At 65.1% G+C, this 115343-nt stretch carries 94 protein-coding genes, 4 other RNA genes and 2 riboswitches (2 of these 100 running past the window's edge); of the genes, 27 read left to right on the top strand and 71 right to left on the bottom strand.

Going from position 1 to position 115343, the window contains the following annotated elements:
- From ASF90_RS13700 to ASF90_RS13680, 5 genes are all read right to left on the bottom strand, one after another.
- On the bottom strand, positions 1-139 hold the 5' portion of the coding sequence (locus ASF90_RS13700) for a hypothetical protein (RefSeq protein WP_055851005.1). Its footprint begins 1892 nt before the window's first position; 139 of the gene's 2031 nt are visible here — the first part of the coding sequence; its start codon is at positions 137-139; its stop codon lies beyond the left edge, outside the window.
- Complete coding sequence (locus tag ASF90_RS13695) at positions 139-1176, bottom strand: DUF4105 domain-containing protein (protein ID WP_055851002.1); 1038 nt, start codon at positions 1174-1176, stop codon at positions 139-141. Before ASF90_RS13695 ends, ASF90_RS13700 begins: the two co-directional genes overlap by 1 nt.
- On the bottom strand, positions 1173-1745 hold the full coding sequence (locus ASF90_RS13690; RefSeq protein WP_055850999.1) for a TetR/AcrR family transcriptional regulator: 573 nt from the start codon (positions 1743-1745) through the stop codon (positions 1173-1175). Before ASF90_RS13690 ends, ASF90_RS13695 begins: the two co-directional genes overlap by 4 nt.
- Before the next feature lie 80 nt (positions 1746-1825).
- Positions 1826-4540, bottom strand: coding sequence for a phosphoenolpyruvate carboxylase (ppc, locus tag ASF90_RS13685; protein WP_055850996.1), 2715 nt, complete (start codon positions 4538-4540; stop codon positions 1826-1828).
- A gap of 578 nt (positions 4541-5118) precedes the next feature.
- Complete coding sequence (locus tag ASF90_RS13680) at positions 5119-7677, bottom strand: prolyl oligopeptidase family serine peptidase (RefSeq protein WP_236699273.1); 2559 nt, start codon at positions 7675-7677, stop codon at positions 5119-5121.
- 180 nt (positions 7678-7857) lie between these two features.
- A riboswitch (S-adenosyl-L-homocysteine riboswitch) is annotated at positions 7858-7972 on the top strand.
- A gap of 31 nt (positions 7973-8003) precedes the next feature.
- Between ASF90_RS13680 and ahcY the strand changes: the two genes are divergently transcribed.
- The 3 genes from ahcY to ASF90_RS13670 all read left to right on the top strand — a co-directional run bounded on the left by ahcY (position 8004) and on the right by ASF90_RS13670 (position 11012).
- Positions 8004-9446, top strand: a complete 1443-nt coding sequence (gene ahcY / locus ASF90_RS13675) for an adenosylhomocysteinase (RefSeq protein WP_055850993.1) — start codon at positions 8004-8006, stop codon at positions 9444-9446.
- A gap of 276 nt (positions 9447-9722) precedes the next feature.
- A complete protein-coding gene (locus ASF90_RS23475) occupies positions 9723-10043 on the top strand; it encodes a hypothetical protein (protein ID WP_153066535.1) in 321 nt (106 codons plus the stop codon).
- A 375-nt stretch (positions 10044-10418) separates the two neighbouring features.
- Positions 10419-11012 carry a porin family protein gene (locus tag ASF90_RS13670; protein WP_055850991.1) on the top strand — a complete coding sequence of 198 codons (594 nt, stop codon included), beginning with the start codon at positions 10419-10421 and terminating at the stop codon, positions 11010-11012.
- A gap of 188 nt (positions 11013-11200) precedes the next feature.
- On the opposite strand, the gene ASF90_RS13665 is transcribed toward ASF90_RS13670, so the two are convergent.
- The gene (locus tag ASF90_RS13665; RefSeq protein ID WP_055850988.1) at positions 11201-11758 is read right to left on the bottom strand and encodes a DUF3228 family protein; all 558 of its coding nucleotides are present in this window, start codon (positions 11756-11758) and stop codon (positions 11201-11203) included.
- 114 nt (positions 11759-11872) lie between these two features.
- Here ASF90_RS13665 and ASF90_RS23470 point away from each other — a divergent pair, with 114 nt between their 5' ends.
- Positions 11873-12382 (top strand): hypothetical protein, encoded by a 510-nt coding sequence (locus ASF90_RS23470; RefSeq protein WP_153066534.1) that lies wholly within the window; start codon positions 11873-11875, stop codon positions 12380-12382.
- Between the two features lie 55 nt (positions 12383-12437).
- Here the strand turns inward: ASF90_RS23470 and ASF90_RS13660 are convergent, their stop codons facing one another.
- From ASF90_RS13660 to ASF90_RS13645, 4 genes are all read right to left on the bottom strand, one after another.
- Positions 12438-12734 (bottom strand): hypothetical protein, encoded by a 297-nt coding sequence (locus tag ASF90_RS13660; protein WP_055850984.1) that lies wholly within the window; start codon positions 12732-12734, stop codon positions 12438-12440.
- A gap of 13 nt (positions 12735-12747) precedes the next feature.
- Positions 12748-13365 (bottom strand): 2OG-Fe(II) oxygenase, encoded by a 618-nt coding sequence (locus tag ASF90_RS22405; protein WP_161556416.1) that lies wholly within the window; start codon positions 13363-13365, stop codon positions 12748-12750.
- Positions 13362-14252, bottom strand: coding sequence for a GlcNAc-transferase family protein (locus tag ASF90_RS13650; protein ID WP_055850978.1), 891 nt, complete (start codon positions 14250-14252; stop codon positions 13362-13364). The genes ASF90_RS22405 and ASF90_RS13650 overlap by 4 nt, the downstream gene beginning before the upstream one ends.
- A 287-nt stretch (positions 14253-14539) precedes the next feature.
- Positions 14540-15085 (bottom strand): DUF2058 domain-containing protein, encoded by a 546-nt coding sequence (locus tag ASF90_RS13645; RefSeq protein WP_055851442.1) that lies wholly within the window; start codon positions 15083-15085, stop codon positions 14540-14542.
- A 172-nt stretch (positions 15086-15257) separates the two neighbouring features.
- Here ASF90_RS13645 and ASF90_RS13640 point away from each other — a divergent pair, with 172 nt between their 5' ends.
- Positions 15258-15896, top strand: a complete 639-nt coding sequence (locus ASF90_RS13640) for a hypothetical protein (RefSeq protein WP_236699272.1) — start codon at positions 15258-15260, stop codon at positions 15894-15896.
- 581 nt (positions 15897-16477) lie between these two features.
- The gene (locus ASF90_RS13635) at positions 16478-17848 is read left to right on the top strand and encodes an alpha-amylase family protein (RefSeq protein WP_161963604.1); all 1371 of its coding nucleotides are present in this window, start codon (positions 16478-16480) and stop codon (positions 17846-17848) included.
- Between the two features lie 58 nt (positions 17849-17906).
- On the opposite strand, the gene ASF90_RS22400 is transcribed toward ASF90_RS13635, so the two are convergent.
- Positions 17907-17982: non-coding RNA, sX9 sRNA (locus ASF90_RS22400), on the bottom strand.
- A gap of 638 nt (positions 17983-18620) precedes the next feature.
- Between ASF90_RS22400 and ASF90_RS24270 the strand changes: the two genes are divergently transcribed.
- Positions 18621-20291, top strand: coding sequence for a histidine phosphatase family protein (locus ASF90_RS24270; protein WP_236699271.1), 1671 nt, complete (start codon positions 18621-18623; stop codon positions 20289-20291).
- Positions 20292-20436: 145 nt separating this feature from the next.
- Here ASF90_RS24270 and ASF90_RS13620 read toward each other — a convergent pair whose 3' ends face one another.
- The gene (locus tag ASF90_RS13620) at positions 20437-21372 is read right to left on the bottom strand and encodes a Gfo/Idh/MocA family oxidoreductase (RefSeq protein WP_055851435.1); all 936 of its coding nucleotides are present in this window, start codon (positions 21370-21372) and stop codon (positions 20437-20439) included.
- A 371-nt stretch (positions 21373-21743) separates the two neighbouring features.
- On the opposite strand from ASF90_RS13620, the gene ASF90_RS13615 reads away from it, so the two are divergent.
- Positions 21744-22142 (top strand): VOC family protein, encoded by a 399-nt coding sequence (locus ASF90_RS13615; RefSeq protein WP_055850971.1) that lies wholly within the window; start codon positions 21744-21746, stop codon positions 22140-22142.
- Positions 22143-22233: 91 nt separating this feature from the next.
- On the opposite strand, the gene ASF90_RS13610 is transcribed toward ASF90_RS13615, so the two are convergent.
- On the bottom strand, positions 22234-23211 hold the full coding sequence (locus tag ASF90_RS13610) for an NAD(P)H-quinone oxidoreductase (protein ID WP_055850968.1): 978 nt from the start codon (positions 23209-23211) through the stop codon (positions 22234-22236).
- Positions 23212-23341: 130 nt separating this feature from the next.
- On the bottom strand, positions 23342-23470 hold the full coding sequence (locus tag ASF90_RS24440) for a hypothetical protein (protein ID WP_269079389.1): 129 nt from the start codon (positions 23468-23470) through the stop codon (positions 23342-23344).
- A gap of 591 nt (positions 23471-24061) precedes the next feature.
- Between ASF90_RS24440 and metF the strand changes: the two genes are divergently transcribed.
- Together metF and ASF90_RS13600 are read left to right on the top strand one after the other, a co-directional pair.
- The gene (metF, locus tag ASF90_RS13605) at positions 24062-24889 is read left to right on the top strand and encodes a methylenetetrahydrofolate reductase [NAD(P)H] (RefSeq protein WP_055850966.1); all 828 of its coding nucleotides are present in this window, start codon (positions 24062-24064) and stop codon (positions 24887-24889) included.
- Positions 24890-25035: 146 nt separating this feature from the next.
- Positions 25036-25623 (top strand): hypothetical protein, encoded by a 588-nt coding sequence (locus tag ASF90_RS13600; protein ID WP_055850963.1) that lies wholly within the window; start codon positions 25036-25038, stop codon positions 25621-25623.
- A gap of 403 nt (positions 25624-26026) precedes the next feature.
- Here ASF90_RS13600 and ASF90_RS13595 read toward each other — a convergent pair whose 3' ends face one another.
- The 5 genes from ASF90_RS13595 to ASF90_RS13575 all read right to left on the bottom strand — a co-directional run bounded on the left by ASF90_RS13595 (position 26027) and on the right by ASF90_RS13575 (position 32417).
- Positions 26027-26554, bottom strand: a complete 528-nt coding sequence (locus tag ASF90_RS13595; RefSeq protein WP_055850960.1) for an AAA family ATPase — start codon at positions 26552-26554, stop codon at positions 26027-26029.
- The gene (locus tag ASF90_RS13590; RefSeq protein WP_055850956.1) at positions 26542-27489 is read right to left on the bottom strand and encodes a Nudix family hydrolase; all 948 of its coding nucleotides are present in this window, start codon (positions 27487-27489) and stop codon (positions 26542-26544) included. The genes ASF90_RS13595 and ASF90_RS13590 overlap by 13 nt, the downstream gene beginning before the upstream one ends.
- Positions 27490-27629: 140 nt before the next feature.
- Positions 27630-27995, bottom strand: coding sequence for a VOC family protein (locus ASF90_RS13585; RefSeq protein WP_055850954.1), 366 nt, complete (start codon positions 27993-27995; stop codon positions 27630-27632).
- A 572-nt stretch (positions 27996-28567) separates the two neighbouring features.
- Positions 28568-31306, bottom strand: coding sequence for a preprotein translocase subunit SecA (gene secA / locus ASF90_RS13580; RefSeq protein WP_055850951.1), 2739 nt, complete (start codon positions 31304-31306; stop codon positions 28568-28570).
- A gap of 166 nt (positions 31307-31472) precedes the next feature.
- Positions 31473-32417, bottom strand: coding sequence for a M23 family metallopeptidase (locus ASF90_RS13575; RefSeq protein ID WP_055850947.1), 945 nt, complete (start codon positions 32415-32417; stop codon positions 31473-31475).
- On the opposite strand from ASF90_RS13575, the gene ASF90_RS13570 reads away from it, so the two are divergent.
- On the top strand, positions 32418-32864 hold the full coding sequence (locus ASF90_RS13570) for a DUF721 domain-containing protein (RefSeq protein WP_082473545.1): 447 nt from the start codon (positions 32418-32420) through the stop codon (positions 32862-32864).
- Positions 32865-33188: 324 nt separating this feature from the next.
- Here ASF90_RS13570 and lpxC read toward each other — a convergent pair whose 3' ends face one another.
- The 15 genes from lpxC to mraZ all read right to left on the bottom strand — a co-directional run bounded on the left by lpxC (position 33189) and on the right by mraZ (position 51118).
- Entirely contained in the window at positions 33189-34100 is a 912-nt protein-coding gene (lpxC, locus tag ASF90_RS13565) for a UDP-3-O-acyl-N-acetylglucosamine deacetylase (RefSeq protein ID WP_055850944.1), read from the bottom strand.
- Positions 34101-34333: 233 nt separating this feature from the next.
- Positions 34334-35569, bottom strand: coding sequence for a cell division protein FtsZ (gene ftsZ, locus ASF90_RS13560; protein ID WP_055850941.1), 1236 nt, complete (start codon positions 35567-35569; stop codon positions 34334-34336).
- A 315-nt stretch (positions 35570-35884) separates the two neighbouring features.
- Positions 35885-37120, bottom strand: coding sequence for a cell division protein FtsA (ftsA, locus tag ASF90_RS13555; protein ID WP_003485272.1), 1236 nt, complete (start codon positions 37118-37120; stop codon positions 35885-35887).
- A complete protein-coding gene (locus ASF90_RS13550) occupies positions 37117-37974 on the bottom strand; it encodes a cell division protein FtsQ/DivIB (RefSeq protein ID WP_055850938.1) in 858 nt (285 codons plus the stop codon). The genes ftsA and ASF90_RS13550 overlap by 4 nt, the downstream gene beginning before the upstream one ends.
- A gap of 106 nt (positions 37975-38080) precedes the next feature.
- Positions 38081-39136, bottom strand: a complete 1056-nt coding sequence (locus ASF90_RS13545) for a D-alanine--D-alanine ligase (protein WP_236699270.1) — start codon at positions 39134-39136, stop codon at positions 38081-38083.
- Positions 39133-40566, bottom strand: coding sequence for a UDP-N-acetylmuramate--L-alanine ligase (gene murC, locus ASF90_RS13540; protein ID WP_055850935.1), 1434 nt, complete (start codon positions 40564-40566; stop codon positions 39133-39135). Before murC ends, ASF90_RS13545 begins: the two co-directional genes overlap by 4 nt.
- The gene (murG, locus tag ASF90_RS13535; RefSeq protein WP_055850932.1) at positions 40563-41843 is read right to left on the bottom strand and encodes an undecaprenyldiphospho-muramoylpentapeptide beta-N-acetylglucosaminyltransferase; all 1281 of its coding nucleotides are present in this window, start codon (positions 41841-41843) and stop codon (positions 40563-40565) included. Before murG ends, murC begins: the two co-directional genes overlap by 4 nt.
- A complete protein-coding gene (gene ftsW / locus ASF90_RS13530) occupies positions 41840-43219 on the bottom strand; it encodes a putative lipid II flippase FtsW (protein ID WP_055850929.1) in 1380 nt (459 codons plus the stop codon). The genes murG and ftsW overlap by 4 nt, the downstream gene beginning before the upstream one ends.
- A complete protein-coding gene (gene mraY, locus ASF90_RS13525) occupies positions 43219-44304 on the bottom strand; it encodes a phospho-N-acetylmuramoyl-pentapeptide-transferase (protein ID WP_055850927.1) in 1086 nt (361 codons plus the stop codon). The genes ftsW and mraY overlap by 1 nt, the downstream gene beginning before the upstream one ends.
- Positions 44294-45787 (bottom strand): UDP-N-acetylmuramoyl-tripeptide--D-alanyl-D-alanine ligase, encoded by a 1494-nt coding sequence (gene murF, locus ASF90_RS13520; RefSeq protein WP_055850924.1) that lies wholly within the window; start codon positions 45785-45787, stop codon positions 44294-44296. Before murF ends, mraY begins: the two co-directional genes overlap by 11 nt.
- Complete coding sequence (locus ASF90_RS13515) at positions 45784-47259, bottom strand: UDP-N-acetylmuramoyl-L-alanyl-D-glutamate--2,6-diaminopimelate ligase (RefSeq protein WP_082473557.1); 1476 nt, start codon at positions 47257-47259, stop codon at positions 45784-45786. Before ASF90_RS13515 ends, murF begins: the two co-directional genes overlap by 4 nt.
- 8 nt (positions 47260-47267) lie before the next feature.
- Positions 47268-49130, bottom strand: a complete 1863-nt coding sequence (locus ASF90_RS13510) for a penicillin-binding protein 2 (RefSeq protein WP_055850920.1) — start codon at positions 49128-49130, stop codon at positions 47268-47270.
- Positions 49131-49329: 199 nt separating this feature from the next.
- Positions 49330-49593 carry a cell division protein FtsL gene (ftsL, locus tag ASF90_RS13505; RefSeq protein WP_055850917.1) on the bottom strand — a complete coding sequence of 88 codons (264 nt, stop codon included), beginning with the start codon at positions 49591-49593 and terminating at the stop codon, positions 49330-49332.
- Entirely contained in the window at positions 49590-50648 is a 1059-nt protein-coding gene (gene rsmH, locus ASF90_RS13500) for a 16S rRNA (cytosine(1402)-N(4))-methyltransferase RsmH (protein ID WP_055850914.1), read from the bottom strand. Before rsmH ends, ftsL begins: the two co-directional genes overlap by 4 nt.
- Before the next feature lie 14 nt (positions 50649-50662).
- The gene (mraZ, locus tag ASF90_RS13495) at positions 50663-51118 is read right to left on the bottom strand and encodes a division/cell wall cluster transcriptional repressor MraZ (RefSeq protein WP_010367651.1); all 456 of its coding nucleotides are present in this window, start codon (positions 51116-51118) and stop codon (positions 50663-50665) included.
- 314 nt (positions 51119-51432) lie between these two features.
- Here mraZ and ASF90_RS13490 point away from each other — a divergent pair, with 314 nt between their 5' ends.
- The 3 genes from ASF90_RS13490 to ASF90_RS13480 are packed head-to-tail and all read left to right on the top strand — an operon-like array spanning position 51433 to position 52816.
- Positions 51433-52200, top strand: coding sequence for an NRDE family protein (locus ASF90_RS13490; RefSeq protein ID WP_055850911.1), 768 nt, complete (start codon positions 51433-51435; stop codon positions 52198-52200).
- A gap of 50 nt (positions 52201-52250) precedes the next feature.
- On the top strand, positions 52251-52502 hold the full coding sequence (locus ASF90_RS13485; protein WP_055850909.1) for a type II toxin-antitoxin system CcdA family antitoxin: 252 nt from the start codon (positions 52251-52253) through the stop codon (positions 52500-52502).
- The gene (locus ASF90_RS13480) at positions 52499-52816 is read left to right on the top strand and encodes a CcdB family protein (protein WP_055850906.1); all 318 of its coding nucleotides are present in this window, start codon (positions 52499-52501) and stop codon (positions 52814-52816) included. The genes ASF90_RS13485 and ASF90_RS13480 overlap by 4 nt, the downstream gene beginning before the upstream one ends.
- A gap of 575 nt (positions 52817-53391) precedes the next feature.
- On the opposite strand, the gene rnpB is transcribed toward ASF90_RS13480, so the two are convergent.
- Positions 53392-53744: RNase P RNA component class A (gene rnpB, locus ASF90_RS14355), an RNA gene on the bottom strand.
- A 143-nt stretch (positions 53745-53887) separates the two neighbouring features.
- Positions 53888-54709, bottom strand: a complete 822-nt coding sequence (gene rsmI, locus ASF90_RS13475) for a 16S rRNA (cytidine(1402)-2'-O)-methyltransferase (RefSeq protein ID WP_055850904.1) — start codon at positions 54707-54709, stop codon at positions 53888-53890.
- 82 nt (positions 54710-54791) lie between these two features.
- Between rsmI and ASF90_RS13470 the strand changes: the two genes are divergently transcribed.
- From ASF90_RS13470 to ASF90_RS13455, 4 genes are read left to right on the top strand one after another with little or no spacing between them, the layout of a single operon-like run.
- The gene (locus ASF90_RS13470) at positions 54792-56522 is read left to right on the top strand and encodes a penicillin-binding protein activator (protein ID WP_055850901.1); all 1731 of its coding nucleotides are present in this window, start codon (positions 54792-54794) and stop codon (positions 56520-56522) included.
- A gap of 3 nt (positions 56523-56525) precedes the next feature.
- A complete protein-coding gene (locus ASF90_RS13465) occupies positions 56526-56894 on the top strand; it encodes a YraN family protein (protein WP_055850899.1) in 369 nt (122 codons plus the stop codon).
- Positions 56895-56923: 29 nt separating this feature from the next.
- Positions 56924-57463, top strand: a complete 540-nt coding sequence (locus ASF90_RS13460; protein WP_055850897.1) for a metal-dependent hydrolase — start codon at positions 56924-56926, stop codon at positions 57461-57463.
- On the top strand, positions 57460-58845 hold the full coding sequence (locus ASF90_RS13455; RefSeq protein WP_055850894.1) for an FAD-linked oxidase C-terminal domain-containing protein: 1386 nt from the start codon (positions 57460-57462) through the stop codon (positions 58843-58845). The genes ASF90_RS13460 and ASF90_RS13455 overlap by 4 nt, the downstream gene beginning before the upstream one ends.
- A 13-nt stretch (positions 58846-58858) precedes the next feature.
- On the opposite strand, the gene ASF90_RS13450 is transcribed toward ASF90_RS13455, so the two are convergent.
- From ASF90_RS13450 to ASF90_RS13395, 12 genes are all read right to left on the bottom strand, one after another.
- Positions 58859-59575, bottom strand: a complete 717-nt coding sequence (locus ASF90_RS13450; protein WP_055850891.1) for a response regulator transcription factor — start codon at positions 59573-59575, stop codon at positions 58859-58861.
- Positions 59565-62225: a sensor histidine kinase KdpD gene (locus tag ASF90_RS13445; protein ID WP_055850889.1), complete on the bottom strand. Its 2661-nt coding sequence runs from the start codon at positions 62223-62225 to the stop codon at positions 59565-59567. The genes ASF90_RS13450 and ASF90_RS13445 overlap by 11 nt, the downstream gene beginning before the upstream one ends.
- A 76-nt stretch (positions 62226-62301) precedes the next feature.
- Positions 62302-62955 carry a potassium-transporting ATPase subunit KdpC gene (gene kdpC / locus ASF90_RS13440; protein ID WP_055850886.1) on the bottom strand — a complete coding sequence of 218 codons (654 nt, stop codon included), beginning with the start codon at positions 62953-62955 and terminating at the stop codon, positions 62302-62304.
- A 3-nt stretch (positions 62956-62958) separates the two neighbouring features.
- On the bottom strand, positions 62959-65007 hold the full coding sequence (gene kdpB, locus ASF90_RS13435; RefSeq protein ID WP_055851428.1) for a potassium-transporting ATPase subunit KdpB: 2049 nt from the start codon (positions 65005-65007) through the stop codon (positions 62959-62961).
- Between the two features lie 8 nt (positions 65008-65015).
- Positions 65016-66830 carry a potassium-transporting ATPase subunit KdpA gene (gene kdpA / locus ASF90_RS13430; protein ID WP_055850883.1) on the bottom strand — a complete coding sequence of 605 codons (1815 nt, stop codon included), beginning with the start codon at positions 66828-66830 and terminating at the stop codon, positions 65016-65018.
- A gap of 15 nt (positions 66831-66845) precedes the next feature.
- Positions 66846-66938 (bottom strand): potassium-transporting ATPase subunit F, encoded by a 93-nt coding sequence (locus ASF90_RS13425; protein ID WP_006452907.1) that lies wholly within the window; start codon positions 66936-66938, stop codon positions 66846-66848.
- A 1182-nt stretch (positions 66939-68120) separates the two neighbouring features.
- Positions 68121-69701: a CocE/NonD family hydrolase gene (locus ASF90_RS13420; protein ID WP_055850880.1), complete on the bottom strand. Its 1581-nt coding sequence runs from the start codon at positions 69699-69701 to the stop codon at positions 68121-68123.
- Between the two features lie 589 nt (positions 69702-70290).
- The gene (gene thiL, locus ASF90_RS13415) at positions 70291-71265 is read right to left on the bottom strand and encodes a thiamine-phosphate kinase (protein WP_055850877.1); all 975 of its coding nucleotides are present in this window, start codon (positions 71263-71265) and stop codon (positions 70291-70293) included.
- Positions 71266-71400: 135 nt separating this feature from the next.
- Entirely contained in the window at positions 71401-71883 is a 483-nt protein-coding gene (nusB, locus tag ASF90_RS13410) for a transcription antitermination factor NusB (RefSeq protein ID WP_055850874.1), read from the bottom strand.
- Positions 71880-72344, bottom strand: coding sequence for a 6,7-dimethyl-8-ribityllumazine synthase (ribH, locus tag ASF90_RS13405; protein ID WP_055850871.1), 465 nt, complete (start codon positions 72342-72344; stop codon positions 71880-71882). Before ribH ends, nusB begins: the two co-directional genes overlap by 4 nt.
- 242 nt (positions 72345-72586) lie before the next feature.
- Complete coding sequence (gene ribB, locus ASF90_RS13400) at positions 72587-73726, bottom strand: 3,4-dihydroxy-2-butanone-4-phosphate synthase (protein WP_055850868.1); 1140 nt, start codon at positions 73724-73726, stop codon at positions 72587-72589.
- Positions 73723-74325 carry a riboflavin synthase gene (locus ASF90_RS13395; protein ID WP_055850865.1) on the bottom strand — a complete coding sequence of 201 codons (603 nt, stop codon included), beginning with the start codon at positions 74323-74325 and terminating at the stop codon, positions 73723-73725. Before ASF90_RS13395 ends, ribB begins: the two co-directional genes overlap by 4 nt.
- A 168-nt stretch (positions 74326-74493) precedes the next feature.
- Positions 74494-74669: riboswitch (FMN riboswitch) on the bottom strand.
- A 220-nt stretch (positions 74670-74889) separates the two neighbouring features.
- Here ASF90_RS13395 and ASF90_RS13390 point away from each other — a divergent pair.
- Complete coding sequence (locus ASF90_RS13390; protein ID WP_055850863.1) at positions 74890-75513, top strand: hypothetical protein; 624 nt, start codon at positions 74890-74892, stop codon at positions 75511-75513.
- 248 nt (positions 75514-75761) lie between these two features.
- On the opposite strand, the gene ASF90_RS13385 is transcribed toward ASF90_RS13390, so the two are convergent.
- From ASF90_RS13385 to ASF90_RS13360, 6 genes are all read right to left on the bottom strand, one after another.
- Positions 75762-76193, bottom strand: a complete 432-nt coding sequence (locus ASF90_RS13385; RefSeq protein ID WP_055850860.1) for a hypothetical protein — start codon at positions 76191-76193, stop codon at positions 75762-75764.
- Positions 76194-76383: 190 nt separating this feature from the next.
- Complete coding sequence (gene ribD / locus ASF90_RS13380) at positions 76384-77478, bottom strand: bifunctional diaminohydroxyphosphoribosylaminopyrimidine deaminase/5-amino-6-(5-phosphoribosylamino)uracil reductase RibD (RefSeq protein ID WP_055850858.1); 1095 nt, start codon at positions 77476-77478, stop codon at positions 76384-76386.
- Complete coding sequence (locus tag ASF90_RS13375; RefSeq protein WP_055850857.1) at positions 77475-77951, bottom strand: GNAT family N-acetyltransferase; 477 nt, start codon at positions 77949-77951, stop codon at positions 77475-77477. The genes ribD and ASF90_RS13375 overlap by 4 nt, the downstream gene beginning before the upstream one ends.
- 4 nt (positions 77952-77955) lie before the next feature.
- A complete protein-coding gene (gene nrdR / locus ASF90_RS13370; RefSeq protein WP_005997276.1) occupies positions 77956-78480 on the bottom strand; it encodes a transcriptional regulator NrdR in 525 nt (174 codons plus the stop codon).
- Between the two features lie 102 nt (positions 78481-78582).
- Positions 78583-79836 (bottom strand): serine hydroxymethyltransferase, encoded by a 1254-nt coding sequence (glyA, locus tag ASF90_RS13365; protein WP_055850854.1) that lies wholly within the window; start codon positions 79834-79836, stop codon positions 78583-78585.
- Between the two features lie 191 nt (positions 79837-80027).
- Entirely contained in the window at positions 80028-80549 is a 522-nt protein-coding gene (locus tag ASF90_RS13360; RefSeq protein WP_055851425.1) for an RcnB family protein, read from the bottom strand.
- Between the two features lie 226 nt (positions 80550-80775).
- Between ASF90_RS13360 and ettA the strand changes: the two genes are divergently transcribed.
- On the top strand, positions 80776-82437 hold the full coding sequence (ettA, locus tag ASF90_RS13355; RefSeq protein WP_055850852.1) for an energy-dependent translational throttle protein EttA: 1662 nt from the start codon (positions 80776-80778) through the stop codon (positions 82435-82437).
- A 568-nt stretch (positions 82438-83005) separates the two neighbouring features.
- Here ettA and def read toward each other — a convergent pair.
- Positions 83006-83521 (bottom strand): peptide deformylase, encoded by a 516-nt coding sequence (gene def / locus ASF90_RS13350; protein WP_055850850.1) that lies wholly within the window; start codon positions 83519-83521, stop codon positions 83006-83008.
- 348 nt (positions 83522-83869) lie between these two features.
- Positions 83870-84292 (bottom strand): arsenate reductase (glutaredoxin), encoded by a 423-nt coding sequence (arsC, locus tag ASF90_RS13345; protein WP_055850848.1) that lies wholly within the window; start codon positions 84290-84292, stop codon positions 83870-83872.
- A gap of 729 nt (positions 84293-85021) precedes the next feature.
- Here arsC and ASF90_RS13340 point away from each other — a divergent pair.
- The gene (locus tag ASF90_RS13340; protein ID WP_055850846.1) at positions 85022-85432 is read left to right on the top strand and encodes a hypothetical protein; all 411 of its coding nucleotides are present in this window, start codon (positions 85022-85024) and stop codon (positions 85430-85432) included.
- A complete protein-coding gene (locus tag ASF90_RS13335; protein WP_055850843.1) occupies positions 85425-87083 on the top strand; it encodes a PA domain-containing protein in 1659 nt (552 codons plus the stop codon). The genes ASF90_RS13340 and ASF90_RS13335 overlap by 8 nt, the downstream gene beginning before the upstream one ends.
- A gap of 466 nt (positions 87084-87549) precedes the next feature.
- Here ASF90_RS13335 and ASF90_RS13330 read toward each other — a convergent pair whose 3' ends face one another.
- From ASF90_RS13330 to pncB, 7 genes are all read right to left on the bottom strand, one after another.
- Positions 87550-92058 carry a cellulose biosynthesis protein BcsC gene (locus ASF90_RS13330; RefSeq protein WP_055850840.1) on the bottom strand — a complete coding sequence of 1503 codons (4509 nt, stop codon included), beginning with the start codon at positions 92056-92058 and terminating at the stop codon, positions 87550-87552.
- Positions 92040-93221, bottom strand: a complete 1182-nt coding sequence (gene bcsZ, locus ASF90_RS13325) for a cellulose synthase complex periplasmic endoglucanase BcsZ (protein ID WP_055850837.1) — start codon at positions 93219-93221, stop codon at positions 92040-92042. The genes ASF90_RS13330 and bcsZ overlap by 19 nt, the downstream gene beginning before the upstream one ends.
- Positions 93218-95539, bottom strand: coding sequence for a cellulose biosynthesis cyclic di-GMP-binding regulatory protein BcsB (gene bcsB, locus ASF90_RS13320; RefSeq protein WP_055850834.1), 2322 nt, complete (start codon positions 95537-95539; stop codon positions 93218-93220). The genes bcsZ and bcsB overlap by 4 nt, the downstream gene beginning before the upstream one ends.
- A gap of 44 nt (positions 95540-95583) precedes the next feature.
- A complete protein-coding gene (gene bcsA / locus ASF90_RS13315; protein WP_055850829.1) occupies positions 95584-97725 on the bottom strand; it encodes a UDP-forming cellulose synthase catalytic subunit in 2142 nt (713 codons plus the stop codon).
- Positions 97726-97810: 85 nt separating this feature from the next.
- Entirely contained in the window at positions 97811-98320 is a 510-nt protein-coding gene (locus ASF90_RS13310; protein ID WP_055850827.1) for a hypothetical protein, read from the bottom strand.
- Between the two features lie 28 nt (positions 98321-98348).
- Positions 98349-98804, bottom strand: a complete 456-nt coding sequence (locus ASF90_RS13305; RefSeq protein WP_055850826.1) for a hypothetical protein — start codon at positions 98802-98804, stop codon at positions 98349-98351.
- Positions 98805-98995: 191 nt separating this feature from the next.
- A complete protein-coding gene (gene pncB / locus ASF90_RS13300; RefSeq protein WP_055850824.1) occupies positions 98996-100177 on the bottom strand; it encodes a nicotinate phosphoribosyltransferase in 1182 nt (393 codons plus the stop codon).
- Positions 100178-100415: 238 nt separating this feature from the next.
- Here pncB and ASF90_RS22370 point away from each other — a divergent pair.
- Positions 100416-100492: non-coding RNA, sX9 sRNA (locus ASF90_RS22370), on the top strand.
- Positions 100493-100643: 151 nt separating this feature from the next.
- Here the strand turns inward: ASF90_RS22370 and ASF90_RS13295 are convergent.
- From ASF90_RS13295 to ASF90_RS13275, 5 genes are all read right to left on the bottom strand, one after another.
- Positions 100644-101612: a hypothetical protein gene (locus tag ASF90_RS13295; RefSeq protein ID WP_055850822.1), complete on the bottom strand. Its 969-nt coding sequence runs from the start codon at positions 101610-101612 to the stop codon at positions 100644-100646.
- Complete coding sequence (locus tag ASF90_RS13290) at positions 101594-102889, bottom strand: hypothetical protein (protein WP_115559904.1); 1296 nt, start codon at positions 102887-102889, stop codon at positions 101594-101596. Before ASF90_RS13290 ends, ASF90_RS13295 begins: the two co-directional genes overlap by 19 nt.
- 46 nt (positions 102890-102935) lie before the next feature.
- Positions 102936-104843, bottom strand: a complete 1908-nt coding sequence (locus ASF90_RS13285; RefSeq protein ID WP_055850816.1) for a glycosyltransferase family 2 protein — start codon at positions 104841-104843, stop codon at positions 102936-102938.
- A 13-nt stretch (positions 104844-104856) separates the two neighbouring features.
- Positions 104857-105879 carry a hypothetical protein gene (locus ASF90_RS13280; protein ID WP_055850814.1) on the bottom strand — a complete coding sequence of 341 codons (1023 nt, stop codon included), beginning with the start codon at positions 105877-105879 and terminating at the stop codon, positions 104857-104859.
- Between the two features lie 131 nt (positions 105880-106010).
- The gene (locus ASF90_RS13275; protein ID WP_055850811.1) at positions 106011-106850 is read right to left on the bottom strand and encodes a glycosyltransferase family 2 protein; all 840 of its coding nucleotides are present in this window, start codon (positions 106848-106850) and stop codon (positions 106011-106013) included.
- Between the two features lie 355 nt (positions 106851-107205).
- Between ASF90_RS13275 and ASF90_RS13270 the strand changes: the two genes are divergently transcribed.
- From ASF90_RS13270 to ASF90_RS13255, 4 genes are all read left to right on the top strand, one after another.
- Positions 107206-108363, top strand: coding sequence for an aminoglycoside phosphotransferase family protein (locus ASF90_RS13270; protein ID WP_055850808.1), 1158 nt, complete (start codon positions 107206-107208; stop codon positions 108361-108363).
- Between the two features lie 47 nt (positions 108364-108410).
- Positions 108411-110582: a TonB-dependent receptor gene (locus tag ASF90_RS13265; protein WP_055850806.1), complete on the top strand. Its 2172-nt coding sequence runs from the start codon at positions 108411-108413 to the stop codon at positions 110580-110582.
- Between the two features lie 356 nt (positions 110583-110938).
- Positions 110939-111514, top strand: coding sequence for a nicotinamide riboside transporter PnuC (gene pnuC, locus ASF90_RS13260; RefSeq protein ID WP_055850803.1), 576 nt, complete (start codon positions 110939-110941; stop codon positions 111512-111514).
- Between the two features lie 105 nt (positions 111515-111619).
- Complete coding sequence (locus tag ASF90_RS13255) at positions 111620-112348, top strand: UTRA domain-containing protein (protein WP_055851422.1); 729 nt, start codon at positions 111620-111622, stop codon at positions 112346-112348.
- A 502-nt stretch (positions 112349-112850) separates the two neighbouring features.
- Here ASF90_RS13255 and ASF90_RS22360 read toward each other — a convergent pair.
- The 3 genes from ASF90_RS22360 to gspD all read right to left on the bottom strand — a co-directional run.
- Positions 112851-112942: non-coding RNA, sX9 sRNA (locus ASF90_RS22360), on the bottom strand.
- Positions 112943-113000: 58 nt separating this feature from the next.
- Positions 113001-113840 carry a hypothetical protein gene (locus ASF90_RS13250; RefSeq protein WP_055850800.1) on the bottom strand — a complete coding sequence of 280 codons (840 nt, stop codon included), beginning with the start codon at positions 113838-113840 and terminating at the stop codon, positions 113001-113003.
- Positions 113837-115343, bottom strand: the 3' portion of a protein-coding gene (gene gspD / locus ASF90_RS13245) for a type II secretion system secretin GspD (protein WP_055850797.1). It continues 836 nt past the right edge of the window; only the last 1507 of its 2343 coding nucleotides appear in the window; its start codon lies off the right edge, out of view; its stop codon occupies positions 113837-113839. Before gspD ends, ASF90_RS13250 begins: the two co-directional genes overlap by 4 nt.

Raw genomic sequence — 115343 nt, 5'->3', positions numbered from 1 at the left:
GCACATCGCCGCGCGTCTGCGCGATGTAGTAGCCACTGTTGCGCGATTGCACCGTGACCATGGCGCAGCCACTCAACCACATGCACGTCAGTACCGCCGCCAACCCCATGGCGGTGCGACGCAGACGCCTGTGCAACATCACCGCGCTGCACTCGTCGACGCGCCGGGCGCTGGCGCCTGCGGCATGCCGGCGCGGATGCGTTTGGAAAAGTCCACCGCGGTGTCGGCGGCGATGGCACGCGCGGTGAAATGTCCACGCTGCTTCAACGTCGCAAAGTCATAGCCCGGCATCAGCCCGTGATGGTCGTACGCATATTCATCGGCGTAGCCGGACAGCAGCAAGCGGTGATCCAGCGGCAAGGTGGGCTGCAGCTGGCGCACCAGGGCGAAAACGATCGTGGTGCAATTGCTGGTCAGCGTGTTGTAGAAGGCCGGCTTGCGATTCAAATCGTTGGCCAGCCCCACGTAGCCCATGAACATGCGGCGTAGGCCGGCCTTGGGAATGGCCAGGCGATACAGATACATGTCTTCGCCACGCGCATTGGTGCGCACGCGCAGGATGTCGCGCTCGTCGGCGGCCACCAGGGTTTCTTCGAAGCTGCGAAAGAAGCCGCCCACCGCAGAAAACGACTCGCCGCGCTCCTTGCGGATTTCCAGCGAAAACACCACGTGCGAGCCATCGTCGAAGCCGAACGACACCAGCGTGTGCGCAATCGCCGGGCCCATCCAGTACGACAACGCCAGATCGGCGCTGACCAGGCGATCCAGATCGTACTGGCGGGTTTCCCAACGCGGGACGTAGTTGGTTTCGCTATGCCAATCGAAATTACGCACGTTGTGCAGGGTGACGATATTGCCGTGCACCTCCGGTTGCAGACGCTGGGCGACATCGTCGGCCCAGTCGCGGTCCTGGCTGGGCTGCATGAACCCCCACGACACCGCCAGCACCACGAACGCGGCACCGAAGATGCCCACCAGGGCCCAGTTTTCGCGGCCACGGCGCAGGCCCCACAACGCGGCCAACGCCATCGCGCACCACGATGCCACCCAGCCGCCACGCACCAAGGCGTTGCCGGTGAGCGCGAAATAAATCGCCAGGCCGCCCCACAGCGACGCCAGCACCAGCAGCGCGCGCAGCGCCCAGCGGCCGATCACCGCGCGGGTGGCCGGTGTCATCGAGTACCGCCTTCCGGCACGTGCATGCCCAGCGCGTGCATCAGCAGGTCTGCCGAGCGATGCGCCAGACGTTTGCGTTCCGCTTCGTCGTGACCGCGCAGGCAGCTGCCCAGCATGTCGATCACCAGCAGCAGTTGCTCGTCGTCGACATCGGCCCGGCACTGGCCGGCGTCGCGGGCGCGGTGCACGAACGGCAGGAAGATCGCCACCGCGCGCCGGTCGGCCGCTTCCACCGCCGGGTTTGCGCGCTCCATCGAGCGCCAGAAATCCACCAGCGGCGCAGACTGGGCGATGTGCTCGGCCACGTCGTGCAGCAGCACGGCCAACCCATCCGGGCGGTCGGCCAGATCGGCGGCCAGCCGCTCCAGGCCATCCAGCCCGCGCGCCATCAAGGCGGTCATCAGTGCCTCGCGGTCCGGGAAATTGCGGTACAGGGTGGCGCGGCCAAGGCCGGCACGCTCCACCACCAGTTCCAACGGGGCATTGACGCCGTGTTCGCTGAACACTTCGTCGGCTGCATCGAGAATCTGCCGGCGGCGAAGCGCGGCATCAGGGCGGGGAGTCGTCATCCCGGCATTATCGGACAGATTTGTCCGTTAATGCCAGAGTCCGCTTGACGATTCCGCCCCTTCTCCGACCAACGGTCGGATCAGCCGGTGTTCTGCACGCCTTGCGAGACGCCGTTGACGCAGGCGACCAGCGCGCGCAGCAAGTCGTCGTCTTCGCCATCGGTGGCACGCCAGCGTTGCAGCAGGTCGACCTGCAACACGCTGATCGGGTCGATATAGGGGTTGCGCAGGCGGATCGACAACGCCAGCCGCGGGTCGTGCTGCAGCAACGATTGCTGTTGCAGCAGCGCCTTGACCCAGCGCTTGGTCAGCGCCAGTTCGTCGCGAATCTGCGGGAAAAACCGCGTATGCAGGTCGCCCGACAAGCGCGAGAACAGTTCGGCGATAGTGAGGTCGCCCTTGGACAGCACCATCGCGATGTCGTCCAGGAAGGTGCGGAAGAACGGCCAGTCCTGCGCCATCTCGCGCAAGCTGTCTTCATGCCCGGCATCCACTGCCGCCTGCAAGCCGCTGCCCACGCCGTACCACCCCGGAATCACCGCACGCGCCTGGCTCCAGGCAAACACCCACGGAATCGCGCGCAGATTCGACAGCGCCGCGTCCTGGCCCAAGCGCCGCGATGGACGCGAGCCCAGCGTCATACGCTCGATCACATCGATCGGCGTGGCCAGGCGGAAGTACTGCATGAAATCCGGCGCACCGACGAAGGCGCGATAGGCCACAGTGCTGCGTTCGGCAACCAGATCCATCACCGGCCGCCAGTTGTCTTCGCGCGGCTCGGGTGCGCGCGGACGCAGGCTGGACAGCAACACCGCGCCGGTCATCTGCTCCAGCGAGCGCAATGCCAGCGCGCGAATGCCGTACTTGCGATGGATCACCTCGCCCTGCTCGGTGACGCGCAAACGACCATCGACGCTGCCGCGCGGGGCGGCATCCAGCGCGCGGCTGGTCTTGCCGCCGCCACGGGCGATCGAGCCGCCGCGGCCGTGGAAAAACGTGAGCCGCACGCCGAGCTCGGCGGCTGCTTCCAGCAGCTCGACCTGCGCGCGCTGCAGGCCCCAGCGCGAGGCCGCGATGCCGCCGTCCTTGCCGCTGTCCGAATATCCCAGCATCACCATCTGTGTATCGCCACGCGCGGCCAAGTGCTGGCGGTATACCGGATCGGCCAGCAGGTCCTGCACGGTGCCGGTCCCGCCACGCAGATCGTCCACGGTTTCGAACAGCGGCACGATATCCAGCGGCACCGCACCGGCGTCATCGATCAGGCCACCACGCCGCGCCAGGGCGAGCACGGTGAGCACATCGGCGCGGTTATGCGCCATCGAGATGATGTAACTGCCCAGCGCATCGGCGCCGTGGCGCGTGCGTGCATCGGCAAGTGCGGCGAACACCGCATCCAGCCGCGCATTGCCTTCATCGTCCACTTGCGGCAATGCCTGTTCGCCGGACGCGTACGGGCCCAGCAGCGCGGCGCGCTGTGTGGCGTCCTGCGCGTCCCAGTCGTCCTGGCCCAAGGCATCGGCCACCGCGTGTGCATGCACGCTCGATTCCTGACGCACATCCAGCCGCGCCAGATGGAACCCGAAGCTGCGCACGCGCCACAACAGCCGGCGCACCGCAAACCACCCGGCGTGCAGACCCTTGTTGGCCTGCAGGCTGTACAGGATCAGTTGCAGATCGTGCTCCAGCTCCGATGGTGCGCTGTAGGCGCCATCGGCATCGTCCAGCGTGGCCTGCAGCCGTGCGCGCATCAGGTCGTTGAGCAGCCGGTACGGCATGTCGCCGTGGCGCGGGCGCGAGCGCGCGGCAGCGTCCGGCAACAAAGCGCGGTAACGCTCCAGTTGCGCGTTCAACGCCGGGCTCACCGCCACCAGCGTGGTCGACTGGCTGAGCAGGCTGGCCAGTTGCCAGAGTTCTTTCTGATAGCGGTCCAGCACCGCGCGGCGCTGCGCATCCAGCGTGCCGGCGATGGTAGTGGCATCCACATTGGGATTGCCGTCCATATCGCCGCCCACCCAGGTGCCGAAGCGCAGCAGGCGCGGCAGGGTCGGCACGCTGCCGTAGGTTTCTTCGATGGCGTGTTCGAGGGTTTCGTACATCACCGGGATGACGCGATAGAGCACCTGGGTGAGATAGAACCCAACGTGCTCGCGTTCGTCGTCCACGGTGGGACGCACCGGCGAGGAGTCGGCGGTCTGCCACGAAGCGGTCAGAGCCATACGGAAACGCGCCGCATCGCTGGCGCGCTCGTTGGGCGTGCGCATGCCGTCGAGGTTGTCTACCAGGCTGGCGACCATCAGCTGTTCTTTTTCCAGCAGCGCGCGGCGTACCGCTTCGGTGGGATGCGCGGTGAAGACCGGCTCCACGTCGATGCGCGGGAGCCATTCGCTGAGTTCTTCCAGCGTCACGCCCTGCGCTTTGAGCCGGCGCAGGGCATCGTGCAGGCCATCGGGCTGCGGCGTATCGATGCCGCTGCGCTGGTACTCGCGGCGGCGGCGGATGCGATGCACGCGCTCGGCGATGTTGACCACCTGAAAATACGTGCTGAAGGCCCGCACCAGCGATTCGGCATCGCGCGGCTCACGGCCGGTCAGCTGCTCGCTCAGCGTTGAGGGCGGCGCATCGCTCTCGCGCCGCGCAATGGCGGTGGTACGGACGCGTTCGATTTCATCGAGGAATTCCGCAGACACCTGCTCGGCGAGCAGATCGCCAACCAGTGCACCCAGGCGACGCACATCGTCGCGCAAGGGAAGATCGGGGGTAGCGAACACAAGACTGCTGCGGTACTCATTCATCGGAAACGCACACCCTCATCAAAGCGCAAAGTCGTCGAAGACTAACCCAAAAGGATTAGAGGGTTGCGACAAGCGCGACGGTTTCAGCACGAACCATCGCACCCAAGCACGACGACTTGCGTAGCAGCGCACCAGGGCGCGACGAGGCGTGATCGACGCACTCTCCGATCACGCACGCCAACGCACGCGTGCAGCGCCCCTCCGCACTACACGCCACCCGCATCCTGCGAACACATAGGCAACCGCCCTCGTAGGAGCGCACCCGGGCGCGACGAGGCTTGATCGACGCACTCTCCGATCGCGCACGCCGACGCACGCGTGCAGCGCCCCTCCGCAATGCGCGCCACGCGCATCCTGCGAACACATAGGCACCGCCCTCGTAGGAGCGCACCCGGGCGCGACGAGGCGTGATCGACGCACTCTCCGATCGCGCACGCCAACGCACGCGTGCAGCGCCCCTCCGCACTGCGCGCCACGCGCATCGTGCGACCACATAGGCAACGCCCTCGTAGGAGCGCACCCGGGCGCGACGAGGCTTGATCGGTAACACCTCATCGCGCGCAGCTCCGCACCCTCGATCAACGCGTGCGCGGAACGCCCTTCTCCTTCACCGGCTCGCCGAGATTGCTGTTCAACCACTGCTCGCTCTCGGCCAGCATCTGCAGGATCGATTGCCGCGCGCGATACGCATGCGATTCGTTGGGCAGCATCACCAGCTTCGCGGTACCGCCCAGGCCCTTGATCGCGGCGAACATGCGCTCGCTCTGGATCGGGAAGGTGCCGGTGTTGTTGTCGTCCTGGCCGTGGATCAGCAGCAGTGGGTCCTTGATCTTGTCGGCGTAGTTGAACGGCGACATCGCCTGATACACCGATTGCGCCTGCCAGTAGTTGCGTTCTTCGGCCTGAAAACCGAACGGGGTGAGCGTGCGGTTGTAGGCGCCGCTGCGTGCGATACCGGCCTTGAACAGGCGCGTGTGCGCGAGCAGATTCGCGGTCATGAAGGCGCCATACGAATGCCCGCCGATGGCGATGTGCTCGCGGTCGGTAACCCCGCGTCGCACCACTTCATCCACCGCCGCCTGCGCATCGGCGATCAGCTGCGGCACGTAGGTGTCGTTGGGTTCGGCATCGCCTTCGCCGACGATCGGCATGGTCGGATTGTTGAGCACCACATAGCCGATCGCCAGAAATGCGTGCGGCCCCCAGTAGCTGATCGCATTGAAACGATACGGCGAGTCGGTGACCTGGCTGGCGGTGTCGGCGCTTTTGAACTCGCCCGGGTAGGCCCACATCAGCAGCGGCCGCGGGCCGTCGCGTTTGGGGTCGTAACCGGGCGGCAGCAACAGTGTGGCGGTGAGGTCCACGCCATCGGCACGCTTGTAGCGGATCTGCTCCTTCTGCACGCCACGCAACTGCGGCAATGGATGTGCGAACTGCGTCAACGCACGCGGTGCAGGCGCCGCATCGCCCAGTGCCTGCACGAAGTAGTTGGCCGGTTCTTCAGGCGATTCGCGGCTGAGCAGCAGCTGCGTGCCTTGCGCATCCAGCAGTGCCAGTGGCGCGGAATAGGTGGGTGCCTGCGAATGGAACAACCGCGTGGCGCGCTTGCTCTGCAGATCGAAGCGATCCACAAACGGGCGGTCGCCTTCCGGCGAGGCGCCCTTGCCGAGCAGAAACAGGCTATTGCCATCGGCGCTGGTCTGCAGCAGCGGATGGCCCTTGCCGTCGGCCACTGTCGCCGGGGTTCCCGGGTCGTTGTAGCGGTCCTGCGAGGAGCGGTCCCACAGCAGTTCGGGCGCTTGCTTGGGCTGATCGGGGGCGATGCGCCATTGTTTGATGCGGCGGGTCTTCCACCAGCTTTCGCTCAGGATCGCCAGATCGCCACGGCCCCACTGGATGCCTTCGAATCGGCTTCCCAGCTGCGCCAGCGTCAACGGCGCACGCGTGAATGGCGCGGCCTGCATCCGCACCGCATCGCGGATCTTGCTCTCGCGTGCCGGGTCGCCGCCGTCCTGTGCTTCGGCCCACACCAGCGTGGCCGGCGCATCGGCACGCCAGGCGATATCGCGCACGCCGGTGGGCACCGCGTCGTTGCCGGTCGGCAGGCCTTCCACCAAGGGCAACTGGGCGATCTGGCGCACCAGCTTGCCCTGCAGATCCAGCACCTCGATACGTCGGGCGAAGTTGTCGACCGGCACCAGGTACGAGAACGGCCGCTCGCTGCGTTCGCTCAGGATGTAACGGCCGTCCGGCGATACCGAGAGGTTGAGGTAGATGCCGGGCGCGGCAATCGGGCGCACCTGCCCGCTCACCGTGACGATGATCGGCTGGCCGGTGGCGTAGTACTCGAACACGCGCGCATCGGCCTCGTTGCGCAGCAGGTCCTGATAGGTCGGCAGCGAGCGCACTCCGGCCGCGGCGCTGGTCTGCTGAATCGCCGGGCCGTCCGGTGTCGCATCGCGCGCGGGCGGTGCACCCTGCCCGTCCACTTGCCGTTGCAGCAGCAACCCGCTGCCATCGGGCAACCAGCGCAGCTCGTCGTTGACGCTGGTGTTCAAGCCGGCCACCAAGCGCCGCGCCTGCCCGGCGGCCACGTCCACCAGCCACAGCTCGTTGGCGCCGCTGGCGGCATCTTCGCGACGGAACGCCAGATAGCGCTGATCCGGCGACCAGCTCTGGTCCGCCAGCGACAACGGCGACGGCAGGCCGGCAATCTGGCGCTCGCTCCCGTCCGCCACCGCCAGCAGCCACAGCTTGCTGGCGAAGGAGAAGCGGCTGGCCGCATGGGTCTTAGGGTGGATGCGCACGCCGGCCAGCTTGAGCTCGGGCTGCGCCACCTCGGCGATATCCGGCAATGCCGGCAATTGCAGCATCGCGGCCAGGTCGCGTTTGGGCGACAACTGCAGAAGCGGCGCGCGCGGCGCATCCACTACCGCTTGCAAGGCCTTGGAGGGCAGCCGATAACCGCTGCTTGCCGCTGCCGCTGGCGGTGATGCCGGCACGCCGGCAGCCGAGGCCAGCAGCGGCGCACCCAGGACCGTCAGCAACAGCGCACGCGCCAGCGCCCGGCCGGTCACCACACCATCGAGCGGATGGCCGCCGGCCCTGGCGAGCGGCGACGCATCGAGCGCCGGCATGCCGCGCCCTTCATCACCGTGCCGGTACCCGTGGTGCGCTTTCCGTTTGGCCTGCATGTCCGTTCCCCGCTCTGGATCGACCCCGGACCATAGCAGCCGTCCGTCGGCCGCTCCCCCTGCCGTTGGTTGGGGTGTGCGGCAATTCATGCCGGACGGGGGTGCTGCCGATATAATCAGACCCTCGTCGAGGGGCGCTGCGACCGCTATGGCAGATCGATCTGCCAACTGCACCAACCGTGCAGATACATACGGCCAGGCTCGACAGGGATTTCTCGTTCAACGGCGCCCGGAATTGCAGACATTCGTCTGCCTACCGGAGCAATTGCATGAACGCTGTCGCAAAAACCGCTGCAAACGACGACTTCAAGGTCGCCGACCTCTCCCTGGCCGATTGGGGCCGCAAGGAGCTGGACATCGCCGAGCACGAGATGCCGGGCCTGATGTCGATCCGCCGCAAGCACGCCACCAGCAAGCCGCTGAAGGACGTGCGCATCACCGGCTCGCTGCACATGACCATCCAGACCGCCGTGCTGATCGAAACGCTCAAGGACATCGGCGCCAACGTGCGCTGGGCCTCGTGCAACATCTTCTCCACCCAGGATCACGCTGCCGCCGCCATCGCGGTGAGCGGCACGCCGGTGTTCGCCTGGAAGGGCGAGACGCTGGAAGAGTATTGGGACTGCACCCTCGACGCGCTGACCTTCACCCTGCCCGACGGCACCCAGACCGGCCCGGAGCTGGTGGTGGACGACGGCGGCGACGTGACCCTGCTGATCCACAAGGGCTATGAGCTCGAAAACGGCAGCACCTGGGTCGACGAGCCGGCGTCTTCGCACGAAGAAGGCGTGATCAAGGCGCTGCTCAAGCGCGTGGCGGTCGAGCGCCCGGGTTACTGGGCCCGCGTGGTCAAGGACTGGAAGGGCGTCTCCGAAGAGACCACCACCGGCGTGCACCGCCTGTACCAGATCGCCGAGGCCGGCAAGCTGCTGATCCCGGCCATCAACGTCAACGACTCGGTCACCAAGAGCAAGTTCGACAACCTCTACGGCTGCCGCGAGTCGCTGGCCGATGGCCTGAAGCGCGCGATGGACGTGATGCTGGCCGGCAAGGTCGCGGTGGTCTGCGGCTACGGTGACGTGGGCAAGGGCAGCGCCGCCTCGCTGCGTAACTATGGCGCCCGCGTCATCGTGACCGAGATCGACCCGATCTGCGCCCTGCAGGCGTCGATGGAAGGCTACGAGGTCAACACCATCGAATCCACCCTGGGCCGCGGCGACATCTATGTCACCACCACCGGCAACAAGGACATCATCACCGTCGAGCACCTGCAGGCGATGAAGGACCAGGCCATCGTGTGCAACATCGGCCACTTCGACAACGAGATCCAGGTCGATGCGCTGAATGCACTCAAGGGCGTGGAGAAGATCAACATCAAGCCGCAGGTCGACAAGTACGTGTTCGGCAACGGCAACGCGATCTTCCTGCTGGCCGACGGCCGCCTGGTGAACCTGGGCTGCGCCACCGGCCACCCGAGCTTCGTGATGTCCAACTCGTTCGCCAACCAAACCCTGGCGCAGATCGACCTGTGGGAAAAGCGCGACACCTACGAGAAGAAGGTCTACATCCTGCCCAAGCACCTGGACGAGGAAGTGGCCCGCCTGCACCTGGAAAAGATCGGCGTCAAGCTGACCACCCTGACCAAGGACCAGGCCGATTATCTCGGCGTGGACGTGGCCGGCCCGTACAAGCCGGATCATTACCGCTACTGAGTGATGGGGCGAGTGATCGCCCTTGCAACGATTTGAAACAGACGGGCGCCGCGAGGCGCCCGTTTTCGTTTGCGATGACCTAACCGGGCGTTCGATCACGACCTACATTGCACGCCACACTCGGCGCACGAATTCCTTGGGCGCAGCGCGCGTACGCCGGCAGTAGGCCATGCCTGGGCACGAAAACAGCCTGTCGCATGCCGCTCATCGAACATGCCGAGCCTGTCCATCTGCAGCAGAGCCAATATCGCGCCTTGCAGAAATGGAGCTGCGTCGTTGAAAACATCCACCGAATACGTCGAGGCCATGCTCGAAGACAGCATCCGCTGTTGTGTGTCTGCCGGGCCGCTACGCAATAAACTTCTCGTTGCAGGAATCCAGACCGGCCAAGACGTCTGTATCACCTACGACACGCAGCGCGCACTGTGCGAAGCACTGACATATCTTCAATCGTCGCAATTGCCTTTCGCCGACGCGCTCGGTGGCTGGACGCCGGTTGCCGTGCTCGCTCATCTACGTGAAGAAGGACAGCTTCATGGGCCGATATGCACAAGCATCTGGCGTGGGCCGGACCAACCGGAAATCGGGATTGGCTAGAACATGAGCAACGCACATGTGTCCAGCGCCCGCAAAACGTCATGCACCAATCCATTGGTCAGCGATGCTATTGCGGCAGCGTGCGTGCCAGCTGCTCTGCCGCGACCTCAAGGACTGCGGTGTACAGGCGAGGTTGATAGACACTCGATAGGCCTGCACAAGCACGGTTTCGCGTCATGCGCGATTGAATGGATCGGTTGAGATGCACGGCCGAACGCCCTTGCGTCATGCCTGATGGTGCGCGGTTGCACACGTGCGCCGATGGCTAACAACTTTCCAAACTCCGCTCACTAGTCTCGCGCTGCCACGTTAGTGACTCGCGTAGCGTGCATCCGTGCCTTCCTCAGCGTGATGACTCAATCAAGAGAACTTTTCATGAAAAACACCATGGTCGCGTTAGTCCTTTCGGTCCTGGCGTTGACAGCCGTGTCCGCCGTCTCTGCACAGACCGCACCCAGGGACGGATCAGGCTGGTTCGTCAACGGAGGCGTTGGCCGCACCTCGCTCAAGAGCGGGCCGTACGATGGCAGCGATACCGGTTACAACGTTTCCGCCGGCTATCGCTGGAACGTGCTGTTTCCTTGGCTTTCCATTGGCCTGGAAGCTGGCTACAACGATCTTGGCAATATCCAGGCCAAAAATCTGTTCAACAGTGGCGCGGTCGTGGAAAACGAGAGCCAACTGCGAGGGTGGACGGTCGGTGTGAATCAGCGCTTCGCACTGGGCGACACGTGGTATGCCAGCATGCGCGGCGGGCTGTATGGCTGGAAGGGTCAAGGTTTGAGCAATGACACCGTGTCAGACCGCTCCGACCTGGACAAGCTATCGTGGTATGCAGGTGCCGGCGTTGGCTACAACCTGGGCGAGCATTTCAGCGTTGGCGTTAACTACGACCATTACAACGCCAAGAAATTCGACGTGGACTTGAGCACCGACATGGCTTCGGTGAATGCAGAGTACCGATTCTAGAAAAGCGCGGAACGACAAACAGCGACTATCGTCCTGACACAAACACACACAGCTCGGCGCCGCCCTTAAATACGCCCTGCGCAGGCGGAAATGCGGTGCCGCCCAGCAGATACACGCCTGAACTCCCGGTCAGCCCACCTTTCATGCCGCGCGGAAAACCGCGCGGTGCAACTCAAGGTAGGTGCTCGCTATGGCCTCCAATTCGCATTGCGCTCCCAGAACGCCACGCTGCGTCGATACGCTTCGCGATCCAGCGACACCCCCGAGCCTCCCTCCTCTACGCCCAATGCGTTGCGCAACATCGTGATCGGCGCCATCGGGATTTCTTCTGGCTCGGCGGTGTAGAGGCAACCGACAACCCCCCAGTCAGCGTCGATCGGCGAGCCTTCCTTCGCCAGCTGGTCGCGGCTGTACAGGATAGGCAGTAGATACGCTGCCACTGGCGGCTCGACACCCTCAAACCAGCGCACCAGCACCGCTAGCTCCTGGGTGCTGCGCGCCTCGTAGCCGGAACGCAACAAGTGGCGATTGTCATCGGTGATCGGCACAGTGAGGCAGCGGGTAGAGGTCCAGTTGCGGTGCACCTGCAGCTGGCAGAACGGGGCATAGCCTTCGATCACGCGCAACGGGGTCTCATCGTTGAGCCGCTGGATGAACTGCTCAGGCGTGCAGTCCTGGATGGCGTTGCGACGACGCTCGCGTGGGAACAGGCGGGTACGGGCGAATTGGGTCAGGACGATGGACATTCAACGTTTGGCAGACAAGGACGTAGACAGAGTAACGTGTCCGACGTTGCGCGAGCGCGGCCCGGCTCCACACGTGAAGCCCGGGCACGCCCCTCATCATCAACGTTCTGGCAGATGCGGCGACAACTCACGCTTCTTCTACTCCAGGACTGCGGCAGTCCAATCGAGGAGGTCAGACTGCGGCTCGAGCCGCGGCAGCATTCGCGTATCGCGACACATGTCGCGCCCTGTCCGGACGACGAATTGGCGGCATGGCAGACGATCGACGCATGCCGGCGTGAACTTGCTACGTTTCGCTCGGCCTGCGGTCCGGTGCGCCGCAGGCGCCCGCAGACGGCGCCTTATGTTGCACCCGATCCAGTGCGCAGAGCGCACGACCGTCTCAGGCGCTCCGTTCTTTGGCCGCAGGCAAAACCGCATGGCGCGCACATCACGCTGCTACATCCACGCCATGCCGCCGGCGCTGCCTATGACCTGGTGGAACTTGCGCAGGACTTGGCCGATATCAGCGCGACCTTGCGCAGTATTGCGTTGATCGAACAGGATGCCGACGGCGTTTGGCACACCGTGCACGACTATCGCGGCGGCCATCAGTCGCTGCCAAGGTTATCAGCAGCAACATGACCGGACAGGTAGAACAAAATAGACAACGGACGCTCGATAAACCATCGTGCATCCGTTAATTTTTGCTCGCTCTCGCTTTTACCGCAGATGTCAATTTGATTGATTTCTCCAAAGCGACAGATAGGCGTGCGACTTCCTGCATCTTCACCTTCAATTCTTTGATCAGGTCCGAAGGGTCGCCCGGCTTGGTACCACCTGGCGGCTGACACGAGGCGGCGACACCGCCAGCGAGCTGAGGGCCAAATTGCCGGATGATCTCGACGATCAAATACGGGCTGCTCTTCAAATCGAGCGTGCCGCCGTAACGCTTGATGATGTCTTTGACGATCTTGTCGTCCTTGCTGGTTGCCATGGCGATCTCCCTGTTACGAGGCGTGATAAGGCCGCAGGTGTTCCCAGGTGGTAAGGATCGTCTTGCACCCCTGCCAGACAGGGCGACCCGCGTGGATCATGGCATGGTTACAACGGCCGTTGGGCAACAGGTTCCGCCACAGCACGAAGCGTCCGACGAGCGGCTTGATGCTGCGGTTCAAGGCTCGAAAATGGGTTGCGCCACCACGGGCAGGTTGCTCCAGAACGATAAGCAGTGTGCGCTTGCGCTCGCCGCTGGGATGCTGCACGCCGCAATCGAGGTGGTAGTCATAAGCATCTCCACGTCGATAGCGGGTCATCTGCCAGGGTTCAAGATGAGCAGGCCGAACCCCAAACATCGCTTGAAGCCTGCCTTCGATATCGCGCAACAGTGGGTGGGCAATCCTTGCATTGCCAGGCAGCACCAATGAATCGCTCTTGCGTCCGCCGCCGGTCACCGTCGAACCATTACCCCGCGCAACGGTGCTGGCGATCCATTCGCCAGAATCCTGCTCGCCAAGCAAGTGTTGGCACTGCAACGGCGACAGAAAGTCATTAACCACGATGATCCTGTCATCTGCGCCATGCGCGAGCATGTCTGCCGATTCGGCACTGCGCGAGGATCGGCTCACCGCGACTGTGTCAATAGCAGCGGCATGCCGATCCAGCGCTCGTATCCGGCGATCGAGCGGCGCATGCCAAGCGGATAATCGCGATAGGCATGCCCGGACAGAATCCGTCGAACACGCACGAACGATCGAAGATCGCGTGCACGCCATGTGGCGTGATCTTCCCAGTGGCAACGACGTGTGCTGCGATCGTAAGCATGCCAGGCAAGCACGCGATGTGGATGGAACAAGTCATAACCGTGGCAATAGGCACGCAGCCCGGTAGTGATCTCGTCACCGAAAAAATAGACATTGGGATCGAACGGGACGTCTCGATTGAAGCGGCCTTCGGTAAACAGAAATCCCAACGCCATGAACTGTGCAGGGATTGGTGCTTTAAGCCACCGCCACAACGGCAACTCGAATCCGGCAAAGTGCGCGAGCACACCATCGATATACGCTTCTTTATAGATTTTCATCGGCACCTGCGATCTGCCCACCGGATAGGTCTGCGGATCGAAATCCGGCGGGTAACAGGTCAATGCGGGCCGCTTCACACCCATCGATTTCAACCCTTCCAACATCGCGATGAGCTTGCGATCCCAATGGCGTGCGAAGCGCAGATGCGAATCGATGATTAAGGAGTAAGGTTCATCGCGCCATTGGCGTTGTGCGCGCCGCCGCGCCCAATTGGCACCACGGCTGTCTCGATAATCGACCCGATCGATTCGCAATCCAGGCATGTCGGCATAGCGATGCGGCAGTCGATCACGCGGTGCGCACTGCCAACAGACCGATACGCGCAGCCGATCAGGATTGGCGGCCTGCTCGAATACGCTATCCAGGGTATGCACGAGTTGCGGATCCCGATACGCGGGAATTTGAACCAAGATACGCGCGCCGTCCAACATGGCTAGTTTCCTGATCGATCAGCAGGCAATCAACAGAGACATCGCGTTACGCATCGCACAACAGCGGGCCTGATCGCGATGATCGTCAAATCCAACCACGAATTACAGCACTAAGCAAGCCCTTCGGGCTCCGTGCTTGGCTTCGCGACGGATGAGACATCAAGCAAAACGCATTGCATCTTGTCTCTTTGGAGAGAACCACAGCCGATCACCATGCCACTTTTCGCGGCGGTATCTCCATCCACTGGTGCAAACAAACAGGAGCGCTGGAACCCGGCGTCGACCACTTACCAGATCAGATCGTCAGGCACCTTGAACTGGCTGTAGTAATCATCGTCGCTATCGCTCGATGGCGGCGCGGGGTTGCGCGCGTGATCCAGCACCACAGTGCCTGGATCGCGGCTGTAAACCTTGTCGGCAGCCACGCGCGGAATCAGCTCGACACCATCGCCATGTCGCACGATCACCAATGCGCCACTGGCCAATTGGCTGCGCAACGCCGGATTGACCAGCACGCTGCGGATGACGCTGCCATCGTTGAAGCGATAGTCGATCTCACCTTCGCGCTTGACCTTGCTGGTCTCCACGATCTGGCGCACCTGCGCCAGCACTTCCTGCTTGCGCAGCTGCGCATTGCGTTCTTCTGCCAGCGCACGATCGCGCTCGGCACGCTCGGCCTGCAGCCGCGCCGCATCCACCTTGTCGGCATCGGCAGGCGTGACCGCCCCGCCCTTGGCGTGCCGTTGCTTGACCTGCTCGCGCGCAACCTTGTCCACCTGGGCTTTTTTGACCAGGCCAGCCTTGAGCAGCTGTTCTTGCAGTGGATTACGCATGGGCGACATCGGCAGTGGACTGGCCGCTAGTTTAACGCGGCCGGCGCCAGGCACCTGCGTCGCCGGTCCGGGCCAGCGTGTGCCACCCGGAGCCGCTAGGCAGCCGGGCAGGTGCGCAACCAGCCGAGCAGCGTTTATCATGCGCCACTTCCATATAGTTCAAGGACGAATGATGATCATCTGGGGATCGGGCGGCGACGCCATCGCACTCGGAGCCGCCGACGGCGCGCATTGCGACCAATGCGCGCAACAGCGCAGTTTTCGCAATGTCCTGCATTACCGCTACGCGCACCTCTGGTACATCTTCAGCTGGGTCACCAAGAAGCAGTACCTGCGTGTGTGCGACGGCTGCAACCACAGCACTGCGCTGGACACCAAAACCTTCGAAGCGGCTCAGGGCAAGCCACCGATTCCTGCCTATCGCCGGTTTGGCGGGCTGGTCCTGCTCGGGCTGATTGCGATCCTGGTGGTGTTTGGCGCCTACAGCGCCTCGCAGACATCGAAGCAGGACAACGCACTGCTGGCGCAGCCTGCGGCAGGCGACTTGTACACCGTGGACCTGCAGACGGTGGCGCCTGGCGCCTACGATGGACACGCCTACGGTGTGGTGCGGGTGCAAAGCGTCAGTGGCGAAACCATCACCTTGGCACTGCCGCAAAAGGGCTTCAACAAGTGGAAAGGTGCCGAGCGCGATGCGGGCGGCAGCACTGCGAAGCAACCAACCTATTACACCGACGAACACATCGAGCTACCGCTGGCCAAGCTGCAGGAATTGCATACGCGCGATGAGCTCCGCCACGTCTATCGTTAAGCACGCCTAGCCAGCCGGTGCGGCCTACGCTGCACCGGCTGCACTGCACGGCAACGCATGCTGCCCGCGATGTCTTGCCGCCCGTTTTTCCGTATCGCTCACTCGAGGCAGCGCCCACCGTGTTGCAACGTCGAGCGCACTCACGTCGTCCAGCAGCACACGCATAGACAGCGCATTGCCTGCTACGCGTCACGCCTGCAGTGGCCGTCGTCGATAGCGGCGCACACCAGACCAAACGCGTTAGCCGCTGAAAACACACTGGCCCGATGCCCAGTGTTCCAGCAGGACGGGATCGCGCGCATTTGTGCGACCGACCGCCCTGTTGCCACCGAACTCCACACGCAGTTTCGCGGTTGGCGGCATTGAATACGTATGCACAGCACCGATGTTGCGGCGCGATGCGCGCTTAGCATCACCGCGCGCTGCACGCCGTGCGCGCGCTTTCCGGAACAGGGGCCGGAGGCCTTGATGTGGGCATCGCAGACTGCGCGCGAGCTCGCTCTTACCGACTGGAGAACCATCCGATGCGCAACACGCTAGCTCATGCTCCACCCTCGCTTATGCAGCGTTGCGGCCGCCTGCTGCTGACAGCGCTGGTCTTGCTGCTGACCACCGCCAATGTGCAGGCCGATGTCATCCTGCATGCCTTCAACTGGCCCTACGCCACTGTGGAAGCACGCGCCAAAGAGATCGCCGATGCCGGCTATCGCAAGGTGCTGGTGGCTCCCGCCTATCGTTCGCAAGGCAGTGCATGGTGGGCGCGTTATCAACCGCAGGATCTGCGCGTGATCGACGGCCCGCTGGGCGACACCGCTGCGTTCTCACGCATGGTGCAGGCGCTGGCCAACAATGGCGTTGAAACCTATGCCGACGTGGTGCTCAACCACATGGCCAACGAAGCGGCGACGCGTTCGGACCTCAATTACCCCGGCAGCGCGGTGTTGTCGCAATACGCAGCCAACCCGGGACGTTACGACTCGCTGCGCCTGTTCGGCACCTTGCAGTCGAACTTTCTGAGCGCCAGCGACTTTGGCCCGGCGCAGTGCATAACCAATTACAACGACGCCTTCCAGGTGCGCAATTACCGCATCTGCGGTGGCGGCAGCGACCCGGGCTTGCCGGATCTGGTCGGTAACGACTGGGTGGTGCAACAGCAGCGCGCCTATCTGCAGGCACTCAAGGGCCTGGGCGTGACCGGCTTCCGCGTGGATGCGGCCAAGCACATGACCTTCGATCATCTCAATCGCGTATTCGATGCCGGCATCCGCTCCGGTGTCTATGTGTTCGGCGAAGTGATCACCGGCGGCGGCACCGGCAATGGCGATTACGATCAGTTTCTGGCGCCATATCTGCAATCCACGCCGCATGCGGCCTACGACTTTCCGTTGTTCAACGCAGTGCGCAATGCGTTTGCGGTCGGTGCCAGCATGCAGCAGCTGGTGGACCCGGCGAGCGGCGGGCAGGCATTGCCGGGCAATCGCGCAGTGACTTTCGCCATCACTCACGACATCCCCAACAACGCCGGCTTCCGTTACGCCATTCTCGACCCGGTCGACGAAACCCTGGCCTATGCGTATCTGATTGGCCGAAACGGCGGCATGCCGATGGTCTACACCGACAACAACGAGAGCGGCGACAACCGTTGGGCCAACGCCTACCAGCGCGACGACCTGCGCCGCATGATCGGCTTCCACAATGGCGTGCAGGGCACAGACATGCAGGTGTTGTCGTCCAGTTCCTGCCACATCCTGTTCCGTCGCGGCAGCATGGGCATCGTCGGCATCAACAAATGCGGCAACCCGGTCACCACCACCGTCGGCATGAATAACAGCGTGTTGTACTGGAATGCAGACTACGTGGACGCGCTGGGCTCGGGCAACGTGGTGCGTATTACCAGCGGCTCCTACACATTTACCCTGCCGGCGCGTGGCACACGGATGTGGCGGCGCTGATCCCGACCGCAGCCATGTGCCCACCGGCGTTGCCTGCATGTGCAGGTGATGTAAGAGCGGCCAACAGAACGTAGCGAGCAGTCGTCAGGTGGGTGTGGATGGCGCGGACGAACCGGCATGTACGCGTGGTACATGCCGCACCGAGCAACGTCCGCGCCCGCCTGGCGGTGAGCACAGTCGTTTTGTTGGCTGCTCGAAATCGCACCTGCACACCTGGCAGTAACCAGATCTCGCAAGCAGGCTACCGAGAAGACAACTGCGTGATCGTCAACCTGTTGACCGCATCAGCCAACGCCTGTGCCGCATTTCGCGTACACAGGCGTTGTGCGTCTGCGGGCAACATGATCGCTTCGTATCGCGCAACGACACTGCGCGCATGCCGTCGCACTCGATGACACGCGCACACCAAGCAAACGGGTGTGATCGACACATTCTTGGTCAGCAGATGAATCGATCGATAAAAACAGCGTTCGCGTCGCAACGAAACGCTCGGCTCGCCGGACCTACTGGCAATCGGATGCATGCCGCCCCACCTGCCCACATGGCATGCAACCGGTTGACCGCGAGCCGATGGCTTTGCCGCATGAGCAATGATCGACACAACGTCGCAAGCAACCGTCACATGGGCTGACGGCGCGAGGCACCGACGGATACGCGGCCTATGCCGCATCCATCAGCGGTCGCCTGGCAGCTGTGCAGGCGCCATGTCGGCAACTCGTGTTGCAACGCTACCGGACTCACCGATCAGTGGTGCATTACCGGAGCCCAGTCCATGCCTTTGTACTTCGTCCGTCATGGCGAGTCGCTCGCAAACGAACAGAACTATTTTGCAGGCGCGCAGAACTCGCCACTCACCCCGCTGGGCCGTCGCCAGGCGCGCCAGGCAGCCGATTACGTTCGTCAACGCGGGCTGCACTTCGATCAGGTCCACGTGTCCACGCTCGAACGCGCGCAGGTAACCGCGGCCATCATCCTGGAAGGCGTCACCGGGACCCCGCAGGTGATCTCCAGCGCTGCATTGGTGGAGCGCGATTTCGGCATCTTCGCCGGCAAGAACAAGACGCTGATCAAGAAGTCGATCGGCCACCGCCTCTACGACGCCTGCTTCCACGATGCCGACGGCGCGCCGCCCGATGGCGAACACTGGATGGACATGTATGCCCGCTGCAAGCATTACTACGACACCGTGCTTGCGCCATTGGACCGGCAAGGCAAGCAGGTGCTGGTGGTGGCGCACAAATACATCGTCGAGGTGTTTGCGCTGATCGCCTCCGGCCTGCCACCTGCCGACTACATCGATTTCCGGCTGCCCAACTCCCGGCCGCTGTCGTGGGACGAGCTCAAACAGATGACTGCGCGCAGCTCCTCGCGCATGAACTATCTGGGCGAGCAAACCGAAATCCATCTCCTGCAATGGATGTTACTCGCCGCGCTAGGCGGCTTCGCGCTGTCGTGCGTGGGCGTGCATGTGCCGCATATTGCCAGCACCACAGCCATCGTCGCCTTGCTGGCAGTCAATGCGTTCTTCCTGTCGGTACGCATCGAGGCCGGTGCCTTACGGCTGACGCAAGGGCCGGAAAACATTGCGCTGTGCGTGATCAGCGTGGCACGCGCGCTCTGCGCCATGCTGTTGCTCACACATTTCCAGAACGAATGGATCCATGTGATTGGTTTGTTGTTGATCGTGCCGCCGGCGTTATCGGTGCCGACCTTCTCGCTGGCACGCGGCGGCGATTACTTTTTTGCAGCGCGCTATACGTTGGTGTTGTCGGTGCTGCTGCCGCTGCTCTTGCTGGTGCTGGTTGTGGATCACCGTGAGCTGCTGGGCAACGCACATGCGCTGGAGCGGTTCTTCGTGGTGCTGCTGCTTGCCTTGGCACTGCCCTCGCTGGCCGCACAGGGATGGCGGCGGGCGCGGCCGATCGCAGCCGGCAAGCTCGCGACCAACTGGGGCTGGGTGGGCGCATTGACGATGGTGCCGATGGCCTTGCTGGTCGGGCTACGCACCGAAGGAACCGCACTCGTACACGCATTGATGGATGGCGGTTGGCACGCCTGGGGCGCATTGCTGCTGCCGTTTACACTATTGCTGGCGTGCCGCGTGGGCAGTGCGTTGTACTTACGCGCGCACCAGCGCGTGACCGGCAAGCGGATCGATGCCGGCATTGCGGCGGATATTCACCTGCTGCAGACCTCGCCTAATATCTTCCTGTGGCTCAGTCTCTTGTTGCCTGGCACGTTTACGCATGCGCCCACGCTGGTCGCGGGCACCTTGCTGGGTTTCTTCGCGTTTGCGTTGCTCGATGAGACGTGGGTGGTCAGGCGCTTCCGCGCGCAGATCACCCCAGCGCTGCGCAAGCCGGCGAGTACACCCCTCTCGGTGGCAGATGTCCGCAATACCGAAAACGTCGGGCAAGACGACGTGGCACTGGAAAGCCGTTGATCGGCACCAGCAGCAGCGGCGCTGCCCCTGCGCATGTGGCGCGATGGCATTGCAGTCATCATGCAAATGCGCGATCAAGGCGAAACAACACCGACCAAGAGTCGGTGTTGTTCTTCAGCAAGGTCACCGCGATAGCGCGACCGACTTACCAGGCAAACGGCGCGGTGACCGTGCGTGCCCCGAGCAAAAACGCATCGGCCACATGCACGAACGGAGCGACATCCACCTCCGATTCGCCGGCACGCACCAACTGCACAAACCGTCGATACAGGCCGTCGTATTCGCTGGATGCGGGCACGGTCTGCGCTTGCCCGTCGATGTGCAGTTTGGCACCGCCTTCGCTGAGCATCAGCACGCCCTGGGTAGTTTCCACTTCGATATCCCAGCGCTGGTGGCCGGTCTGCAGGAAGTCGAACTCCGCCGTCACCGGCACGCCGGCGGTATCGACAAACGCAAGTCTGGCGTACAGCGGTGCCTGACGGTTTTGCGGTGTGTGCAGCTCGGCCTCGCGCAATGCGAAGCTGCGCGGCAACAGGTGGGTGACGATGGACAACGCATTAATGCCGGGATCGAACACGCCCATGCCGCCGGGTTCGAGGATCCAGTCCTGCCCGGGATGCCAGTGGCGGATGTCTTCCTTCCAGGTGATGTGCGCGCGCACGATCTGTTTGTCGGCCAACCACGCGCGTGCAGGCTCCACGCCGGCCGCGCAACGCGAATGCCAACTGGTGAACAGGCTGCGCTGCGCGTGCTGCGCCACCTTGCGCAGGTCGTCGATCTCGGCAAGCGTGGCGGCCGGCGGTTTTTCCAGAAAGACATGCCGGCCAGCGCTCAACGCCGCCTGCGCCAAGGCATGCCGCCCGACCGGTGGTGTGCATAAGGCGACAGCTTCAAGCTCCGGATGCGCGGCGAACGCTTCATCCAGGGTGTGATACGCCGGGACGCCATCGACCGTGCCATGCCGGCTCACCGTGGCCACCAACTGCACGTCCGGGCGCGCGGCGATGGTCGGCACGTGCTGGTCGCGGGCGATCTTGCCGATCCCGACAAGGGCAATGCGCAATGCGTCTGGATGCTTCATCGAAACCTTCGTGCTGATAGGGGAGTCGTGCTGGTTGCTTTGCACTGCCTGCTGCGACGGCATCGGGCCGACGCAACCTGTGGTGCGACCTCCGGCCACACGTGTGCGACGGCGCAGTGTACGGTCAGGCCATGGCCCGCTGCGAGACATCGCTCCTGCTTGTTTTGCTATACCTGCATGGGCGCCATGCAGCGGCTCCGTCAGCATTCCGCGGCGCGGCGCCTGGCTGACAGATGCGATGCAGGCCACTGCGTCGGTTCCTGCAAGCGCCTTGACGGGCTGCAATCACTGCAGGCGATTGACCCACGGCATCCGCACACACCAGGATCGCCAGCCGGCACACGCGCGCCACTCATCACAGGACTGCATCGATGCTGCATCACGTATCCATTGGCGTTGGCAACATCGAAACCTCAGCCGCGTTTTACGACGCCGTGCTCGGCGCACTGGGCTATGTGCGGGTGTGGTCGGATCTGGAACCAGGCACGCTCGATCAGGCGGTCGGCTATGGCCGCCCCGGCGGCGAGGATTGTCTGGCGTTGAAACAGCAACAGGCAACGCACTGCGCGCCGGGCAGCGGATTCCATCTTGCATTCGCAGCCAGCACCGCCGCTGCGGTAGACGCTTTTCATCTGGCCGCACTTGAGCACGGCGGTCGCAGCAACGGCGTGCCCGGTTTGCGACCCGACTACGGCGATGCGTACTACGCCGCGTTCGCCATCGACCCCGATGGGCACCACATCGAAGCGGCGGTCAACCGCAGCGCATAAGCGCCTGCCAGCGGTATCGGCTCGCGTCCTCATACTGCTGAGTTTCGGTCATCCGTTGTCTGCGGAAGTCGCAGCGACGACCGCGTGCGGCCTACATCTCCAGCACCACTTTGCCCAGATGGCTGCCCTGCTCCAGATAGCGATGCGCCGCAGCCGCCTCACCGAGCGGGAAGCGCTTGTCGATCAGCACGCGGATCTTGCCTTGTTCGATCCACGGCCACACCACGCGCTCGACCTCCGCGGCAAGGCGCGCCTTTTCGTCGGCAGTGCGCGGACGCAGGGTCGAGCCGGTGAGGATGGCCTGCTTGCGCATCAGCTGCGGAATCGGCACCTCGATGGTCGAACCGGCCTGCGAAGCGATGTAGACGATGCGCCCGCGCGGGTTGAGCGCTTCCAGCGTATCGGCAAAGACCGCAGCGCCCACCATGTCGAGCGCCACGTCCACACCGCCATGCTCCTTGGCCACGGCCACAAACGACTCACTGGTGGAATCGATCGCCACATCGGCGCCCAGCTCGCGCGCCTGCGCCGCCTTGCCGGCCGAGCGCGCAGTGGCCAACACGTGCGCACCGGTGGCCTTGGCCATCTGGATGGCGGTGACGCCAATCCCTGAAGTCGCACCATGCAGCAACAGCCATTCGCCGGCCGCCAAGCGGCCATGCTCGAACAGGTTGGTATAGGCAGTGAAGATGGTTTCCGGCAACGCGGCCGCCTGCACCAGATCCATGCCGGCAGGAATCGGCAGCACATGCCGCGCATCGACCGCCACATATTGGGCATAGCCACCGCCGCCCAGCAGCGCACACACACGGTCGCCCACCTTCCAGCGACCGGCCGGCTCCACGATCTCGCCGGCCACTTCCAGACCCAGCGTCTCCGGCGCGCCCGGCGGCGGCGGATAGTGCCCGGCACGCTGCAGCAGATCGGGGCGATTGATGCCCGCCGCATGCACGCGGATCAACACCTGCCCCGGCGCTGGACGCGGGCGCGCCTGCTCGATGGCATACAGCGCGTCGGCGTCGCCCTTGCCATCGCGGATGGCGATGGCGGTCATCGTGGTGTCGGACATGAAGGCGCTCCGTTAAAGGGGGCCCAGTGTAGGCAGGCAGATGTCAATGCATGGCGTAGAGCGTGCGACGCCGCTGCACACCAGGCCTGCATCGCGCGCGCCTGCGTGCAGCGGACGCGCGTGGTGATGCTCACTCCTGGTCGGGAGCGACGCCCTGGTCGATGTACTGGCGGATCGCTTCGAACACCTTGGACGTGCCGTCGTCCTCGCCCGACGGCAGACGCGCCGCAAAGTCGCTCAGCAACTTGCTGCCATCCACACCGGGTTGTTAGAGCGTGTTATGCACTTTGAGATGAGATGCGTTGGCTGTCAGCGGTGCGGAGCGGGTGCTGCGTGGCGCCGGCTTGGCTGGCGCCAAGGCAAGCCGCGCGGCGCCCGCTCCGTGCCGCTGACGGCCAACCCTCCGGGAAGCGCCCTGTGGCGCGCCGATACCGCATTGCGCGCCTTGCCCAGGCGGCCAAGCCTGGGCCGCAGCGCACGCCTTGTCTCGACGCGCCACAGGACGCTTCGCACTCACCTCAAAGTACATAACACGCTCTAGGCCAAGGCGAGCGCCAGATCGCCGACGCTGCGCGCCAACGCCACCCAGATGCGGCCCAGCGATTCGGCGATAACGTCCATTTCCTGCTCTTGCATGTCGCGCTCCGATCAAGTGGCGTGGGGTACCCGAGCTTTACCCCGCGCGCCGCGCCGCGCGACAAGCGCACGCAAGCAGACCCGACCATTCCATCGCTGCATTGCACACCTTCACACTGGCATCGCCACCAACCAATCGAGACACTCGCAACCAAATATGCATTCATCGCGATGAAGCGATATTATGCAAGCACGATCCGCCGGACCCGCCGCGATGACGCATCTCAGTTTCGAATTTTACCCGCCCAAGACCGACGACCAGCGCGCGCAGCTGGACCGCACCGCGACCAAGTTGAAGGGCTATGCGCCCGAATATGTGTCGTGCACCTTCGGCGCCGGCGGCTCCACGCTCAGCTACACCTCCGAGACGGTGCGCCACCTCAAGCAGAAACACGGCTTCGAATCGGCACCGCATCTGTCCTGCGTGGGCGGCAACCGCCAGGAGATTCGCGAACTGCTCAAGCTGTATCGCGCCATCGGCTGTACCCGCATCGTCGCGCTGCGCGGCGACCTGCCCTCGGGCATGGGACATCCGGGCGACCTGCGCTACGCCTCGGACCTGATCGCCTTTATCCGCGCCGAGCACGGCGACGCCTTCCGGATCGAAGTCGGCGCGTATCCGGAAACCCATCCGCAAGCGGTCGATGCGTTGAGCGATCTGCGCTACTTCAAGGCCAAGGTCGATGCCGGCGCCGATGCGGCGATCACCCAGTATTTCTACAACGCCGATGCCTACTTCCATTTTCGCGACGCGGTGCAGCGTATGGGCGTGGAGGTGCCGATCGTTCCCGGCATCATGCCGATCTCTAATTTTTCGCAGCTGCGGCGTTTTTCCGAGCAATGCGGGGCCGAGATCCCGCGCTGGATCGGCAAGAAGATGCAGTCGTATGGCGACGACGCCGATGCGGTGCGCGCCTTCGGCGCGGAAGTGGTGGCCAGTTTGTGCGAACGCCTGATCGCCGGCGGCGCACCGGCGCTGCACTTCTACACGCTCAACCTGGCCAAGCCCACCACGCAGGTACTGCAACTGCTGGGGCGCTGAGCGCAGCTACGCGCTCGGCCCATGTGCGGCAATTCACCGGTACAAACGATTCAACTCCGGCAGGCGCGGCCAGCTACGTCACGCGTGCAGGCGCGCGTTCTTTCGCGTTTCTCGCCAGCTCACGCGCGCCCGGCTACGCTGCGCGGATGTCTCGCCTCCTGCCAGTGATGTTGCTGCTGCTTTGCCTGCCTGCCGCCAATCGCGTACAGGCACAGGAGATCCGTCGCTGCGTCACGCCCGACGGGCAAACCATGTTCACCGACCGCCGTTGCGAAGACGTGGGCGCGGCAATGCGTGCGCCGCCGGCCCCGCGCACACAGGGCAATACCGGGCTGCACCGCTATGGCTGCCCACGCCGGTTGAGCGAGCTGGTGTCGCTCCTGCAAAGCGCCGTAGACAGCCGCGACGTCAATCGACTGTCCAGCCTTTACCTGTGGAGCGGGCAATCCGACGCGGCGGCCAACCAGGTGCTGAGCCGACTGGAAGCCATCGTGCAACGCCCGCTGCTGGACATCGCACCGATGTATCCACAAACCGATACACCGACCTGGGACGCAGACACCGCCGCAACAGCCCCGTCGCTGGATGGCAGCGCGATCGACGCGCCATTGCCCACGCCCACACGCCCGCGCCCCTGGGGCCTGCGCTTGGAACAGAACCTCGCCAGCGGTACGCCTGCGCGCAGCGTGTTGCGCTTGCGACGGCAGTACAACTGCTTCTGGGTGACGTTTTAAGTCCGCTTGCAAAAAGACTGCATGCAGCGCAGCGCGGTCGCCGCCGATGCTAGGAATCTGCATGTAACACCGCGGTTTATGAGCACGCCGTCTGAGCCGCGCGACGAAGACTCGTTCCGTCTTGTCAGCCGACCTCACGATGGCAGCGAGATTGCATCGGTTTAACAGATTCTTGGGCGATGGCCGCGATGACCACCGCTGTTCCGAGCAACCCGCTGACCTAACGGCAACCGGCACGCAGGGACTAAGCGCGGCTAACACAACGTAGCGAGCAGTCGTTAGGTGGGTGCTGAGGAACCGGAGTGTACGAATGTGGAGAGGCCGCACCGAGCGGCGGCCGCGCGCGCCTGGCAGCTGCACAGTCGTTTTGGTAGCCGCGCCAAGGTCACGATGCGCCTGAAGGCTAAGCGGCAAGCCGGTGCATGACCTCTGCGACCGCCTGCTGCGGGCTCAGCACGGCACTGTCGATCACCCAATGCGGCTCGGTCCATGCCACATAGTCGTGCGCCAGGACAGAAGACCACTCCGGCACGCGCAGTCCGGGGATTTCGCTACGCCGCGATTCGACGCGCTGCCGGTGCACCGCGCGATCGCTGCAGACCACTTCGATCTCCAGCAAGTGGCTCTGCGTGCGCTGCGCCACAGCGCGCCAGGATGCACGGGTGACCGGCAACGGATTCACGCAGTCGGCGACCACCACATGGCCTTGGCGTAGATTGGCCTGCGCAAGTGCGTAAGCGATCAGGTAGCCGGCCGGCCCGACCTCGGTGGCGAGTTCACCACTCTCGCGCAGTGCCTGCTCGATCGTATCGATGCGCAGATAAAACGCGGGGCATTGCGTCAGCAACGCCTGTGCAATAGCGCTCTTGCCCACGCCCGGCAATCCACCGAACACCACCAGCGTCGGTCGCCGTTCGCTTACTGCGGCCACAGCGAGCGAATGGCCGCAATGCCTTGCGCGCCATGCGAGCGTGCTTCGCGCAGGTCGGCCGCCTGCATGCCACCGAGCGCGTAGATCGGCAGCGACACCTGCTCGCGCAGGGTTTCGAATCCGTCCCATCCCAGCGGTGTCGCCCCCGGGTGCGATGCGGTGGTCTGCACCGGCCCCAGCACCGCAAAATCGCAGCCCAGCCGCTGCGCATGACGCAAATCTTCCAGCCCATGGCACGAGGCGGCCACCATCTGTTCTGCGGGCAGCGGGCGCTCCTGCAAACCGGCCAACTGCTCCGATCCCAGATGCACGCCGATACCAAGTTCCGCAGCAAGCGCGATATCGCGATTGAGCAGCAGCTGCGCGCGCACACGACCACGCAGGCGCATCACCTGCTGCAACAACGCCTGCCAACGCGCAGGCGCAACCTGCCGCCCACGCAGCTGGATGCGGGTCACGCCGTCCTGCAGCGCGCGTTCCAGGCCTTCCAGCCACCGCGCGTCGTCCTCGGGCTCGGGCGTGATCAAATAGCGGTCGGGCTGACGCAGTACGCCCACTACCGGCACGTCGGCCGGCGGCATCGAATAGCGAGCCAGCTTGTCGGCCGCCACCCAGGTCATGGCCTGGCCTTCGCGGCCGCGCGGGCTGCCTTTCCAGGAAGCGATGTGGCGCACTTCCAGGCGCAGGCGCTTGTCCGGATACAGCTGCGGCACATCCATGACCCACTCGCCGACCTGGGCCTCGATGCCGAGTTCTTCATTGAGCTCGCGCACCAGCGCCTGCTCGGAGGTTTCGCCGGGCTCGCGCTTGCCGCCGGGGAATTCCCACAGGCCGGGCATGTCGCGGGTTTCGGTACGCCGCGTCAGCAGGATGCGGCCGCGCGGGTCGGTGATCACGCCAGCGACGACGTGAATGGATCTTAGGGAATCGGGCATGCAATAAGAGTGCCGCGAGTGAGCGGTTCAACGCAATCACTCGGACCGCAGCCGAATGGGAATGCGAGGCTAGAGATACGCCAAGGCAAACCTGGCGCACGCTTCGACCACTCCGAATCTCAAATCACAAATCCCCGACCCTACAACGGATGCCCGATGCGCCAGAGCACCCCGCTGGGATCGTGCAAGGTGAAGTCGCGCGCGCCCCATGGCCGGTCTTCCGGCGCACTGCAGCTCACCCCGAACTGCTCGTCCAGACCGGTGTCGTGCACGTGCTGCCACCAGCCATCCGCGTCGTCCACCCACAGGTGCAGCATCAGATTCTCGGCCAGCTCACGCAGATAAAAATCCTGCAGCAAAAACGCGCAATGGGTGCCATGCCGGAAACAGGTCACGTTGCCCACCTCATCCTCCTGGACGAAGCCCAGTGCGCGATAAAAGCGCTGCGACAACGCGTAGTCGCGCGCAGGCACGAACACCTTCAGTTGCTGGCTGGACAACGACATGACCGCACTCCACGCAGGACGTGGGCCTGAGCATACGCCCGCAGTCGCGCAGGCGGAAAAGCATGTCTACGGCAGGAACAATGAGCACCGCAAGAGATGCGGGCGCGTGGATCGGACCTCGCCGTGCTGGCACTCATCTGGAGAGCGCTCGCCAAGCGCGCCTTCCGTCCACACTCTGGTTTCTCGAAAACGCCGTCGACGTTCCGCGAGCAACGCCCGGCAGGAAGCGCCAAAGGCGCGGGGATCGGAAACCAGGCCATGCACCCGCATCCGGCTTCACGTATCCGGCTTCCCAGGAAACCCACGAATACGCGTCGTCAGCAGAGCTCGCTTGGTAGAGGGTGCATGCCGAAGGCGCAAGCATCAAACGCGAAGACGTATCCCCTGCGCGTACGCCATTCCGTACCCGGACTTTGGAGACCCCCCAAGAATCCCTTCGTAGGTAGAGCCCCCTTGGTAAGGGGGCGCGCCGAAGGCGCGGGGATCGGAAGCAATACCGTGAGCCCACTATCCGCGTTGCGGATAGCGGGTGCGCAGCCCGCTTCGCGGGCTGCGCCACGGTCAGCTCAGCATCAGCTGAGCTGACCGTGGCAGTGCTTGTACTTCTTGCCGCTACCGCACGGGCATGGATCGTTGCGGCCCACCTTGGGTTCGTCACGGGTGACCTGCGACACCGGTACCGGTGCGCTGCCACCCTGCATCTGCTCTACTTCCTCGTCGGCGCCATAACCGCCTACGTCCTGATGCTGGAACTGCGAGGCCATCAGGCGTGCTTGTGCCTGAAGACGTTCCTGCTCTTCCAGCTCGGCCACTTCTTCTTCGCTGCGGATGCGCACACGCGCCAGCAGGTTGACCACTTCGCGCTTGACGTTCTCCAGCATCTCGGAGAACAGCTCGAAGGCTTCCTTCTTGTATTCCTGCTTGGGCTGCTTCTGCGCGTAACCACGCAGATAGATGCCCTGGCGCAGGTAATCCATCTTGGCCAGATGCTCCTTCCAGCCTTGGTCGAGCACCGTCAGCATCACGTGCTTTTCCAGCGCGCGCATGGTGTCGTTGCCCACCGCCGCTTCCTTCTCGGCGAAGTGCGCATCCACCGCAGCCTGCACCTTGACGGCAATCTGCTCGGCGTCCAGTTCTTCCTGCGTGCTTGCCATTTCGCGCAACGCCATCGGCATGCCCAGCTCCGATTCCAGCGTGGCTTCCAGGCCCTGCAAGTCCCACTGCTCATCCACCGAATTGGGCGGCACAAAGCGGGCGACCAGGTCATAGATCACATCGCCGCGGATGCCATCGACGTTGTCCTTCACCGACTCGGCGTCCAGCAACTCATCGCGCTGCGAATAGATCACCTTGCGCTGATCGTTGTTGACGTCGTCGAAGTCCAGCAGGTTCTTGCGGATGTCGAAGTTGTGCGCTTCCACCTTGCGCTGGGCTTTTTCGATCTGCCGGCTGACCAGGCGATCTTCGATGACGTCGTCTTCTTTCATGCCCATCATGCGCATCGCCTTCTGGACCCAGTCCGAGGCGAAGATGCGCATTAGGTTGTCTTCCAGCGACAGATAGAAACGCGACGACCCCGGGTCGCCCTGACGACCGGCACGGCCGCGCAACTGGTTGTCGATACGCCGCGATTCGTGGCGCTCGGTACCGATGATGTGCAAGCCGCCGGCCGCCTTGACCGCGTCGTGGCGACGCTGCCAATCGGTCTTGATCTTGAAGCGCGCTTCCTCGGTCGCATCCTCGCCCAGCGCGTGATACTCCGACTCAAGCGAGCCACCCAGCACGATGTCGGTACCGCGACCGGCCATGTTGGTGGCGATGGTCACCGCGCCCGGCTGACCGGCGTTGGCCACGATGGTGGCTTCGCGCTCGTGCTGCTTGGCATTGAGTACTTCGTGCTCCACGCCCGCCTTGCGCAGATGCTCGGACAGCATCTCCGAGGTTTCGATCGAGGTGGTCCCCACCAGCACCGGCTGACCGCGCTTGGCGCAGTCTTCGATATCGGCCAGCACCGCATTGAACTTGCCCTTGCGGTTGAGGAACACCTGGTCCGGATGGTCCTTGCGCACGGTCGGGCGATTGGTCGGAATCACCACCACTTCCAGGCCGTAGATGCTCTGGAATTCGTAGGCTTCGGTGTCGGCCGTACCGGTCATGCCGGACAGCTTCTTGTACATGCGGAACAGGTTCTGGAAGGTAATGCTGGCCAGCGTCTGGTTCTCGCGCTGTACCGGTACGCCTTCCTTCGCTTCGACCGCCTGATGCAGGCCGTCGGACCAGCGACGCCCGGACAGGGTGCGGCCGGTGAATTCGTCCACGATCACCACTTCGCCATCGCGCACGATGTAATCCACATCGCGCTGATAGATCGCATGCGCACGCAGCGCCGCGTTGAGGTGATGCACCACGCTCAGATTCTGCGCGGCGTACAGGCCGTCTTCGGCGTTTTCCAGGATGCCGGCCTGCATCAGCAGTTCTTCGGCGTGGCCCATGCCCGCCTCCGACAGATGCACCTGCTTGCCCTTCTCGTCGATCCAGTAATCGCCCTCGCCTTCTTCGCTTTCCTGCTTGGTCAGCTGCGGCACGATGCGGTTGACGCGGATGTACAGCTCCGGCGATTCGTCGGCCGGGCCGGAAATGATCAGCGGGGTGCGCGCTTCGTCGATCAGGATCGAGTCGACTTCGTCGACGATCGCGTAATGCAGATTGCGCTGATAGCGGTCGGCACGCGACAGCGCCATGTTGTCGCGCAGGTAGTCGAAGCCGAACTCGTTGTTGGTGCCGTAGGTGATGTCGCTGCCGTAGGCCTCGCGCTTGTCGCTATGCGGCATGCCCGGATACACCACGCCCACGCTCAGGCCCAGCCAGTTGTACAACTTGCCCATCTGCGCGGCATCGCGGCGCGCCAGGTAGTCGTTGACGGTGACCACGTGCACACCCTCGCTCTGCAGCGCGTTGAGGTACACCGGCAGGGTCGCCACCAGGGTCTTGCCTTCACCGGTGCGCATCTCGGCGATCTTGCCCAGGTGCAACACCATGCCGCCGATCAGCTGCACGTCGTAATGGCGCATGCCGAGGACGCGGCGGCTGGCCTCGCGGCAGACCGCAAACGCCTCGGGAAGGATCTTGTCCAGGGACTCGCCGGCGGCAAGCCGCTGCTTGAACTCCGGGGTCTTGGCTTGCAGCTCGGCGTCGGAGAGCTTCTCGATCGTCGGCTCCAGCGCATTGATCTGGGTGACGAGGCGGGTGAGCTGGCGCAGCTGGCGTTCGTTACGACTGCCAAAGACACGGGTAAGCAGACTGTTGATCATTGAAGAAACCGGTTGAAAAGGAACGGTTTGACCGACGCCGGTCCCCAAGACCCGACCGCCGTAAACGAAACAGGGCGCACTGCGCCCTGTCATGGCAACACCCTATTGTAGCTTGGGGCGAGCCTTCACGAATCAAGCACCTCCATCGGAGCGTGCCATGCCTTCGTCAACCGCGCCCTCGGCGCCCTACTGGTGTATTGGTGTCGCCCAGGAACTTGCGCGGATTGACCACACGACCATCGGCCCACACCTCGAAATGCACGTGCGCGCCGGTCGAACGACCGCTGGAGCCGGCCCTGGCTACCTGCTGGCCAGCGCGGACCAGGTCGCCCACCTTCACCACCAGCCGCGAGTTGTGCGCATAGCGGGTGACGTAGCCATTGCCGTGATCCACTTCGACCACGTTGCCGTAACCGCCCCGCACACCGGCGTAGCTGACCACGCCGTCGGCGACCGACATCACCGGGTCGCCCACGTTGGCGTGGAAGTCCACACCCTTGTGGAAGGCCGAACCGCCGTCAAACGGATCGGCGCGGCCGCCAAAGCCCGAGGTGATATAGGTGTTGCGGATCGGCATCCGCGAGGGCACCGAATTCTGCTCGAGCTGATGATCGAACATCAGCGACGCCAGTACGTTCAGTTGTTGGCCGGAGGCGGAGAACTGCTGTTCGACTTGCCCTAGCGTCTCCTTGAGCGATTCGACCGGCATGTCGCTGACCGGCTCATCGCCGCCACCGACGCCGACCGGTTCGTCGAAGTCGAACTCGCCGTCCTTCAACTTGCCCATTTCGGTCAGCCGCTCGCCCAATGCGTTGAGGCGGGTGGCCTGCGCTTGCAGCTCGCCCATGCGTGCGGCCAGTGCATTGACCTGTGCCTGCGAGGCGCGCTGCGCCTGGGCCAGCTCGGCCTGCTGCTGCGCGACCTTGGCCTGCAGCGCGGAATTGGTCACCATGCCGGTAGCGGTGCTTGCACCGACGCCGATCAGCATGCCCAGGCCAAGTACGGCACCGAGCACCACCATCGGTCGATCCGACGCAAAGCCCTGGAACTGTCGAGCCACACGCTGGGCCCGGGTTTCGCGAGATTTGATTACAACTTTTTTTAACGCCATATGAGTGTCATGTCCAAGCCCAAGTCCAACGCACGTAACCCTTCCGCTCCGCAGCAGGCCATCGAGGCCGCGCTGGGTGAAAAGGCTGGCGACCCCTTGCGCCGAGCCTTGTGGCTCGATGCGCTGGACCGGCAGTTGCGCCCCCTGTTACCGCCCCATCTGGCCACCCGTTGCCGGTTGGCCAATGTCCGAGGCGAACAGCTCGTTTTTCTGGTTGATTCGCCGATCTGGCATGCCAAGGTGCGGCTTGCCGAGACCCAACTCCTTGATGCCGCCCGATCCATCGGGTTGAAGGCCACCGCAGTGACCGTCAAGACGGCAAGCACTCCGCTGCATTCCCCAACACAGCAGAACCGCGACCGTCCACGGCCGGTGTCCGAAGCCACGCACAAGGGTCTGCGCGAGGCACTGGCATCCTTGCAGGACGTCGTGCCGACCAAGCGGTGACGTCCCTGCCGCCGTTTCGGGGCGGCCAGCAGTGCGTGAAAAGATTGCGAAGATCACGCACGACCCGACGCATCCTAGCGGTCATGGCGCCCGCAGGAGTTAGAGAAGTCTTAAAAAAGAGTTAAGAACGGAACCTAAATCCGACCCGGTTCACGCTTTCGGTGCCGATTGCGGCATTCCCTGACACATAGCCACGGGGTAGACACAGTCGGCGAACGGTCGTCGGCAGGGTGTGGCGGCGTTTAGCCGACCTCATGCAGCGGCCCATCGCCATCAGGCAGAGGCCGCGCGAACCTGAAGGCTGCGCGGCGGGTCTTGCCTGCCTCAGGCGTAGACGGGGCTGGCGTAGGTCACCGGCGGCTGCTCGGTTCCTTCGGGGAAGCTGACCCATTCCCAGGCGGCCTGATCCGCCAGCAGCGCGCGTACCAGCTTGTTGTTGAGCGCGTGACCGGATTTGAAGCCTTCGTAGGCGCCCAGGATGGCGCCGCCGGCCAGATAGAGGTCGCCGATGGCATCCAGGATCTTGTGGCGCACAAATTCGTTGGTGTAACGCAGGCCGTCCTCGTTGAGCACGCGGAACTCGTCCAGCACGATGGCGTTGTCCATCGAACCGCCCAGGCCCAGATTGCGCTCGCGCATGTACTCGAGATCGCGCATGAAGCCGAAGGTGCGGGCGCGCGAGATCTCCTTGACGTATGCCGAGGTGGAAAACTCGATTTCCTGGCGCGACTGCTTGGCCGGGATCATCGGGTGATTGAATTCGATGGTGAAGCCCAGCTTGTAGCCGTCATACGGCTCGAAGCGCGCGACCTTGTCGCCCTCGCGCACTTCCACCGGCTGTTTGATGCGGATGAAGCGCTTGGCCTTGTTCTGCTCGACGATGCCTGCCGACTGCAGCAGGAACACGAACGGGCCGGACGAACCGTCCATGATCGGCAACTCGGCCGAGGACAGCTCGACGATGACGTTGTCCACACCCAGGCCGGCCAGTGCCGACATCAGGTGTTCGACGGTCTGGATCTTGGCGCCATTGCAGGTCAGACCGGTGCACAGCGTGGTCTCGGTGACCAACTCCGCATCGGCGGGGACTTCGACGACCGGCTCCAGGTCCACACGCCGGAACACCACGCCGTGATCGACCGGGGCCGGCCGCAGCGTCATGTACACCTTGTCGCCGCTATGCAAGCCGACGCCGGTGGCGCGAATGGTGTTTTTGAGAGTGCGTTGCTGGGTCATATGCGAAGTCTGGGGGAACGATGCAGACAGACGCTGAACTGACCGTCTTATCTGATGAACATTATCCGAATTTTAACAAGTTGCGCGTGACGAAAGGTGTCATGCCCCGGTCTTGCCATTGTAAAAGCTGCCGGATCGTGACCGATCCGGCAGAAAAGGACATGGCATTACAGCCCCGACAACAGCGTCGGGTGGGACGGGCTACGCCGCCGTAGCGACGCAGCCGACGCCCATCAGTCGGCCTGGCGGCGCAGGAACGCCGGGATATCCAGGTAATCGTTGGGCAGGTCTGCCGCCGGCGGCGCAGCATTGCCGGCGCTGTGGCTGCTGCCGACCGAGTCGCTGCTCGGACGACGCAGGCCCAGGCCCATGCTGCCGCCGACGGCCTTGGACACTGCGTCGCCGCTGGTGGTGTCGAAGTCGCCGAATTCCGGCTGGCCGGTGGTGGCATTGCGCACCAGCTTGATCGGCGCGCGCTGATCCGGACGCTGGGTCTGGCGGGAAACCGCACGGTTCAGGCCAGTGGCGACCACGGTGACGCGCACTTCGTCCTGCATGTCCGGGTCAAGCACGGTGCCAACGACCACGGTCGCATCTTCCGAAGCGAACGCTTCGATGGTGCGGCCGATCTCGTCGAACTCGGCCATGGTGAAGTCCGGGCCGGCGGTGATGTTGACCAGGATGCCGTTGGCACCCGCCAGGTTCACATCGTCCAGCAGCGGGTTCTGGATGGCGGCTTCGGCAGCGGCCTGCGCGCGATCGTCGCCGCGTGCCGAACCGGTGCCCATCATGGCCAGACCCATTTCCGACATCACGGTGCGCACGTCGGCAAAGTCGACGTTGATCAGACCCGGACGCACGATCAGATCGGCGATGCCCTGCACGGCGCCCTGCAGCACGTCGTTGGCAGCGCGGAAGGCCTGGATCATGGTGGCGTTGCGGCCAAGCACGGTGATCAGCTTTTCATTGGGAATGGTGATCAGCGAGTCGCAATGCTGGCTCAGTTCCTCGATGCCCTTCAACGCCACCTGCATGCGGCGACGGCCTTCGAACGGGAACGGCTTGGTAACCACGGCCACGGTCAGGATGCCCATTTCCTTGGCCAGCTGCGCAACCACGGGGGCCGCGCCGGTACCGGTGCCGCCGCCCATGCCGGCGGTGATGAATACCATGTCCGCACCCTGCAGCGCGTCCATGATGCGTTCGCGATCTTCCAGCGCCGCCTGACGGCCGACTTCCGGATTGGCGCCTGCGCCCAGGCCCTTGGTCACGTTGGTGCCGAGCTGCAGCTGCAACTTGGCGCCGCAGTTCTTGATCGCCTGCGAGTCGGTGTTGGCGGTGATGAATTCCACGCCATCGACATTGGTGTTGACCATGTGCGCAACGGCATTACCGCCGCCGCCGCCCACGCCAACGACCTTGATTACCGCGTTGGGAGCCATCTTTTCGATCAGTTCAAAATGTGCCATGTCAGTGTCCTCTTGAGCCGGGATTGGGGAGTGGGGAGTCGGGATTCGGAAGAGTTCCGTTTCCCACCTGCCTCCGCATCTCGGCGAGTGTTGTTGTTTGAAAGTCGGGATTCGTGTGTGTGGATCGTAGATGCGCTGTTGCGCTCTATGACTCACCTCACCTACTCCTCGACGCAATGCCTGCAAAAAAGTTTACTGCCTACCCGCTCGCCGCTCTCTACTTAATCGTTATCTTCGCCATCGCAACTGCCGCCGCTTTGCTTTTTGCTTTTCGCTCTTGCCAATCCCAAATCCCGAATTCCCAATCCCAGCCCGTCAGAATTCGCCGCGATACCAGTTCTTCAATTTCTTGAACAAGCTTCCCGCGCGGCCGGTCGGGATCGACGGGCGGCGCGGGTGTTCGATCTGGCTGCCCATCAACAACAGGCCCACGCCGGAGGCGTGCACCGGGTTGCCGACAACTTCGCCCAGGCCGGTCACGTGCTGCGGAATGCCAACGCGCACCGGCATCTGCAACATCTCTTCGGCCAGTTCGACCACGCCTTCCATCTTCGACGCGCCACCGGTGAGCACCATGCCGGCGCGCACCATTTCTTCGAAGCCGGAGCGGCGCAGTTCGGCCTGCACCATTTCAAAAATTTCTTCGTAACGGCCCTGCACAGCCTGCGCGAGCGCATGTCGCGGCATGCGACGCGGCGGGCGGTCGCCCACCGACGGCACCTGGATGCTTTCTTCGGCAGTGGCCAGCTGCGCCAGTGCGCAGGCGTAGCGCACCTTGATCTGCTCGGCTTCCGGCGTAGGCGTGCGCAGCATGTGCGCGATGTCGTTGGTGACGTGGTCGCCGGCGATCGGCAACGACGCGGTGTGGCAGATCGCGCCCTGCACGTACACCGCCAGATCGGTGGTGCCGGCGCCGATATCCACCAGCACCACGCCCAGCTCGCGCTCGTCGGCGGTCAGCACGGCAACCGACGAGGCCAGCGAGGACAGCACCAGATCGTCCACCTGCAGGCCGCATTTCTGCACGCACTTGGTGATGTTTGCGGCGGCCGACTGCGCGCAGACAACCAGATGCGCATGCACCTCCAGGCGCACGCCGGTCATGCCGACCGGGTTGCGGATACCTTCCTGCGAATCATCCAGCACGTATTCGCGCGGGATCGCATGCAGGATGCGTTGGTCGGCAGGAATGGCCACGGCCTTGGCGGCGTCGAGCACGCGTTCCAGGTCGCTCCAGGTCACTTCGCCGTCGCGGATCGGCACGATGCCCGGCGAGTTCTTGCACTGCACGTGGTTGCCGGAGATCGATGCGTACACCGAGCGGATTTCGCAGCCGGCCATCAGCTCGGCTTCTTCGACCGCGCGCTGGATCGACTGCACGGTGGATTCGATATCCACCACCACGCCGCGCTTGAGACCGCGCGACTCATGCGAACCGATGCCGATCACTTCGATCGGATTGCCGGGCGAGTACTCGCCGACCAGCGCGACGACCTTGGAGGTGCCGATGTCCAGTCCAACGATGAGGGATTTGTCGCCTTTGCGATTCATGTATGCAGACTGCGTTGAAGAGTGAATGACGGAAGCGCAGAGGCCAGACGATCGATCAGGCGATGCGGAAAGCGCGCGGCGATGGGATGTACCTCGGCCGGCGGCGCGCCGGGTGTCGCCGGCGCAGTGGTCTTGGGCTTTTTGGCGTCGTGCGGGGTCTCGCCCGGCGCACGTTCGACCGTAAATCCGTTGGTGTAGCGCAGGTCGGCGCGCGCGATCGGGCGCTGCGGGTCGGCCAGCTGCGGTAGCACGCGGGCGAATCGCTGCAGGCGCGCTCGCGCGTCGTCGCGGCCGATCACGATCTGCAGACCATTACTCAGACCCAGCGACCAGCTGCCGCGTGCGTCCATCTCCAGGCGCTCCACGTCCAGCCCGGTCGGCGCGAACAAGGCGCGCGACTCGTTGTACAGCGCCACCACATCCTGGGTCTTGCTGTCCGGGCCGCCGAGTTGCGGCAACTTGAAATCCTTCAACAACGGCGGGGTGCGGAATAACCGGCCCTGTTCGGACAGCATGCGGTCGGTACCCCAGCGCGCGAACGGCTTGTGTTCGGTCACATGCACTTCCAGCACGTCCGGCCAACGCTTGCGCACCTGCGCGCTTTCCACCCACGGCAAGCGCGCGATGGCGTCTTGCGCCTGTTGCAGCTTCACCGCAAAAAAGCCCGAGCGCGCATACGGCAATACCACCGCGCGCAATTCTTCGGCCGGCACCCGCTTGAAATCGCCGGACACCCGCAACTTCGCCAACGGCCAGCGCTCGGCACCCACCCATCCATTGAGCACGGCCACCACTGGCAACGCGACCAGCGCCACCGCGATCAACCAGGCCAGGATGCGCAGGGTGGCGTTCATTGGCACGCTCCGCGTGCAGGAATGGGGAATCGGGAATAGGGAATCGCAACGGCAACAACGCGGCCGCTGTTACCGATTCCCGATTTCCGATTCCCCATTCCCGGCGTCATAGCGTCTGCTCCAGCACGCGCCAGACCAGCTCTTCGAAATCGATGCCGAGCTGACGCGCGGCCTTGGGGACCAGCGAGTGGCTGGTCATGCCCGGAGCGGTGTTCACTTCGAGCAGATACAGCTGGCCGCTGCTGCGATCACGCATGACATCAACGCGGCCCCAGCCGCGTGCGCCGGCAGCGCGGAACGCGTTCAGTGCCAGCTGACCGATCTGCGCTTCGGCATCGCCTTCCAGACCCGGGCACAGGTACTGGGTGTCGTCGGCCACGTACTTGGCGTTGTAGTCGTACCACTGGCCCTTGGGCACGATGCGGATCGACGGCAGCGCGGTCTCGCCGAGCACGGCCACGGTGAGCTCGTCGCCTTCGATCAGTTGCTCCATCAACAGCGCGCCGTCGTAGCGTGCAGCGAGCAGCACCGCTTCTTCGAGCTGGGCCTGATCGAACACGCGGCTGATACCGACGCTGGAGCCTTCGTTTGCCGGCTTGACGATCACCGGCAAGCCGATCTGTCGTGCAGCGGCGTGGATCTGGTCTGCGCTGGCGCCGGCGGCCAGACGCGCGTAACGCGGCGTCGGCAGATCCAGCGACAACCACACCTGCTTGGTGCGGATCTTGTCCATGCTCAACGCCGAGCCGAGCACGTTGGAGCCGGTGTACGGGATGTCGAAGGCTTCCATCAAACCCTGCACGATGCCGTCTTCGCCGCCTCCATTGTGGCCGTGCAATACGTTGAACACGCGGTCGAAGCGCTGCGCGACCAGTGCTTGCGCCAGTGCAGGAATGCCGTCGACCGGCTGCGCATCGACACCGCGCGCGCGCAGCGCGTCCAGCACGTTGCTGCCGGAATTCAACGACACTTCGCGCTCGGACGAGGTACCGCCAAGCAGCACGGCGACGCGCCCGAACGCGGTGGGGTCGCTGGTTCGCGACGGTGCGGGACCGGGGACCGGGGACCCGGGACCCGTAACAGCAGAAGACGCCGGCTGCACGATCTGCTCTTCACCGGTCCCGGTTCCCGGGTCCCGGGTCCCGATAGAGGACGCGCTCATGCCTGCTCTCCGACAAAACCGTGATTGATGATGTGTTGCGCCACATAACCGATGTCGCCGGCACCCATCATCAACAGCAGATCGCCGTCCTGCAGCACGTCCGGCAACACTTCGGCCAGGCCGGCAATCTGCCCGACCACGACCGGCTCGCTACGGCCGCGCGCACGGATGGCACGCGCCAGGGCACGCGAGTCGGCACCGGGAATCGGCGCTTCGCCAGCCGGATAGACTTCGCTCAACACCAAGGCATCGACGGTGCTAAGCACGGCGGCGAATGCGTCGAACTGATCGCGGGTACGGCTGTAACGGTGCGGCTGGAATGCGACGACCAGGCGCTTGTCCGGCCAGCCACCGCGGGCGGCGGCGAACACCGCTTCCAGCTCGCGCGGGTGGTGGCCGTAATCGTCGACCACCCGCACGCGCGCACCGGTGCTGGTGGTGACTTCGCCCAGATCGTTGAAACGCCGGCCGATGCCCGCAAAATTTTCCAGCGCACGCGCAATGGTCTGCGGCTCCACGCCCAACTGCCAACCGATCGCGGCAGCGGCCAGTGCATTGAGCACGTTGTGACGGCCCGGCAAGGCCAGCGTCACCGGCGTGGTGGTGCCTTCGGGCAGACGCAGGGTGAAGCGCATGCGCGGGCCGTCCTGCACCACATCTTCGGCGCGTACGTCGGCGTTTTCGCTCATGCCGTAGCTCATCACGTGGCGCGGCGTTTTGCCGGCCAGTGCGGCCACTTCCGGGTCGTCGATGCACAGCAGGGCCAGGCCGTAGAACGGCAGGCGCTGCAGGAATTCTGCGAATGCCGCCTGGATGCGCGAGAAATCGTTGCCGTAGTTTTCCAGGTGATCCGAGTCGATGTTGGTGATCACCGCCATCAACGGATTCAGACGCAGGAAGCTGCCATCGCTCTCATCGGCTTCGGCCACCAGCCACTGGCCGCCACCGAGCTTGGCATTGGCGCCGGCCGCCAACAGTTGCCCGCCGATGACGAAGGTCGGGTCCAGGCCACCTTCGCTCAGCACGGCCGCGGCCAGGCTGGTGGTGGTGGTCTTGCCGTGCGTGCCGGCGACTGCGATGCCGCGACGGAAGCGCATCAATTCGGCCAGCATCGCCGCGCGCGGCATGATCGGAATGCGCTGGCTGCGCGCTTCCATCAGCTCGGGATTGTCTTCGCGGATGGCGCTGGACACCACCACGCAATCGGTACCGAGCACGTTGGCGGCCGAGTGGCCGCGCATCACGCGCGCACCGAGCTTGGCCAGGCGGCGGGTGGCCGCATTGTCGGCGTTGTCCGAGCCGGAGACTTCATAGCCCAGCGTCAGCATGACCTCGGCAATGCCGCTCATGCCGGTGCCGCCGATGCCGACGAAGTGCACGCGCGGAAATGCGCGGACCAGATCGCCACTGTCCTGCAGACGGCGGATCACTGGGCACCTCCTGAGGAAATGCGAATCGGGAATCGGGAATCGGGAATCGTGTGAAGCGAAGCACCAACGGCGACGGACGCCTGGTCGGTGCGCTTGTCTGCGTGCATTGAGGTGTATTCCTGCGGTTGATCTGAGCTCTTCCTATCCCCCAATCCCGACTCACCACTCCCGGCCTCTTGCAGAATGATGTCGGCAATGCGCTCGGCAGCGTCCGGTTTGGCCAGGGTGCGGGCGGCTTGCGCCATCGACAGGCGGCGCGCGGGGTCGGTGAGCAGGGTCTGCAAGACCTGCTGCAGGCGCACGGGCAAGGTGTCGTCCTGCTTGAGCAGCACGGCGGCGTCGGCGCCGACCAGGTATTCGGCATTGCGGGTCTGGTGATCGTCGACAGCGGCGGCAAAGGGCACTAGCACGCTGCCGACACCGGCGGCGCACAGCTCGGCCAGGGTAGAGGCGCCGGCGCGGCACACCACCAGATCGGCCCAGGCGTAGGCGGCGGCCATGTCGGCAATGAACGGTTCAACGCTCGCCTGTACCGCAGCCTGCGCGTAGGAAGCCTCGGCTTCGGCGCGCAGCTTTTCGCCACACTGATGCCGCACTTCGACATCCGGATGCCCGAGCGCGGCCAGTGCCGACGGCACGGCTTGATTCAATGCGCGTGCGCCCTGGCTGCCGCCGAGCACCAACACGCGTACGGGACCACCCCGCCCGACCAGGCGCGTGGACGGTGCAGGAAGCGCGGCGATTTCTGCGCGCACCGGGTTGCCCACTGCTTCTTCGCCAGCAAAGCTGCCGGGGAAACCGGTCAGTACGCGGCGCGCAAAACGCGACAACACCTTATTGGTCATGCCGGGCGCGCGATTTTGTTCGTGCACGAGCAATGGCACGCCGAGCAGACGTGCAGCCAAGCCACCGGGACCGGCCGCAAAGCCGCCGAAGCTGACCACCGCGCGCGGCTGTCGCTTGCGCAACACAAAGCCGGCAGCGCGTACTGCACGCATCACCCGCACCGGTGCGCCAAGCAACTTGATCACGCCCTTGCCGCGCAGGCCACTGATGGCCAGCGTGTCGATCTGGATATCGTGCTGCGGCACCAGCCGCGTTTCCATTGCGCCGTCGGCGCCCAGCCAGGTCACCGGCACGCCACGCGCACGCAGCACCTTGGCCACTGCCAGACCCGGGAAAATATGCCCGCCGGTGCCGCCAGCCAAAATCATGACAGGTCGACCGCCCGCAGATGGTTGTGCGGGCTGTTGCGAGGGATTCGCATAAACACTCATGCAATCCTCCCAAAGGTCGGTTCCACACGCGGCTGCATGCGGCTGGTGCCACGCAGGATGGCCGATGCCGGCGCCACCGAGGGTGCTGCAGCTGACGCCGCTGCAACGGGTGCAGGCGCTGCAGCGGCCTCGCGCTGCGGCTTGCGTCCCGCTGCATAGGCAGGCGGCACCGACTCGACCACCGGCTCGGCCGACTCGGCCGATGGCGCACCCGTACCCTGCGGCGACAACTTGCTGCGCAGGCGCTCGGCGCGATCCATTTCATAGGACACGCGCAGCAGCAGGCCCATCGCCACGCAGGTCATCAGCACCGACGAACCGCCGGAGGAAATCAACGGGAGGGTCAGGCCCTTGGTTGGCAAAATGCCCAGATTCACACCTACCGACACGAAGCTCTGCAGGCTGATCCACAGACCGATGCCGAAGGCGATGTAGCCGGAGAAATGGCGCTTCATTTCCACGCAGCGCATGCCCAGCCAGAACGCGCGGCCGACCAACAGTGCATATAGCGAGATCACACCGCAGACGCCGACAAAACCCAGCTCTTCGGCAATCACCGAAAAGATGAAGTCGGTATGCGCTTCGGGCAGATAGTTGAGCTTCTGCACCGAGGCACCCAGGCCTGCGCCGGTCCACTGGCCGCGGCCGACCGCCATCAACGCGTTCGACAACTGATAGCCGGAGCCCAGCTGATCGGCCCACGGATCCAGGAACGAGGTGATGCGACGCAAGCGGTACGGCTCCAGGATCGCGATGAAGGCGAACACCGGCAGGCCGAACACGATGGGCATCGACATGCGCGGCAGATTCACCCCGCCCAGCACCAGCATGCCGGCGGTGATCGCCAGCAGCAGCGTGGACGAGCCGAAGTCCGGCTGCATCAGCAGCAGACCGACCAATGCGATCGCCACGCCCAGCGGCTTGAGCATCGCGGGCCAGGTCGCGTTGACCTCATCGCGAAAGCGCACCAGGTAGCTGGACAGCCACACGATGTAGAGCACCTTGACCGCTTCCACGGTCTGGAATTTCGACACGCCCAGGTTGATCCAGCGCTTGGCACCGTTGACGCTGCTGCCCAGGCCGGGCACGAACACCACCATCAACAGACCGAAGCAGGCCAGCAGCAATACCTGGTTGTATTGCTCGATGGTCTTGAGCTCGGTGCGCATCGCCCAGAACGCCAGGCCCACGCCAATGCCCAGAAACAGCAGATGGCGGGTCAGGTAATAAAACGGGTTGTCGGACAACTCGATCGAACTGGACGCCACCATCACCACGCCCAGCGAGGCGAGCGTGGCTGCCGCGCCGAGCAGCCACGGGTCGTAGCGGCCGCCGATGGCGTCCAGTCGTGTGGCCTGGCGGGACATGTCGTTCATCAGCGCACCTTCAACGTGGCAAGGCCGATCAGCACCAGCACCACCGAAATAATCCAGAAGCGCACGATCACGCGCGGCTCCGGCCAGCCCTTGAGTTCGAAGTGGTGGTGGATCGGCGCCATGCGGAACACGCGCTTGCCGGTGAGCTTGAAGCTGGCGACCTGGATCATCACCGACAGCGTTTCGATGACGAACACGCCGCCCATGATCACCAGCACCATTTCCTGGCGCACGATCACCGCGATGGTGCCGAGCACCGCGCCCAGCGACAGCGCGCCGATGTCGCCCATGAACACCATGGCCGGGTAGGTGTTGAACCACAGAAAGCCCAGCCCTGCCCCGGCAATCGCCGAGCAGATGATGATCAGTTCGCCGGCACCCGGAATCAGCGGGATTTTCAGGTATTCGGCAAACACCACGTTACCCGAGGCATACGCAAATACGCCCAGCGCGCAGGCCACCAGCACGGTCGGCATGATCGCCAGACCATCCAGACCGTCGGTGAGGTTCACCGCGTTGGAGAAACCGACGATCCAGAAATAGGCAATCACCACGAAGCTCACGCCGGCCAGCGGCAACGCGATCGACTTGAACATCGGAATGTAGAAGGTGATCGCCGCCGGTACGTCGGCGGTGTAGAACAGGAACAGGCCGGCGGCCAGGCCGAAGATCGACTGCAGCAGATACTTCCAACGCGACTTCAGGCCGTTGGGATCGCGACGCACGATCTTGATCCAGTCGTCGTACCAGCCGATCGCACCGAAGCAGAGCATCACCGCCAGCACCAGCCACACATAACGGTTGCGCAAGTCGCCCCACAGCAGCACCGACAAGGTGACCGTGAGCAGGATCAGCGAGCCGCCCATGGTGGGCGTGCCGGCCTTGGAGAAATGCGTTTGCGGGCCGTCCTGGCGGATCGGCTGGCCGCCCTTGAACTGGGCCAGCTTGCGGATCACTGCAGGGCCCATCCACAACGACAGGAACAACGACGTCAACGCCGCCAAAATGCCGCGGAAGGTCAGATAGTTGAACAGCCCGAACAGGCTCTCCAGTTGCTGTAGCCAACGCGCCAGCTCAAGCAGCATGGGAGGCATCCTCCGACGGTGCGAGCAGCGCGGCGACGATGCGGTCCATGGCGCTGCCGCGGGAGCCTTTTACCAGCAGCGTGGGCGGAAGTTGCGCGGTGGTGGCGACAGCCTGCGCCGCCGCACCGGTGTGTTCGTGCATCAAAGAAGATTCCTGCGTTTGAGTCTGCGAACCGGCGACCTGCGCCAGATCCGCCTGCAATGCCGTCGCCAAGGCGGCATGTGTGGCAAACACGCGACCACCCTCGCCGAATGCCTGCGCGGCAGCGGCGCTGAGCTCGCCCAGCGCGTACAGACGCTGCAACTTGGCCGCGCGTGCGCGACGTCCGGCAGCGGCATGCAGTGCCGCGGCGTCGGCGCCGAGTTCGCGCATGTCGCCCAGCACCAGCCAGCCATCGCCCGGCGCGGCAGCCAGTGCATCGATGGCGGCATCCAACGAGCCAGGGTTGGCGTTGTAACTGTCGTCGATCAGCACCGCGCCACCGGGCAAACGATGGGCAATCTGCCGGCCAGCCACCGGGCGCGCCTGCGCCAGGCCAGCGGCGATGATCGGCAGCGCGATACCGGCGCCCAGTGCCAAGCCGGTCGCAGCCAATGCATTGAGCACGTTGTGGCGGCCCGGTAATGGCAGCGCAATCTGCGCCTCGCCCTGAGGGGTTACCAGCGTGAACTGCGCGCCGTCGGCCTGCAGTCGCAGTTGACGTGCGGTGATATCGGTGCTGGCCTGCAGGCCATAACGCAACACGCGACGGCCTTGCACGGGCTGCGCGTGCAGTTGCTGCTCGAACCAGGCGCCGAAGGCATCGTCGGCATTGATCACTGCCACGCCATCGGACGGCAGCGCGGCATAGATCGCGCCCTTGGTCTGTGCGACGCCGAGCAGGCTGCCCAGGCGCTCCAGGTGCGCCGGCGCGATGTTGTTGACCAGCGCAACATGCGGCCGCGCGATGTCGGTGAGGTAGGCGATATCGCCCGGCTTGCCGGCACCCATTTCATAGATGGCAACATCTGCATCGTCCGGCGCGGCGATCACTGCCAGCGGCAAGCCGATTTCGTTATTGCGATTGCCCGGCGTGGCATAGACCGTGGTGCCATCGACACGCCCTGCTTCGGTCAGGATCGACAGCAGCAGCGCCTTGACGCTGGTCTTGCCGTTGGACCCGGTCAACGCGATCACGCGGGTGGCGCGATCGCGCTGCATGCCGGCAGCAATCCGCGCCAGCGCCAGTTCGGTGTTTTGCACCAGCACCTGCGGCACGCTCAGCGTGGGCAACAAACGATCCACCAGCAACCCACTGGCGCCCTGCGCGAGCGCATCGGCAGCGAAATCGTGCCCATCGAACCGCTCGCCGCGCAGCGCCACATACAGGCTGCCGTTGGACAGCGTGCGCGTGTCGTTGCCGACCGCATCGATCATGGCATCGTCGCCGTGCAGCTCGCCGCCGGCCCAATGCGCAATCAACGACAGCGGGGTGAGCTTCATGCGCGCACTCCCAGCACGGTGCGCGGCAGCAAGGCCTGCGCCGCCACAACTGCATCGTCGAAGGCATGCTGCACGCCAGCCACTTCCTGGTACGGCTCGTGGCCCTTGCCGGCGATCAGCACGATGTCCGACGCGCTGGCCATGCTGATGGCCTGATGGATCGCAACGGCGCGGTCGCGCTGCACGATGGCTGCATCCGGGCGCGCAAAGCCGCGCACGATATCGGCAACGATGACATCGCCGTCTTCGCCGCGCGGGTTGTCGTCGGTGACGATCGCCACATCGGCATTGAGTTCGGCAATGGCGGCCATTTGCGGACGCTTGCCGGTGTCGCGTTCGCCACCGCAGCCGAACACGCAGATCAGCCGGTCCTGCGCATGCGAGCGCAGGCTGGCCAGTGCCTGTTCCAGCGCGTCGGGCGTGTGTGCGTAATCGACCACCACCAGCGGTGCGCCATGCGCGCCGCCGAGACGATTCATGCGGCCGTGGATCGGCTGCAACTGGCCCAGCACCTGGGCGATCTGCGCCGGCGCATGGTCCAGCGCGTGCAAGGCACCCGCGACCGCCAGCAGGTTGTCCACGTTGAAGCGACCCAGCAATGGCGAATGCACGGCGTGGACGCTGGCATCGATCCGCAGCGCGAAGCTGATGCCGTTGTGATCCAGCTGCAGTGCGTCGGCGCGCAGCGCGGCGCCAGCCTGTCCGCGCGAACTCACACCGATCGCGCGCAGCGCAGGATCGAGCGAGGCGAACAGCGTGCGGCCGAACGCGTCGTCCAGATTCACCACCGCAGCCTGCAAGCCGGCGCGCGTGAACAGCTTGGCCTTGGCCGCGCCGTACTGCGCCATATCGCCGTGATAATCGAGATGATCGCGAGTGAGATTGGTGAACACCGCCACGTCGAAATGCACCGCATCCACGCGGCCCTGATCGAGCGCGTGCGAGCTCACTTCCATCGCTGCGGCCTGCGCGCCTTCATCGCGCAGCTGTGCCAGCAACGCATGCGTGGGCAGCACCAGCGGCGTGGTGAAACCGGTCGGAACGGCGCTGCCATACAGGCCGACGCCCAGCGTCCCGAGCGTGCCAGTGGGCGTGCCGAGCAAGGTCAGCGCCTGCGCCAGCAGCTGCACGGTGGAGGTCTTGCCGTTGGTGCCGGTGACGCCCACCATCCGCAGCGTGCGCGACGGATGACCATGAAACTGGTCGGCCATGCTGCCAAGCCGCGCACGCAAGCCGGGCACGGCGATCGCATCGGCAGGCGCCGGCAGATCGGCAGGCGCGGGCGGCTCGAACAACACCGCTACCGCACCATTGGCGCGCGCCTGCTCGGCAAATCCCAGCCCATGCGCGCCGAAGCCGGCGATCGCCACGAACGCATCGCCTGCGCGCACTGCACGGCTATCCATCACCAGGCCGGACACCTGCACATCGCGCGCAAGCGTCAGGTCCGGCAGCAGCTGCGACAGCGGCATGGCGCGGCTCACTGACGGCTCTCCTGCAACGGCGCAGGCTGCGCAGGCGCAGGCGGCGGTGCGATCGCGGTCGGAATGCCGGCCGACACTTCATCCACCGGGTCCGGCACCAGCGCCGGATCCAGATCGGCGGGTTGCGGCTTGACGATCGGTTGGCCGGTCTTGCCGGCGGCCTGCGCGGCCAGCCACGACTGGATGTCATCCGGCGGCACGTCCATCAACCGCAGCGCACCTTCCATCACCTTATGGAACACCGGTGCCGACACCAGGCCGCCGTAATACACCTTGCCCTGCGGATCGTTGATGACGATGACGGTGGCAAAGCGCGGGCGCGTGGCCGGCACCAGACCGGCAAACAGCGCGTTGTAATGCCCGCGCTCGTAACCATTGGCGCCGTTCTTGCGCGCGGTACCGGTCTTGCCAGCCACGTGATAGCCCAGGATCGCCGCGCCCTTGGCGCCGCCCTGAGTCACCACCGTCTCCATCATGTCGATGACCTGTCGCGCCACCTCGGGGGTGATCACCTGACGGGTCTCGTTGTGCTGGCCACGCACGAAAGTCGGCGGCGTCAGCTTGCCGCCGTTGCCCAGCGTGGCGTACGCCTGCGCAATCTGCAGCGGCGTCACCGACAAGCCGTAGCCGTACGACATCGTGGTCTTGGACGGGCCGCTCCAGCGCGCCGGCTGCAGCACCACGCCGGCAGATTCGCCCGGAAAACCGCTATGCGGCGCGCTGCCGTAACCGAAGTTGCGGATCGACTGATAGAACGTCTGGTCCGGCACCTTGGCCGCGATCTTGGCCGCACCGATATTGGAGCTGCGGGTGATCACGCCGGTGACGTTGAGTACGCCGTTGTTGCGCGGCACATCGCGAATGGTGAAGCGCCCCACCGACATATAACCGGGGTTGGTATCGATGACGGTGTCCTTGGTCACCACGCCGGCGGTCAGCGCGGTGGCCACGGTCAACGGCTTCATCGTCGAGCCCGGCTCGACCAGATCGGTGACGGCGCGATTGCGTCGTGCCGACGGATTGATGCCGGTCACCGAGTTGGGGTTGTAGGTCGGCAGGTTGACCATCGCCAACACTTCGCCGGTGGCCACATCCATCACCACCATCGACCCGCCAGCGGCATTGTTTTCGACCAACGCGTTACGCAGCTCCTTGTAGGCCAGGAACTGGATGCGGCGGTCGATGCTCAGCGTCAGATCCTTGCCCGGTTGTGCCGGACGCACCAGATCCACGCTCTCCACGATGGCGCCGCGCGCATCGCGCACCACCTTCTTGGAGCCGGGCTTGCCGCGCAGCCATTCGTCGAAGGCCAGCTCCAGCCCTTCCTGGCCGCGGTCGTCGATATTGGTGAAGCCCAGCACGTGGGCCATCGCTTCGCCTTGCGGATAGAAGCGCCGGAACTCGCGCTGCGAAAACACGCCCGGAATCTTTAACTCAACGATCGCATGCGCCTTGTCCGGGTTGATCCGGCGCTGCAGGTACATGAATTCCTTGCCGGCCTTTTGCGCCAGCTTGGCGTTCAACTCGTCCAGCGGCTGGCCGAGCGCCTTGGCCAACTCGGGAATGCGGTCGGGGTTGCGCAGCAGTTCCTGCGGATTGACCCAGATCGATTCCACCGGCGTGGATACGGCCAACGGCTCGCCATTGCGGTCGGTGATCATGCCGCGCGAGGTGGCGATCGGCAGCTCACGCAGATAGCGCGCTTCGCCCTGGCGCTGATAGAAATCGCGGTTGACCAGCTGCACGAATGCAGCGCGCCCGATCAACGTTACCGAGCACAAACCCAGCGCGATGCCGACCAGGGTCAGCCGGCCGCGCAGGTTGAAGTTGCTACGGGGGCGGTTGCGGCCGGCTTTCATGGCGCACCTCCGTGTGCGCCACCCTGCGGGCGGCTGCGCCGTGCAAAACGGCTGTCCTGCCGTTTTGTCATGGGCGCACCTCCGTGTGCGCGGAGTGCCCGTGCAAAAAGGCTGTCGTGCCGCTTTGTCATGGGCGCAGCTGCGTGTGCGCCACTCTGCGGGCAGCTTGCCCGTGCAAAACGGCTATCGTGCCAAGTCGTCATGGGCGCACCACCACGATGTCGTTGGTCTCCGGGAACTTCATCCCGATGCGCGCACGCGCGACCTGATCGACACGGTTGCTTTCCGCCCAGGTGGCCTGCTCCAGCTGCAGCCGGCCGAATTCGATGTTCAATTCATCGCGCGCGTGTTCGAGCTTGGACAACTGCACGAACAGCTTGCGGTGCATGTGGCGCATGTACACCACCCCGATCGCCGAGGCGATGCTGCAGGCCAGCAGCACGATCAGCAGCAGGCGGCTCATTGGGCGTCTCCGTCCGGAGCCGCCGGGAATCGGGAATCGGGATTTGGGAATCGGGGAGCAGTAGCGCTGTCGCCGTTACCCATTCCCCATTCCCCATTCCCCATTCCCAGCTTCTCGGCCACCCGCAGTACTGCGCTGCGCGCACGCGGGTTGACGCTCAACTCGTCGAAGTCAGCCTTGACTGCGCCTGTCACCAGCTGCAGCGTCGGCACGAACGGCTGCGCTTCGGGTAGGCGGCGGTTGCTCGGCGGGGCCTTGGCGTAGCGGGCCATGAACTGCTTGACGATGCGGTCTTCCAGCGAGTGGAAGCTGATCACCGCCAACCGGCCGCCCGGCTTGAGCGCGCCCAGCGCGGCGTCCAGCCCGGCTTCCAGATCGGCCAGCTCGCGGTTGATGTGGATGCGGATGGCCTGAAAGCTGCGCGTGGCCGGATGTGTCTTACTGTCGCCGCGCGGCATCACCGAGGCGATCAGGTCGGCCAGCTGCGCGGTACGCAGCAGCGGCTGTTCGGCGCGGCGAGCCACGATGGCGCGTGCGATACGGCGGCTCTGGCGTTCTTCGCCATAGGTCCACAACACATCGGCGATCTCGCGGTCGCTGGCATGCGCCAGCCACTCGGCCGCGCTCTGTCCGGCGTCCGGATCCATGCGCATGTCCAGCGGGCCGTCCTTGCCGAAACTGAAACCGCGGCCGGCCACGTCCAGCTGCGGCGAGGACACGCCCAGGTCCAGCAGGATGCCGTCGACGGTCGCAGCGGCGACCACCTGACCGAGTCCGGCGAAGCTGCCGCGATGGATGGACACGCGCGCATCGCCGCCGAACGTCTGTTCGGCCACTGCGATCGCTTCAGGGTCCTTGTCCATCACCAGCAGTCGACCTCCCGGGCCAAGGTGTTCCAGCACGCCGCGTGCGTGTCCGCCACGCCCGAACGTGCCATCGAGATAGGTTCCGCCTTCGGTCACCTGCAGGCCATCCAGAACCTGCGTGTACAGCACCGGCACATGGGCCGCCGGCGGCTGCGACACCGGGTGACCGGGCTGCGCTTCACCGCGCATCCGGGCACCCCGGCTCACAACCTGAGATCGAGCAATTCATCGCCCAGATCCCCGTCAGACAATGTCTGCTGGATCAGTGCGCGATGTGCCTGCTCGCTCCAGAGTTCGAATTTGTCGCCCATGCCAAGCAGCACGGCTTTCTTCTCGATGCCGACCGCGTTGCGGTGGCTGGCCGGAATGCTCAGACGGCCATTGGCGTCCAGCTCCAGCACCGCGGAGGAACCCACCAGTTTTTGCTGCAGCGTGCGGACCACGCGCTGGGTGTTGGGCTTGGACATCACATCGTCGCGCACCCGCTCCCACTCCTTCTCCGCATACAGCCACAGGCAACCGGCTTCGAACGGGTTGTAGGTGAGCACCAGGCGGTTGCCGCTCACACGCGTGACCAGGTCGCGATACGCGGTAGGTACCGCCATGCGCCCCTTGTCGTCCACCGTGATGGCAGTCTCGCCCTGAAACACCGAATGCAACCTCGAATACCCGCTGGGGGATCATTGAACCACGAAAAACCACAAAACACCTGGTTTTCCCTCCGATGCCCACCTTAGCAGTGCGCCAAAGGTTGTCAACAGTTTTCAAGGTCGCAAATCGCCAGTCGCATCAATGAGTTGCAGCACTCTTTAGAGACTTGTTCAAAGCTTATCCACAAGTTGCTGTTTCGTCTCAGATTTTGAGATTGAACAAAAATTCAGGGGCGTGAAGGCTGTGTAAACACGACCCGCGTCTCACTTCACACTGCGCCAGCTGCACCGCATGGCTGCGCAAACGCGCCACACTTGGCGGCATGTGCTTAGTCGCTCTTGCCTGGAAAACCCACCCGCGTTGGCGCCTGCTGCTGGCAGGCAACCGCGATGAATTCCACGAACGCCCCACCGCACCGCTTGCGCGCTGGGCAGCGCCTGCCGACAACGTGCTAGCCGGGCGCGACCTGCGCTCGGGCGGAAGCTGGGTCGGACTGGGCAGCGACGGCCGAGTCGCCGTGGTCACCAACGTGCGCGACCTGATGGCCACCACGTCCGGACGCTCGCGCGGTCATCTGATTGCCGACTATCTATCCGGCAGTTCCGACGCTACTGCCTATGCCCAGGAACTGGCCGCGGACGGACACGCGTTCCCACCGTTCAACCTGCTGCTGTGCGACGCCGAGCGCTGCGAACACCTCAGCAATCACCCACCGCTGGCACGCACCCTGGCTCCCGGCATCCATGGGATGTCCAACGGCCCGCTGGACGCGCCCTGGCCCAAGACCGCTGCGCTAACTGGGGTCTTGCATGACTGGTGCGCCACACGCAGCGAGGACCTGCAACCGCTGTGGACCGCCCTGGGCAACGCCGCCGTCGCTCCCGACGATGCCCTGCCCCACACCGGCGTCGATCTACCCACCGAACGCTTGCTCTCGGCCGCCTTCATCGCCGGCCAGAGCTACGGCACCCGCGCCAGCAGCATCGTGGCGGTGGATCATGCAGGCAGCGGCTTCATCCACGAACGCCGCTTCGGCCCTGGTGGAACATTCCAGGGCGAAACACGGCTGGACATCTTCGGTACGCGTTGACACTGCGCAATCATGCGCATAGCGTGCGCATGAACGACAGGAGGCCGACCATGAGCCGTTACTACGACAGTTCCGCGCAAAAGAAACCGCTGAACCTGACCATCAACTCGGACCTGGCCGCACAGGCACGGGCGATGACCGGCAACCTGTCGGCAAAGGTCGAAGAACTGCTGGCCGACTACGTCACCAAAGAGCGCGATAGCCATAGCGCCAGAGCGATGGAGTTGCAGCGCGCTGCGAGCGAATGGAAGACCTTCACCGACACGCACGGCTCCTTCGCCGACGAGTTCTCCACTTTATGACCGACCAGTTCGATGTCTACGCAAACGTCGGACAGAACAAGAACATCCCCTACGTGGTCGTGGTCCAGTCGAAGATCTTCGACGCCTCCCCCCGCCGCGTCGTCGTGCCCCTGGTCATCAAGTCCAAGCACTCCCCAACCCCGTCCCGCTTCACCCCGGAACTCACCGTCGCCGGCCAACGCGTCATCTTGCAACCCCTGGAAATGACCTCGGTGCCGCTCGCAGTGCTCAACAACCCTGCCGGCTCCCTCAAGGACCAAGGCCAGACCATCATCGACGCCCTGGACGAGCTGTTCACCCGCTCATTCGGCTAGCCATCTCGCCAATACGGGCAAGCGAGCGCATCGCGCAAGCGCCTCGACCAACCACCCAACTGCAAGCCCCCTAGAGTCAAGGGCGCGCGGCGACAGCCGCGGGGTTCTGGCATGCCACGGAACGGGACCCGCGCGTTGTACCGCCGCAGGCGGTACGAAACCTGGGCGTCTGCTTGGGGCGAACGCCCAAAGAAGGCAGCGACACAGCCGCGGGGTTCTGGCATGCCCGGAGCGGGGCCCGCGTTTTGTACTGCCGCAGGCGGTACGAAGCGTGGGTGCCTTCTTGGGGCGAACGCCCAAAGAAGGCAGCGACACAGCCGCGAGGTTCTGGCATGCCCATCAAATCGCTGGACGCGCCATTCAACCACTCATTCGACTAATCATTCCGCAATTGGGGCAAGCGAGCGCATCGCGCAAGCGCCTCGACCAACCACCTAACTGCAAGCCCCCTTGAGTCAAGGGGGCGCGGCGATAGCCGCGGGGTTCTGGTATGCCACGGAGCGGGACCCGCGTTTTGTACCGCCGCAGGCGGTACGAAGCGTGGGCGCCTTTTTTGGGCCTACGCCCAAAAGAGGCGGCGGAGCCGGCCGATAAGCCGGGTTCTGTCGTGGACAGTCATTCGTCTAGGCGCTACGTCACCGCAGCGCTCAAGCAACCTACCCGGATCCAGCGCGGGCCACGCCAATGGATCCCTATTTGGTCTTGCTCCAGGTGGGGTTTGCCGTGCCGGTCCGTTACCGGACTCGCGGTGCGCTCTTACCGCACCATTTCACCCTTACCACGCGCCTCTTGCGAGACCGTTCGGCGGTATCTCTCTGTTGCACTTTCCGTCGGCTTGCGCCGCCCAGGCGTTACCTGGCACCTTGCCCTATGGAGCCCGGACTTTCCTCGGCACTCTTGCGAGTGACGCGACTGTCTGGCCGACTCCGCCGGGGCGCATTCTACGCTATCGCCACAAGCCAGAACGGCGCAGCGTTTCCAACCTGCCATCGACCGTAGGAGCGCACCCGGGCGCGACAGCCTTACCGAAAAAGCGTCATCGCCGATCACAGTGCGCTCGCGACGACCACCCTAGCCGCCATACAACGCCTTGCGCGGCGCACCGGTCAGCTCGGCGGCGAGCTTGGCGGCGGTGGACGGCGGCAGGTGCTCGGCGAGTTTGGCGTAGACGCGGCGGCCTTCGGCGAGTTGGCCTTCGGCGGCGTCGGCGGCGCCCTGCACCATCACCACGAACTCGCCCTTGCGCTGGTTGTCGTCGGCTTCGACCTTGGCCTGCAACTCGGCCAGGCTGCCGTCGAGCACGGTTTCGAACAGTTTGGTCAGCTCGCGGGCGATCACCGCCGGGCGGTCGTCGCCAAAGGCGAAGCGCAGGTCGGCCAGCGAGTCGACGATGCGGTGCGAGGATTCGTAAAACACCAGGGTGCGGGTCTCGCCGGCCAGGTGCGCCAGGCGCTCCCGGCGCGCAGCGCTCTTGGCCGGCAAAAACCCCTCGAAGCTGAAGCGGTCGCTGGGCAGACCGGCCACGCTGAGCGCGGCAATCGCCGCGCAGGCGCCCGGCACCGGGCTGACCTTGATGCCGGCGGCGCGGGCGGCGCGCACCAGCTTGAAGCCGGGGTCGCTGACCAGCGGGGTGCCGGCGTCGCTGACGATGGCCAGCGACTCGCCCTCGCGCAGGCGCGCCACGATGCGTTCGGACATGGCTTCTTCGTTGTGGTCGTGCAGGGCCAACAGCGGGCGGTCGATGCCGAAATGGCTGAGCAATTGGCGGGTGTGGCGAGTGTCTTCGGCGCAGATCGCGGCCACGCCACGCAACACCTCCTGCGCGCGCGGCGACAGGTCGGCCAGGTTACCGATCGGCGTGGCGACCACGTGCAGGGTTCCAGGGGACATCATCAGCGGTCTTCCGGGGGCAAAGGGTAGAATCGTAGCGGTTTTCAACGGACCGCCCTGGCGGCCCCTGTCCAATGGATCTGAAATGAACAAGCGTGTTGCAAGGATCTCCGCCCTGTCGTTGCTGGTCATGCTGGCGGCCGGTTGCGCCACCAGCAGCGTCACCCAGACTGCCTCGCCGACGCAGAGCGCGGCGCTGGCGTTGCTGGACCAGGGCAAGCCGCGCGAAGCCGCGCAGCAGCTGGAAGCCGAAGCCGCCGGTGCCAGCGGTGCGCAACGCAGCCGTCTGCTGGCCGCGGCCGCATTCGGCTGGCACGACGCTGGCGATGACGCCCGCGCACGTACGCTGCTGGCGCAGGTCAACGCGCGCCATCTGAGCGGCGAAGAGCGCGCACGCTTCGGGCTGCTCACCGGCGAGCTGGCGGTGATCGACAAGCAGGCCGAGCAGGCGCTGCAAGCGCTGGGCGACAGCCCGCAGGGGCTGACCCAGCCGCTGCAGACGCGCTGGCTGGTGGCACGCGCCGCCGCACTGGAAGCCACCGGCGACCTGTTTGCCGCCGCTGCCGACCGGGCACGCGCCGATGCCAGCCTGACCGGCACGCCGCGCAGCGACAACCAGCGCGCCATCGTGCGTCTGCTGGCGGCGCTGGACGATGCCACGCTCAAAGGCCGCACCGCCGCGCTACCGGCCGGCGACCCGCTATACAACTTTGCCGGCCGCGCGTTGATCAGCCGCGGCCTGGCGTTGCCGCGCGCATTCGATCGCGATGCGCAATGGGGCTTCGACACCAGCAAGCGTCCGCCGGCCGAGCGCGACGGTTACCGCCCGCCGGTCAAACTGGCAGTGCTGCTGCCGCTCACCGGCAATCTGGCCACCGCCGCCGCGCCGGTGCGTGATGGGCTGTTGGCTGGCTACTACGCCGAAACCCGCCGCCGCCCGGAGGTGCAGTTCTTCGACACCGCCGGCACCGCCGCCGGTGCCAATGCCGCCTACGACAAAGCCGTGGGCGCCGGTGTCGATTACGTGGTCGGCCCGCTGGGTCGCGACGAAGTCAGCGCGTTGTTCGCACGCGGCCAGCTCGCCGTGCCGGTGCTGGCGCTCAACCGCCCCACCGACAACAAGGCGCCGCCCGCTGGCAGCGCAGGCTTCTCGCTGGCACCGGAAGACGACGGCATCATGGCCGCCGAATACCTGCTCTCGCGCGAACGCCGCAACGTGCTGATCGTGGGCACCGGCGACGACAACGGCAAGCGCACCATCAAGGCCTTCCGCGACCGCTTCACCGAGCGCGGCGGCAAGGTCGCCGGCAGCATCAGCGTGGCCGATGCACCGGGCGACATCGGTGCGCAGCTGCGCAACTACGGCACTGCCGATGCGGTGTTCCTGGCAGTGCGCGGCAACACCGCGCGTGCGCTGGCGCCGCAGCTGGCCTTGAGCGGGTTTGCCGGCAAGTCGCGCGTAGGCACCTCGCAGCTGGTGGCCGGCACCGGCAAGGTCGAAGACGACCTGGCACTGGACGGCATCATCTACCCCAGCGAAACCTGGACTGCACTCGGCGTCTCCGGCCTGCCGGCGGCCAGCCAGGTCGCCAGCACCCTGCCCAGCGCACGCGGCCCGGCCGCACGTCTGTTCGCGTTCGGCTACGACGCCTGGAAGATCAGCGCATATCTGGAAAAGCTCGCCACCGGCACCGACGGCGGCCTGCGCGGCGCCACCGGCACCTTGCATCTGGACGGCTTCGGCAATGTGCTGCGCACGCCGGCATGGTCCACCTTCAACGGTGGCCGCCCGGTGCCGATCGCCGACGGCCGCTAAGTCATGCCGGCAGCGCGCCAGCAACGCGGTGCGGCAGTGGAAGTAGCCGCACGCGTGATGCTGGAGCAGGCCGGCTTGCGCCTGGTGGTGAGCAATGCCAACTACCGCGGCGGCGAACTGGATCTGGTGATGCGCGACGGACCGGCGCTGGTGTTTGTCGAAGTGCGTTACCGCCGTGACGCCCGCTTCGGCGGCGGCGCGGCTTCGGTGGATGTGCGCAAACGCCGCAAGCTGGTACTGGCGGCGCAGTTGTTTCTTGTCTCTCACCCTGCACTGGCAGCGCTGCCATGTCGCTTCGACGTAGTCGAAGCCAGCGGCGAACCGCCGGTGCTGCACTGGATCCGCGACGCCTTCCGCGCCGACGATTGCTGATGCTTCAGAAGCGCGACTAACGACGTTCGATGCCAACCATCATGACCCACGCCGCAGTGCCGCTGGCACTTTGGTATGCCAGTGAACGCGGACGCATTTCGCCGCGTTTGCTCGGTGCCGGCATCGTGGCGGCGATGCTGCCCGATGCGGATGTGCTGGCGTTTGCGTTGCACGTTCCGTATGCCGATGCGTTTGGTCACCGCGGTGCCAGCCATTCGTTATTGTTCGCCAGCGTCATCGCAGTGCTAGGCGCGGTGGCACATCGCAGCCTGCGTGCGGATGTCGTGCAGGCAGCGGTGTGGCTGTTTGTCTGCACCGCATCGCACCCGATTCTGGATGCGATGACCTCCGGCGGGCTCGGCGTGGCGTTGGCCTGGCCGTGGAGCGAAACGCGCTGGTTCGCGCCGTGGCGGCCGATTCGCGTCTCGCCGTTCGCCAACGGGTTTTTCAATGCGCGCGGCTTGAACACGCTGCTCTCCGAGCTGCGTTGGGTCTGGCTGCCGCTCACCGTCGCAGCGCTGGGATTCAGATGTATCCAGCGCGCGGCACCACAGGATCACCCGCAATGACCGATGTACTTCCCACCGCGCTAGCCGAGCTGTTGGCCGCGCAGCTTGGATCCGATGGCTGGTTGACTGCCGACGATGCGCGCCGCCGTTATGGCGAAGACGATTCGCGTCGCTGGGCATTGCCCGCTGCAGTGGCGCTGCCGCGCGATACCGACGACGTGGTGGCGATCGTGCAGGCATGCCGCGGGCATGGCGTGCCGATCGTGGCGCGCGGCGCGGGCACCGGCACCACCGGCGCGGCGGTCCCGTTTTCCGGAGGCGTGGTGATATCGATGGCGCGCATGAATCGCATCGTGGCATTGCGCCCGGAAGACCGCTGCGCCGTGGTGCAGCCGGGCGTGCTCAATGGCGATCTGCAGCAAGCCTTGCAGCCGCATGGTTTGTTCTGGCCGCCGGATCCGTCCAGCGCGGAAATCTGCAGCATCGGCGGAAATCTATCCACCAACGCCGGTGGTCCCCGCGCGGTGAAATACGGCGCCACCCGCGACAACGTGCTCGGTCTGGTGGCGGTGACCGGCACCGGCGATGTCATTCGCTGCGGCGGTGCGTACACCAAAAATTCCACCGGCTACGACCTCACCCATTTACTGGTTGGCAGCGAAGGCACACTGGCGATCATCGTCGAAGCGACCTTGAAGCTGACCCCGCGCGCAGTTGCGCAAGCCGGGCTGCGCGCGTTGTACCGCGATGCCGCCAGCGCTGCGGCCGCGGTGTCGCGGCTGATGGCGCAACCCACCACGCCGACCATGCTGGAATTCATGGATGCCAGTGCGATCGCGTTACTGCGCCGCAATGGCAGCGACGTGCCCGAGGCTGGCGCGATGTTGTTGATCGAAGCCGATGGCGATCACGACACGCTGCCTTACGCATTGCAGGCCTTGCACGATGCCGCCGATGGCGATGGCGTGCTCAGCCTGGACATCGCCGCCGATGGCAGCGCGCGCGACAAACTGTGGGCGGCACGCCGTGCGTTGTCGCCCGCATTGCGCACCATCAAGCCCGGCAAGATCAACGAAGACGTGGTGGTGCCGGTGTCGCGCATCCCGGAGCTGGTTGCAGGCGTGGAAGCGCTGGCGGCGGAATTCGCGCTGCCGATCGTCGCCTTCGGCCATGCCGGCAACGGCAACCTGCACGTCAACATCATGTACGACCCGGACGATGCCGATGAGAACGCGCGCGCGCATGCGGCATTACCGCGCGTCTTCGCACTGGTGCTGTCGCTGGAAGGCACGCTCTCCGGCGAGCACGGTATTGGCGTGGCCAAGCGCGATTTCATGACCCAGGCCTTCAGCGCACCCACGCTGGCAGCGATGCGCGCGATCAAGGCCGCGCTGGACCCGGATGGGATCTTGAATCCGGGCAAGGTACTGCCGCCGGCCTAGTGCGGGTATTGCTTCAACGCGTCACACCGATAAAGCGCAGCCCCACGCCCGGTTCGGTGACGATGTAATGCGGGTCGGCAGCGTCGTCGTGCAGTTTCTGACGTAGCTTGCCAACCAGGATGCGCAGGTAGTGGGTGTCCTCTTCGTGCGTAGGGCCCCACACTTCGCGCAGCAATTGCGGTTGCGTCACCACGCGGCCGGCATGTTTCAGCAGCAGCGCGAGCAAGGCGTATTCCTTGCGACTCAACGGGATGGCTTCGCCATTGAGGGTGACTTCGCGCAGGCCCAGATGGATGTGCAGGCGGCCATCGTCGAACACGCTTTCTTCCACCGTGTTGCCGGCACCGGCCTGACGCAACAGCGAGCGGATGCGCGCCATCAGTTCCTGCACGCCGAACGGTTTGGTGACGTAGTCGTTGGCGCCGGCATCCAGTGCGGCGACCTTTTCGGTTTCGCCGGCGCGCACGGTGAGCATGATCACCGGCACGTTGGACCACTGGCGGATCTCGCGCAGCACTTCATGGCCATCGCGGTCGGGCAGGCCGATATCCAGCACCACCAGTTCGGCACCCTGCCCGGCCAGCAGTGCAAGCCCCTCTTCGCCGGTGCCGGCCTGCAGCACGCGGTAGCCCTGCGCGCGCAGGCTGATATCGAGAAAACGACGGATTTGCGGCTCGTCGTCGACGATCAGCACGCGGGCGGGCGGGATGGCAGTGGTATCAGTCGGCATCGGGGCGAGGTGGCGCGGCAGGAACGAGCAGCGGCAGCGTAATGCGGATCGTGGTGCCGTGACCATGCGCGCCGGCCAACGCCTCGACGCTGCCACCGTGCGCGCCGATCATGCCCTGGCAGATGGTCAGCCCCAGGCCGGTGCCGTGACGGCCGCGGTCGCCGCGTTCGACGCTGTAAAACATGTCGAAGATGCGCGCGCGCTCGTCTTCGGGAATGCCCGGCCCCTGGTCGCCAATATCGATCTGCAAGGCGCCGCTACGCAGCTGCGCCTGCACGGTAACGGCCATGCCGGGTGGCGAAAACTTCGCTGCATTCTCCAGCACGTTGAAGATGGCCTGTTCCACCAGCGCCGGGTGCACCCAGATCGCCGGAAGGTCGGCGGCCAGGTCCAGTTGTAGGCGCACATCCGGTTGGTAGCGCTGCAGGCGGCGTGTGGCCGAGCCGATCAACTCGTCCACGCCGATCCAGTCGCGATTCAAGGTCAGCCCGGTGTGGCCGAGCTTGGTCATGTCGAGCAGGTTCTGGATATAGCGATCCAGCCGCTCGCCTTCGAGCTGGATGGTGTCGAGCAAGGCATGGCGATCCTGCGCATCCATTGCATCGCCATAACTGGCCAGGCTGCTGGCCGAGCCGATCATCGAGGCCAGCGGCGAGCGCAGGTCGTGCGAGACCGACGACAGCAATGCCGAGCGCAGGCGTTCGGTTTCGCCGCTCACGCGTGCGCCTTCCAGATCGGCGACCAGCCGCGTGCGCAGCGCGGCCTGGCCGATGTCGTCCACCATCGCTTCGGCCAGCCGACGTTGCTCCAGGCCAGGACGCTGCAAGGCCTGCCGGAAGCGCAGCGCCGCCACACCCAGGCTGCCGCGCTCGTGGCGTACCGGCAGGCACCACCATTGCGCACCGGCCAGCGTATCGGTGAAGCGGCCCGCAGGTTGCCCATGCCGCTGCGTCCACTCCGCCGCGCTGCGGTCGAGTGCGCCGAAGCTGGCCGGTGCATCGCTTTCGCGTTGCTCCAGGCGCAGCCAGACCTCGGCATCCAGTGCGGTGGTCAATGCACGGCGGCCGGCTTCCAACACCTGGCCGAGATCGGCGGCCGTGCTGAGCTGGCGGCCCAGCGCCTGCAGCGCGTTGGCATGCGCATTGGCCGCACGCAGCGCCAACACCTGGCTACGCAGCCGCGAGGCCAGGCGCCCGGCGACCAGTGCGGCAATCAGGAACAGACACACCGTCACCACGCCCTGACGCGCACTGATGTGCAAGGTGAAGCGCGGTTCGATGAAGAAGAAGTTGTAGGCGACAAAACTCAGCAATGCCGCGATCACCGCAGCGGCCATGCGGGTGCGCGACGCGACCAGCACCACAGCGACGATAAACACCATCGACAGATCGTCGATATCGGTCCAGCGCTGCAACAGCCACGCCACAGCCACCGCACCGGCGGCGGCGATGGCGGCGAAGGCCAGGTCGTAGCCTTGCAGCCAATGGCGTGGATTGCGCCAGCGCTGACGCGCGCGTGCACGCGCATCGGCGGAGCTGACGATGACCAGTTCGTAATGCGCGCCACGTTGCAGCAATTGCTGGGTCAAGGTGCGGTTGAACATGCGCGCCAATGGGCGCTCGCGGGTACGCCCGAGCACCAGGGTCGACACGCCGTTTTGCGATGCGAAATCCAGCAAGGCCTCGGCGACATTGGCGCCATGCAGCAACGCGGTGTCGCCACCCAGGCGACGCGTCAGTGCGAAGGCGCGGTCGATCTCCAACTGCCAGCCGGCATCGGCCACGGTGCGCGTTTGCACGGTCACCACCGTCCACGGTGCATCGCGGCGTTCGGACAATCGCCGCGCCACCCGCACCAGATACTCCGAGCTGCCACGCCCATCGATGGCCACCACCACACGGCGGCGCAGTGCGGCGGTACCGGGCAACCCACGCGCGGCCTGGGTATCGCGCAGATCGCTGTCGACGCGGTCGGCGGCGGTCTGCATCGCCAGTTCGCGCAGCGCGGTCAAATTGGATGGCGAAAAAAACGCCTGCAAGGCCTGCGTCGCCTGTTCGGGCAGATAGACCTTGCCCTGCTGCAGGCGCTCGATCAGTTCGCGTGGCGGCAGATCCACCAGCACGATGTCGCGCAGACGATCGAACACCGCGTCCGGCACCGTTTCGGACACGCGCACGCCAGTGATGCGCAGCACGATGTCGTTGAGGCTTTCCAGATGCTGGATGTTGACCGTGGTGTAGACATCGATGCCGGCATCGAGCAGTTCGACGATGTCCTGCCATCGCCGCTCGTGACGGCTGCCGGGCACGTTGCGATGGGCCAGCTCGTCGATCAGAGCCAGGCGCGGTTTGCGCGCCAGCAGCGCATCCAGATCGAGTTCTTCCAGCGTGCGGCCCTGGTAGCTCACGCGTGTGCGCGGCAGCAGCGGCAAACCGTCCAGCAACGCAGCGGTTTCGCTACGCCCGTGGGTCTCCACAATGCCGGCCACTACGTCCATACCCTGCCGCAAGCGCTCGCGCGCCCGCGACAGCATGGCGTAGGTCTTGCCCACGCCGGGTGCCGCGCCCAAAAACACCGTCAGGCGCCCGCCGTGTTCGCGTTGCAGTTCGCCGATCAGCGCGTCGGCTTGTTGGGTGCGGGCGTCAATCATCGGGAATGGGGAATCGGGAATCGGGAATCGGGAATCGGGAATCGGGAATCGCAAAGCCTACAGTGGCCTGATGCGCTTAGCGCTTTTGCTTCACCCCATTCTCTATTCCCGTTTCTCCATTCCCAGCCTGATCCAACGCAAGATTCAACGCCAGCACATTCACCCGTGGCTGGCCAAGCAGACCGAACTGTGGCGCTTCGGTGGCGCTTTGCAGCAGTGCGGCGACGCGTTGCTCTGGCCAGCCGCGTGCGGCGGCGACGCGGCGTACCTGCACCTGCGCGCCCGCCGGGCTCAGATGCGGGTCCAGGCCGCTGCCGGATTGGGTCAACAACTCGCTCGGAACCGCATCCGGTGCAATCCCGTCGCGTGCGGCGACCTCCGTGCGCGTGGCGGCGATACGTGCCTGCAGGTCAGGATTGGAGCGCGCCTGATTGCTACCGGCCGCCGCAGTGAGGTCGTACTTGGCGGCCGATGGACGCGGCTGGAAATAGCGCGCAGCAGTGAATGGCTGCGCGACCAAGGCCGAGCCGACCACGCGCGTGTCCTGGCGCAGCAACGAGCCGTGCGCCTGGGCCGGAAACAACGCGCCAGTGATGCCGGTGGCGATCAGCGAATACGCCAGGCCCAAGCCGAACAGGATGAACAGCGCGAGGATCACCGAGGCGCGTAATGCACCGTCGTCGCGCAACGGCAACGCAGTGGAATAATGATTGGCGGAAGACGTGGTCATGGCTCAGGCACCCAGGGCGGCGACAAGCGCCAGATCGATCAGTTTGATGGCGGCAAACGGCAGCACGATGCCGCCCAGCCCGTAGATCAGCATGTTCCGGCGCAACAAGGCGGTGGCGCTGGACGGACGAAACCGCACGCCACGCAAGGCCAGCGGAATCAACGCCGGAATGATCAGCGCATTGAAGATCAGCGCCGCCAGCACGGCATGCCGCGGGCTGGACAGCTGCATCACGTTGAGTGCGGCCATTGAGGGAATCGCTGCCGCAAACAACGCCGGCAAAATCGCGAAATACTTCGACACGTCGTTGGCCAACGAGAAGGTGGTCAACGCACCGCGCGTGATCAACTGCTGCTTGCCCACTTCGACCACCGCCAACAGCTTGGCCGGATCCGAATCCAGATCGACCATGTTGCCGGCTTCCTTGGCCGCCTGCGTGCCAGAGTTCATCGCCAGGCCCACGTCGGCTTGCGCCAGCGCTGGAGCATCGTTGGTGCCGTCGCCCACCATTGCAACTAGCCGCCCGCCTGCTTGCTCGGCGCGGATGCGTGCCAGCTTGTCTTCCGGGCGCGCTTGCGCGATGTAATCGTCCACGCCAGCTTCTGCGGCAATGGCGGCAGCGGTGAGCGGGTTGTCGCCGGTGATCATCACCGTCTTGATGCCCATCGCACGCAACTGCGCAAACTTTTCCTTGATGCCCTGCTTGACCACGTCGCTCAATTCGACCACACCGAGCACATGCCGGCCTTCGGCGACCACCAGCGGTGTGGCGCCGCCGCGTGCCACTTCTTCGATACGCCCGTTCAACTCCGGCGACACCGTGGCGCCCTGTGCCTGCACATACGCCACGATGGCATCGCCGGCACCTTTACGAATCGCGCGACCAGCCAGATCGACACCCGACATGCGCGTTTGCGCGGTGAAAGCGATGAAATGCGCGGCTTCCGGTTCGACAGCCACGGCACCTTGTTGGCGCGCGAGCTTGACGATGGACTTGCCCTCCGGCGTGGGGTCGGCCAGCGAGGCCAGCATCGCGGCATCGCGCAACTGCGCACGGTCGATACCGGCCAACGGATGAAATGCGGTGGCCTGGCGGTCGCCGTAGGTGATGGTGCCGGTCTTGTCGAGCAGCAGCACATCCACGTCGCCAGCCACTTCCACCGCCTTGCCGGATTTAGCCAGCACATTGGCCGACAACGCGCGATTCATGCCGGCAATGCCGATCGCCGGCAACAGGCCGCCGATGGTGGTCGGGATCAGGCACACCAGCAATGCGATCAGCAGCAGCGGGTCCAGCGTGACACCGACAAAGCCCGCGATCGCCGGCAACGACGCCACCACGATCAGGAAGGTCAGCGTCATTGCGGCCAGCAACAACGTCAGCGCGATTTCATTCGGCGTCTTCTGCCGATTGGCGCCTTCCACCAGCGCGATCATGCGATCCAGAAAGCTGTGGCCGGGTTCGGCCGTGACCTTGAATACGATCTCGTCGGACAGCACCCGTGTGCCGCCGATTACGCCACTGCGATCGGTGCCGGCTTCGCGCAGCACCGGTGCCGATTCGCCGGTCACCGCCGCTTCGTTGATGGTGGCAAGGCCGCGCACGATCTCGCCATCGGCCGGGACGAATTCGCCTTCGGACACCATCACGTAATCGCCTGGACGCAGCTCGGCCGCCGGCACGCGGGTTTCGCGCCCACCCAATGCGGTTTCGACGCGACGCGCGATCAGGTCCTTGCGCGCACGGCGCAACGATGCCGCCTGCCCACGGCCACGCGCTTCGGCAATGGCTTCGGCAAAATTGCCGAACAACACGGTGACAAACAAGATCACCGTCACTGCCCAGCCAAAACCGGCATTGCCATAGCCGCTGGCGGTGATCACCGCTGCCAGCAGCGTGCCGCCCATCACTACCGCCATCACCGGGCTACGCAGCAGATGCCGTGGCGACAGCTTGATAAAGGCCGCACGCATCGCTGCGATCAGCACCGCAGCATCGAACAACGCTGCGTCACCGCGCTCGCGTTTTTCAGTTGTATCGATCGTAGACATGCTCATTCTCAGGACGCCGCCAGGGCGAGGTGTTCAGCGATGGGGCCCAGCACCAGTGCCGGCATGAACTGCAGCACGGTCAGCACGAGCACGATCGCCATCAAGGTCAGCGCAAAGGTGGGTGTTTCCACCTGCAGGCTGCCGGCCGATTCGGGCGCGCGCCGCTTTACCGCCATGCGTGCAGCCACCATCAACGGCAGGATCAAGGCCGGGTAGCGGCCCAGGGCCAGCACCACCGAGCAACTCAGATTCCACCAATACGTGGCATCGCCCAGCCCTTCAAAACCCGAGCCGTTGTTGGCGAAAGCCGAGGTGTACTCATAGAACACCTGGCTGATGCCGTGGAAGCCCGGATTGGAATTGCCGGTCAATGCCGGCACCGCCAGTGCCACCGCGGTAAAGCCCAGCACCACCAGCGGCTGCAACAAAATCAGCAGTGCCAGCAACTGCACTTCGCGCGCTTCGATCTTGCGGCCGAACAATTCGGGCGTGCGCCCAGTCATCAAACCGGCCAGAAACACGCTCAATAACAGGTACACCACAAATTGCTGCAGGCCACAGCCGATGCCGCCCCAGATGGCGTTGATCAGCATATCCACCAACGTGACCAGACCACTCAGCGGCGCCAGCGAATCGTGCATTGCATTGACCGAGCCATTGGACGTCTGCGTGGTCAACGCCGCCCAGAGCGCGGAAGCATCGGCGCCGATGCGTACTTCCTTGCCTTCCATCAAGGCCGGCGAGGCGGCACTGGCCGAATGCGCTTCGGACCACATCAACAAGGCCGTGGATGCAGCCGACATCGTCAACATGGTGCCGAACACCAAGGCCGTGAGTCGCTTGCGCCCGGTCAGATAGCCGACCATGAACACCACGCTCATCGGCAGCAGCACCAGTGCCAGGGTTTCCAGCACGTTGCTCAACGGCGTGGGGTTTTCCAATGCCACCGAACTATTGGGGCCATACCAGCCACCGCCGTTGGTGCCGAGCTGCTTGACCGCCACCATCGCCGCCACCGGTCCCACCGGAATGGTCTGCGTGGTCATGCCGGCGCTGCTGTCCAGCGGTGCGGCCGTAGCAGCGCCTTGCAGCGTGGATGGCACGCCTTGCCAGCCGAGCAACATGGCCCACACCAGAGACAGCGGCAACAGCACGCGCACGCTGGCACGGATGACGTCGGCCCAGTAGTTGCCGACATCGGCCTCGGGCAGCGCCTCTGCGCCTGACGTTGGCTGCTGCCCTGCATGGCGCGCCAACGCCGTCTGCGGGTCGTCCTGCTCGGTCATTCCTGGCCGGGCGCTCGCTGTCGCGTCCGCTGCCAACGCGCCATCGGACACGCGTGCGACGGCGCGCCCACCGAACAACGCGCGCAAGGTTGCTACCGCCAACGCCAGACCCATCATCGGCGTCACCACCTGCAGGCCGACGATGCCGGTCATCTGCGCCAGGTACGACAGCTGCGCCTGGCCGGAGTAATGCTGCTGATTGGTATTGGTGAGGAACGACACCATGGTGTGCAGCGCGGTATCCCAGCGCATGTTGGGAATGCCATCCGGATTGAACGGCAGCCACGCCTGGGTCATGAACACGCCCAAGGTCAGCAGCCCGACCACCAGGTTGCTGAGCAGAAACGCGATGGTGTAGCCGCGCCACGACATGCCCTGCTGCGGGCGGGTGCCGAGCAATGCGTACAACGGCCGTTCGATCCAGCCGAACAGCGCATCGCCACGCATCGGCGCACCACGCATCACCGCCGCCAGATAACGACCCAGGGGCCACGCCAGCACGATGGCCAGCGCATAAACAAGAAAGGTTTCACTCATTGGAGCGCACTCGCATCAGAAGTCTTCGGGCCGCAGCACCACGTACAACAGGTAAGCCGCGGCAACGAGTACGGCCACGCCGCACAGCAGGGACAACCAGGCAGGCATGTCGGCTACTCCCCGTGACGCGCACAAGGGCGCAAGGCCGCTGCGCTGCGCGCGGGCGCATGCGGCAGCTGCATGACAACAAGGCAAGGCGCTGCCGCACCGCGCGCGCAGCGCCGATGGAGCAGACAGGTCAAGGGATGCATCAGGGTCGTCCACGGCGGAACCGCTCCGCCACTGCGCGCAGTCTCGTCCCGAGCTGCGTAAAGTCGCTATGGACATGCCATGGGCACCGCGTAAATTCTGCATAAAAGCGGCCGCGCGGTGGTTGCTCGGTGCCTGGATTGTTTGCTCGCCTGTGTGCGGTTACGGCTTGGATGCGGGCGATTGGTTGGTTTGGCTGAGGGTGGGTGCTTGAGCGGCGATTGGTCGAGGCGATTGGTCGAGGGCGCACTGCCCTGGCCGGTTCCGGGACACGCCGTGAATCCGTCCGTGGAGGCTCGGTGGCGGCATCCATGCCGCCACACGGTCCCGGAACCGGCCAGGACAGTGCGCCTGTCGAGTTGGTTGCGTGCGGATGGAACGGCGACACGCAGTGGCGCAGATAGATGACGTTGTGGGGTTGATTGAGCTGATGCGGCTGACGACTCAGCTACAGACGTAACGACACGATTGCTGTACGTGAGTACATTATTTTTATATGTGGGCTCTTCCCATAAAAAAGCGAGGAGTAGAAACTCATCTGCTCGCCACAGCACCGCACGCAAACGATGCCCTGCTTTTAACCACGCATACCGACATTCTCGAATGGCCCTTGCCCGCCCACCGTCGCGGGACCTCACGCGGCATGGATGCCGCGTAAGAGCCTACAAGGACGTACTTGCGGCGTGTCCCGTGATGGTGGGCGGGCAAGGGCCCTGCAGCGACCGCACAGATCACCGGCTTCTCGCCGTCGCTCATCGAACGCAACGACATGCAGAGGTGCGAGCGCACTTTGGCAGCATCTGAAAACCCAAGCCAGTGTGATCGCAGGACGCGTTGCCCTACCCGTTAGCGAAATACACCATCAACCGATGACTCGAGGCTCCCTAGCGGCATCCATGCCGCAACAAGGCCAAAGAGAAAATCCCATTTGTTCGCAATCTGCACAGCAGCCACGCAAGTGCAATGGCAAGGCGAACACAGGTCATGGCAATCATCCACCGCTGATGTGAGCAAACGAGGGCTCGGTATTGCCCTGACGCCTTACCGCAGCGGTACGTTCAACACCGATGGCGTTGCCACCGGCGAGGTAAACGTCACCAAGCCGCCGCCATCGCTTGCATCGGTGTAGCGCGTATCGCGGGTATCGATGACCAACACCAATCGCTGCCCTGCGGGGATTTCGGTGGCGGCGGCCTGCAGCGACCAGTCCAGGGTTACCGCGCGGCCGGGCGTTGCATCGCGCAGCGAGTAAGGCGCATGCGTGATCAACGAGGCAATGCCCAACGCGTCCATGCGGTACAGATACGCAAACAGGCTCACCTTCGATTGCGTGGGCACCACCGTGATGCGTAACGACGGACTGCCCGCCAGCTGACGCACACCGCTAGCCGGCGACCCAACCCATACCGCCGCGCCAACACGCGTGACCAGCGGAATCGAGGTGGTCACCGGCAAGCCGATGCCTTGCAACAGGCCGCTGACCAGCACCACGCCAGAGTCGGCCAGGGTCGGCACGTCGGTGGCAATGCGCGATTGCCATCCGCTGGCCGTGCCAGCGATCAATCCGCCGGTGGGGCTGAGCAGCCCGGCCGGTGCAGACAGACCCAGGCGCGTGGTGCCTTGCTGCACCGATGCCCAATCCGGATACGTCAGCCATTGCCCGGCGCGCGGCGATAGCCGCACCGGCGCTTCGGCATCCACGCCATTGCGCACTTGCTTGAGGTGGCGATCGAACCAACGCGTGGCGGCGGTGTAAACCTGGTTGGGCAGGCCCAAGGCGCCGGGCAGTTCTGTGGTGGCGTGATCGCCCTGGCTCAGCAGCAGTTGCTTGGGCCCGCGCAGCTGATTGAAGAAGGCGATGGTTTGATTCGGCGGGAACAAGCCATCGTTGAAGGCATTGCCCAGCAGCACTGCGGTGCCGCGCGCGTTGAGCGCGGCCACGTCGGTGACCGGGCTGCGCGAGGCCGCCTGCGGCAGGAAGCCCTGCACCGCACCATCGAAATCGCCCTGCGCCACTTTCGTACCGATCTGCGCCAGATCCGGGCCAGCACGTCCGGTCAATGCGCCAGCGCCGACCAGCAGCCCAACACCTTGCTGGCTGACGGTGCGATTGGAATACAGCGAGGCCTCCAGATCGGCCCAGCCACTGAGCGCAGCCACTGCCTTGATGCGCGGGTCGCGCTCGGCGGCCAGCAGGCTGATGCCCGCGCCATAGGAGATGCCGGACGCGCCGATCGCATTCGGGTTGGCCGGCGTATGCGCCAGCGCCCAATCGATGACCGCACTGACGTCTTCTACGGTGTCCGGCCCGGCGATGTCGATCTGCCCGGCCGAATCCCAGAACCCGCGCGAGGTGTAGCTGACGACGACATAGCCATCGCTGGCCAGCTGAGTGGCGCGGCCCAGATATTCCAGATTGGGCAACGACCAACTGGCCGGCATCACGATCAGCGGAAACGGCCCGCTTCCCTGCCCCTGCGGCACCAGCACCAGCGCCCCCATCGGCGTGCCATCCCAGCCGGGGATGCGCTCGTAGGTCTTGCTGAAGGCGCCTGCCGCGGCCGATGCCGACGACACCAGCAACGCCACCGCGGCGATGCCACGGATCCAAACCTTGTTCATGCTGCTCTCTCCCACGCAAAGCCGGGCCGGGATAGCCCAGCGGCAACTGCCATGCATCCGTGGTTCGGGGGAGAACCCGGCGAACGTACCAGACGGTACGGTATGGGTTCAAGGCGGGGATTGGGGATTGGGGATTGGGGATTGGGGATTGGGGATTGGGGATTGGGGATTGGGGATTGGGGATTGGGACTCGGGACTCGAGAGGCGGGAGGCGGGAGGCGGGAGGCGGGAGGCACGAATTTGATGCCGGTAATGAAGCACGGGCGTTGAGCCGCCGAGCCGCCGACACAACCGCCCCACTCGACACACGCCCTCATGGCGCCACTGCGACCGAATTTTTCAGAGGCATAGCCGTGCTGCAACCAGCGCGATATCGCGTGGCCGTTTTGTCTTCGCGAAACACATCGGCAGGACGGGTGAGACCTAGAACGTCGCCCCGCAGCACCGCGCTCGGCAACGCAGGCAGTTCGGAGACGCGCCCTACCACGCTCGCCGATGCGCATCGCCCGGCTGGCACCGCCACAACTGACACACCGCCCAGCGCTAGCTTTCGTGACCCGTCAGCGCAGCAGCACCAGCCGCCACTCCCTCAACCGACGAAGTGCTGATACCCACGCTGTGGCGGTTGCCAGGGATGGCCGTCGGCGTCGTGCACCACCACGCCTGGTGCGGCAACGATCTGGCCGATGCGCGTGGCAGCCACGCCGGCAAATGCCATTGCCTGCAGCACCGCATCACGGTGCTGTGGGGCAGCGGTAAAACACAGTTCGTAGTCGTCGCCGCCGCCCAATTGCCAGCCGATGCACTGCAACGCGCTGATTCCATCGCTGCACGGCATCTGCGGCAAGTCAGTCAACGTCAGGTGGGCGCCCACACCACTGCGCTCGCACAGATGGCCCAGATCCGCTAGCAGGCCGTCGGAGACATCCACGCAGGCATGGGCAAGCCCACGCAGCCGCAATCCTGCCTGCACGCGCGGCTGCGGACGCAGCAAACGGCTGCGCCATGCTTCATGCAATGGATCCGCTGCCACACGCGTGACATCCAACGCGCCGGCCTGCCACAGCGACAACGCCGCCGCCGCTTCGCCCAGCTGGCCGGTCACCCACACGTCATCGCCCACCCGCGCGCCATCGCGACGCAGCGCAGCCCCCGGCGGCACGCTGCCGATCGCGGTGACCGCGCACGACAACGGCCCGCGCGTGGTGTCGCCGCCGACCAACGCGATGCCATGCGCATCGGCAAGCGCGAAGAATCCATCGGCAAATGCGTCCACCCACGCCAGATCATCGTGCGGCAAGGACAGCGACAAGGTGCACCAGCGCGGCTGTGCGCCCATCGCGGCAAGGTCGGACAGGTTGACCGCCAGCGTCTTCCAGCCCAGATCGTCGGGCAGCGTTTCGTGCGGAAAATGCACACCGGCATTGAGCGTGTCGGCAGTGATGGCCAACTGCTCGCCGGCCGGCGGCTGCAGCAACGCCGCGTCGTCGCCGATGCCCAGCGGCACATCGGCACGCGCGGCGATGCGCGTGCGCAGACGCGCAATCAGATCGAATTCGGGCATGGCAACGGGAATCGGGAATCGGGAATCGGGAATGGAGAATGGAGAATGGAGAATGGAGAATCGCAAATGCGGCGGGTGGTCGCGAGCAGTGGGGCTCTTCACGATTCCCCATTCCCGACTCCCGATTCCCGCGGCTCAGGCGCCGCTGACGCCGCCCGACTCGACCTTGCGCCACTCCACCGCAGCGCGATCCAGCACGCCGTTGACGTAGGTGTGGCCGTGTTCGGAGCCGAAGCGCTTGGCGGTTTCGATCGCTTCGTTGATCACCACGCGGTATGGCACGTCCTGCCGATGCAGCAGTTCAAAGGCGGCCAGACGCAGCACCGCACGCTCGATCGCATCGACCTCTTCCACGCCGCGATCCAGATACGGCGTCAACGCAGTATCCAGCTCGGCGCGATGGGTGAGCACGCCTTCCACCAGGCTTTCGAAGTACGCCAGGTCGGCCACTTCGTGCGCCTGCTCATGCGCAAACTGGCCGATCACCTGCTTGGCGAAACCACCCGAGATCTGCCAGGCATACACCGCCTGCAAGGCGCGGCGGCGCGCGCGCGAGCGCAGCACCGGGTCGATACCGTCGCGACGGCCGTGGCGGGCATGTCCACCGGACTTGCTCATGGCAACAACTCCATCAAATTCACCAGTTCCAGTGCGGCAAGCGCGCATTCCTCGCCCTTGTTGCCATGGCTGCCGCCGGCACGCGCCTCGGCATCTTCCACCCGCTCGACCGCCAGCACGCCATTGAGCACCGGCACGCCGGTCTGCAATTGCACGCTCATCAGGCCTTCGGCACACAGGTCGGCCACATGTTCGTAGTGGCGGGTATCGCCACGGATCACGCAGCCCAGCGCGATGATCGCGCCGTGCTGGCCGGACTGCGCCACGCGGTTGGCAGCGATCGGAATTTCCCAGGCGCCCGGCACGCGGATCACGTCGATGGCGTCCTCGCCGACGCCGTTGCCGGCCAGGCTCTGGCGTGCACCGGCAACCAGCACGTCGGTGATACGGGCATTCCAGCGGCTTGCGATGATCGCAAAGCGCGCGGTGGTGGGGCGAAGATCGCCTTCGTAGTGGGTCATGCGGGTCGGCAACTCGAGGGGGCAAGGAGTTTAACAGCTGCCGGGCCCAGGCCCGGCCGACATGTGAGGCAGCGGTCTGCCGAAGCAGACACTGCCGGGCGTCCTGGACGCCCTGGTGCACCAGCTGCAGCGCGTTGTGCCAGCGGCATGCGGTTGTCTACGGGCCACGGGCGACATCACCGCCACCCGCTCCTTCGACGCCCGCACCCGCTAGCCACCACGCGCTGCCGGGACTGGATGCGCTACGGCATCGCGGTCGGCGGCACCGAACGCACCGCTTCGCCCGCGTGGCATTCCAGATACTCCACCACTTCCAGCCCGAAGCCGGCCAGGCCGACCTGGCGGCGCGGGGTGCCCAGCACGCGCAGCTTGCCCAGGCCCAGTTCGGCCAGGATCTGCGCGCCGGCACCGTTGCGACGCCACTGGCTGACATCCTTGGCGTTGGCGGAAGCTTCGGGCTGCTGACGCAGCCGCGCCAACAGCGATTCGCTGTCGCGCGGTGCCGACAGCACCACCATCACGCCCTGCCCTTCGGCAGCGATCGCACGCAAGGCATCGGTGGCGGCCACCCCGAAATCATCGCGCTGCCAATGCAGCAGATCGGCCAGCGGGTTTTCCACCTGCACGCGCACCAGCGTGGGGGTGTGCGGATCGGCCGCGCCGCGCACCAGCGCAAAGTGCAGGTCGTGCGCGATGCGGTCGCGGTAGGTCACCAGTTTGAACGGCCCGAACTCGGTAGTGATGTCGCGCTCGTCCACCCGCTCGACGGTGTGCTCGTTGGCCAGGCGGTACGCGATCAGATCGGCGATCGAGCCCATCTTCAGCCCATGCTCGCGGGCGAACACTTCCAGCTGCGGGCGGCGCGCCATGCTGCCATCCGGGTTGAGCACTTCCACCAGCACGCCGGCCGGTTCCAGCCCCGCCAGCATCGGCAGATCGCTGGCGGCTTCGGTGTGCCCGGCACGGGTCAACACGCCACCGGGCTGCGAAATCAGCGGGAAGATGTGACCCGGCTGACTCAGGTCCTGCGGCTTGGCATCCGGGCGCACCGCGGTCCGCACCGTGTGCGCACGGTCGTACGCCGAAATACCGGTGGTGACGCCCTCGGCCGCCTCGATGCTGACGGTGAAGTTGGTCTGAAACTGCGCGGTGTTATTGCGCACCATCGGCGCCAGGCCGAGTTGCGCGCACCGCTCGCGGGTCAGCGACAGACACACCAGCCCGCGCGCATGGGTCACCATGAAATTGATGTCCGACGGCTTGACCAGCTCGGCGGCCATGATCAGATCGCCCTCGTTTTCGCGGTCTTCGTCATCGACGATCACCACCATGCGCCCGGCACGCAACTCTTCGATCAGCTCGGGAACCGGCGCGAAATTCATGCCTCACCCCGCGTGCCGAGCAAACGTTCGACATAGCGCGCGACCAGATCGATTTCCAGATTCACCGCAGCGCCCACCGCAGTGGCCGCAAACGCGGTATTGGCGACCGTGTGCGGAATCAACGCCACTTCAAAGCCATCCTGGTCCACTTCGTTGACGGTGAGGCTGACACCATCCACGCAGATCGAGCCCTTCTTGGCCACGTAGCGCAACACCGCCGGTGGCGCCGCAAACCGCCAGCGCTGCGCGCGCGCATCCTCGTGCACCGATTGCACCTGACCCAGCCCATCGACGTGGCCACTGACCAGATGCCCGCCCAGGCGGTCGGTCGGGCGCATCGCACGTTCCAGATTGATCACCGCGCCTTCCGGCAACGCGCCCAAGGTGGTCAGCGACAGGGTTTCGGTAGACGCATCGGCCTGAAAACTGCTCGCGTCGAACGCGATCACGGTCAGGCAAACGCCATTGATCGCGATGCTTTCGCCCAATTGGACCGCGTCGAACGGCAAGCTGCCGACAGCGAAGGTAAACCGCACATCGCCACCCTGCGGTTGGCGCGCCGCCAGACGGCCCACGCCTTCAATGATTCCAGTAAACATCAGCACACCCCCGTTTGCAGTAGCGATCGGGGTGAGTTGGCGCGATGGAAGGTCGCGATGCAACGCGACAGGTAATGCAAAGACATAGTCGTTTCTCGCAGAAGTTGAGCGAAAAACGCCGCAAGGCAAAGCAAACAGGCGCGCGCACAGCCGCAAGGGCTGCGCGTTGGCCGTCTTCTTTCATCCGGACTATACCGTCGGCTCCGGCATCGGACCGGATCTGCTGACCTTCGCACCACGCCCGGCACATAACGCCCCGGACACCGCTGCGAAGCGCTCGCGGGCTCGCACGCTTGCACGTGCCTACCGCCGGTGGGGAATCGCACCCCGCCCTGAAGACGTTCGTAAGTACCGGCGAACCGGCCGGCGCAGTTTAACAGCGCGCATCGGCGCCATTGCTGACCACCAGCTAAGGCCAACAGGACGCTGTGTCGTGTCAGGAATTTCCCCATAGCCAGTTTTGTGAAGAGTCTGTTAAATTGCGCGCCGCGGCGGGAGACGTCGCGCTTTTTTCCAGCCTGCAACAGGCCGGAAGACACGGACATCAACTCAGAGAGAACACTTATGCGCACCACCCTGATTCTGGCTGCCCTGCTGGCCGCCACCCCGTTTGCCGCCGCTGCTGAAGGCCTGAGCTACAGCTACGTCGAAGGCGGCTGGAACCGCACCGAAATCACCGTGAACGGCGATTCGGACGATCTCGACGGCGGCTACCTGCGCGGTTCGTGGAAGATTGCCGAGCCGGTCTACCTGCTCGCCGGCTACCAGCGCGCCACCAAGGATTTCAACCTCGGCTCTGGCTTTGTGCTCGAAGGCACCTTGCAGCAGGCCAGCTTCGGTATCGGCTATCGCCAGGAAATGACCGAGCGTGTCGAGTTCATCGCCGACATCAGCGTGCTGCGCTCCAAGGTCGAATCCGACCTGCGCCTGCGCGGCCGTTCGATCGACGACTCCTCCGACACCAGCAGCCTGGGCTTCGGTAACCTCGGCCTGCGTGGCAAGCCCTCGCCGCGGACCGAAGCATGGATCAAGGCCGGCTACATCGACGGCAGCGACGTGGACGAAGGCGAATTCGTCGGCACACTCGGCGGCCAGGTGAACTTCACCCCGACCTGGGGCCTGGTCGGCGAAGTCCAGTTCATCGACAACGCCAATCAGTACCGTGTCGGCGTGCGCGCAAGCTTCTGATCGACGCGCTGCAGCTACAAAAAAGGCTCCGCTTGCGGAGCCTTTTTTGTCAGCCACTCCTGGCGCGATTAGGGTGCCCCTGAAGGCAAACGCGTTTCGCGACGGCTGCAAGCACAACCAGCAGAATGGGTGGTGGAAGCCGCGTCTCTAGCGCCTGCAACATCGCACGCACGCTTGCTGCGATTTGCATCCAGAAACGTCCAGAAGCCGGAGCATGCCGTCGACCACGACACCAACGCCGCATCCTGCTACTGATTGATCGTGGTTTCGATGACATCGACGATCTCACTGACGGGGATCGTGAAAACTCCAGCGTTGCCTTCTTCAAAAGCAGTCCGCCAGGTTGTGTAGCCCTCCAGATACTCCGGGTTCACCGCGGCCTGGCCGACAAGCGTCGTGACGGAGCTTTCGAGTGTCGTTCTGGACACCGGAGAATGCGGCAACTCCGTTGAGATGGCGTTGGGCGCACGCGCATTTTTTACCCGAACGTCGCGAACGCTGATATGGAACACTTCGCCAATCTTCGGCTCGATCTCGATCCTGTTGATCTGCAGCGTCGATCCCGGCTCTTCGGCCCTGCTGCGGTATTCCCAGACTTGCCCTTCCGCAAACTGCCGGGCTTGTGCAGTGTCCATGGTCATAGTGAGAAATCCGATGACAAGAAGAAAAGTGAGCTTCATCTAAAGAGGCTTAAGAGCACGTGTTGGTAGGCAGTGTCTAACCGTCGTCTGCATCGTTGGTCCTTTCGGGCCCGCCCTGCCCCCGGCAGGCTATGCATTCGGTAAGGTCACCCTCAAGCTTCAACGCTTACAGAACACGTGAGCTACAGAATCAGCAGCCTGCAACGTTCTCTTGCATCAGAGCCAGCGCTCATTCAACGGCACCAGGCAGATAGCGCAGCCGCAGGTCCTGGCCAAGTTGGCGCACATCGGCCAGATGCAGCGTGCGACGCTGCGCCATGGTGTCGATGCCAAGCCCGGCCAACAACGGTCTGGCGGCATCCCCCAGCACCACCGGCGCCAGATAGACCAGCAGTTCGTCGACCAGACCAGCTTGCAGCAGCGCGCCGCTCAGGGTTGCGCCGGCTTCGGCGTGCACTTCGTTGATGCCGCGCTCGGCCAGCAGCGCCAACACCGCTCCCAGATCGAAGCGACCGTCGTGCAGTGGCATCCCGACGAACTCGGCGTTGTGCAGCGGCGTCGCTGATGCAGCGTTGCCATGTAGATAGAGCGTCGGTGCATCGCCCTGGCGAATCTTCTCGCACTCCAGGGTGCGCAAGCGCGCATCCAGTACGACCCGCAACGGCGGCACGAAAGGTGTGTCATCGCCCAGACGCACCGTCATCGCCGGATCGTCGGCCAGCACCGTGCCGGCACCGGTCAGGATGGCACCGGCACGCGCGCGCCAGCGTTGCACGTCGGCACGTGCGTCGGCACCGGTGATCCACTTCGACTCGCCGCTGGCCAGCGCAGTGCGCCCATCCAGGCTGGCGCCCAGCTTGACCCGCAGCCACGGGCGGCCACGCTCCACCCGCGACAAAAATCCACGATTGAGCGCGCGCGCCTGCGCCTGCAGCACGCCGCTGACCACCTCGATCCCCGCCTCGCGCAGCAGCGCGAAACCACCGCCGTTGACCTGCGGAAACGGGTCGGCCATCGCCGCGACCACGCGCGCCACGCCAGCCTCGATCAAGGCCAATGCGCACGGCGGCGTGCGCCCGTAATGCGCGCACGGCTCCAACGTCACATACGCGGTCGCTCCGCGTGCACGCTCGCCGGCAGCGCGCAGTGCGAACACTTCGGCATGCGGGCCACCGGCGCGTTGATGGAAGCCTTCGCCCACGCACATGCCATCGCGCACGATCACGCAGCCCACCATTGGATTGGGGCGCGTGGTGTAGGCACCGCGTTCTGCCAGGCGCAGTGCCTGCGCCATCCAGCGGTGGTCGTCGGCCGTCACGTTCATTGCGTTGCTCCCTCCGGCGCGATGGCCATCACCACGATCTGCATCGGGCCAAGCAATAGCTCGGCATGCGTGTGCCAGCCAAGCCGCTGATAAAACGGCACCAGCGCAGGTTGGCAATACAGATACAGCAGCGGCACCTGCAATTGCGCAGCCGCACGCACGCAGTGCGCCACCAGTGCTTCGCCGATGCCCTGCCCGCGCGCCTGCGGCTGCACGTACAGCGATGCCAGCCAGGGCGACCATTGCCGGATGCGGCCATCGTCGTTCTCCAGCAGGCTGACCGAACCGAGCCAGTGCGACTGATCGAGCGCGACCCAGGTGGTGGGAATCACGCCATCGCGGGTATGGCTGCGCAGTTCGCTCAACGCTTCGTCGATGTTCCAGTCCGGTAACAGGCTGCCGAAGGCCTGCAGATGCGCCTGCGCGATGGCAGGCAAATGTTCTGGCGTGTCCGCCACGCAGGCGATGCGCATGCGCTCAGCGCTTACCGGGTTTGCCGGCACGTTCCAGCGCCGCTTCCAGCAGCGGCAATTGCTCGCTACCGACCGGAAGCTCGCGTTCGAGCTTTTCGATTTCTTCGCGGAAATCGGCTACGTCCTGAAAACTGCGATACACCGAGGCGAAGCGCACATAGCCCACATGGTCGAGTTTGCGCAGCTCGACCATCACGTATTCGCCCACGCGTAGCGAACCCACTTCGCGCTCGCCGGACATCCGCAGCTGATGCACCACCGCGCGCACCGCCGCTTCGATCTGCTCTTCGGACACCGGGCGTTTCTGCAGCGCGCGGTCGAAGCTGGTGCGCAGCTTGCGCGCGTCGAACGCCTCGCGCCCGCCATCGCTCTTGACCACCGTCGGCAGTTTCAGCTCGATGGTTTCCAGGGTGCTGAAACGCTCGCCGCACGCCTCGCACTCACGGCGCCGACGAATCGTCGTGCCGTCTTCGGACACCCGCGAATCGATCACGCGGGTGTCGTTGTGCTGGCAAAAGGGGCAGTGCATCAGGTTGCCGAGATTGGTGAGTGGGGATTAGGGATTGGCAACAGCAGGAACAAGGACGCGCTTGCCGCGCATCCCCAATCCCGAATCACCAATCCCGGCACCTCAGCCATACACCGGATACTTCTTGCACTGCGCAGTTACTGCATCGCGCACCTTGGCCAGCACTGCTTCGTCGGCCGGAGCATCCAGCACGTCGGCGATCCAGTTGGCCAGGTCGATGCTGTCCTGCTCCTTGTAACCGCGCGTGGTGATGGCCGGGGTGCCCAGGCGCAGGCCCGAGGTCACGAATGGCGAACGCGGGTCGTTGGGTACTGCATTCTTGTTGACGGTGATGTGGGCCTTGCCGAGCGCGGCCTCTGCATCCTTGCCGGAGACATCGCGGCCGATCATGTCGACCAGCATCAGGTGGTTCTCGGTGCCGCCGGAGACGATCTTGTAGCCGCGCGCGATCAGCGTGTTGGCCATGGCCTGGGCGTTCTTGACCACCTGCTGCTGGTAGGTCTTGAAGGCCGGTTCCAGCGCTTCCTTGAACGCGACCGCTTTCGCCGCGATCACGTGCATCAACGGGCCACCCTGGATGCCGGGGAACACGATCGACTGCAGCTTCTTCTGCAGCTCTTCGCTGGCGCCCTTGGCCACGATGATGCCGCCGCGCGGGCCGCGCAGGGTCTTGTGGGTGGTCGAGGTGACCACGTGCGCATGCTCCATCGGACTCGGATAGACGCCGGCGGCAACCAGGCCGGCGACGTGCGCCATGTCGACGAACAGATACGCACCCACACTGTCGGCGATGGCGCGGAAGCGCGCCCAGTCGATCTTCTGCGAGTACGCAGAGAAACCGGCCACGACCATCTTCGGCGTGTGCTCGGTGGCCAGGCGCTGGACCTCGTCGTAATCGATCAGGCCCTGCTCGTCGACGCCGTACTGCACCGCCTTGAACAGCTTGCCGGAGACATTGACCTTGGCACCGTGGGTCAGGTGGCCACCATGGGCCAGACTCATGCCCAGGATGGTGTCGCCGGGCTGCAGCAGCGCCAGATAGACCGCCTGGTTGGCCTGCGAGCCGCTGTGCGGCTGCACGTTTGCGTAGTCGGCACCAAATACCTGCTTGATGCGGTCGATCGCCAGTTGCTCGGCGATGTCGACAAACTCGCAACCGCCGTAATAGCGCTTGCCCGGATAGCCTTCGGCGTATTTGTTGGTCAGCTGGCTGCCCTGGGCCTCCATCACCAGCGCGCTGCAGTAGTTCTCGCTGGCGATCAGTTCGACGTGATCCTCCTGGCGGCCAACTTCAGCGGCGATGGCCTTGGCCAGTTCGGGGTCGTAGGTTTCCAGTCGGACGTCGCGCGAGAACATTCGAAGCTCCGGGGCAGCTGCAGCCAGTAGGGCCGCCGATTGTAAGCCCCCGCCGCACGGGTGACCAATCGCGCTGCTGTTGCGGCAATGCGCCCGGTCGGCCGGCGCGCGGCGCAAACGGCAAAGGCGCACCGAAGTGCGCCTTTGTGTGATGACCGGCCCGATTGCTCGGCGAGCAACCCGGTGCCTGCTCAGTTGTTGAGGACCAGGTCGGCGATGACGCCGGTGGCGATGGCGACCAGCAGCAGATTGCCGGTGTTGTCGCGCTGCCAACGGTAGCCGTACGGCGGGCGACGCAGGTTGTAGCGGTCATAGTCGTTCACAACATAGACCGGTCCGTGATAACGCTGGCCACGGGCCCAATACGGGCGCGGCGGCGGGCCAGCGCGGTAGTAGGTGGGGCGATCGTAGACATAGACCCGGTTGCGGTCGTAGCGACGGTCCTGATAGCGGGCATCGCGATAGCCCTCGCGGTAACCGTTGCCGTAATAGCGGCGGTCGTCGCGACGTTCGGCCCGGCGGTCATCGCGCCAGTCGCGACGGTCGTTGCCCCAGTTGCCGCGATGATCGCGGCCGCGGTCGTGGCGATCGTCGCGGTCATGCCCGCGGCGATCGTGGTCGCGGTCCCAGTCGCCGGCGAACGCAGCCGGGGCCATGGAGCCCAACGCCAGGATGGAAGAAAGCACAACAGTGACGATGCGATTGCGGTTCATGACCAGCTCCTGTTTGCGATGTCGCAATTTCATTAAGACGCTGCTCGCCTTAACGCATTCTTGCTGGAATCGATTACGAAAACGCCTATTCAGGTAATAGGTAGGCTGCCGTTTAGCTACACGCCCGTCTGCCGCGGCCCCGGGCACTTGCCCGTATAATTGCCGCAATCCCTTTTCCGCCGCCTCCGGCCTCGGCCGGCGGGCTGCCTGCGTCCACGGAGCACCCATGTCGCAATATATCTACACCATGAACCGCGTCAGCAAGGTGGTCCCGCCCAAGCGGCAGATCATCAAGGACATCTCGCTGAGCTTCTTCCCGGGCGCCAAGATCGGCCTGCTTGGCCTGAACGGCGCGGGCAAGTCGACGGTGCTGAAGATCATGGCCGGCGTGGACACCGACTTCGAAGGCGAAGCCCGTCCACAGGCCGGCATCAAGGTCGGTTATCTGGCCCAGGAACCGCAGCTCAACCCCGAGCACACCGTGCGCGAGGCGGTGGAAGAAGGTGTGGGCGATGTACTGCAGGCCCAGGCCGCGCTGGATGCGGTGTATGTGGCTTATGCCGAAGAAGGCGCCGATTTCGACGCGCTGGCCAAGGAACAGGAACGCCTGGAAGCGATCCTGGCCGCGGGCGATGCGCACACCCTGGAAAACCAGCTGGACGTGGCCGCCGATGCGCTGCGCCTGCCGCCGTGGGAAGCCATCGTGGGCAAGCTGTCCGGTGGTGAAAAGCGCCGCGTGGCGCTGTGCCGCCTGCTGCTGCAGAAGCCGGACATGCTGCTGCTCGACGAACCGACCAACCATTTGGACGCCGAATCGGTGGAGTGGCTGGAACAGTTCCTGGCGCGCTACACCGGCACCGTGGTGGCGGTGACGCATGATCGCTACTTCCTGGACAACGCCGCCGAGTGGATCCTGGAGCTGGACCGCGGCCGCGGCATTCCGTGGAAGGGTAACTACACCGACTGGCTGACCCAGAAGGACGAGCGCCTCAAGCAGGAAGACAACCAGGAAAAGTCACGCCAGAAGGCGATCCAGAAGGAACTGGAATGGTCGCGGCAGAACGCCAAGGGCGGTCGCACCAAGGGCAAGGCGCGTCTGGCCCGCCTGGAAGAACTGCAGTCGGTCGATTATCAGCGCCGCAATGAGACCAACGAGATTTTCATCCCGCCGGGCGAGCGCCTGGGCAACTCGGTGATGGAGTTCAAGAACGTCTCCAAGAAGTTCGGCGACCGTCTGCTGATCGACAACCTGTCGATGATTGTGCCGCCCGGCGCCATCGTCGGCATCATCGGCCCCAACGGTGCCGGTAAGTCGACCCTGTTCAAGATGATCACTGGCCAGGAAAAGCCCGATTCCGGCGAAATCGTGGTCGGCCCCACCGTGCAGCTGTCCTACGTGGACCAGAGCCGCGATGCACTGGAAGGCAACCACAACGTGTTCCAGGAAATCGCTGGCGGCCTGGATATACTCAACATCAACGGTGTGGAGATTCAGTCGCGCGCCTACATCGGCCGCTTCAACTTCAAGGGCCAGGACCAGCAGAAGATGGTCGGTGCGCTCTCCGGTGGCGAGCGCGGCCGTCTGCACATGGCCAAGACGCTGCTGCAGGGCGGCAACGTGCTGCTGCTCGACGAACCGTCCAACGACCTGGACATCGAAACGCTGCGTGCGCTGGAAGATGCGTTGCTGGAGTTCCCAGGCAACACCTTCGTGATTTCGCATGACCGCTGGTTCCTCGATCGCATTGCCACGCACATCCTGTCGTTCGAAGGCGACTCGCATGTGGAGTTCTTCCAGGGCAACTACCGCGAGTACGAAGAAGACAAGCGTCGCCGTATGGGCGATGACGCGGGCCCGAAGCGTCTGCGCTTCAAGGCGCTGAAGTAAGCGCGTTCAAGTTGTCACGATCAGGGCGCCGCTAGGCGCCCTTTTTGTTTGTGGGGTTTGGGGGCGGCAGGTGTGAATGTGTGGTGCTGTTTGGTGTGCGGGTGTGTGACGCGTTGGTGCAGGCAACGCTGGGATGCGGCGTATCTGAGCGATTACGCGGGCGCTTGCGCTTGCCATGATTGGGTGCATCACTGGTGGTCGAGGGCGCGATGCCCTTGCCGCTTCCGGGACACGCCGTGAATCCGTCCGTGGAGGCTCCGTAGCTGCATCCATGCCGCTACAGGGTCCCGGAAGCGGCAAGGACATCGCGCCTGTTGCGTTGATCGAGCACTGATGGAATCGAGTGGTGCTGCGTTGCGGGGTACGAGGGACAGGGCACGAGGTACGAGTTGATCGGGTGCGACGTCGACCACGGCTGGACGGTGTGCATGCGCTACAGAACGTGCAGTAGCTGCAGAGCTACACCTGTCCAACTCTGCGCGGCCGGCAGCCATCGTCACGCTTGGTGCGCGATCGCTTCGGCACGGCCGCGTTTGCGCACGTGACCGTGCACGGATAAAGAAACGCGTTACAGATCGTAGGACAGCACGTCTTCGAAGCCGAAGGTGTCGAAATTCTCGATGCGCGAGGGATACAGGCGACCGACCAAGTGGTCGTATTCGTGTTGCACCACGCGGGCATGGAAACCTTCGGCCTCGCGCTCGATCGGGCTGCCGTCGGGGGCGAAGCCGCGATACCGGATGTGGCGGTAACGCGGGATCACCGCGCGTAGGCCGGGAATCGATAGGCACCCTTCCCAGCCGTTTTCCATCTCGTCCGACAGCGGCTCGATCTGCGCATTCGCCAAGGCCGTGCGCGGTACCGTGGGCGCGTCCGGATAACGCTCACTGACTTCGAAGCCGAACACCATCAGTTGCAGGTCCACCGCGATCTGCGGAGCGGCCAGACCGACGCCGTGCGCATCATCCATGGTCTCGAACATGTCGGCCACCAAGGCATGCAACTCGGCACTGCCCAAGTTGGTCACCGGTGGCGCCACGCGCAGCAGGCGCTTGTCGCCCATGCGGATAATTTCGCGAATCATATCGATGCTCCTCAAAAACACGACAGCGATTTTAGAACGGCCAACACACGCTAGCGAGCGGCTGCCGGGCGGAATGGGTGGCGCCAACCGGAATGTAGGAGTGATGCATAACGCTTCCTGGCACCGGCCGCGCCTGCCTTTGGTCAAACATGCCGTGGTTAAACGGTCGCCTTGTTGGTCGCTCTCAGCGCGGCAGACGCAGCGAGATTAGCGGTGCAGACTGCCATGGCGCCAAGGGCGCCAATCCGTCCGGCCTAGTGGTCGCGCAACCGTTTTATTGCTTGCTTTTAGCGCAGCAGCCGCAGAGTGGGTAGCGATGCAGTGCAGGACTGCGATCCGCCGCAGCGCTCAAGCGCCGATCCGCTGCCCGCTCTCGTCCAGCACGGGTTCGCCGTCTTCCTTGGCGAATGCGCTGGTGGCCAGCGGCAACAGGTCGAGCACCCGCTCGGATGGACGGCACAGGCGCGTACCCAACGGCGTCTGCACGAACGGGCGATTGATCAGGATCGGGTGCGCAATCATCGCGCTCAACAGTGCGGCGTCCTCCAGCGCGGGATTGTCCAGTCCCAGCTCCAGATACGGCGTGCCCTTCTGACGCATGGCATCGCGCACCGACAGACCGGCATCGGCAATCAGCGATTGCAACGTCTGTCGGCTGGGCGGGTGCTGCAGGTAGTCGACGATCTGCGGTTCGATGCCGACATGCCGAATCAGCGCCAGCGTGTTGCGCGACGTGCCGCAGGCGGGGTTGTGGTAGATGACGGCGTGCATGCGTGACCTGTTCGGTTGGATGGATGCGTGTGTCGCTGCAATCGTTGACGATCGAAGCACTCTGCAGGACGCGCAGTGTACGAGTGGACGTGTCGAGTCCGTACACGCACGCCTGCGCTTTCCTGCAGGCCTGTCTGCTTGCCCGCTGCGGCCTATCGCTGTGCTGGCTGTTGGTTTCTGACGGCTGGTTGGTCACTGCTGCTTGCCGCTCGCAGGCATTGGGTCGGCGGTGTCGACTGCGTCGTTGCGGCGAAATCGTGACCCCCTCCCACGGAGCAGGAACGTACGGCTCGCGCGCGACTGACGCGACTTGCCTTGGTGCGTCCGCGCCACCCGCGCGGGCCGGGGCGAGGAGCGGCATGGAGGTGTGCGCGCAGCCACCTTGGTGAAGTGAGGTCCACGAGGCGCCGCCGCCGCTACCCCCCTCCCGGCCGCTTTCTCCCTGGGAAACAGGGAGCTCGGCAATCTGCCGCACACCGTCGCCAGGGCGTCAGATTTCTGACTAGAACGCCCCAGGACCGCTACCGATTCCCGAAAAGCATCGTGACGCAAGCACGAGACTGACGTTTTCAGGACATCCGTTCGCATTCAGCGCGCCAACTGTCAAAAGATTGACACACATCACGGATTCATGGTTCAGTCATGAACAGACTGAAACGGAAGTATCTCTCGAACTCCGGTGTGTCGCACGGCGTTCTTTCTGCGGTTGGACTTAAGGAAATCCCAACGATGATGAGCTTTCGCAAGCCCGGATGGATGCTGTCCGGTGTGCTGTGTGTTGCCTGCCTGCCCGCCGTTGCGGGGGCGCAGGACGTCGCCGCCAGTTCCAAGGTCGGCATCGATCCCGTCACCGGCAAGCTGCGTCCGCTGACCGACGCCGAGAGTGCGGCGCTGGACCAGCAGGCTGGCTCCGCCGCCCGCAGTGGGGCGAGCCGCACGACCATGCCGCAGACCGAGGCGGCCGCACGCGCCACCGAGCGTCGCCTGCCCAACGGCACCGTGGTGCGCAAGTTGCCGGCCACGCAAATGAGCTCGCTGACAGCGACACGCCAGGCCGACGGCCGCATCGTGATCGAGCACAGCGACGACGCAGACACCCAACCCGCCCACGCCGAGCACGGAGCGCTGCCGCATGAATAAGCCCTTGTTGCTGTTATCCCTGGCCGTGGGCGCGGCGCTGGCGCCACTGCATGCATCCGCTGCCAACGTCACGCTGATCAATGGCGACGCCGGCACCGTGGTCGGGTTGAACGACCCCACCACCGCCGCACCGTTGGGCGGCAATCCCGGGCGGTCGGTCGGCGAACAGCGTCGCATCGCCTACCAATACGCCATGGATCTGTGGGGCGCGGTGCTGCAAAGCAACGTCGAAATCAAGGTGTATGCCTCGTTTGCACGGCTGACCTGCACCGCCACCGGCGGCACGTTGGGCCAGGCCGGCCCGAACTGGATCGTCAACGACTTCCCCGGCGCCAAGGCCAATACGCTGTATCCGTCCGCGCTGGGCGATGCGATCGCCGGGCAGGACCTGGTGCCCGATCCGGCCGATCCGGCCGACGTGTTTTCGCAGTTCAACGGCGATCTGGGCAAGGACGACTGCCTGGCCGGTTCGGGCTGGTATCTGGGCCTGGACGGCAAGACTCCGGCAGGCCAGATCAACTTCCTCAACGTGGTGATGCACGAGATCGGCCACGGGTTGGGCGCTGCCGGCTTCCTCAACAAGACCACCGGCGTGCTCGGTTCGGGCAGCGGCCTGACCGACGTCTACACCTCGCAGGCCTTCGATAACGTGCAGAACAAGCGTTTCGACGACCCGACCATGACCAACGCCTTGCGCGCCGAGGCGATGCGCACGCCCGGTCGCACGGTGTGGGCCGGCACCCGCGTCAACCGCGAGGCGGCGTTGATCCTGGACCCGCGCACGCTGCTGCAGGTCAGCGCGCCGGCCACTGCGGCTGGCAAGTTCGAAGTGGGCTTTGCCAGCTTCGGGCCGCTGGCCAGCGCCGGCAATTTCCCGGCGCGCGCAGTGGTGACCATCAATGACGGCGTTGCCGCCGCATCGGCCACCGATGGCTGCGAAACGCCGTTCGTCAATGCGGCCGAGGTGGCCGGCAAGGTGGCGCTGATCGACCGCGGCACCTGCGCCTTCGCCATCAAGGTCAAGAACGCACAGCTCAACGGTGCGGTGGGCGTGATCGTGGCCAACAACGCCGGCGGCGTGCAGACCATGGGCAATGCGGCGCCGCCGATCACCGACATCACCATCCCGGCGATCATGGTGTCGCAGGCCGATGGCGCACGGTTGAAGAGCAGCACCGGCGTGGTGGCGGCGCTGTACGAAGATCCCGAGCTGCTGCAGGGCACCGACAGCGCAGGCCGCACGCGGTTGTATGCGCCCAGCGTGGTGGCCGGTGGTTCGACGTTCTCGCACTTCGATACCGATCTGCAGCCCAACGCGTTGATGGAACCGTTCGATACGCCGGAAGTACAGGCGCATCTGAACATCGACCTGACCCCGGCGATGTTTGCCGATATCGGTTGGACCTTGAACCGTGGCCTGACCCGGCTGGGCAACTGCAGCACGCTGGTGCCGACGGTGGAAACCGGCGGTCTGATCGTCGGTGCGAACCTGACCGCCGAGAGCAGCCTGTGCAAGACGCAGAATACCGGTAACCGCTTCGGTTATCTGACCTGCATGAACGATCACATCCGCGAACTGGAAGACCAGGGTGCGATCAGTCGTCTGCAGCAGGCCGCCACGTTTATCTGCGCGACCAAGGTACGCCCGTAACCCAGGCGTAGTCGCTCAGATGTGATGCGAACGGCGCCGCGAGGCGCCGTTCGTTTATGCGTAATCAGCTGTGTACTGCATGCAGCAATGTGCGTCGATGCAATGCGCGCCATCGCACCTCGATGTGGCGCAGAGCGATGCACTGCGTCTGCGCAACGGCTACAACCGCATCAGCTGTGTACTGCATGCAGCAATGTGCGTCGATGCAATGCGCGCCATCGCACCTCGACGTGGCGCAGAACGATGCACTGCGTCTGCCGCAACGGCCACACACGCTGGCCTCGTTTGGGAGGCGCTGCACAACGCGTCCGCGTGTTTTCGATCAACACCGCTGGCAATCTTCACTATGCGCAACTGCTAGATATTCAGCAGGGAAGACAGCCGCGTTTGAGCGACATCCCAGGTTCCCCCGTCATGCCGCGCGTTGTTCAGCCCTTCCTTCGCTCACACCACGCGTTGCCGTGTATCACCTATCTGCGGCATACGGCGAGGTCAGCACCTGCGGTGCGCGACCCAACGCAGCGCCCAGGCGATCCATCACAAAGCGCAGATAGAGATTGCTGCTGAACTGGTTGTAGTCGCGTGCATTGTTGAAGGTCATGCGCCCGCCCAGGAACAACTGCGGCGCCACCTGCCATTCGGCTGCGCCACTGAGGTTGTACGACACGCCGGTGCGGCTTTCGCCCGCATACACCGGGTCGGTGTAGCGGTCGACCAGGCCGAGCAGCGCCGCCAGCGATGCGGCGTCGTAGGCGGCCTGCTGCAGCGTCGGGTCGGTGGGGAAATACGGCGTGGGGTCGGTCTTGAAATGCTGCACGCCGACGCTGGCATCGACCTTCCAGTTGACGCTCTGCCCCGCGCTGCGCCCGCTCCAATGCACCGGGAAACCGAGGTCCACATATTCCTGCGGGCTGAAGTACCCGCCGTGGCCGTACGTAAATCCACTGAGGTTCTTGTCGTACTGCATGGCGGTCAGATTGACGCCGGCGGTCAGCGACTGATGCTGGGTTTCCAACGCATGCACGTAGAAGCCCAGGTCGGCCTGGCGGTGGTCGTTGTCGGCCACGTTGTTACCGATCAAGCGGTGCGCGGCAAGGTTGGCATACCCACCGAGCAAGCCGTTGTCGGCGGTGGCAGAGAGCACGATGCCGTTGCTGGTGACACCGCCCCATTCGCGGCCGCTGCGTGCATCCTGCGCACCGGCGAACGACAGCACGCTGTCGGTGACCGCGCGCCGTGAGGCATCGGCCGACCAGCTCACCGTGTCGCCGATCTCGCCGCGATAGCCGACGCCACCGACGACGTTCTGCTCCTGGAACCCGATCGGCGTGCTGCCCACATCGGCGCTGAAACCGCCATTGCGATAGCGCACGCCCACACCCACGCCGGTGTCGTCCTGGCTGAGCCGGCGCGCACCATTGCCGCTGGCGGCCATGCTGTTGAGCGTGGCCGCCAGCGAAGTGGGCGTCTGCTGCGCGGCAGCGGTGCTGCTGGCCAATGCCTGCAACGCGGCACCGTCGCCGGCGGCCAGCTGTTCGCTGATCGCAGTGTTGCTGAGGATGTCGCGCGCCAGCTGCGCAATCGGCGTGCTGGACGCGTTGACGCTGAGCAGATATGCCGGCAGCGGCTCGTTGGCCAGCGCGGCCAATGCCGCCGGCGTGCTGTTGTTGTTTTCGGTCAGCAGCTCGCCGAACAAGCCGGTATTCAAGGCGTAACGGCGCAGGCGTTCGCGTGTGGCGACGTTATCGCCCTGGGTGGCGAGCAACTGATACACCGACGAGTTGGTCAGCGTGTCGATCGGGCTGCGGTCGGCGGCAAGCGCGTCGTTGACTGCCGTCTGCGGGCCGGCGCCGAAGCGGCTGGCAGTGGCGTAATCGGTGGTCAGCGTGCCGGCATCCACCACGGTGGGCGTCAGCGTGACGCCGAGCTTGCCTTCTCCCACCGCGAAGTCGGCCTGCACCGGCATTTCGATGTCGTCCAGTCGCCCAAGGCCGTCCTCGCCATCGCGCGAACGATACAGCGCGCCACCGGCGAGGTTGTCGCTGTTTTCCGATTGCACCGCGCGCAGTTCGTCGAGCACGCTGTTGCCGCTGCTGGGCGCGCGCGTTTCTTGCGCGGTAACGCTGCGCGAAGGAGCGGTGTTGTCCGGCACGAACGCGGTGGCGCTGCGCGTGGGCAGGCGGCTGCGGCTGTTGGGCGCCGGCAAAAACGAGGGTGCGGCGCTCACCGGCTGCGGCAGCGTATCGACCGTGTTGCCGGCGTAGGCATCGACGGCTGCGGCGGTGGCGAAGCGTGCAGTTGCCGGTTGGGTGGCGGCCGGCGGCTCCAGCGCGACATCGGCAAACGCGTTACCCGCCGGCATGCGCTCGGACAGGACTGCCGGCGAGCGCGGCATGGCGCCGGTCATGCCGGAGAACGGATTGAGCGGACGGCCGGCCGAGGCGACTGCCGCCGGGCCACGTGCGCCCGGCAAGCCGTTGTCGAGCTGACCAGCCTGGCGCTGCTGCGCGGCCAGCGATGCGCGGAAATACTGCTCGGCCTTGCGGTTCTTGCCGGCGCTGCGATACACGCGGCCGGCGGCGGCGAGCACGTCCGGCGATTCCGGCGCCTGCGCCAGCGCGCGCTGCAGATAACTCTCGGCGTTGCGCAGATCCGATTGCGCGGCGGCGCTGTTGGCGGCAGCGGTGAGCGTGTCCAGATCGTTGGGGTGGCGCTGCAGGATCTGCTGATAGATCGCCAGCGCCTGGCGCTGATCGCCGGCTGCGGCATACAGCCGTGCCAATGCCGCCTGAGCGTCGCGGTTGTCCGGTTGCTGAGCCAGGATCGGCGACAACGCGTCGTAGGCGCCTTCCAGATTGCCGAGCTCGCGCAAGGCGTCCACCTGGCGCAGCGTGTAGGCGCTGCGCAAGTTTTGATAGCGACGCAATTGTTCCGGCGTCATGGTGGTGGATTGCAGCTGGCGCAGCACCGCCGACAACTCGGCGTCCTGACGCGCACGCAGCAGCACGCCGGCATATTGCAGGCGGTCTTCGGTGCGCGGGTTGGCACCGGTGACCAGCCGCTGCGCCAGCACCAGCGCGCGCGAGGCATTGCCGGCGTCGGCATGCGCGCCGGCCAGGGCGGCCAGCAATTGCGGATCGTCGAGCTGGTTGCCCAGCGCGGTTTCGGTACGTGCGAGCAATTGCTGCGCCTCGCCTACCCTGCCCTGCTCCACCAGCAGCCGCGCCTGACGCGCCTGCAGTTCGATCCAGGCAGTGGTGCGCAGCTGGGTCATCTCCGGCGTACGCGCTGCGGCAGGAATGCGATCCAGACTGTCGTACGCGCCCTGCCAGTCGCCGCTTTCCTGTGCGAGCAAGGCGTTGGCGTGCAGCGCTTCGGGTTGGTCGCCGTGCACGGCAAGCAGGCCATCCATGACGCTGCGCGCCTGATCGGGACGGCCGGCCTGTTGGTACAGGCGGGCCAGATCCAGGCGAATCCAGGCATCGCCGGGGCGTTCGACCATGGCAGCTTCCAGCTCGGCCCGCGCGCTGACCGTATCGCCGGCCTCCAGCGATTGCCGCGCGCGGGCGCGCTGCACATTGGAACGCAACAAGGCTTCGCCACCGGATTTGGCGCGCTCGGCGGCCGGCAGGCGATTGAACAATTCGCTGGCTTCGGACATGCGGCCCTGGCGGCTGTACAGCCCGACCAGGCCCTGCAAGGCGCCGGCATTATCGGCATCGCGCGACAGCGCCTTGCGATAACTGGCTTCGGCCGCAACCGGGTCGCTGGCGCTTTGCAGACCGCCCAGCGCGACATGGCCGGCCGGCTCGTTGGGCAACAACTGCACCGACTGCTCCACCAGCTGGCGTGCCTGCGCGATGTCACCGCGTGCGCGTGCGGCCTCGGCCTGCTGCAGCTGTTGCCAGTAGCGCGCGCTGTCCAGCGCACCTTTCCATTTGCCATTGCTGGCAGCGGCCGGGCGCAGCAGTTCCTGCGCTTCGGCAAAGCGTTGCTGACGCAGCCGCACCGAGCCCAGGCCGCCTAATGCTTCCGGGTCGCGCGCACGGGCGCGCAGCACCTGGGTGAAGCGTTGTTCGGCCGCGCTCAGATTGCCGGCGTTGAGCGCGCGAAAGCCCTCCGCCAGCGCGATGCCGTTGGGATCGGCGGGCGCAGCGGCAGCCGCCGTGCGTTGTTCGCGCAATTGACCGAGTTTGGCGGTCACTTCCGCATCGGCCGGGCTGCCGGCCAGAAATGCCTGATACAGCGGTGCATCGGCGGTGCTAGCGTTGAGCCAGAGCAGCGCCTGGCGCCAGCTGGTGCGCGCCGGGCCGCCCACATCGGCGCGTTGGGCAAGCGTGCGCAATTGCGCGATGCCTTCGCGACGGGTGGGTTCGCGATAACTCAATACCTGGGCCAGCGCCATCTGCACGGACGGGTTGGCCGGGTCGCTGGCCTGCAGCGTGCGCAGACCATCGCGCGCACGCTCCCAACCGGTCGGCGTGCCGGCCAGCGATTGGTAGTACTCCAGCGCAAGCGTCGGCGGCGGCGCCTTGCCGGCGAACACGGCCTCGTAGCTGCGCGCGGCTTCCACATAGCGCCCGGCCGCGGCGGCGCGGCGTGCGTTGCGCAGATTGGGGTCTTCGCCGGCAGTGGCGCTGCCGCGCGCACCGATCGCCACGCGCAGGCGCTGCGCCTGTGGCGATTGCGGATGCGCGGCTTCGAGCTGCTGCAGACGCTTGCGCGCCTCCGACTGACGGCCCTGCGCCAGATCGATCTGCGCCAGGCCGAGCAAGGCGTCTGGCTGGTCCGGATCGATGCCGAGCAGCTTTTTCCAGGTGTCGGCGGCCAGATCGTCGCGTCCCTGGTCGTGCCAGTAGTTGCCCTGCCCGACCAGTTGCTGGGTCGCGCTGGTCTGCGCGTGCACCGGTGAGACGAGCAGGCACAGGTCGATCATGCCGGCGAGGTAGAGCGGGGTCAGGTTTTTGCGGAGCATGCAGGCGTTCTCCAGGCGGGCAGCAGGCGCCCGTCTGCGGCAAAGCGGTAGCGGTTCTCAAGCCAGCCCTGTCCGAACAGGGCCAGCGTGCGTTCGAAATACGGCAGCGCAGCGGCGGCCGGTGTAGCGGCGAGCGGAATCCGCTGCGCCTGTGCCTTGAGCAGGGTGGGCTGACGCAGCGCGCTCAGGTAAGGCAGCAACGCGGCGGAAAACCCCACCGGCACGGCGCCGGTACCCACGCCGCGGGCGGTGTCGATCTTTTCGGCGAACGCGGTGCCCGCGGCCAGCAGGTCAGCCGGGCCGGACAAATCCTGCAGCAACTTCGCGCGCAGCGGCTCGCCTGCATCTAGCATGCCGGCCCACAGATACACGCGGATGGCATCGTAACTGCCTAGATTGCCGCGTTTGGGATCGGCGCCGAAGGCCTTGCCGTCCCACACCGTCCAATCCGGTGCAAAGCCGACCGGCGCACTGTCGTGCAGCACGCGCGCAGCGTTGGCGGCGATCGCCGCCCACGGCCCCTTGGGGTCGGCGTTGGCGCAGCGCCGCAGTACCTGGATCGGCAGATAACTGGGATTGAGCGTCCAGCGGCCCGGCTCGACAAAGCCGCTGCGGCCGGGCAACAACATCGGCCCCAGCCCGGGCAGCGTGGCCACTTCCTGGGTGCGCATCAGTTGCAGGATCTGCTGGCCGGCCTTGCCGTAACCAGGGCGGTTCCACAGCCGGCCGGCTTCCAGCAAGGCGTAGGCGATCCACAGCTCGCCATCGCTGGCGGTGTTGGCATCGAGCACGCGCCACTCGCCGCTGCCATCGCGGCCCCACAGCCAGGCCGGAAGATTGAGATCCGGGCGGCCGCCGCACAGGTTGTGCCGGGTCCAGCCCAGCACCTTGTCGAACAGCACCTGGTCGTTGGCCACCAGCGCGAAGAACAGCGCGTACGACTGCCCTTCGGAAGTGGAGCGTTGATCGGCGTTGAGAAAGTCCACCACCCGGCCATCAGGCTGGATGTGCTTGGACACGAACGCGTTCCACAGTGGCCAGGCGCCGCACTGTGCAGGCGCTGCCATCGCGCCGGCCGGCAACAGCGCGGCCAGTGAAGCCAGTGCACCGGCGCGCAGCAGGCCGCGGCGCGTCATGGCACTGCCGCGCGCGGCCGCGTTCATGCCCCGTGGCCGTCGTTGAGGCGCTCGGCGGTATGCCGGCGCAGCAGGACGCGCGCGGCCAGTGCCAGCAGCAGCGCCAGCAGCACCACGGTCAGGGCCAGCCACACCGGGTGATGCGAGAAGTACCAGCGCAGCCAGGTCGGCAGCGGCAAGTGACCCACGTAGTAGGTCTGATTGCCGACCAGGCTGGTGACCTTTTTCTGCTGCAGCAACACCACGCTGCCCTGGAAGTCCTTGAGCAAGGCCGGGTCGAACCAGGCATCGAACAGACGATTCATGTTGGCCGGGTCTTCGGTCTGAAACGCGACCACGCTGCGGCCGGATTTCAACGGCGATTCGAAGCCCATCAGCAACACGTCGTCCGGCTGTGGCTGCAACGCGATGTCGGTGGTGGTCGGCAGATCGGTGCGGCGCGCGTCGAAGGACAGGAAGCCGGGTAGTTTTTCGAACAGCCAATCGGTCAGGCCTATGCGGCGGTTCTGCCCGTCCTGGCCCACCGGCAGCTGCGCACGCCATTGCTTGAACAGCGGTTGCGATTCGGCGCTGCCCAGCAGCAACAGATCGCGATCGGCGTGCTGCTGCACCGCGCTGGCGGCGATGATCTGCGCATGCAGTGCCGGGTAGCCGGTGGACGCACCGAACCGGCCGAGCAAGGTCAGCACATTGCCCAGATCCTGGTCGCCCGGATTATTGGGCAGCACGATCGCCGATTCGGACAGATCGGCCAGCCGCGTGAACGGATAACCGGCGTTGGCGAACGCGGCCAGATTCGGCATCGCCATGTAGTGGTCGAAACCGCTCAGGTCGATGGTGGAATCGGCATCGATGGCGCCGGAGACATCCGGGAAGGTGTTCTTGCAGGCCTCGCCTTGCGGGCGATCGAAAAAGAAGTGGAAGCGCAGCTGGCTATTGGCCGAAAACGCGCCCACCGGCAGCGTCAGATCCTGATGCACCGGCATGTTGCCGCGCGTGCTCAGGCTGTTCCACCAGCGCACCGGCGTGGACTCGGCGAATGGGCGGCCGGTCAGCGGCAAGGTGGTCACGAACGACTCGTTGATGCTGACGTTGAGCGCGGACTTGTTGTCCTCTTCCGGCAGCGTGTAGCGGTACTTCAGCGCCACCGGAATGCCGTCGCGTTCCCACACGAACAAGTCCGGCGGCAGCTGCAACCCGACCCGGATCAGGTCCGGGTGATAGCCGGTGACGTTGAGCGCGCCGGGCTGGGTGACCAAATCGCCGAAACGCACCGGATGCTCGCTCGAAATCCATTTGGGCGCGTCGTACGGCCGACGTGGCGTCGGCGCAGACATCTCGCCGATCCGCGCCACCGCACCGGTCAGCGGTGCGCGCAACGCCAGCGCGGTGGCCGCGCGTTGCAGATCCTCGGTGTTGCGGCCGAGCACCAGCAGCAGCTTGCCGTTGGGATCGGTCGGGTTGACCACGATGGCAACCGTCGGCCCGCGGATATCGGCCACACCGCTGTCGGCGGTGGCGAACTGCGCAGGCAAGGTGTTGGGTGTGGCGAACACCACCGCGTTGCCGGTCGCCGGCAAGCTGCTGGTCGAAGCCGGGAATACCGCGCCACGATAGCCGGCCAGGGTGCCGAACCACGATGCCACGGTGCCGGCCGCCTGCAGCGTGGCCATATCCGGCTGCTGCGGGAAATAGAACGGCAGCTCCAGACGCCGCGTATCGCGCACATCGAAAAACGGCACCGGCAGCAGCGCCAGGTTGTTGGCCAGCGCCAGCGGCGTGGTGGTCAGCGACAGGCTGGTGGCCGCATCCACATTCGCCCACAGGCTGCTGTGGTCGGGGTCTTCGCACTCGCGGGTGTAATGCCCGATGAGTTGCAGGTTGAGCTGGTTGTAGTCGGTGATCAGCCGCGGGTCGATCGGCAGATCGGCCGACAGCAACTTGCCGGCGTTGGCCTTGTCGGTGGGCAAGCTCGCAACGGTCACGCCGTTGATGGTGACCTTGACGTGCGACAGGTCCGGCAGCAGCGACGGCGAGTAGCTGTATTTCAGATTGAGCGTGGCAGCGGTGACGATCTCGTCGCTACGCACGCTGAAGGGCACGCCGGCACTGCCCTGCACACCACGCAAGGTGATTTCGTAATCGATGCCCAGATCGCGCAGCGTGGCCGCGCGCGCGCTGCCGGCGGGCGGTGTGGCCGCGGTAGGCACGACCGCTGCGGCGGTGGCACTTTGCGCATCGGCGCCTGTCTGCGCGGCAGGCGCCGTCGTTGCGATCTGTTGCGCCTGCGCCAGACCGGCCAGAAGCGTGAACGCGCAGGTCAACACGGCCGGGGACATTCGCATCAGTTGCTTCTTGGCAGGGGAAAGGGAAACACCACGCATCACGCTCACGACTCCAGATCCGCGCGCGCCGGGCGGAAGCCCTGACGCGTGCTGTCCACCATATGCCGACCCAGGCGCCCGAATCCGCGCGCACTGGCGGCCAGCACCTGGCCCATCGAGCGCCAGAACGAATCGCGATCGTGCTGGCCCCATTGCGACAACCAGATATCGGCACGCGCAAAGGTCGATGCCACCAGCCAGCGTTCCTGTTCCATCGACATCTCGGTGAACTGGATGCTGACCTGACCATCGCGATCCTGACGCACCACGGCCGGCAAGGTCTGCTCCACACCGCGATGACTGAGCCCGATTTGCACAGTCGAGCCGGGTTCGATCGGCTGCGGTTGCGCGAGCTTGATCGCCATGCCGCCGGTGGAAAAATTCACCGAGCGGCAGGCCAGCACGCCGCCGTCGGGCAGGTAAAGATTGACCGGGACATCCAGCGGCACCCGGTGCGCGCTACGCACCTGGCGGGTTTCGCTGGCGGTGGCAATCGTGGCGCCCAGCAGCACCATGTTGTAGAGCGTCCAGGCCAGGTTGAACCAGATCGTCTGCTGCTCGCCGCTGCCGCCGACATAGACCAGCCGCAGCACGCCGGCCACCACGCCGGCCACGTTGAGCAGCAGCAGGAACAGATACGGCTTGGCGATCTGCGCATCGAAATAACCGCGCGCTACCAGCCCGCCCTTGGGCGTGACGTTGAACTTGCCGAGTTTGGGATTGAGCAAGGCCACCAGCGTCGGGCGGAAGATGTACCAGGCCAGCGTGGTCTCGTAGACCTCGTTCCACAGCAGATGCCGGAAGCGGCTCTGCACGCGCAGATTGGTCAGATTGGCCTGCAGAATATGCGGCAGCGCGTAGGCCAGGATCATCAATGCCGACGCCTGGATCACGTGCGCGCCGAAGAACAGATACGCCAGCGGTGCGGTGAGATAGATGATGCGCGGCAAGCCGTAGAAGAAATGCAGCATCGCGTTGAGATAGCACAGCCGCTGCGACAGCTTGAGCCCGCGGCCGAGCAACGGGTTGTCGATGCGCGCGATCTGCGCCATACCGCGCGCCCAGCGGATGCGCTGCGCCACGTGCCCGGACAGGCTCTCGGTGGCCAGACCCGCTGCCTGCGGCACTGCCAGATACGCGGTGCGATAGCCGCGACGCTGTAACTTGAGCGCGGTGTGCGCATCTTCGGTGACGGTTTCCACTGCCACGCCGCCAACCTCTTCCAACGCAGTGCGCTTGATCACCGCGCACGAACCGCAGAAGAACGTGGCATTCCATTGGTCGTTGCCATCCTGCAACAAACCGTAAAACAGCTCGCCTTCGTTGGGCACCTTGCCATGCGTATCGAGGTTGCGCTCGAACGGGTCCGGCGAAAAGAAATAGTGCGGCATCTGCACCAGCGCCAGCTTGGTATCGCGCAGAAACCAGCCCATCGCCACCTGCAGGAACGAGCGGGTCGGGATGTGGTCGCAATCGAAGATGGCCACGTATTCGCCGCTGCATTTTTTCAAGGCGGCGTTGATGTTGCCGGCCTTGGCGTGCGCGTTGTTGGTGCGGGTGACGTAGTTGATGCCGACCTCGGCACAGAACTCGCGGAATTCGTCGCGGCGGCCGTCATCGAGCAGATAGATATTGATCTTGCCGGCGGGCCAATCGATCACGCTGGCGGCCAGCACCGTGGTGCGCACCACCGACAACGGCTCGTTGTAGGTGGGAATGAACACATCCACGCTCGGCCACAGGCTCTGGTCGGCAGGCAATGGGACCGGCTTGCGATTGAGCGGCCACAGCACCTGAAAATAGCCCAGCACCAGGATCACGAACGCGTACAGCTCCGCACCAAGCAGGCCCAGGCCGAGGATGAAATCCACCGCGCTGCCAACGCCCATGGTCTGGGTCATGCGCCACCAGATGTAGCGGCACGACACTGCCAGCGACATCCCCATCATCATCAGGATGACCACCCGCCCGCCACGGTTGCGCACCGCCAGCGCCACTGCGAACAGCACGCCGGAGAACACCAGCTGCTGGGTGACATCCATCGGGACTGCGACCACAAACACCAGCAACAACGCACCCAGCAGCCACAGCGCCCAGGTTGCCAGCGTGGGCAACGGTGATGCGGAACGAAGGCTGGCAGTGGTCATCGGGCAATCCTGGAAACGTGGCAGACGTACGGCAACGCGGCGACAAACGCATCACGCGCTTGCCGGGCATCACGGAAGGGAGCGCTCAACGCGAGCGCAGGCGCTGGAGCGGGCTGTGCGCAGAGGCGCGCGCGTCGGCCTGCAGCAACCGCTGGAACAGCTGTTCCAACGGCGTCTGCGCCGGCCGCTCCAGCGACAACAGGCCGCGCGCGACAGGCTCATCGCGTTGCCGCAATTTGCGCAGCGGTGCCAGCGCATCGCCGGGCGATACGCCAACTGTCTGGTCGGCAAGCGCCGTTGCCTGCATCACCGGCGACGACGGGGCCACGAGCGGTGCGACCGGCGTCGCCACTGCCGCTGACAGTGCGGGCGAACGCGCTGTCGGCACGTGTACCGGCGCGACCGCAGCCTCCGGCGCAACCGGCGCCGTCTGCGTAGCTTCCGGCGCCTCGGCAGGCGCCACGCCCGGCTTGCGCGGCGGCAGCTGGGTGTAGGCGAAATCGTGATAGCCCTCGCTCGCCTGCGTCCCCAAACGCGCGAACAGACCCGATACGTCGTCGTGTCCCGACGTGTTCTTGGTGTTCTTCGGTGCCATCACACTCCCCTTGCCTGATCGCACATGCTCATGCCGTCCGCGCCAGGACAAACAGGCGCAGATCGACGGAATCGGCCGGCACGGTCTGCACCGCCAGGCCTGCCAGCATCCCCAATTGCTGGAACCATCCTTCGTAGACCCCTTGCAGGAACCCATCGCTCCAGCCAGCCCCGTCCAGCGCCACGCTCAACGGCGCACCGCCGTGCCGGATCTGCACGTGGTCAGGGTATTCGTCCATTGCGCACTGGCCCCAGTCGCAGCTGTCCCAGATCGCATTGGCGGCCTGTTGCACCTCGTCCAGCGCGGCGCAGGACGCCAGCCTGTGCTCACGCGCGAAGCGGCGGCCGATCCGGGCCATCAAGGTGGACAGGTCGTGCTCGGGCAGCTCGGCGCCGAACTCCTCGGCCATCGCCCGCACAAAGCCCAGCCACTGCCGGGAGCAGCTCCGCGTGCGGTACAGCGACAAGGGGTCGAGTGCAGGCATTCAACAGGCTTCGCAAGGAAAGGGACGTCACATACGACGGTTGCACTAAAAGTGATGCAAGCGTGATGCCAATGTTAACGTTTGCCAACCAGCGTTTGAGAGATGCATCTCACTTTTCCGGGCATTCCCCGACAGCAGGCCGCCCGTTTCGGCAGTTCATGCCGGCCTGCGTCAGTCATTGCCGCCGCTGGTCAGGCCCCTTCGGGCATCGGCGGCAGACCGAACACGTCGCGCAGGTAACGCAGGTAGCCGGCGTCTTCGCACATGCTCTTGCCCGGCGAATCGCTGAGCTTGGCCACCGGTTGGTCGTTGCAGCGGACCATCTTGATGACGATCTGTAGCGGCGTCGGCCCCAGGTCGTTGGTGAGGCTGGTGCCCACCCCGAAGGCCAGCCGGCAACGGGTGTGGAAGTGCGCGTACAGGCGCATCACCTTGTCGATGTTGAGGCCGTCGCTGAAGACCAGCACCTTGGTCTTGGGATCGATGCGGTGGGCTTCCAGATGCGCGATCACCCGCTCGCCCCATTCGAACGGGTCGCCGGAGTCGTGGCGCATGCCGTCGAACAGCTTGCAGAAATACAGATCGAAGTCGCGCAAGAACGCGTCCAGCCCCACGATGTCCGACAGCGCAATGCCCAGATCGCCGCGGTATTCGCGCGCCCACGATTCCAGCGCGGCGACCTGGCTGTCGCGCAGCCGCGGCCCCAGCGCCTGGAATGCCTGCAGGTATTCGTGCGCCATGGTGCCCAGCGGGGTCAGCCCGTAATGCTTGGCGAAATACACGTTACTGGTGCCCACGAACTGCTCGCCCAGGCCATCGCGCAGCAGCGGCAGCAGCTCGCCATGCCAGTGCCGCGAGTAGCGGCGACGGGTACCGTAGTCGGCGATCTTGCAGCCGGCCGGCATGTTGCGCAGGCTGCTCACCTTGGCGCGCAGGCGGCTGCGGCCCTCTTCAAAATCCGGCTCGGAGGTGTTGCGGAACCACACCTCGTTGATGATCGCCAGCAACGGCACTTCAAACAGGATGGTGTGCAGCCACGGGCCGCGGATGGTCAGCTCGATCTCACCTGGGTGGGTGGTCGACGCCGACAGCTGCAGGTATTTGCGGTCCAGATGGAACAGCGCCAGAAAATCGGCGAAATCCGGCTTGATGAAGCGCAGGCTGCGCAGGTAGTCCACCTCGTCCTCGCGCAGGCGCAGCCGGCACAAGGCATCGATCTCGCGCGAGATCTCATCGATGAACTGCGCCAGATCCACGCCGGGCGTGCGGCACTTGAAGCGGTAATCGACCTGCGCGGCCGGGTGCTGATGCAGCACCGCCTGCATCATGGTGAATTTGTACAGGTCGGTGTCGAGCAACGAATGGATGATCATGCCGCCGGATTATGCCCGCAGCGACAGTGGCCGCGCGTGCATTGGGCATGACCCGACCGCCGGCCGCGGCTCCCCGCCCTAAGTTAAGGGCGCACGCTCCAGCGCGGGGGCCTTGTCGAATTTCCCTGGGCGTCTGCGGGGCCGCATGGGGCTTGCGGTCACTTAGAGCAGCTAAGAAAAGGACGGTGCTCACCGCCAGGCGGGCGCGGGCGGTGTTCGGTGTTCGGTGTTCGGTGTTCGGTGCAGCATGTACACGCCGGTTCTGAGCGCGCCGTCCACACTCTCCTGACGACTGCTCGCTACGTTTTGTGAGCAGCGCTTAGTGTCACGCACCAGCGGCGCCAGCCTGATCCACAAGGCTGCAGCTCGCAGATCGCAGCTCCACCCCCTGAGCAGCTGCTAAAGCTGGGGCGACCACACAAAGGCCGCGCCGGCCTGTCGCCGAGCGCGGTCGCGCATCAGTGCCTCAACGCGCCAGCACCTGCTGCGCCGGCTTGCCCTGCACGGTGAAGTCGCTGTCGCCCGGGCCGCCGGCGGCGGGGTCGGTGTACCAGCACCACAGCGCGATGCCGTCCACGCCGTGCGCCTGCAACACCTTTCGCCACTGCTGCAGCACCTGCAGTTGCAGGCGGGTATCCACCGCGGCGGTGCGTTGCTCCGGGCTTTCCCACGGTGCGGCAAGACTGCCGCGTGCCGAACGCAGGCCCAACTCGGCCACCCACACCGGCTTGCCCACGCGTTGCCCCAGATCCTGCAGGCGCTGCGCGGCGGCATTCATTTCGGCAGCGCGCGCGCCGGCAGCGTCGGAAAGACGCGGATACAGGCTGGTGCCGACCGCATCGAACAGCGACCAGTAACGGAAGGTTTCCGCATGCTCCATCCCGTCGGCCACATACAACAGCTTGCCGCGATAGACCTTGCGCACCGCCGCGACCAGCTCGGGCCATTGCGGCGCGTCCTGCAGCTTGCGCAGTTCGGTGCCGACAACCAACGCTTCGGCGTGTTCGTCTTCGGCCAGCTGCGCCAGCGGCAGCAGTGCCTTTTGATATGCGGCAAACCAGGCCGCCTGGTCGGCGGGCGCCACCTCGCCGGCCCAGTGGCCGGGAATCCAGACATGCACCTTGAGCGTGGGCTGCAGACCGGACCGATGACTCTGACGCAGCGCAGCGCGCATGGCCTCCAGGCTGCTATCGCTACCCAGCACCGGGTCGTTCGATTGCGGGTTCGCTTGCCAGACGAAGGCCACCAGCAGCGCCTTGCGCGCACCGGTGCCGGCCAACGCATCCAGCGACTGTGCAGCGGCAGCGCTTTCCCACGGCGCATTGGCCGAAACCTTGACGTTGGCACCCATCCACATCGGCGCGGCTGCATTGCATCCATTGGCCAGCAGGCACACGGCAAGCAACGCTGCGAGGATTAGAACGCGTTTGCACATGCGGCAGACACCTCGGTGGTCGACGCTGCCGTGCCCGGCACGCAGGTGCCGGTACGCAGCGCTGCGTTACTCACGTCCGGCTGCAACGCAGTGGCCGTTGCAGCGCCGGCTGGCGTGGCGGCGGCGCTCATCTGCGCTGCCACGTGCGTCTTGATCGCGGCATCCGCATCAATCAACGGCGTCAGCGTGTCCGCCGCCGCAGGGGTCGCCACACGCGCGACCGGCAGCGACACCGGTGCGGCCATGACCACCGCCTCGCCTTGCAGCAGCGACTGCGCATCGGCAGGCGCCGCACGCATCCAGCTGCCCCAACCCTGCGGTTGCACCCAGGCCGCGCCGATCAGGCCGAGCAGCAATAGTCCAGCGGCTTGACTGCGCTGATCGGCCTGCAAGGCGCGCAGCAACAGCGCTGCCGGCACCCACAGCAACAACAAGGCATCGAAGCCCGCCCAGCCGAACGCAAACGACAGTGCAGCCGCGCAGATCACCGTGCCGGCGCTGGCCAATACGCCACGCGCAAGCGCACCGTTACGCGCCCGCATCACCAACGCCAACACCGGGAAGCAGGCCAGCGCCGCCACGCCCCAACGCACCGCCGGCAACCAGCCTTCGGCCTGTGCAGCCAGCGGCAACGGCAGCGGACTGGCCCCTTGCGAGATGCTCGACAGGGTCGGCCACGGCGCGTTGAACACGGTCAGATTGACGTAAGCCCACATGCCGACCAGAAACGCGAACGGCAGATAGCACACCAGGTAGAACGAGCCCGGCGCCTTGCGCAACATCTGCGGCGGCATCACCAGCAGCAGCCATGGCGCGACCATGGTCGACAACGCCAATGTCTGCAGATCCAGGCACAGCAAAATGCACAGCCACCCGGCGATACGCAGATAGGTGAAGGCCTCCACCGGCGCCTGCAGGCGGCGCAGCGTGCGGCACAAGCCGTAGAACGCCAGCAGGCCCACCGCCTGGCTGCCGCCGGCAGCGATCGGCAGCAGGAACAGCGGGTTGCAGCCCACCAGCAGGGTCAGCCCGCTGGCCCAGCCACGCCCGAACACGCCGGCCAGATCGCGCCACAGCAGCGACAGGAATAATGCATTGGCAGCCACCGCCAGAAACGGCCATACCTGAAACGGCAGATCCCAACGATGCAACGCCAGATCGACGGCCCAGGCCAGCAGGCCGCTGGCCGGCACACCGATGCCGGGCGCGCTGGTCGGCGCAACACCGCCCATCGACTGCACCAACAACGGCTGGCTCAGCAGCGACAGCGCCACCACGGCCACCAGAAACGCCGGCAAGCCGCTGTCGCGACGCGCTGCCGGCTTACTCTTCGAGTGCGGCGCGGCGTTCGTTTTCCGAATGCTTGCTGATGCCATGCGTGGTCTTCTCCCAATAGAACGGATTGTGGATCAGCTGCCAGAGACCCTTGTAGGCAGCGATCGATTGCAACGCCCAGTAAAACGGCACCGTCAACGCGTATGGCGCCAACTTGAAGTAGTCGCGTTTGAACGCGGCCACCAGCGTGATGTAGATGAAGAACGCATTGGCCAGCAGAAGATTGACCAGCGAGACCGCTGCAAGCCACGGCGGGAAGAACCGTTCGAACATGGTGGTGCCGGTGACCATCCACACCGCATACAGCGCCCACAAGACCGGCACGCCCAGCGCGGTGAAAAATCCGCCGCCGATAAAGAACTGAAATCCCCAGAACCCCTTGAACCCGGTGCTGCGATACAGATGCACCGGATCGCGCATGTGCACCAGCCAGGTCTGCATGTAGCCCTTGAGCCAGCGCGAGCGCTGCCGGATCCAGTTGGGAATGCTGACGTTGGCCTCTTCGAACGTGGTGGAATTGACCACGTTGACGCGGTAGCCGTTCTGGATCAGCCGCACGCCCAAATCGGCGTCTTCGGTGACGTTGTACGGGTCCCACGCGCGCACCTGGCGCAACACGTCCAGACGGAAGTGATTGGAGGTGCCGCCCAGCGGAATCGGGATACGCAGGTATTCCAGCGCTGGCAGGTAGAAGTCGAACCAGAGCGTGTACTCCAGCGTGAACATCCGCGTCAGCCAGTTTTCGTCGGCGTTGTAGTAGTTCAGCCGCGCCTGGATGCACACCACATCCTTTTCTGCCTTGCGGAAGGCGGCCACCACGCGCTTGAGCTGATCCGGCTCGGGCTTGTCTTCGGCGTCGTAGATGGTGAGCAGTTCGCCGCGCGCAAAATGCAGCGCGTAGTTGCAGGCCTTGGGCTTGGTCTTGGGCTGCGACGGCGGCACCCGGATGATTTCGAAGAACGCTTCCAGGCCGAGTTTCTTGGCCGCGTCGATGGTCTCGAAGTCGTCGGCTTCCAGCACCAGTTTCACGTCGAGCTTGCTGATCGGGTAATCCAGCTTGCGCAGCGCGTTGGCCAGGATCGGCAACACCTCCGGCTCCTTGTACATCGGCACCAGCACGGTATAGACCGGCAGGTCGTCGTCGCGCAGCGCGGCCACTTCGTCTTCGGTGACCTTGATGTCGATGCGGTGGCGCGAGCCGAACCACACCAGCAACAGCTTCAAACCGAACGTCGCCAAAAAGCCGAGCGCCACCAGCACGTTGACGGTGATCAGCGCAGGCACCGGGAACAACACCATCGCGATCAGCAACACCGCCGCGATCGCCCACAAGGTGAACTTCTGCCCGCGCGTGACCACCTGGCGCGCCGAGTACGTCGGTGCGTGCGAGGCGAGCAGGTTCAAGGCGTTGTCGGTGAGCTGCTCGTCGGCGTAGCGCTGCAGGCTCCAGATCACGTCGAACTTGGCGGTGCCGACAAAGCGCACGTCTTCGCCGTAGTGCGCGCGCGCCCAGGCAAACACCGCCGGGTCGGGATCGGCCACCGCCAGCACCAGCACACCGTCCTCGCGACGCCACGGCAGAAGCAGACGCTGCGCATAGCTGTCCAGGTCGGCGGCGGTGAGCAGCTCGGCGTCCGGGGGCTGCTGCACCAGATCGATGAACTCCAGCCCGAAGTGCGCCGCGACGATGGCGTAAAAGCGCTGCGCCGGCACGCCGCGCTGGGCCAGGATCACATCGCCCAGGCGCGAGTTCCAGCGCTGCTGCAGCGCCAGCGCCGAGCGCAGCTGTTCGTCGGTGATGACGCCCGCCGTCACCAACGCACGACCCAACAGACCGCGTTCGCGGCCGATGTCCGGCGCCCGTCCCAGCGCCTCCATTTCGCAGGTGACCGTCATTGTCGTGGCGTCCTTAGAATCGCCACCAGGCGGCCACGAACGGCCCGCCTGCGGCACCGGTATTGCGGCCCATCACCGGCTGCTGGTAACCCAGCTGCCACTGGCTGCCGCCCGGCGCGGTGTACAGCGTCGACAGCTGCAGCTTGGTGAGGTCGTAGTTGGTACCGGTGGCGACGAAGCCTTGCTGCGGCACGTTGTTGCGCCCATTACCCAGGCCCTGGATCACGTTGAGCTCGCCCAACAGCAACCAGCTCGGAGTCAGGCTCAGACCGGTGGATGCATCCACCCGCACTTCGTCGGAGGCGGCGCTGCCGCGCAGGCGCACTGCGCCACCCAGATCGACGTAGCCGTTGCGTCCGCCCAGCGTGTAACCACGGCCGCGGCTGTAACGCAGCTCCAGGCCATAGTCGCCCAGGCCGAGCGCGGGATCGGAGTTTGCGCTGGGATCCCTGGGGGTGGGATGGTAGGTCTTGCTGCGGCCATAGGCCGGAATGCTGACCAGCGCTTGCACCGAACTCCGCCAGACATCGTCAGCAGCACTCGGCAGCGCATAACGCAGCCCGATTTCCTGATCGGCAAAGCCGGTCGTCGTGGTCTGCTGCCGACCGTTGACGGCATCGTGGTTGCTGAAACCGACGTCGGTGAAATAGAAATTGCCGATCACGCTGAGCGTGTCAGTCACACCATGCTCGACATAGACATTGAGCTGGTCCTGGCGACTGCGGCCGTTGCCATCGAATTGCTGGCCATCGCCAAAGGTCGTGCGGCGGTGACTGTCGTCGAACCAGCCACGGCCATCGCTATGCAGCGCCTTGACGATCACTAACGTATCGCCCTGCGGCTGGGTCCAGGCACCGGCGATGGCGCTACCCGGCAACGCAGCCAGCGCGCAACTCAAGGCAAGCGCAGACAGCGCGGCCACCGGCGGGCGGCGGGCGTTACTGGACGGGGTAGACGATGTGGCAACCGGGCTGGACTGCACGGAGGTAAGGCACGACGGACGTACCCGCGAGCGCGGGTCGTTCTGTAAAGACATTTGTACGATTCCTGATGGGGGACCCGTTAGGGACAGGAAGCACGGGCTAGGTCACACTTCAGTGCGAAACGTATCACAGTTCCGGACAGTTCCACATCACGGATTTATCACTAATTTAACACTAGCGACCACTATTTGCGACGCAACAATCGCGGCACCTGGGCAGCTGCATGGGTCCAGATCGCCAGCCATACCCCGAGCTGGGTCAACGGCCCGCGCTGGCCGGCCTCGAACTTGCGGAAATAGCGCCACAACCCGCGGTGCTTGTGCCATTCCACGAAGAACGGGCGCGAGCGGCTGGACACACCGCGCACGTGCACCACTTGCAGATCGTTGGCCACCGCCACCAGCGCGCCGGCCTGGCGGGCACGCCGGCACAGATCCAGGTCCTCGGCGTGCAGGCGATACCTGCCGTCCCAGCCGTCCAGCCGATCGAACAGGCTGCGCTGCATCAGCATCAAGGCACCGGAGATCGCATCCACCGGCTGCAGGGCAACCGACGGATTGGCGGGCACCGCCAGCTGGGCAGCGGCACGCGGGGCGCGCAGCATCGCGGCAAAGTCCGGGTCGCGGCGGCGCACGGCCGCATCCGGCCGGCCCTGCTCGTCCACCTGCTCCACCCCAAGCAGCACTGCGGCATGCCCGGTGGCGCGCGCGCACAGCTGCACCAGGGTGTCGGCTTCGACCATCAGATCCGGGTTGATGAAGACCAGCCAGGGCGCATGCGAGTCGCGCGCGCCCTGATTGCAGGCAGTAGCAAAGCCGGGGTTGTCCGGGTTGGCGATGAAGTGCACCCGGGCATCGGCCAGCGCATGCCGTTGCACCACATCCAGGGTGTCGTCGCTGGACGCGTTGTCGACCACCCGGATCTCGCTGATGCCATCGGCCGCACGCAGCCGCGACAGGCAGGCATCGATGGTGCTGCTGCTCTGATAGGTGACGACGACGGCGGCGATCTGGACTGGAGTCATCCGGCCATTATCCGGTGCCGGGACCACGCAGCGCCATCGCAGCGACGGCCCGGCATGGCGGCCGACGGCGGCACGGGGCATACTGCGCGCCCGACGGCCGCCACGCGGCCTAGGTCGGCGCCGCCTGCGGCACTCCCACACTTGATTCTTGAGATGACGGCCAGCGACCTTTCGGTTTCGCGCTGCCCTTCCACTCCATGTCGCGCGACCGCCTGATGGCGTCAGCGCGACAACGACGGCCCGGCAGCGCCGTCTGTGTTGTTACCGGCCTGCGTGCCGGCCCCGTTGAACCGGCTGCGCGCAATTGGTCTATACCACTCATCTTCTCCTCGGCATGCCTGCAGAGGGTGTACGCATGAGCGCGACGCATCAGGTCCATGGCATGAGCCTGGAGTTGGCGCTGCCCGACTGGCCGGCACTGACCGTGGATGAAATCCGCCACGTGCTGCAGCGGTTCTCCGGGCTCGGGTCTGACCACGGCGTGCACTGGCACAGCGCGCGTCCGTTCTCCGCCGCCGCCTGCGTGCAGACCGCGTCCGGCCCGGTGATCGTCAAGCGCCATCACCGCAGCGTGCGCAGTGTCGCTGCCTTGCGCGAAGAACATAGCTTCATGGCCCATCTGCGCTGGGCCGGCGCGCCGGTGGTGGAGGTGCTGTACGCGGCTGACGGCCAGACCGCACTCGCGCAGGACCAGTGGGTCTACGAGGTGCAACGCGTCGGCGCGGGGCGCGACCTGTATCGCGATGCCTTGTCGTGGACACCGTTTAACAACGTTGCGCACGCGCAGGCCGCAGGGGCTGCGCTCGCGCGACTGCATCACGCCGCGCAGGGCTTCGATGCACCACCGCGCTCCACCACGGTGCTGGTCGCCAATCTACGGCTGTTTGCACAGCAAGACCCGGTGCAGGCGCTGCAGCGCGCGTTACCCGCGCGGCCGCATCTGGCCGCAGCGTTGAAGGAGTTTTCCTGGCAGCACGATCTGGCCACTCACGTGCTGCCCTGGCATGCGCGCGCCTGGCCGTTGCTGTCTGCGCCAGGTGCGATGCCGCCGCTGTGGACGCATGGCGACTGGCATGCGTCCAATCTGCTCTGGAACACCGATCACGGCGACACCGACGTCAGCGCGATCTTCGACTTCGGATTGAGCGATCGCAGCAGCGCCTTGTTCGATCTGGCCACCGCCATCGAACGCAACCTGATCCCGTGGCTGCAGCTGGATACCGGCGCGCGTGCGCCAGCGGACCTGCAACAACTCGATGCCTTGTTGGATGGCTATGCGCTGCATCGCCCAATCAACGCCACACAGCTGGGCTGCCTGGCCGCCCTGTTGCCGATCGTGCATGCCGATTTCGCCTTGAGCGAAATCGAGTACTTCGCCGGCATCACGCGTTCGCCCGACAACGTGGACATCGCCTATCACCGCTATCTGCTGGGTCATGCGGACTGGTTTGCCAGCACCGATGGTCAAGCGCTGCTGGCGCATCTGCATGCGCGCGCAGCCCTGCTGCGATGAGCGGCAACACCGTGTCTTTCCTCTTCCCTTCTTTACGAGTTGCTTGCATGTCCCGTCTGTCGTTAGCCGCACGTCCCCATCGCCCGCTGACGCTCGCCCTGGCGCTGAGCCTGGCCGCCCCTGCATTGGCGCAACAGCAGCAACCCGGCGAGTCCGCCGTGCAGCTGGATACGGTCAATGTGCTGGGCGAGCGCAGCGATAGCAACACGGCACTGACCGGCTTCGGCGCAACGCCGCTGCTCGATGCGCCGGCCTCCATCGCGGTGATCGAGCGCCAGCAATTGCTCGATCGCCAGGCGCGTGTGCTTAGCGAGGTGCTGCGCGCCGATGCCTCCGCCGGCGATGCATATGCACCGATCGGCTATTACGAAAACTTCGTGGTGCGCGGCTACTCGCTCAATGCCGCCAACAGCTATCGCATCAACGGGCTGAGCGCGGTGGGCGAGCAGTCGATTGCGCTGGAAAACAAGCAGCAGGTGCAGATTCTCAAGGGCCTGAGCGGGCTGCAGTCGGGCATCAACGAACCGGCCGGGTTGATCGACTACCGCACCAAACGCCCCGAGCATGTGCGCAGCGTGACCCTGGGCACCGACGAGCAGGGCTCGCGCTATGTCGCCGCCGATTTAGGCGACTGGTTCGGCGCCGAGCGCACGCTGGGCCTGCGCGTGAATGCCGCGCGCGAAGACATCAACAGCTATGTCGATCACGCCGATGGTTACCGCAATTTTCTGTCGCTGGCCGGTGACTGGAAGATCACCGCGCAATCGTTGTTGCAGCTGGATGTGGAATATCAGCATCGGCAACAGCGCTCGGTGCCCGGCTACCAATTGCTCGATGGCACGCAGGTGCCGCGCGACATCGATGTGCACCGCCTGCTCGGTTACCAGCCGTGGGCGCGGCCGGTGGAGATGGATTCGCTCAACGCGCAGCTGCGCTATGCGTATCAGTTCAACGACGACTGGCGCGCCACAGTCGAGGCCTCGCGCAGCCGCGCGGTGATCAACGATTTCTCCACATTCGCCTGGGGCTGCTATGGCGCCGCAAGTTGTGCGGAGATCTTCACGCCCAACTTCTTCAGTGCGCAAGGCGAGTACGACGTTTACGACTACCGCAGCCCCGACGACACCCGCGTGCACGATCAACTGCGCGCCACCCTCGAAGGCCATGTGGTCACCGGCGCGCTGGAGCATCATCTGAGCATCGGCGGCGACTGGCTACGCCGCACCATCGACCGCTTTGGCTCGGTCAACGAATTCATCGGCAGTGGCAGTATCGATCGCGACCCGGAGGTTTTCGCACAGACCGATGTGGCGCTGGACCCCAAGCAACGCCGCCTGGATAGCCGCCAACGCGCGTTGGTGCTGACCGACCGCATCGGCCTGGGCGCCCTGTGGGAACTGTCGCTCGGCGCACGCGCTGTCCGCTTGGACGAGCGCGCCTTCGACCGCGATGGGCTGCTGGAACGACGCACCCGCAAGGACGCGGTGTTGCCGCAGGCCGCGCTGTTGTTCAAGCCGCAGCAAAACGTGTCGCTGTATGCAAGCTACGCCAAGAGCCTTGCCGCCGGCGGCACGGCCCCGTGGTTTGCCGACAACGCCGATGAAATCCTGCCGCCGACCAAGGCCTACCAGCTGGAAACCGGCGCCAAGCTCGAACTGGATGGCCTGCGCCTGGGCGCGGCGCTATTCGACATCCGCCAGGCCTATCAATTCACCCAACCGCAGGCCGATGGAGGTCTGTTGTTCGTGCAACAAGGCCGGTTGCACAACCGCGGGCTGGAACTGTCGGCCGACGGCGCGGCCACCGAGCAACTGCGCCTGTTCGCCAGTGTCGCCGCCATCCGCGCACGCGCAGAAGAGACCGACATTGCCGAATACGAAGGCCATCAGGCGATCAATGTGCCCAAGCTGCGTGCCAGCGTGCAGGCCGACTACAGCGTGCCAGGCGTCGATGGCCTGGCGGTGCTGGCCGGTGTGCAATACAGCGGGCGCAAGTTCGCCGACCGGCTCGGCAATGCCAGCGTGCCGGCATACACCGTGGCCAACCTGGGGGCGCGCTACGCCACCGCGCTGGGCGGCCTGGCGACCACCTGGCGTTTGAACGTGGACAACGTGTTCGACAAACGCTATTGGCGCGATTCGGGCGAGTACCAGGGCGATGCGTATCTGTTTCCGGGTGCGCCGCGCACTGCGCGTCTGAGCGTGCAGGTGGATTTTTGAGGTCTGCTGCCCCCATCCGCCCTTCGGGCACCTTCCCCCGCAGGCGGGAGAAGGACGTCGAAGCGTCCGTAAGCGGGGGAAGGATGTCGGAGCGTCCGCAGGCGGGGGAAGGACATCGAAGCGTCCGCGAGCGGGGGGAAGGACGTCGTAGCGAAATTACCTGTGCTTGTGCGTGTTTCAGGCACTGACTGAAGACCGCAGGCACCAGCTGAAGGCAGGGGCTCAGCGGTGCAGGCGCTGACGCGCTTGCAGTGCACGTCGGTACGGGGCTTCGCGCAGCGTCCACTTCCGACTGCACCACTGTTTTGCACCGGTTGCGCCTCTCCCACCGCTCTCCACTTTCCATCAGGCCTTGCATGTTCTTGCTCGAATCCATCGCCGTTGTGATCAACCTGCTGGGCGTGTGGCTGACCGCACAGCGCATCCGCTGGTGCTGGCCGGTCGGCATCGTGGCGGTCGCGCTGTATGCGTGGCTGTTCTATCAGTGGAAGCTGTACTCGGACATGCTGCTGCAAGGCGTGTATGTGCTGACCCAACTCTACGGGTGGTGGCAGTGGCAACGCGGCAACAGCGTGGACGCGCGCATCCGTCCCTTGCCGATGCCGCAGCGTGAACTGTGGCTCTCACTCTCTGTCGGCGCTGCATTCGCTGCTGCGCTGGGCGCATACATGCATCACCGCACAGATGCCGCACTGCCATGGCTGGACGCGGCGCTGGCCAGTTTCAGCCTGGTCGCCAGCGTGTGGGCCGCACGCAAGCGCCTCGCTAACTGGGTGCTGTGGATCGTGCTCGATTGCATTTACGTCGGCGTGTTCGTCAGCAAGGAGTTGTATCCCACTGCCCTGCTCTACGCCGGCTTCGTGGCGTTGGCGATCTACGGATGGCGCAGCTGGAAAACCCAACAGAACCGGAACCTGGCAACGCCACGCTAAGCCCGGTGCAGTTTGCGTGCGCGTTCTTCTTTACCATCGCGGCATGCACGATCTTCCTCTCATTGTCTCGCCCATGGCCCGCATCTCCGATTGGCGGTGCGCCGCATGACTGCGTCGCGCCAGCATGCCATCACTGAAATCATCGCCGCGCAGATTGCCGCCGGCGAATGGGGCCCGGACCAGCGCCTGCCGGTGGAGCGCGCGCTTGCCGAGCGCTTCGACTGCACCCGCATCACCCTGCGCGAAGCCTTGCAGCACCTTGAAGCCGAAGGCCGCATCTACCGCGAAAACCGCCGTGGCTGGTTCGTCAGCGCACCACGCGTGCGCTACGACCCCACCAGCATTGCCGGCTTCATGCAGTACGTGGCCGCGCAAGGGCGCAAGCCACGCACCGAGTTGTTGAGTGCCACCCGCCAGGCCGCGGGCGCCGCGTTTGCAGCAGCGCTGCGACTGGACACGCCGTATGAAGACGTCTTCGTGCTGCAACGCCGACGCTGGATCGACCGCCGCGCCGTGCTGCTGGAAACCAACGTCGTGCTGGCAGCGTGGGCACCGGGCCTGCTCGAACACGAGATGGCCGGCTCGCTGTCGAGCGTGTTCAACCAAAAGTTGGGGCTATTCCTGAGCCGCGCACAGGTGTCGATGCATCCGGCCGGCCTGGATGCCACCCAGGCGATACTGCTGCAGTCCACCACCGGCACGCCGTGTTTCCGCCTGCAGCGGATCAGCTTTGCCGAAGACGGCCGCGCGGTGGAACTGGATATCGAATCCTGGCGGCACGACGCTCTGGACGTTGTGGTACGCACCGATGCGCCGATGCGGTCGGCTTCTTAAGAGGGGCTAACAAAACTACGTCACGCCGGTCTACTGGAGGCCGGCTGATCTGCTGCCTGGCTGCAGGCCCCTTGCCCGCCCACCCTCGCGGGACACGTTGCAAGTACGTCCTTATAAGCGCTTACGCAGCATCCATGCCGAGTAAGGTCCCGCGACGGTGAGCGGGCAAGGACCAGTCGAGATAGTCGGTGTGCATGGTGCAAGCAATGCATGATGTGCTTCTACTTTGCTAACTCATATGTGTGTGCGATCCGCATCAGCAGGCCACTGCGACTCGCGAGACGACCAGCTCTTTCAAGCAGCTACCGACCAACGTCCTGGTGCGGTGTCCTCGCCGCTTGCGGGACCGTGTGGCGGCATGGATGCCGCCACCGAGTCTCCACGGACGGATTCACGGCGTGTCCCGCGAGCGGCGAGGGCACCGCGCACTCGACCCACTCAGCGTTTGATCTGGACTTCCGATGCGTTTGACCTGAACTTCCGACGGCATCCACCAGGATGCGGCCGACAACACCCCTGCACTCAGCGCACGGCGAGCAGTCGTCAGCTTGCAAGGGACAGAGCTCAAGGAACCGCACTGCACGCGTGCTACATGCCGCACCGAACACCGGCTGCGCCCGCCTAGCGATGAGCATGCCACTTGGCAGCTGCGCTACGCGTCGAACAGCATGCGCTGCGGGTCCGGCGGTGGCAGGTCGGCGAGCAGCTGACCTAACTGGTCGCGTTGCGCACGCAAGGGGTCGTGCATCAGAAAGTTGGCCAGCCGCGCGTGCCAGGCCGGCCAGCGTGTGGCCAGTGCATCCATATCGCCATCGGCCGGGCGGCCTTCGTGCGGCGAGGCGACGAAGGCGGTGTCGCACAACACGTTGCGCCACCCCAGCCCGCCCATGCGTAGGCTCAAATCCACCAGCGCGGCATACCAGGAGCCATAACTGCTGGCATCCAGCCCGCCGGCCTTGCGCCGTGCGGCGCCCCGCAGCAGCACCGCGTGCCCGACCGCCGAGGGTAACTCCGGATGCAGCGGCGGCATCGCCGCACAGGCAGCGGCCAATCGCTCCGGCGCGTCCGGCAGTGGGTTGAGTTCGCCCAGCCGCGGCCAGCTACAGGCTTCGCCCACATTGCTCCAGGGCGTGGCCGTGGCAATCGCCGCATCGCGCGCAAAACATGCGGTGAGCTGCCGCAACCAACCGGGCAGCGGGCAGGCATCCACCCCCAGCACCACCACGTCGGCGTCGCCGCAGGCGGCGAGCATTTCATCCAGATGCGCCACCTCGCCGAGCATGCGCTGGCGGCGGGTGTGATGCGCCTGCAGCTGCGTCCGCGCCAGCCAGTGATCGATCACCGCGCGGCCGCGCGGGCCGGCCTGCGCGTCGTCGGCCAGCCACACCCGCGTGCCCGCAGGCGTGGCCGCACCCAATGCGCCCAAGCACGCATCCAGCGCCTCGTCGTCGGTGCCGACCGGCACCAGCACGACGGGCAGTGCCGCACTCATTGCGGCTTCTGGCTGGGTTTCAGCGGCTCCATGACCTTGAACTTCTGACCGTATTCGTCGGTGAGATTGCGCGCTTCCTGCGGGTTGCGCACGATCGATGGGGTGATCAGCACGATGACTTCGCGGCGGTTGTTGCTCTTTCCCTTGGTTCCGAACAACGCACCCACTACAGGAAGCTTGCTCAGGAACGGCACGCCATCGCTGGTGTCGGTCGTGCTGTCATCGATCAAACCCGCAAGCATGATTGTGTCGCCACTCTGCACTGCAGCCTCAGTTTTAACCCGACGTGTATTGATGTCCACATTACAAGCTGCAGCATTCACAGTTGCGGTCGCTGACGTACATGCGGCTGGACGGTCACCTGGACTGCTGACCTCTTGGACGATATCCAGGAACACCATGCCGTCCTTCGTTACGCGGGGACGCACTTTAAGAATCACTCCGGTATCGATGTATTGCACTGAAGAGAAGCTGCTGTCGCTACCAAGCCCGGTGTTAATGGACGTTGAGTTAATCGCGATACGCGAGCCGACATTAAGCGTAGCCTCCGCATTGTTGCGCACAAACACCGAAGGCGTCTGCAACAAACGGACATTTGTTACCCGGTCCAATGCCGTGATGATGGCTGCCGCATTCTTGCCGAGGAAACTCCACGCGAGTCCGCCACTACCAACTTGACCTGCGATATCGCCCCAAATATTCCGTCCCGCTGCATTTGCAAGACCAGCACCAAGACCGATGCCCGTCCCGTTGGTCAGGCCGTTATCAGCCGCAGCTGCTGGCGCATTTACTGCATTTTCAAAGTACCAGTTGACGCCATAGCTCAGCGCACCGGTCAAATTCACCTCAGCCACCTGCGCTTCGATATGCACCTGCATCGGCATCACGTCGAGCTTTTCGATGACGTCGCGGATGGACGCCCACGATTGCGGCGTGGAGCGCACCAGCAAGGTGTTGGTTTCGGCCACAGCGGACACGCCGACCTTGTCGCCTTCCACTTCCAGCGTCACTGCGCCGTTGCCGTTGCTGCGCGGTGAGAGCTGCAAGCTGCCGTTGCCCAGGCCACCGCTGCTGCTACCACTGCTTCCACCGACGCCGCTGCTTCCACCAAAACTGCTGCCCGAGCCGCTGCTGTCGCCGCTTTCGCCGAGGCTGCCTCCGGTCATGCCGGAGCTGGCGCCCATGCTGCTGTCACGATTGCCCAGCGCGCCGCCGAGCACGCTGCTCTCGGCACCCGGCGCCAGCGAGGCGTTGGAATCGCCGCCACCGCCGCGCCCACCGAACACTTCCGACAACCGATCGGCCAGGTCCTTGGCCTTGATGTACTTCAATTCATACGAGAACAAGCGCACGCCGCCGCCGGCGCTGTCGATACGGTCCAGCCACTGCTGGATCTGATCCAGATAGCGCGGCTGCGGAGTGATCACCAGCACCGCATTGGCGTTTTCCAGCGGCATGAAACGGAACATGCCGGCGCTGGGCGTCTTGCTCTGTTCGCCGAAG

The sequence above is a fragment of the Xanthomonas sp. Leaf148 genome (genome assembly GCF_001423585.1).
Taxonomy (GTDB): Bacteria; Pseudomonadota; Gammaproteobacteria; order Xanthomonadales; family Xanthomonadaceae; genus Xanthomonas.
The sequence above is the reverse complement of the archived record's forward strand: the minus strand, read 5'-3'. Positions and strand labels throughout refer to the sequence as shown.

What these genes read in the sequence shown, in the direction of transcription:
- ASF90_RS13420 (WP_055850880.1), bottom strand. Translation starts at nt 69,701, where the DNA reads ATGAACAAGGTTTGGATCCGTGGCATCGCCGCGGTGGCGTTGCTGGTG.
- ASF90_RS13360 (WP_055851425.1), bottom strand. Translation starts at nt 80,549, where the DNA reads ATGAACCGCAATCGCATCGTCACTGTTGTGCTTTCTTCCATCCTGGCG.
- ASF90_RS13660 (WP_055850984.1), bottom strand. Translation starts at nt 12,734, where the DNA reads ATGGCAACCAGCAAGGACGACAAGATCGTCAAAGACATCATCAAGCGT.
- ASF90_RS13680 (WP_236699273.1), bottom strand. Translation starts at nt 7,677, where the DNA reads ATGCCGGCGCTCGATGCGTCGCCGCTCGCCAGGGCCGGCGGCCATCCG.
- ahcY (WP_055850993.1), top strand. Translation starts at nt 8,004, where the DNA reads ATGAACGCTGTCGCAAAAACCGCTGCAAACGACGACTTCAAGGTCGCC.
- ASF90_RS13395 (WP_055850865.1), bottom strand. Translation starts at nt 74,325, where the DNA reads ATGTTTACTGGAATCATTGAAGGCGTGGGCCGTCTGGCGGCGCGCCAA.
- bcsB (WP_055850834.1), bottom strand. Translation starts at nt 95,539, where the DNA reads ATGCGAATGTCCCCGGCCGTGTTGACCTGCGCGTTCACGCTTCTGGCC.
- arsC (WP_055850848.1), bottom strand. Translation starts at nt 84,292, where the DNA reads ATGCACGCCGTCATCTACCACAACCCCGCCTGCGGCACGTCGCGCAAC.
- ASF90_RS13585 (WP_055850954.1), bottom strand. Translation starts at nt 27,995, where the DNA reads ATGTCGTTGTCCAGCCAGCAACTGAAGGTGTTCGTGCCTGCGCGCGAC.
- ASF90_RS13445 (WP_055850889.1), bottom strand. Translation starts at nt 62,225, where the DNA reads ATGATTGACGCCCGCACCCAACAAGCCGACGCGCTGATCGGCGAACTG.
- ASF90_RS13465 (WP_055850899.1), top strand. Translation starts at nt 56,526, where the DNA reads ATGCCGGCAGCGCGCCAGCAACGCGGTGCGGCAGTGGAAGTAGCCGCA.
- ASF90_RS13490 (WP_055850911.1), top strand. Translation starts at nt 51,433, where the DNA reads ATGTGCTTAGTCGCTCTTGCCTGGAAAACCCACCCGCGTTGGCGCCTG.
- kdpC (WP_055850886.1), bottom strand. Translation starts at nt 62,955, where the DNA reads ATGACCACGTCTTCCGCCAATCATTATTCCACTGCGTTGCCGTTGCGC.
- ASF90_RS13270 (WP_055850808.1), top strand. Translation starts at nt 107,206, where the DNA reads ATGAGCGCGACGCATCAGGTCCATGGCATGAGCCTGGAGTTGGCGCTG.
- kdpA (WP_055850883.1), bottom strand. Translation starts at nt 66,830, where the DNA reads ATGAGTGAAACCTTTCTTGTTTATGCGCTGGCCATCGTGCTGGCGTGG.
- ASF90_RS13650 (WP_055850978.1), bottom strand. Translation starts at nt 14,252, where the DNA reads ATGTTGGACGGCGCGCGTATCTTGGTTCAAATTCCCGCGTATCGGGAT.
- ettA (WP_055850852.1), top strand. Translation starts at nt 80,776, where the DNA reads ATGTCGCAATATATCTACACCATGAACCGCGTCAGCAAGGTGGTCCCG.
- ASF90_RS24270 (WP_236699271.1), top strand. Translation starts at nt 18,621, where the DNA reads ATGCCTTTGTACTTCGTCCGTCATGGCGAGTCGCTCGCAAACGAACAG.
- ASF90_RS13280 (WP_055850814.1), bottom strand. Translation starts at nt 105,879, where the DNA reads ATGTCTTTACAGAACGACCCGCGCTCGCGGGTACGTCCGTCGTGCCTT.
- ASF90_RS13515 (WP_082473557.1), bottom strand. Translation starts at nt 47,259, where the DNA reads ATGCCGCTGTCGCAGCTGCTGCCGGACCTGACGCTTGCGCGCGATGTG.
- secA (WP_055850951.1), bottom strand. Translation starts at nt 31,306, where the DNA reads ATGATCAACAGTCTGCTTACCCGTGTCTTTGGCAGTCGTAACGAACGC.
- ASF90_RS13265 (WP_055850806.1), top strand. Translation starts at nt 108,411, where the DNA reads ATGTCCCGTCTGTCGTTAGCCGCACGTCCCCATCGCCCGCTGACGCTC.
- rsmI (WP_055850904.1), bottom strand. Translation starts at nt 54,709, where the DNA reads ATGATGTCCCCTGGAACCCTGCACGTGGTCGCCACGCCGATCGGTAAC.
- nrdR (WP_005997276.1), bottom strand. Translation starts at nt 78,480, where the DNA reads ATGCACTGCCCCTTTTGCCAGCACAACGACACCCGCGTGATCGATTCG.
- ASF90_RS13690 (WP_055850999.1), bottom strand. Translation starts at nt 1,745, where the DNA reads ATGACGACTCCCCGCCCTGATGCCGCGCTTCGCCGCCGGCAGATTCTC.
- def (WP_055850850.1), bottom strand. Translation starts at nt 83,521, where the DNA reads ATGATTCGCGAAATTATCCGCATGGGCGACAAGCGCCTGCTGCGCGTG.
- ASF90_RS13510 (WP_055850920.1), bottom strand. Translation starts at nt 49,130, where the DNA reads ATGAAAGCCGGCCGCAACCGCCCCCGTAGCAACTTCAACCTGCGCGGC.
- ftsL (WP_055850917.1), bottom strand. Translation starts at nt 49,593, where the DNA reads ATGAGCCGCCTGCTGCTGATCGTGCTGCTGGCCTGCAGCATCGCCTCG.
- ASF90_RS13615 (WP_055850971.1), top strand. Translation starts at nt 21,744, where the DNA reads ATGCTGCATCACGTATCCATTGGCGTTGGCAACATCGAAACCTCAGCC.
- ASF90_RS13665 (WP_055850988.1), bottom strand. Translation starts at nt 11,758, where the DNA reads ATGTCCATCGTCCTGACCCAATTCGCCCGTACCCGCCTGTTCCCACGC.
- ASF90_RS13575 (WP_055850947.1), bottom strand. Translation starts at nt 32,417, where the DNA reads ATGGCGTTAAAAAAAGTTGTAATCAAATCTCGCGAAACCCGGGCCCAG.
- kdpB (WP_055851428.1), bottom strand. Translation starts at nt 65,007, where the DNA reads ATGTCTACGATCGATACAACTGAAAAACGCGAGCGCGGTGACGCAGCG.
- murF (WP_055850924.1), bottom strand. Translation starts at nt 45,787, where the DNA reads ATGAAGCTCACCCCGCTGTCGTTGATTGCGCATTGGGCCGGCGGCGAG.
- ASF90_RS13335 (WP_055850843.1), top strand. Translation starts at nt 85,425, where the DNA reads ATGAATAAGCCCTTGTTGCTGTTATCCCTGGCCGTGGGCGCGGCGCTG.
- metF (WP_055850966.1), top strand. Translation starts at nt 24,062, where the DNA reads ATGACGCATCTCAGTTTCGAATTTTACCCGCCCAAGACCGACGACCAG.
- ASF90_RS13455 (WP_055850894.1), top strand. Translation starts at nt 57,460, where the DNA reads ATGACCGATGTACTTCCCACCGCGCTAGCCGAGCTGTTGGCCGCGCAG.
- ASF90_RS13285 (WP_055850816.1), bottom strand. Translation starts at nt 104,843, where the DNA reads ATGACGGTCACCTGCGAAATGGAGGCGCTGGGACGGGCGCCGGACATC.
- pnuC (WP_055850803.1), top strand. Translation starts at nt 110,939, where the DNA reads ATGTTCTTGCTCGAATCCATCGCCGTTGTGATCAACCTGCTGGGCGTG.
- ftsW (WP_055850929.1), bottom strand. Translation starts at nt 43,219, where the DNA reads ATGAACGACATGTCCCGCCAGGCCACACGACTGGACGCCATCGGCGGC.
- ASF90_RS23470 (WP_153066534.1), top strand. Translation starts at nt 11,873, where the DNA reads ATGCGGCGACAACTCACGCTTCTTCTACTCCAGGACTGCGGCAGTCCA.
- ASF90_RS13375 (WP_055850857.1), bottom strand. Translation starts at nt 77,951, where the DNA reads ATGCGCATCGCCTGCGTGGCGGACACGCCAGAACATTTGCCTGCCATC.
- bcsZ (WP_055850837.1), bottom strand. Translation starts at nt 93,221, where the DNA reads ATGAACGCGGCCGCGCGCGGCAGTGCCATGACGCGCCGCGGCCTGCTG.
- thiL (WP_055850877.1), bottom strand. Translation starts at nt 71,265, where the DNA reads ATGCCCGAATTCGATCTGATTGCGCGTCTGCGCACGCGCATCGCCGCG.
- ASF90_RS13255 (WP_055851422.1), top strand. Translation starts at nt 111,620, where the DNA reads ATGACTGCGTCGCGCCAGCATGCCATCACTGAAATCATCGCCGCGCAG.
- ASF90_RS13310 (WP_055850827.1), bottom strand. Translation starts at nt 98,320, where the DNA reads ATGGCACCGAAGAACACCAAGAACACGTCGGGACACGACGACGTATCG.
- ribD (WP_055850858.1), bottom strand. Translation starts at nt 77,478, where the DNA reads ATGAACGTGACGGCCGACGACCACCGCTGGATGGCGCAGGCACTGCGC.
- ASF90_RS13470 (WP_055850901.1), top strand. Translation starts at nt 54,792, where the DNA reads ATGAACAAGCGTGTTGCAAGGATCTCCGCCCTGTCGTTGCTGGTCATG.
- ASF90_RS13610 (WP_055850968.1), bottom strand. Translation starts at nt 23,211, where the DNA reads ATGTCCGACACCACGATGACCGCCATCGCCATCCGCGATGGCAAGGGC.
- ppc (WP_055850996.1), bottom strand. Translation starts at nt 4,540, where the DNA reads ATGAATGAGTACCGCAGCAGTCTTGTGTTCGCTACCCCCGATCTTCCC.
- rsmH (WP_055850914.1), bottom strand. Translation starts at nt 50,648, where the DNA reads ATGCGCGGTGAAGCGCAGCCCGGTCACCCGGTGTCGCAGCCGCCGGCG.
- ASF90_RS13460 (WP_055850897.1), top strand. Translation starts at nt 56,924, where the DNA reads ATGCCAACCATCATGACCCACGCCGCAGTGCCGCTGGCACTTTGGTAT.
- ASF90_RS13640 (WP_236699272.1), top strand. Translation starts at nt 15,258, where the DNA reads ATGATCATCTGGGGATCGGGCGGCGACGCCATCGCACTCGGAGCCGCC.
- ASF90_RS13305 (WP_055850826.1), bottom strand. Translation starts at nt 98,804, where the DNA reads ATGCCTGCACTCGACCCCTTGTCGCTGTACCGCACGCGGAGCTGCTCC.
- ftsZ (WP_055850941.1), bottom strand. Translation starts at nt 35,569, where the DNA reads ATGGCACATTTTGAACTGATCGAAAAGATGGCTCCCAACGCGGTAATC.
- lpxC (WP_055850944.1), bottom strand. Translation starts at nt 34,100, where the DNA reads ATGACCCAGCAACGCACTCTCAAAAACACCATTCGCGCCACCGGCGTC.
- ASF90_RS13340 (WP_055850846.1), top strand. Translation starts at nt 85,022, where the DNA reads ATGATGAGCTTTCGCAAGCCCGGATGGATGCTGTCCGGTGTGCTGTGT.
- ASF90_RS13330 (WP_055850840.1), bottom strand. Translation starts at nt 92,058, where the DNA reads ATGCTCCGCAAAAACCTGACCCCGCTCTACCTCGCCGGCATGATCGAC.
- ASF90_RS13550 (WP_055850938.1), bottom strand. Translation starts at nt 37,974, where the DNA reads ATGAACGCCACCCTGCGCATCCTGGCCTGGTTGATCGCGGTGGCGCTG.
- ASF90_RS13645 (WP_055851442.1), bottom strand. Translation starts at nt 15,085, where the DNA reads ATGCGTAATCCACTGCAAGAACAGCTGCTCAAGGCTGGCCTGGTCAAA.
- mraY (WP_055850927.1), bottom strand. Translation starts at nt 44,304, where the DNA reads ATGCTGCTTGAGCTGGCGCGTTGGCTACAGCAACTGGAGAGCCTGTTC.
- ASF90_RS13570 (WP_082473545.1), top strand. Translation starts at nt 32,418, where the DNA reads ATGAGTGTCATGTCCAAGCCCAAGTCCAACGCACGTAACCCTTCCGCT.
- glyA (WP_055850854.1), bottom strand. Translation starts at nt 79,836, where the DNA reads ATGTTCTCGCGCGACGTCCGACTGGAAACCTACGACCCCGAACTGGCC.
- ASF90_RS13600 (WP_055850963.1), top strand. Translation starts at nt 25,036, where the DNA reads ATGTCTCGCCTCCTGCCAGTGATGTTGCTGCTGCTTTGCCTGCCTGCC.
- ASF90_RS13250 (WP_055850800.1), bottom strand. Translation starts at nt 113,840, where the DNA reads ATGAGTGCGGCACTGCCCGTCGTGCTGGTGCCGGTCGGCACCGACGAC.
- murG (WP_055850932.1), bottom strand. Translation starts at nt 41,843, where the DNA reads ATGAGTGTTTATGCGAATCCCTCGCAACAGCCCGCACAACCATCTGCG.
- ASF90_RS13480 (WP_055850906.1), top strand. Translation starts at nt 52,499, where the DNA reads ATGACCGACCAGTTCGATGTCTACGCAAACGTCGGACAGAACAAGAAC.
- ribB (WP_055850868.1), bottom strand. Translation starts at nt 73,726, where the DNA reads ATGAATTTCGCGCCGGTTCCCGAGCTGATCGAAGAGTTGCGTGCCGGG.
- ftsA (WP_003485272.1), bottom strand. Translation starts at nt 37,120, where the DNA reads ATGAATCGCAAAGGCGACAAATCCCTCATCGTTGGACTGGACATCGGC.
- ASF90_RS13695 (WP_055851002.1), bottom strand. Translation starts at nt 1,176, where the DNA reads ATGACACCGGCCACCCGCGCGGTGATCGGCCGCTGGGCGCTGCGCGCG.
- ASF90_RS13390 (WP_055850863.1), top strand. Translation starts at nt 74,890, where the DNA reads ATGCGCACCACCCTGATTCTGGCTGCCCTGCTGGCCGCCACCCCGTTT.
- ASF90_RS13450 (WP_055850891.1), bottom strand. Translation starts at nt 59,575, where the DNA reads ATGCCGACTGATACCACTGCCATCCCGCCCGCCCGCGTGCTGATCGTC.
- ASF90_RS13385 (WP_055850860.1), bottom strand. Translation starts at nt 76,193, where the DNA reads ATGAAGCTCACTTTTCTTCTTGTCATCGGATTTCTCACTATGACCATG.
- nusB (WP_055850874.1), bottom strand. Translation starts at nt 71,883, where the DNA reads ATGAGCAAGTCCGGTGGACATGCCCGCCACGGCCGTCGCGACGGTATC.
- pncB (WP_055850824.1), bottom strand. Translation starts at nt 100,177, where the DNA reads ATGATCATCCATTCGTTGCTCGACACCGACCTGTACAAATTCACCATG.
- ASF90_RS13275 (WP_055850811.1), bottom strand. Translation starts at nt 106,850, where the DNA reads ATGACTCCAGTCCAGATCGCCGCCGTCGTCGTCACCTATCAGAGCAGC.
- ASF90_RS13295 (WP_055850822.1), bottom strand. Translation starts at nt 101,612, where the DNA reads ATGTGCAAACGCGTTCTAATCCTCGCAGCGTTGCTTGCCGTGTGCCTG.
- ASF90_RS13425 (WP_006452907.1), bottom strand. Translation starts at nt 66,938, where the DNA reads ATGCCTGCCTGGTTGTCCCTGCTGTGCGGCGTGGCCGTACTCGTTGCC.
- ASF90_RS13670 (WP_055850991.1), top strand. Translation starts at nt 10,419, where the DNA reads ATGAAAAACACCATGGTCGCGTTAGTCCTTTCGGTCCTGGCGTTGACA.
- ASF90_RS13620 (WP_055851435.1), bottom strand. Translation starts at nt 21,372, where the DNA reads ATGAAGCATCCAGACGCATTGCGCATTGCCCTTGTCGGGATCGGCAAG.
- ASF90_RS13545 (WP_236699270.1), bottom strand. Translation starts at nt 39,136, where the DNA reads ATGAGCGCGTCCTCTATCGGGACCCGGGACCCGGGAACCGGGACCGGT.
- ribH (WP_055850871.1), bottom strand. Translation starts at nt 72,344, where the DNA reads ATGACCCACTACGAAGGCGATCTTCGCCCCACCACCGCGCGCTTTGCG.
- ASF90_RS13590 (WP_055850956.1), bottom strand. Translation starts at nt 27,489, where the DNA reads ATGCCCGATTCCCTAAGATCCATTCACGTCGTCGCTGGCGTGATCACC.
- bcsA (WP_055850829.1), bottom strand. Translation starts at nt 97,725, where the DNA reads ATGACCACTGCCAGCCTTCGTTCCGCATCACCGTTGCCCACGCTGGCA.
- ASF90_RS13485 (WP_055850909.1), top strand. Translation starts at nt 52,251, where the DNA reads ATGAGCCGTTACTACGACAGTTCCGCGCAAAAGAAACCGCTGAACCTG.